This is a genomic window from Streptomyces sp. NPDC001843, from assembly GCF_042891955.1.
GTDB lineage: Bacteria > Actinomycetota > Actinomycetes > Streptomycetales > Streptomycetaceae > Streptomyces.
Genome location: NZ_JBIATQ010000001.1, coordinates 508,171 through 616,565 on the forward strand (window position 1 = coordinate 508,171; position 108,395 = coordinate 616,565).

The 108,395-nt window shown below is 71.5% G+C and carries 115 protein-coding genes, 1 other RNA gene and 4 pseudogenes (2 of these 120 only partly in view); 60 read left to right on the plus strand and 60 right to left on the minus strand.

All coding sequences use genetic code 11. The annotated features are described in order from the left end of the window. The 3 genes in view from ACFYZQ_RS02335 to ACFYZQ_RS02345 are tightly spaced (at most 12 nt apart) and all read right to left on the minus strand, a layout consistent with a single transcriptional unit that may run on beyond the window. Positions 1-979, minus strand: the 5' portion of a protein-coding gene (locus ACFYZQ_RS02335; RefSeq protein WP_389140724.1) for a small ribosomal subunit Rsm22 family protein. It extends 23 nt beyond the left edge of the window; 979 of the gene's 1,002 nt are visible here — the first part of the coding sequence; it begins with the start codon at positions 977-979; the stop codon falls past the left edge of the window. Positions 980-991: 12 nt separating this feature from the next. Beyond that, entirely contained in the window at positions 992-2,167 is a 1,176-nt protein-coding gene (locus ACFYZQ_RS02340; RefSeq protein ID WP_389140726.1) for a serine hydrolase domain-containing protein, read from the minus strand. Further along, positions 2,119-3,414, minus strand: coding sequence for a multidrug effflux MFS transporter (locus tag ACFYZQ_RS02345; RefSeq protein WP_389140728.1), 1,296 nt, complete (start codon positions 3,412-3,414; stop codon positions 2,119-2,121). Before ACFYZQ_RS02345 ends, ACFYZQ_RS02340 begins: the two co-directional genes overlap by 49 nt. Positions 3,415-3,511: 97 nt before the next feature. Here ACFYZQ_RS02345 and ACFYZQ_RS02350 point away from each other — a divergent pair, with 97 nt between their 5' ends. Together ACFYZQ_RS02350 and ACFYZQ_RS02355 are read left to right on the plus strand one after the other, a co-directional pair. Then, positions 3,512-4,540 (plus strand): Gfo/Idh/MocA family protein, encoded by a 1,029-nt coding sequence (locus tag ACFYZQ_RS02350; RefSeq protein WP_389140730.1) that lies wholly within the window; start codon positions 3,512-3,514, stop codon positions 4,538-4,540. Between the two features lie 194 nt (positions 4,541-4,734). Continuing rightward, positions 4,735-4,827 (plus strand): annotated as a pseudogene (locus ACFYZQ_RS02355) (3-oxoacyl-ACP reductase); the annotation flags it as partial. Positions 4,828-5,344: 517 nt separating this feature from the next. Here ACFYZQ_RS02355 and ACFYZQ_RS02360 read toward each other — a convergent pair. After that, a complete protein-coding gene (locus ACFYZQ_RS02360; RefSeq protein WP_389140732.1) occupies positions 5,345-6,652 on the minus strand; it encodes a D-alanyl-D-alanine carboxypeptidase family protein in 1,308 nt (435 codons plus the stop codon). A gap of 124 nt (positions 6,653-6,776) precedes the next feature. Here ACFYZQ_RS02360 and ACFYZQ_RS02365 point away from each other — a divergent pair, with 124 nt between their 5' ends. Together ACFYZQ_RS02365 and ACFYZQ_RS02370 are read left to right on the plus strand one after the other, a co-directional pair. Continuing rightward, positions 6,777-8,258, plus strand: a complete 1,482-nt coding sequence (locus ACFYZQ_RS02365; RefSeq protein WP_389140734.1) for an ABC transporter permease — start codon at positions 6,777-6,779, stop codon at positions 8,256-8,258. A 40-nt stretch (positions 8,259-8,298) separates the two neighbouring features. Next, a complete protein-coding gene (locus ACFYZQ_RS02370) occupies positions 8,299-8,985 on the plus strand; it encodes an ABC transporter ATP-binding protein (protein WP_389140736.1) in 687 nt (228 codons plus the stop codon). 27 nt (positions 8,986-9,012) lie between these two features. On the opposite strand, the gene ACFYZQ_RS02375 is transcribed toward ACFYZQ_RS02370, so the two are convergent. After that, on the minus strand, positions 9,013-10,026 hold the full coding sequence (locus tag ACFYZQ_RS02375) for an aldo/keto reductase (RefSeq protein WP_389140738.1): 1,014 nt from the start codon (positions 10,024-10,026) through the stop codon (positions 9,013-9,015). A gap of 129 nt (positions 10,027-10,155) precedes the next feature. On the opposite strand from ACFYZQ_RS02375, the gene ACFYZQ_RS02380 reads away from it, so the two are divergent. From ACFYZQ_RS02380 to ACFYZQ_RS02395, 4 genes are all read left to right on the plus strand, one after another. Continuing rightward, entirely contained in the window at positions 10,156-10,707 is a 552-nt protein-coding gene (locus ACFYZQ_RS02380) for a DoxX family protein (protein ID WP_389140740.1), read from the plus strand. A 30-nt stretch (positions 10,708-10,737) separates the two neighbouring features. Then, positions 10,738-11,085, plus strand: coding sequence for a MazG-like family protein (locus ACFYZQ_RS02385; protein WP_389140742.1), 348 nt, complete (start codon positions 10,738-10,740; stop codon positions 11,083-11,085). A 491-nt stretch (positions 11,086-11,576) separates the two neighbouring features. Beyond that, entirely contained in the window at positions 11,577-12,068 is a 492-nt protein-coding gene (locus ACFYZQ_RS02390; protein ID WP_389140744.1) for a DUF2975 domain-containing protein, read from the plus strand. Further along, positions 12,068-12,289: a helix-turn-helix domain-containing protein gene (locus ACFYZQ_RS02395; RefSeq protein WP_389140746.1), complete on the plus strand. Its 222-nt coding sequence runs from the start codon at positions 12,068-12,070 to the stop codon at positions 12,287-12,289. Before ACFYZQ_RS02390 ends, ACFYZQ_RS02395 begins: the two co-directional genes overlap by 1 nt. A gap of 246 nt (positions 12,290-12,535) precedes the next feature. Here the strand turns inward: ACFYZQ_RS02395 and ACFYZQ_RS02400 are convergent, their stop codons facing one another. Next, the gene (locus ACFYZQ_RS02400; protein WP_389140748.1) at positions 12,536-14,146 is read right to left on the minus strand and encodes an MFS transporter; all 1,611 of its coding nucleotides are present in this window, start codon (positions 14,144-14,146) and stop codon (positions 12,536-12,538) included. A 168-nt stretch (positions 14,147-14,314) separates the two neighbouring features. On the opposite strand from ACFYZQ_RS02400, the gene ACFYZQ_RS02405 reads away from it, so the two are divergent. Continuing rightward, complete coding sequence (locus ACFYZQ_RS02405; RefSeq protein WP_389140750.1) at positions 14,315-15,337, plus strand: Lrp/AsnC family transcriptional regulator; 1,023 nt, start codon at positions 14,315-14,317, stop codon at positions 15,335-15,337. Between the two features lie 123 nt (positions 15,338-15,460). On the opposite strand, the gene rnpB is transcribed toward ACFYZQ_RS02405, so the two are convergent. The 5 genes and pseudogenes from rnpB to ACFYZQ_RS02430 form a co-directional block, all read right to left on the minus strand. After that, positions 15,461-15,864, minus strand: an RNA gene (gene rnpB, locus ACFYZQ_RS02410) — RNase P RNA component class A. Between the two features lie 229 nt (positions 15,865-16,093). Then, a pseudogene (locus ACFYZQ_RS02415) lies at positions 16,094-16,873 on the minus strand (DMT family transporter); the annotation flags it as partial. 20 nt (positions 16,874-16,893) lie between these two features. Beyond that, a complete protein-coding gene (locus tag ACFYZQ_RS02420) occupies positions 16,894-17,724 on the minus strand; it encodes a helix-turn-helix domain-containing protein (protein ID WP_389140752.1) in 831 nt (276 codons plus the stop codon). A 27-nt stretch (positions 17,725-17,751) separates the two neighbouring features. Beyond that, positions 17,752-18,261, minus strand: coding sequence for a TetR/AcrR family transcriptional regulator (locus tag ACFYZQ_RS02425; RefSeq protein ID WP_389141856.1), 510 nt, complete (start codon positions 18,259-18,261; stop codon positions 17,752-17,754). Between the two features lie 4 nt (positions 18,262-18,265). Beyond that, positions 18,266-18,688 (minus strand): DUF4260 family protein, encoded by a 423-nt coding sequence (locus ACFYZQ_RS02430; RefSeq protein ID WP_389140754.1) that lies wholly within the window; start codon positions 18,686-18,688, stop codon positions 18,266-18,268. Between the two features lie 214 nt (positions 18,689-18,902). On the opposite strand from ACFYZQ_RS02430, the gene ACFYZQ_RS02435 reads away from it, so the two are divergent. Both ACFYZQ_RS02435 and ACFYZQ_RS02440 read left to right on the plus strand, forming a co-directional pair. Beyond that, entirely contained in the window at positions 18,903-19,559 is a 657-nt protein-coding gene (locus ACFYZQ_RS02435) for a TetR/AcrR family transcriptional regulator (RefSeq protein WP_389140756.1), read from the plus strand. Further along, positions 19,556-20,983, plus strand: a complete 1,428-nt coding sequence (locus tag ACFYZQ_RS02440) for an MFS transporter (RefSeq protein WP_389140758.1) — start codon at positions 19,556-19,558, stop codon at positions 20,981-20,983. The genes ACFYZQ_RS02435 and ACFYZQ_RS02440 overlap by 4 nt, the downstream gene beginning before the upstream one ends. A 33-nt stretch (positions 20,984-21,016) precedes the next feature. On the opposite strand, the gene ACFYZQ_RS02445 is transcribed toward ACFYZQ_RS02440, so the two are convergent. Further along, a complete protein-coding gene (locus ACFYZQ_RS02445; protein WP_389140760.1) occupies positions 21,017-21,445 on the minus strand; it encodes a MarR family winged helix-turn-helix transcriptional regulator in 429 nt (142 codons plus the stop codon). Between the two features lie 170 nt (positions 21,446-21,615). Continuing rightward, positions 21,616-22,497, minus strand: coding sequence for an NmrA/HSCARG family protein (locus ACFYZQ_RS02450; protein WP_389140762.1), 882 nt, complete (start codon positions 22,495-22,497; stop codon positions 21,616-21,618). A 106-nt stretch (positions 22,498-22,603) separates the two neighbouring features. Between ACFYZQ_RS02450 and ACFYZQ_RS02455 the strand changes: the two genes are divergently transcribed. The 6 genes from ACFYZQ_RS02455 (at position 22,604) to eda (ending at position 27,665) form a co-directional block, all read left to right on the plus strand. After that, a complete protein-coding gene (locus ACFYZQ_RS02455; RefSeq protein WP_389140765.1) occupies positions 22,604-23,083 on the plus strand; it encodes a MarR family winged helix-turn-helix transcriptional regulator in 480 nt (159 codons plus the stop codon). A gap of 379 nt (positions 23,084-23,462) precedes the next feature. Then, positions 23,463-24,332, plus strand: a complete 870-nt coding sequence (locus ACFYZQ_RS02460) for a calcium-binding protein (protein WP_389140767.1) — start codon at positions 23,463-23,465, stop codon at positions 24,330-24,332. Positions 24,333-24,739: 407 nt separating this feature from the next. Further along, positions 24,740-25,489: a MerR family transcriptional regulator gene (locus tag ACFYZQ_RS02465; protein ID WP_389140770.1), complete on the plus strand. Its 750-nt coding sequence runs from the start codon at positions 24,740-24,742 to the stop codon at positions 25,487-25,489. Then, complete coding sequence (locus ACFYZQ_RS02470; RefSeq protein ID WP_389140772.1) at positions 25,486-26,073, plus strand: hypothetical protein; 588 nt, start codon at positions 25,486-25,488, stop codon at positions 26,071-26,073. Before ACFYZQ_RS02465 ends, ACFYZQ_RS02470 begins: the two co-directional genes overlap by 4 nt. Before the next feature lie 59 nt (positions 26,074-26,132). Further along, on the plus strand, positions 26,133-26,915 hold the full coding sequence (gene yaaA / locus ACFYZQ_RS02475; protein ID WP_389140774.1) for a peroxide stress protein YaaA: 783 nt from the start codon (positions 26,133-26,135) through the stop codon (positions 26,913-26,915). 87 nt (positions 26,916-27,002) lie between these two features. Next, positions 27,003-27,665, plus strand: coding sequence for a bifunctional 4-hydroxy-2-oxoglutarate aldolase/2-dehydro-3-deoxy-phosphogluconate aldolase (eda, locus tag ACFYZQ_RS02480; RefSeq protein ID WP_389140776.1), 663 nt, complete (start codon positions 27,003-27,005; stop codon positions 27,663-27,665). Here the strand turns inward: eda and ACFYZQ_RS02485 are convergent. The 3 genes from ACFYZQ_RS02485 to ACFYZQ_RS02495 are packed head-to-tail and all read right to left on the minus strand — an operon-like array spanning position 27,637 to position 30,610. Beyond that, positions 27,637-28,992, minus strand: coding sequence for a bifunctional RNase H/acid phosphatase (locus ACFYZQ_RS02485; protein ID WP_389140778.1), 1,356 nt, complete (start codon positions 28,990-28,992; stop codon positions 27,637-27,639). The two genes, eda and ACFYZQ_RS02485, sit on opposite strands and share 29 nt — an antisense overlap. 11 nt (positions 28,993-29,003) lie before the next feature. Continuing rightward, positions 29,004-29,747 (minus strand): zinc ribbon domain-containing protein, encoded by a 744-nt coding sequence (locus ACFYZQ_RS02490; protein ID WP_388789168.1) that lies wholly within the window; start codon positions 29,745-29,747, stop codon positions 29,004-29,006. Beyond that, positions 29,744-30,610 carry a Nif3-like dinuclear metal center hexameric protein gene (locus tag ACFYZQ_RS02495; protein ID WP_389140780.1) on the minus strand — a complete coding sequence of 289 codons (867 nt, stop codon included), beginning with the start codon at positions 30,608-30,610 and terminating at the stop codon, positions 29,744-29,746. The genes ACFYZQ_RS02490 and ACFYZQ_RS02495 overlap by 4 nt, the downstream gene beginning before the upstream one ends. A gap of 188 nt (positions 30,611-30,798) precedes the next feature. On the opposite strand from ACFYZQ_RS02495, the gene ACFYZQ_RS02500 reads away from it, so the two are divergent. Next, the gene (locus ACFYZQ_RS02500; protein WP_389140782.1) at positions 30,799-31,935 is read left to right on the plus strand and encodes a hypothetical protein; all 1,137 of its coding nucleotides are present in this window, start codon (positions 30,799-30,801) and stop codon (positions 31,933-31,935) included. Positions 31,936-32,278: 343 nt separating this feature from the next. Here ACFYZQ_RS02500 and ACFYZQ_RS02505 read toward each other — a convergent pair whose 3' ends face one another. From ACFYZQ_RS02505 to ACFYZQ_RS02515, 3 genes are all read right to left on the minus strand, one after another. Beyond that, positions 32,279-33,217 carry a 3-oxoacyl-ACP reductase gene (locus tag ACFYZQ_RS02505; protein ID WP_389140784.1) on the minus strand — a complete coding sequence of 313 codons (939 nt, stop codon included), beginning with the start codon at positions 33,215-33,217 and terminating at the stop codon, positions 32,279-32,281. Between the two features lie 75 nt (positions 33,218-33,292). Then, positions 33,293-34,369 carry a Zn-dependent alcohol dehydrogenase gene (locus tag ACFYZQ_RS02510; protein ID WP_389140786.1) on the minus strand — a complete coding sequence of 359 codons (1,077 nt, stop codon included), beginning with the start codon at positions 34,367-34,369 and terminating at the stop codon, positions 33,293-33,295. 54 nt (positions 34,370-34,423) lie between these two features. Beyond that, positions 34,424-35,299 carry a MaoC/PaaZ C-terminal domain-containing protein gene (locus ACFYZQ_RS02515; protein WP_389140788.1) on the minus strand — a complete coding sequence of 292 codons (876 nt, stop codon included), beginning with the start codon at positions 35,297-35,299 and terminating at the stop codon, positions 34,424-34,426. Positions 35,300-35,605: 306 nt separating this feature from the next. Here ACFYZQ_RS02515 and ACFYZQ_RS02520 point away from each other — a divergent pair, with 306 nt between their 5' ends. The 4 genes from ACFYZQ_RS02520 (at position 35,606) to ACFYZQ_RS02535 (ending at position 39,222) form a co-directional block, all read left to right on the plus strand. Further along, positions 35,606-36,526 carry an ABC transporter ATP-binding protein gene (locus tag ACFYZQ_RS02520; RefSeq protein WP_389140790.1) on the plus strand — a complete coding sequence of 307 codons (921 nt, stop codon included), beginning with the start codon at positions 35,606-35,608 and terminating at the stop codon, positions 36,524-36,526. After that, positions 36,526-37,242, plus strand: a complete 717-nt coding sequence (locus ACFYZQ_RS02525) for an ABC transporter permease (RefSeq protein WP_389141858.1) — start codon at positions 36,526-36,528, stop codon at positions 37,240-37,242. Before ACFYZQ_RS02520 ends, ACFYZQ_RS02525 begins: the two co-directional genes overlap by 1 nt. Positions 37,243-37,256: 14 nt before the next feature. Beyond that, positions 37,257-38,537: a sensor histidine kinase gene (locus ACFYZQ_RS02530; RefSeq protein WP_389140792.1), complete on the plus strand. Its 1,281-nt coding sequence runs from the start codon at positions 37,257-37,259 to the stop codon at positions 38,535-38,537. 73 nt (positions 38,538-38,610) lie between these two features. Continuing rightward, positions 38,611-39,222 carry a response regulator gene (locus tag ACFYZQ_RS02535; RefSeq protein WP_389140794.1) on the plus strand — a complete coding sequence of 204 codons (612 nt, stop codon included), beginning with the start codon at positions 38,611-38,613 and terminating at the stop codon, positions 39,220-39,222. A 21-nt stretch (positions 39,223-39,243) separates the two neighbouring features. On the opposite strand, the gene ACFYZQ_RS02540 is transcribed toward ACFYZQ_RS02535, so the two are convergent. Continuing rightward, positions 39,244-40,074: a hypothetical protein gene (locus ACFYZQ_RS02540; protein ID WP_389140796.1), complete on the minus strand. Its 831-nt coding sequence runs from the start codon at positions 40,072-40,074 to the stop codon at positions 39,244-39,246. Further along, positions 40,074-40,613, minus strand: a complete 540-nt coding sequence (locus ACFYZQ_RS02545) for a SigE family RNA polymerase sigma factor (protein ID WP_389140798.1) — start codon at positions 40,611-40,613, stop codon at positions 40,074-40,076. The genes ACFYZQ_RS02540 and ACFYZQ_RS02545 overlap by 1 nt, the downstream gene beginning before the upstream one ends. Before the next feature lie 249 nt (positions 40,614-40,862). Here ACFYZQ_RS02545 and ACFYZQ_RS02550 point away from each other — a divergent pair, with 249 nt between their 5' ends. The 7 genes from ACFYZQ_RS02550 to ACFYZQ_RS02580 all read left to right on the plus strand — a co-directional run bounded on the left by ACFYZQ_RS02550 (position 40,863) and on the right by ACFYZQ_RS02580 (position 47,086). Further along, positions 40,863-42,602 (plus strand): MFS transporter, encoded by a 1,740-nt coding sequence (locus tag ACFYZQ_RS02550; protein ID WP_389140800.1) that lies wholly within the window; start codon positions 40,863-40,865, stop codon positions 42,600-42,602. 121 nt (positions 42,603-42,723) lie between these two features. Further along, positions 42,724-43,380 (plus strand): class I SAM-dependent methyltransferase, encoded by a 657-nt coding sequence (locus ACFYZQ_RS02555; RefSeq protein ID WP_389140802.1) that lies wholly within the window; start codon positions 42,724-42,726, stop codon positions 43,378-43,380. Beyond that, positions 43,377-43,547: a hypothetical protein gene (locus ACFYZQ_RS02560; protein WP_389140804.1), complete on the plus strand. Its 171-nt coding sequence runs from the start codon at positions 43,377-43,379 to the stop codon at positions 43,545-43,547. Before ACFYZQ_RS02555 ends, ACFYZQ_RS02560 begins: the two co-directional genes overlap by 4 nt. A gap of 89 nt (positions 43,548-43,636) precedes the next feature. Then, positions 43,637-44,620 (plus strand): N-acetylmuramoyl-L-alanine amidase, encoded by a 984-nt coding sequence (locus tag ACFYZQ_RS02565; RefSeq protein ID WP_389140806.1) that lies wholly within the window; start codon positions 43,637-43,639, stop codon positions 44,618-44,620. A 118-nt stretch (positions 44,621-44,738) separates the two neighbouring features. Further along, a complete protein-coding gene (locus tag ACFYZQ_RS02570) occupies positions 44,739-45,587 on the plus strand; it encodes a DUF5336 domain-containing protein (RefSeq protein WP_389140808.1) in 849 nt (282 codons plus the stop codon). A gap of 99 nt (positions 45,588-45,686) precedes the next feature. After that, positions 45,687-46,697 (plus strand): LLM class F420-dependent oxidoreductase, encoded by a 1,011-nt coding sequence (locus ACFYZQ_RS02575; RefSeq protein WP_389140810.1) that lies wholly within the window; start codon positions 45,687-45,689, stop codon positions 46,695-46,697. A gap of 98 nt (positions 46,698-46,795) precedes the next feature. Further along, on the plus strand, positions 46,796-47,086 hold the full coding sequence (locus ACFYZQ_RS02580; protein WP_389140812.1) for a hypothetical protein: 291 nt from the start codon (positions 46,796-46,798) through the stop codon (positions 47,084-47,086). Positions 47,087-47,202: 116 nt separating this feature from the next. Here ACFYZQ_RS02580 and ACFYZQ_RS02585 read toward each other — a convergent pair whose 3' ends face one another. Both ACFYZQ_RS02585 and ACFYZQ_RS02590 read right to left on the minus strand, forming a co-directional pair. After that, positions 47,203-47,388 (minus strand): hypothetical protein, encoded by a 186-nt coding sequence (locus tag ACFYZQ_RS02585; protein ID WP_389140814.1) that lies wholly within the window; start codon positions 47,386-47,388, stop codon positions 47,203-47,205. Positions 47,389-47,418: 30 nt separating this feature from the next. Continuing rightward, complete coding sequence (locus ACFYZQ_RS02590) at positions 47,419-48,315, minus strand: ArsR family transcriptional regulator (protein WP_389140816.1); 897 nt, start codon at positions 48,313-48,315, stop codon at positions 47,419-47,421. 133 nt (positions 48,316-48,448) lie between these two features. Between ACFYZQ_RS02590 and ACFYZQ_RS02595 the strand changes: the two genes are divergently transcribed. Together ACFYZQ_RS02595 and ACFYZQ_RS02600 are read left to right on the plus strand one after the other, a co-directional pair. Further along, a complete protein-coding gene (locus ACFYZQ_RS02595) occupies positions 48,449-48,922 on the plus strand; it encodes a cupin domain-containing protein (RefSeq protein ID WP_389140818.1) in 474 nt (157 codons plus the stop codon). Between the two features lie 104 nt (positions 48,923-49,026). After that, positions 49,027-49,404: a DUF4267 domain-containing protein gene (locus tag ACFYZQ_RS02600; protein WP_389140820.1), complete on the plus strand. Its 378-nt coding sequence runs from the start codon at positions 49,027-49,029 to the stop codon at positions 49,402-49,404. Positions 49,405-49,438: 34 nt separating this feature from the next. On the opposite strand, the gene ACFYZQ_RS02605 is transcribed toward ACFYZQ_RS02600, so the two are convergent. The 3 genes from ACFYZQ_RS02605 to ACFYZQ_RS02615 are packed head-to-tail and all read right to left on the minus strand — an operon-like array spanning position 49,439 to position 52,670. Further along, entirely contained in the window at positions 49,439-50,509 is a 1,071-nt protein-coding gene (locus tag ACFYZQ_RS02605; protein ID WP_389140822.1) for a prenyltransferase/squalene oxidase repeat-containing protein, read from the minus strand. Next, entirely contained in the window at positions 50,506-51,267 is a 762-nt protein-coding gene (locus ACFYZQ_RS02610; RefSeq protein WP_389140824.1) for a class I SAM-dependent methyltransferase, read from the minus strand. The genes ACFYZQ_RS02605 and ACFYZQ_RS02610 overlap by 4 nt, the downstream gene beginning before the upstream one ends. Beyond that, on the minus strand, positions 51,261-52,670 hold the full coding sequence (locus ACFYZQ_RS02615; RefSeq protein WP_389140826.1) for a glycosyltransferase family 4 protein: 1,410 nt from the start codon (positions 52,668-52,670) through the stop codon (positions 51,261-51,263). The genes ACFYZQ_RS02610 and ACFYZQ_RS02615 overlap by 7 nt, the downstream gene beginning before the upstream one ends. A gap of 220 nt (positions 52,671-52,890) precedes the next feature. Here ACFYZQ_RS02615 and ACFYZQ_RS02620 point away from each other — a divergent pair, with 220 nt between their 5' ends. Next, complete coding sequence (locus tag ACFYZQ_RS02620) at positions 52,891-53,535, plus strand: TetR family transcriptional regulator (protein WP_389140828.1); 645 nt, start codon at positions 52,891-52,893, stop codon at positions 53,533-53,535. Between the two features lie 291 nt (positions 53,536-53,826). Here ACFYZQ_RS02620 and ACFYZQ_RS02625 read toward each other — a convergent pair whose 3' ends face one another. The 3 genes from ACFYZQ_RS02625 to ACFYZQ_RS02635 form a co-directional block, all read right to left on the minus strand. Next, positions 53,827-54,711, minus strand: coding sequence for a tol-pal system YbgF family protein (locus ACFYZQ_RS02625; protein WP_389140830.1), 885 nt, complete (start codon positions 54,709-54,711; stop codon positions 53,827-53,829). Positions 54,712-54,791: 80 nt separating this feature from the next. Beyond that, complete coding sequence (locus tag ACFYZQ_RS02630) at positions 54,792-55,025, minus strand: ferredoxin (protein ID WP_388787908.1); 234 nt, start codon at positions 55,023-55,025, stop codon at positions 54,792-54,794. Positions 55,026-55,031: 6 nt separating this feature from the next. Beyond that, entirely contained in the window at positions 55,032-56,489 is a 1,458-nt protein-coding gene (locus ACFYZQ_RS02635) for an aldehyde dehydrogenase (RefSeq protein ID WP_389140832.1), read from the minus strand. Between the two features lie 269 nt (positions 56,490-56,758). On the opposite strand from ACFYZQ_RS02635, the gene ACFYZQ_RS02640 reads away from it, so the two are divergent. Continuing rightward, positions 56,759-57,118, plus strand: a complete 360-nt coding sequence (locus ACFYZQ_RS02640) for a DUF4190 domain-containing protein (RefSeq protein ID WP_389140834.1) — start codon at positions 56,759-56,761, stop codon at positions 57,116-57,118. Between the two features lie 197 nt (positions 57,119-57,315). Here the strand turns inward: ACFYZQ_RS02640 and ACFYZQ_RS02645 are convergent, their stop codons facing one another. The 12 genes from ACFYZQ_RS02645 to ACFYZQ_RS02700 form a co-directional block, all read right to left on the minus strand. After that, positions 57,316-58,563, minus strand: coding sequence for a tyrosine-type recombinase/integrase (locus ACFYZQ_RS02645; protein WP_389140836.1), 1,248 nt, complete (start codon positions 58,561-58,563; stop codon positions 57,316-57,318). Continuing rightward, on the minus strand, positions 58,563-58,760 hold the full coding sequence (locus tag ACFYZQ_RS02650) for a helix-turn-helix transcriptional regulator (protein WP_389140838.1): 198 nt from the start codon (positions 58,758-58,760) through the stop codon (positions 58,563-58,565). The genes ACFYZQ_RS02645 and ACFYZQ_RS02650 overlap by 1 nt, the downstream gene beginning before the upstream one ends. After that, complete coding sequence (gene repSA, locus ACFYZQ_RS02655; RefSeq protein ID WP_389140840.1) at positions 58,757-60,133, minus strand: replication initiator protein RepSA; 1,377 nt, start codon at positions 60,131-60,133, stop codon at positions 58,757-58,759. Before repSA ends, ACFYZQ_RS02650 begins: the two co-directional genes overlap by 4 nt. Further along, positions 60,126-60,938, minus strand: coding sequence for a GGDEF domain-containing protein (locus ACFYZQ_RS02660; RefSeq protein ID WP_389140842.1), 813 nt, complete (start codon positions 60,936-60,938; stop codon positions 60,126-60,128). The genes repSA and ACFYZQ_RS02660 overlap by 8 nt, the downstream gene beginning before the upstream one ends. A gap of 92 nt (positions 60,939-61,030) precedes the next feature. Beyond that, positions 61,031-61,345, minus strand: a complete 315-nt coding sequence (locus ACFYZQ_RS02665; protein WP_389140844.1) for a SpdD-like protein — start codon at positions 61,343-61,345, stop codon at positions 61,031-61,033. Between the two features lie 24 nt (positions 61,346-61,369). Next, a complete protein-coding gene (locus ACFYZQ_RS02670) occupies positions 61,370-61,525 on the minus strand; it encodes a hypothetical protein (RefSeq protein WP_389140846.1) in 156 nt (51 codons plus the stop codon). Between the two features lie 11 nt (positions 61,526-61,536). Continuing rightward, positions 61,537-61,728 carry a mobile element transfer protein gene (locus ACFYZQ_RS02675; RefSeq protein WP_389140848.1) on the minus strand — a complete coding sequence of 64 codons (192 nt, stop codon included), beginning with the start codon at positions 61,726-61,728 and terminating at the stop codon, positions 61,537-61,539. Position 61,729: 1 nt separating this feature from the next. Continuing rightward, the gene (locus ACFYZQ_RS02680; protein WP_389140850.1) at positions 61,730-61,924 is read right to left on the minus strand and encodes a hypothetical protein; all 195 of its coding nucleotides are present in this window, start codon (positions 61,922-61,924) and stop codon (positions 61,730-61,732) included. 16 nt (positions 61,925-61,940) lie between these two features. After that, the gene (locus ACFYZQ_RS02685; protein ID WP_389140852.1) at positions 61,941-62,612 is read right to left on the minus strand and encodes a DUF2637 domain-containing protein; all 672 of its coding nucleotides are present in this window, start codon (positions 62,610-62,612) and stop codon (positions 61,941-61,943) included. After that, positions 62,612-62,818, minus strand: coding sequence for a hypothetical protein (locus ACFYZQ_RS02690; protein WP_389140854.1), 207 nt, complete (start codon positions 62,816-62,818; stop codon positions 62,612-62,614). The genes ACFYZQ_RS02685 and ACFYZQ_RS02690 overlap by 1 nt, the downstream gene beginning before the upstream one ends. Positions 62,819-62,903: 85 nt before the next feature. Next, positions 62,904-64,262 (minus strand): FtsK/SpoIIIE domain-containing protein, encoded by a 1,359-nt coding sequence (locus tag ACFYZQ_RS02695; protein ID WP_389140856.1) that lies wholly within the window; start codon positions 64,260-64,262, stop codon positions 62,904-62,906. A 2-nt stretch (positions 64,263-64,264) separates the two neighbouring features. Further along, the gene (locus ACFYZQ_RS02700) at positions 64,265-64,621 is read right to left on the minus strand and encodes a hypothetical protein (protein WP_389140858.1); all 357 of its coding nucleotides are present in this window, start codon (positions 64,619-64,621) and stop codon (positions 64,265-64,267) included. A gap of 425 nt (positions 64,622-65,046) precedes the next feature. On the opposite strand from ACFYZQ_RS02700, the gene ACFYZQ_RS02705 reads away from it, so the two are divergent. Beyond that, a complete protein-coding gene (locus tag ACFYZQ_RS02705) occupies positions 65,047-66,090 on the plus strand; it encodes an XRE family transcriptional regulator (RefSeq protein ID WP_389141860.1) in 1,044 nt (347 codons plus the stop codon). Here the strand turns inward: ACFYZQ_RS02705 and ACFYZQ_RS02710 are convergent. Next, positions 66,074-66,868 carry a GntR family transcriptional regulator gene (locus ACFYZQ_RS02710; RefSeq protein WP_389140860.1) on the minus strand — a complete coding sequence of 265 codons (795 nt, stop codon included), beginning with the start codon at positions 66,866-66,868 and terminating at the stop codon, positions 66,074-66,076. The genes ACFYZQ_RS02705 and ACFYZQ_RS02710 overlap by 17 nt on opposite strands. 454 nt (positions 66,869-67,322) lie before the next feature. Beyond that, positions 67,323-68,453: a YaaC family protein gene (locus ACFYZQ_RS02715; protein ID WP_389140862.1), complete on the minus strand. Its 1,131-nt coding sequence runs from the start codon at positions 68,451-68,453 to the stop codon at positions 67,323-67,325. A 287-nt stretch (positions 68,454-68,740) separates the two neighbouring features. On the opposite strand from ACFYZQ_RS02715, the gene ACFYZQ_RS02720 reads away from it, so the two are divergent. Both ACFYZQ_RS02720 and ACFYZQ_RS02725 read left to right on the plus strand, forming a co-directional pair. Continuing rightward, complete coding sequence (locus ACFYZQ_RS02720) at positions 68,741-69,802, plus strand: MBL fold metallo-hydrolase (protein WP_389140864.1); 1,062 nt, start codon at positions 68,741-68,743, stop codon at positions 69,800-69,802. A 40-nt stretch (positions 69,803-69,842) separates the two neighbouring features. Continuing rightward, positions 69,843-70,295 carry a nuclear transport factor 2 family protein gene (locus ACFYZQ_RS02725; protein WP_389140866.1) on the plus strand — a complete coding sequence of 151 codons (453 nt, stop codon included), beginning with the start codon at positions 69,843-69,845 and terminating at the stop codon, positions 70,293-70,295. Here the strand turns inward: ACFYZQ_RS02725 and ACFYZQ_RS02730 are convergent. Continuing rightward, positions 70,285-70,950, minus strand: coding sequence for a phosphotransferase (locus tag ACFYZQ_RS02730; protein ID WP_389140868.1), 666 nt, complete (start codon positions 70,948-70,950; stop codon positions 70,285-70,287). The two genes, ACFYZQ_RS02725 and ACFYZQ_RS02730, sit on opposite strands and share 11 nt — an antisense overlap. Before the next feature lie 347 nt (positions 70,951-71,297). Between ACFYZQ_RS02730 and ACFYZQ_RS02735 the strand changes: the two genes are divergently transcribed. From ACFYZQ_RS02735 to ACFYZQ_RS02760, 6 genes are all read left to right on the plus strand, one after another. Next, positions 71,298-72,521, plus strand: a complete 1,224-nt coding sequence (locus tag ACFYZQ_RS02735) for a prenyltransferase/squalene oxidase repeat-containing protein (protein ID WP_389140870.1) — start codon at positions 71,298-71,300, stop codon at positions 72,519-72,521. Next, positions 72,518-73,180 carry an SCO2322 family protein gene (locus ACFYZQ_RS02740; protein ID WP_389140872.1) on the plus strand — a complete coding sequence of 221 codons (663 nt, stop codon included), beginning with the start codon at positions 72,518-72,520 and terminating at the stop codon, positions 73,178-73,180. Before ACFYZQ_RS02735 ends, ACFYZQ_RS02740 begins: the two co-directional genes overlap by 4 nt. Next, complete coding sequence (locus ACFYZQ_RS02745; RefSeq protein ID WP_389140874.1) at positions 73,167-74,240, plus strand: energy-coupling factor transporter transmembrane component T; 1,074 nt, start codon at positions 73,167-73,169, stop codon at positions 74,238-74,240. The genes ACFYZQ_RS02740 and ACFYZQ_RS02745 overlap by 14 nt, the downstream gene beginning before the upstream one ends. Then, the gene (locus ACFYZQ_RS02750) at positions 74,237-75,925 is read left to right on the plus strand and encodes an ABC transporter ATP-binding protein (protein WP_389140876.1); all 1,689 of its coding nucleotides are present in this window, start codon (positions 74,237-74,239) and stop codon (positions 75,923-75,925) included. The genes ACFYZQ_RS02745 and ACFYZQ_RS02750 overlap by 4 nt, the downstream gene beginning before the upstream one ends. Then, complete coding sequence (locus tag ACFYZQ_RS02755; protein WP_389140878.1) at positions 75,922-76,740, plus strand: ECF transporter S component; 819 nt, start codon at positions 75,922-75,924, stop codon at positions 76,738-76,740. Before ACFYZQ_RS02750 ends, ACFYZQ_RS02755 begins: the two co-directional genes overlap by 4 nt. Positions 76,741-77,018: 278 nt before the next feature. After that, entirely contained in the window at positions 77,019-77,435 is a 417-nt protein-coding gene (locus ACFYZQ_RS02760) for a transglycosylase SLT domain-containing protein (RefSeq protein WP_389140880.1), read from the plus strand. A gap of 90 nt (positions 77,436-77,525) precedes the next feature. Here ACFYZQ_RS02760 and ACFYZQ_RS02765 read toward each other — a convergent pair whose 3' ends face one another. Next, positions 77,526-78,494 carry a helix-turn-helix domain-containing protein gene (locus ACFYZQ_RS02765; RefSeq protein WP_389140882.1) on the minus strand — a complete coding sequence of 323 codons (969 nt, stop codon included), beginning with the start codon at positions 78,492-78,494 and terminating at the stop codon, positions 77,526-77,528. 148 nt (positions 78,495-78,642) lie between these two features. On the opposite strand from ACFYZQ_RS02765, the gene ACFYZQ_RS02770 reads away from it, so the two are divergent. The 3 genes from ACFYZQ_RS02770 to ACFYZQ_RS02780 all read left to right on the plus strand — a co-directional run bounded on the left by ACFYZQ_RS02770 (position 78,643) and on the right by ACFYZQ_RS02780 (position 80,410). After that, complete coding sequence (locus ACFYZQ_RS02770) at positions 78,643-79,074, plus strand: YybH family protein (protein ID WP_389140884.1); 432 nt, start codon at positions 78,643-78,645, stop codon at positions 79,072-79,074. A gap of 43 nt (positions 79,075-79,117) precedes the next feature. Next, positions 79,118-79,513, plus strand: coding sequence for an MmcQ/YjbR family DNA-binding protein (locus tag ACFYZQ_RS02775; protein WP_389140886.1), 396 nt, complete (start codon positions 79,118-79,120; stop codon positions 79,511-79,513). Between the two features lie 201 nt (positions 79,514-79,714). Beyond that, positions 79,715-80,410 (plus strand): YoaK family protein, encoded by a 696-nt coding sequence (locus ACFYZQ_RS02780; RefSeq protein WP_389140888.1) that lies wholly within the window; start codon positions 79,715-79,717, stop codon positions 80,408-80,410. Positions 80,411-80,565: 155 nt separating this feature from the next. Here the strand turns inward: ACFYZQ_RS02780 and ACFYZQ_RS02785 are convergent, their stop codons facing one another. Then, positions 80,566-80,907: a hypothetical protein gene (locus ACFYZQ_RS02785; RefSeq protein WP_389141862.1), complete on the minus strand. Its 342-nt coding sequence runs from the start codon at positions 80,905-80,907 to the stop codon at positions 80,566-80,568. On the opposite strand from ACFYZQ_RS02785, the gene ACFYZQ_RS02790 reads away from it, so the two are divergent. Further along, entirely contained in the window at positions 80,797-81,252 is a 456-nt protein-coding gene (locus tag ACFYZQ_RS02790) for a hypothetical protein (protein ID WP_389141923.1), read from the plus strand. The two genes, ACFYZQ_RS02785 and ACFYZQ_RS02790, sit on opposite strands and share 111 nt — an antisense overlap. On the opposite strand, the gene ACFYZQ_RS02795 is transcribed toward ACFYZQ_RS02790, so the two are convergent. Next, entirely contained in the window at positions 81,180-81,914 is a 735-nt protein-coding gene (locus ACFYZQ_RS02795; RefSeq protein ID WP_389140890.1) for an SDR family oxidoreductase, read from the minus strand. The two genes, ACFYZQ_RS02790 and ACFYZQ_RS02795, sit on opposite strands and share 73 nt — an antisense overlap. Before the next feature lie 177 nt (positions 81,915-82,091). Between ACFYZQ_RS02795 and ACFYZQ_RS02800 the strand changes: the two genes are divergently transcribed. Next, on the plus strand, positions 82,092-82,925 hold the full coding sequence (locus ACFYZQ_RS02800) for a helix-turn-helix transcriptional regulator (protein WP_389140892.1): 834 nt from the start codon (positions 82,092-82,094) through the stop codon (positions 82,923-82,925). Between the two features lie 14 nt (positions 82,926-82,939). Here ACFYZQ_RS02800 and ACFYZQ_RS02805 read toward each other — a convergent pair whose 3' ends face one another. Together ACFYZQ_RS02805 and ACFYZQ_RS02810 are read right to left on the minus strand one after the other, a co-directional pair. Continuing rightward, positions 82,940-83,938: a hypothetical protein gene (locus ACFYZQ_RS02805; protein ID WP_389140894.1), complete on the minus strand. Its 999-nt coding sequence runs from the start codon at positions 83,936-83,938 to the stop codon at positions 82,940-82,942. A gap of 177 nt (positions 83,939-84,115) precedes the next feature. Next, entirely contained in the window at positions 84,116-85,285 is a 1,170-nt protein-coding gene (locus ACFYZQ_RS02810; RefSeq protein ID WP_389140896.1) for a steroid 3-ketoacyl-CoA thiolase, read from the minus strand. A 259-nt stretch (positions 85,286-85,544) separates the two neighbouring features. On the opposite strand from ACFYZQ_RS02810, the gene ACFYZQ_RS02815 reads away from it, so the two are divergent. The 4 genes from ACFYZQ_RS02815 to proP all read left to right on the plus strand — a co-directional run bounded on the left by ACFYZQ_RS02815 (position 85,545) and on the right by proP (position 91,233). Then, positions 85,545-86,780 carry a cytochrome P450 gene (locus ACFYZQ_RS02815; protein WP_389140898.1) on the plus strand — a complete coding sequence of 412 codons (1,236 nt, stop codon included), beginning with the start codon at positions 85,545-85,547 and terminating at the stop codon, positions 86,778-86,780. 192 nt (positions 86,781-86,972) lie between these two features. Further along, positions 86,973-87,107, plus strand: coding sequence for a hypothetical protein (locus tag ACFYZQ_RS02820; protein WP_389140900.1), 135 nt, complete (start codon positions 86,973-86,975; stop codon positions 87,105-87,107). A gap of 40 nt (positions 87,108-87,147) precedes the next feature. Further along, positions 87,148-89,493, plus strand: coding sequence for an ABC transporter permease (locus ACFYZQ_RS02825; protein ID WP_389140902.1), 2,346 nt, complete (start codon positions 87,148-87,150; stop codon positions 89,491-89,493). 294 nt (positions 89,494-89,787) lie between these two features. After that, the gene (gene proP / locus ACFYZQ_RS02830) at positions 89,788-91,233 is read left to right on the plus strand and encodes a glycine betaine/L-proline transporter ProP (RefSeq protein WP_389140904.1); all 1,446 of its coding nucleotides are present in this window, start codon (positions 89,788-89,790) and stop codon (positions 91,231-91,233) included. Positions 91,234-91,537: 304 nt separating this feature from the next. Here proP and ACFYZQ_RS02835 read toward each other — a convergent pair whose 3' ends face one another. Next, on the minus strand, positions 91,538-92,107 hold the full coding sequence (locus tag ACFYZQ_RS02835) for a TetR/AcrR family transcriptional regulator C-terminal domain-containing protein (RefSeq protein ID WP_389140906.1): 570 nt from the start codon (positions 92,105-92,107) through the stop codon (positions 91,538-91,540). Positions 92,108-92,176: 69 nt separating this feature from the next. Here ACFYZQ_RS02835 and ACFYZQ_RS02840 point away from each other — a divergent pair, with 69 nt between their 5' ends. Beyond that, positions 92,177-93,427: an FAD-dependent monooxygenase gene (locus tag ACFYZQ_RS02840; protein WP_389140908.1), complete on the plus strand. Its 1,251-nt coding sequence runs from the start codon at positions 92,177-92,179 to the stop codon at positions 93,425-93,427. Positions 93,428-93,660: 233 nt separating this feature from the next. After that, complete coding sequence (locus tag ACFYZQ_RS02845; protein ID WP_389140910.1) at positions 93,661-94,332, plus strand: O-methyltransferase; 672 nt, start codon at positions 93,661-93,663, stop codon at positions 94,330-94,332. Positions 94,333-94,351: 19 nt separating this feature from the next. Here ACFYZQ_RS02845 and ACFYZQ_RS02850 read toward each other — a convergent pair whose 3' ends face one another. Next, on the minus strand, positions 94,352-94,744 hold the full coding sequence (locus ACFYZQ_RS02850) for a hypothetical protein (protein ID WP_389140912.1): 393 nt from the start codon (positions 94,742-94,744) through the stop codon (positions 94,352-94,354). A gap of 98 nt (positions 94,745-94,842) precedes the next feature. Between ACFYZQ_RS02850 and ACFYZQ_RS02855 the strand changes: the two genes are divergently transcribed. Then, complete coding sequence (locus ACFYZQ_RS02855; protein ID WP_389140914.1) at positions 94,843-95,292, plus strand: DUF1992 domain-containing protein; 450 nt, start codon at positions 94,843-94,845, stop codon at positions 95,290-95,292. Here the strand turns inward: ACFYZQ_RS02855 and ACFYZQ_RS02860 are convergent. Both ACFYZQ_RS02860 and ACFYZQ_RS02865 read right to left on the minus strand, forming a co-directional pair. Then, positions 95,281-95,943 (minus strand): hypothetical protein, encoded by a 663-nt coding sequence (locus ACFYZQ_RS02860; RefSeq protein WP_389140916.1) that lies wholly within the window; start codon positions 95,941-95,943, stop codon positions 95,281-95,283. The genes ACFYZQ_RS02855 and ACFYZQ_RS02860 overlap by 12 nt on opposite strands. A gap of 5 nt (positions 95,944-95,948) precedes the next feature. Next, the gene (locus ACFYZQ_RS02865; RefSeq protein ID WP_389140918.1) at positions 95,949-96,602 is read right to left on the minus strand and encodes a hypothetical protein; all 654 of its coding nucleotides are present in this window, start codon (positions 96,600-96,602) and stop codon (positions 95,949-95,951) included. Positions 96,603-96,864: 262 nt separating this feature from the next. Here ACFYZQ_RS02865 and ACFYZQ_RS02870 point away from each other — a divergent pair. Both ACFYZQ_RS02870 and ACFYZQ_RS02875 read left to right on the plus strand, forming a co-directional pair. Continuing rightward, positions 96,865-97,023, plus strand: a pseudogene (locus tag ACFYZQ_RS02870) (ANTAR domain-containing protein); the annotation flags it as partial. A 126-nt stretch (positions 97,024-97,149) separates the two neighbouring features. Further along, a complete protein-coding gene (locus tag ACFYZQ_RS02875) occupies positions 97,150-97,647 on the plus strand; it encodes a GNAT family N-acetyltransferase (protein WP_389141864.1) in 498 nt (165 codons plus the stop codon). Here ACFYZQ_RS02875 and ACFYZQ_RS02880 read toward each other — a convergent pair. Continuing rightward, positions 97,634-99,682, minus strand: coding sequence for a DHA2 family efflux MFS transporter permease subunit (locus ACFYZQ_RS02880; RefSeq protein WP_389140920.1), 2,049 nt, complete (start codon positions 99,680-99,682; stop codon positions 97,634-97,636). The two genes, ACFYZQ_RS02875 and ACFYZQ_RS02880, sit on opposite strands and share 14 nt — an antisense overlap. A 178-nt stretch (positions 99,683-99,860) precedes the next feature. On the opposite strand from ACFYZQ_RS02880, the gene ACFYZQ_RS02885 reads away from it, so the two are divergent. Then, positions 99,861-100,799, plus strand: coding sequence for a peptidoglycan-binding protein (locus ACFYZQ_RS02885; protein WP_389140922.1), 939 nt, complete (start codon positions 99,861-99,863; stop codon positions 100,797-100,799). A gap of 344 nt (positions 100,800-101,143) precedes the next feature. Here ACFYZQ_RS02885 and ACFYZQ_RS02890 read toward each other — a convergent pair whose 3' ends face one another. The 3 genes from ACFYZQ_RS02890 to ACFYZQ_RS02900 all read right to left on the minus strand — a co-directional run bounded on the left by ACFYZQ_RS02890 (position 101,144) and on the right by ACFYZQ_RS02900 (position 103,517). Continuing rightward, entirely contained in the window at positions 101,144-101,869 is a 726-nt protein-coding gene (locus ACFYZQ_RS02890) for a dienelactone hydrolase family protein (protein ID WP_389140924.1), read from the minus strand. Positions 101,870-102,049: 180 nt separating this feature from the next. Further along, positions 102,050-102,751 (minus strand): HAD family hydrolase, encoded by a 702-nt coding sequence (locus tag ACFYZQ_RS02895; RefSeq protein WP_389140926.1) that lies wholly within the window; start codon positions 102,749-102,751, stop codon positions 102,050-102,052. Positions 102,752-102,935: 184 nt separating this feature from the next. Then, positions 102,936-103,517: a TMEM165/GDT1 family protein gene (locus tag ACFYZQ_RS02900; RefSeq protein WP_389140928.1), complete on the minus strand. Its 582-nt coding sequence runs from the start codon at positions 103,515-103,517 to the stop codon at positions 102,936-102,938. Between the two features lie 538 nt (positions 103,518-104,055). On the opposite strand from ACFYZQ_RS02900, the gene ACFYZQ_RS02905 reads away from it, so the two are divergent. Beyond that, positions 104,056-104,586 carry a hypothetical protein gene (locus ACFYZQ_RS02905; RefSeq protein WP_389140930.1) on the plus strand — a complete coding sequence of 177 codons (531 nt, stop codon included), beginning with the start codon at positions 104,056-104,058 and terminating at the stop codon, positions 104,584-104,586. 95 nt (positions 104,587-104,681) lie between these two features. Here ACFYZQ_RS02905 and ACFYZQ_RS02910 read toward each other — a convergent pair whose 3' ends face one another. Both ACFYZQ_RS02910 and ACFYZQ_RS02915 read right to left on the minus strand, forming a co-directional pair. Beyond that, entirely contained in the window at positions 104,682-105,764 is a 1,083-nt protein-coding gene (locus ACFYZQ_RS02910; protein WP_389140932.1) for a protein kinase family protein, read from the minus strand. A 329-nt stretch (positions 105,765-106,093) separates the two neighbouring features. Next, positions 106,094-106,510: pseudogene (locus tag ACFYZQ_RS02915) on the minus strand (hypothetical protein). Between the two features lie 458 nt (positions 106,511-106,968). Here ACFYZQ_RS02915 and ACFYZQ_RS02920 point away from each other — a divergent pair. Together ACFYZQ_RS02920 and ACFYZQ_RS02925 are read left to right on the plus strand one after the other, a co-directional pair. Then, positions 106,969-107,424 carry a DoxX family protein gene (locus ACFYZQ_RS02920; protein WP_389140934.1) on the plus strand — a complete coding sequence of 152 codons (456 nt, stop codon included), beginning with the start codon at positions 106,969-106,971 and terminating at the stop codon, positions 107,422-107,424. Between the two features lie 188 nt (positions 107,425-107,612). Next, positions 107,613-108,176 (plus strand): DedA family protein, encoded by a 564-nt coding sequence (locus ACFYZQ_RS02925; RefSeq protein ID WP_389141868.1) that lies wholly within the window; start codon positions 107,613-107,615, stop codon positions 108,174-108,176. 5 nt (positions 108,177-108,181) lie between these two features. Here the strand turns inward: ACFYZQ_RS02925 and ACFYZQ_RS02930 are convergent, their stop codons facing one another. Further along, positions 108,182-108,395, minus strand: the 3' portion of a protein-coding gene (locus ACFYZQ_RS02930) for a DUF2277 domain-containing protein (RefSeq protein WP_389140936.1). Its footprint extends 20 nt past the window's final position; the window shows 214 of its 234 coding nt (coding positions 21-234); the start codon falls outside the window, past its right edge; its stop codon occupies positions 108,182-108,184.

The window sequence follows — 108,395 nt, forward strand, 5'->3', positions numbered from 1 at the left end:
CCGGCGGCCACGCGTCGCCCCAGTCCGCGTCCCGGGCCGCCCGGTACAGGTCGCCGTGGCGTTTGGTGACCGTGGTGCGGCGCTTGTGCTCGTCGGCCTCGCACAGGTCGAGGAGGACCTGGCCCTTGCGGATCTGCGGGCGCCGGACGACGCGCGCGGGCGCGGGGACGGCGGGGAGGCGGGTGGCGGCGACGTAGCTGAACTTCTCGTCCTCGTAGGCCAGCGAGCCGCCCTTGACCTGCCGGTGCAGGGAGGAGCGGCTGACCCGCGCGGAGAAGTGGCACCAGTCCGTGCCGGGGGCGAGGGGACAGACGGCGCTGTGCGGGCAGGGCGCGGCGATCCGGAAGCCTGCCTCGACGAGCCGGTCGCGGGCCTCGATGACCCGGGCGTGACCGGCCGGGGTGCCCGCCTCGACGATCACGACGGCCTGGGCGGACCGCGCGGCGGCGTCGACGAGGGCGGTGCGGTCGGGCTCGGTGAGTTCGTTGAGGACGTAGGAGACGGTGACCAGGTCGGCCGGGTCGAGGGTGAGGGCGGCGCCGATGCGGGCGCGTTGCCAGCGGGCGTTCCCGAGTTCCGGGTGGGCGGCGGCGAGCTCCTCGCCGAGCGCGAGCGCGGGCGCGGCCCAGTCCAGCACGGTCACCGGCCGGGTCCCCGCCCAGGTGGCGCTGACCGCCCAGGTCGCCGCGCCGGTGCCGCCGCCGACGTCGACGTGGCTGCCCGGCGTCCATCCCGGTACGGCGTCCGCGAACGCCGCCAGCGCCGAGCGCACCGCCTCGAAGGTGGCCGGCATCCGGTAGGCGGCGTACGCGGCGACGTCCGCGCGGTCCCGGAGGATCGGCGCGTCGGTCGGGGTGTCTCCCCGGTAGTTGGCGATCAGCCGTTCCACGGCTCCGGCGGCCTGCTTGGGCGGGAGTCCGTCGAGCAGGCCGGTGAGGGTCGCGCGGAGGGTGTCGGCTGCGGAGGCGGGGGCGTTCACCCGCCGATTCTCTCAGGCGTCCCGGACCGCCCTCGCCAGACGGGTCGCCGCCGCCGCCCTGGGCCCGCTGTCCGGTGGCCGTCTACGCGGGTGCACCGTGTTCGCCAGCAGCACGAGGAAGGTGTCCGTCGCCGGGTCCAGCACCAGGGACGTCCCCGTGAAGCCCGTATGGCCAGCCGCTCCCCTGCCCGCCAGCTCGCCCATGAACCACGGCTGGTCCACGGCGAAGCCGAGGCCGGGCGGGGTCAGCAGGAGTTCCACGAAGTCGGGGCCGAGGATCCGCGCGGGGCCGTACGCCCCGCCCGCGAGGAGGGTGCGGCAGAAGATCGCCAGGTCCGTGGCCGTGCCGAACAGGCCCGCGTGGCCGGCCACCCCGCCCAGCGCCCAGGCGTTCTCGTCGTGGACGACGCCCCGCACCATCCCCCGGTCCGCCTTGGCCCATGGCCGCCGCTGGTCCTCGGTGGCCGCGGCGTCCGGGCACGGCCCGAAGGCGGTCGCGGTCATCCCCAGCGGCCGGGTGATCCCCTCGTGCACCAGGACGTCGAGGGTGCGGCCGGTGATGCGCTCCAGCACGAACTGCAGCAGCAGCATGTTCAGGTCGGAGTAGAGGTGGGTCCCCGGTGGCTCGACCGGCGCCTCGGCCCGCAGCAGCGCCAGCCGTGCGGTGTCGTCCGCGCACGCGTACAGCGGCAGCTCGGGGCGCAGCCCGGAGGTGTGGGTGAGCAGCTGCCGTACGGTGATGCCGTGCTCGGCGGCGGCGCGGAACTCCGGGAGGTACGCGCCCACCAGGGCGTCGATGCCGAGGGTGCCCCGTTCGATCTGCTGGACGGCGGCGACCGAGGTGAACAGCTTGGTGAGGGAGGCCAGGTCGAAGGGGGTGTCGACGGTCATGGGCACCCGGGCGGCGCGCGGCGGTTCCACACCCGCGTCGCTCTGCGGGTCGTAGGCGGTGTACCGCACCGCCCAGCCCGCCGCCTCCCGCACGGCGATCACCGGCCCGCGCCCGGCCACCACGACGACGCCCGCCGCCCAGGGGCGGTCGCCGGTGGTGAGGTCGCGGACCTCCCGGGCCAGATGGCCGAGTTCCGTGGGGTCGAGCCCGGCCCGTTCCGGGGTGTCGACGCGCAGTCTCGGTGCGCTCAGCTCTCCGCTCCCTCCATCCTCGTACGCCTGTTCCAGGGTCGGCACATTCCCACGAAGCACGCCAGCGCAACCAGTGCCCCCGCCAACTGGACCACCGCCATCGGTACGGCGGTGTGCTCCCCGGCGACGCCGACGAGCGGCGAGGCGACCGCTCCGACGAGGAAGGAGGAGGTGCCGAGCAGCGCGGAGGCGGAGCCGGCGGCGTGCCGGGTGCGCAGCAGGGCGAGGGACTGGGCGTTGGGCAGGGTGAAGCCCATCGCGGACATCAGCACGAACAGGGCGGCGGCGACGGGAGCGAGACCGACGTGCCCGAAGACGCCGGCGGACATCAGCAGCAGCGCGGTGGCGGCCAGGGTGGTGACGGTCAGGCCGACGGCGAGCACCGCGTCGAGCCGGACCCGGCCGACCAGGATCTTGCCGTTGACCTGCCCGGCTATGACCAGGCCGACGGAGTTGATGCCGAACAGCAGGCTGAAGGTCTGCGGGGAGGCGCCGTAGATCTCCTGGATCACGAACGGGGAGGCGCTCACGTAGGCGAAGAGCGCGGCGAAGGCGAAGCCGCCGGCGAGCATGTAGCCGGTGAAGGGCAGGTCGGTGAGCAGCGCGCGCATCCCGCGCAGTGCCGCACCGACACCGCCGCCGTGGCGCCGCGCGGGCGGCAGGGTCTCGGGCAGCCGGAACCAGACGACGCCGGTCAGCAGGGTCCCGACCACCGTGAGGACCACGAACACGCCCCGCCAGTCCGTGAACCGCAGGATCTGTCCGCCGATCAGCGGCGCGACGATGGGCGCCACCCCGGAGACGAGCATGAGGTTGGAGAAGAAGCGGGCCATGGCCACGCCGTCGTACATGTCCCGGACGACCGCCCGCGCGATGACGATCCCGGCCGCGCCCGCGAGACCCTGGACCAGCCGGAAGGCGACCAGGGTCGCCACGGTGGGCGCGAGGGCGCACAGGGCGGTGGCCACCACGTAGACGGCGAGGCCGATGAGCAGTGGGCGCCTGCGGCCCCACCGGTCGCTCATCGGGCCGACCACGAGCTGCCCGAGCGCCATCCCGGCCAGGCAGGCGGTGAGCGTGAGCTGGATCGTCGCGGCGGGTGCGTGCAGGGAGCGGGTGACCGCCGGAAGGGACGGGAGGTACATGTCCATGGCCAGCGGGGGCGTCGCGGTGAGGCCGCCGAGCATGAGGACGAGCAGGAGGCCGGCGCGGCGCGTGGCCGGGGCGGCCGGCTGCCGCGGCTCGGACCCCTCCCCCAGCCCCGGTGTCGACGCCGTCGCGTGCTCGCCCATGTGCCCCTCCCTCTACGACCCGACCGCCACCTATGCTCTCAGCTCGGAGAACACCGGTCGTACACAGTGCCGGGGATCACATGAGCGAGGGGTGGGGATGGCGGAGCAGAGCGTGCGGTGGGGAATCCTGGCCACGGGCGGGATCGCCGCCGCGTTCGCGGCGGACCTGGTGGACCTGCCCGACGCGGAGCTGGTGGCGGTGGCCTCCCGAAACGAGGAGTCGGCTCGGGCGTTCGCGGAGCGGTTCGGGATCCCGCGGGCGTACGGCGACTGGGAGTCGCTGGCGAAGGACGGGGACATCGATGTCGTGTACGTCGCCACCCCGCACTCGGCACACCGGGTGGCGGCCGGCCTGTGCCTGGAGGCGGGGCGGAACGTGCTGTGCGAGAAGCCGTTCACGCTGAACCTGCGCGAGGCCGAGGAACTGGTCGGGTCGGCGCGGGAACGCGGTCGCTTCCTGATGGAGGCGATGTGGATGTACTGCAACCCGCTGATCCGGCGGCTGAAGGCGCTGGTCGACGACGGCGCGATCGGCGAAGTACGCACCGTGCAGGCCGACTTCGGCCTCGCCGGACCCTTCCCGCCCGCGCACCGGCTGCGGGACCCGGCGCTCGGCGGCGGTGCGTTGCTCGACCTGGGCGTGTACCCGGTGTCGTTCGCGCACCTGCTGCTCGGCGCGCCGTCCGACGTGACCGCGCGGGCCACGTTGTCCGCCGAGGGCGTCGACCTGCAGACGGGCGCCCTGCTGTCCTTCGGCGACGGCGCGCTCGCCTCGGTGCACTGCTCGATCGTGGGCGGTACGTCCGTCTCGGCGTCGGTGACGGGTTCGCGGGGCCGTATCGACATCCCGGACGGCTTCTTCCACCCCGACCGGTTCGTGCTGCACCGCGACGGCCGTGCCCCCGAGGAGTTCGCCGCCGACCCGGCCGACGGGCCGCGCAGCAGCCTGAGGCACGAGGCGAAGGAGGTCATGCGGGCGCTGCGGGCCGGAGAGACGGAGTCCCCGCTGGTGCCGCTGGACGGCACGCTCGCGGTGATGCGGACGCTGGACGCGATACGGGAGCGGATCGGGGTGCGTTATCCCGGTGAACTCGACACGGGAGCCTCGTACGCTCCCGCGCCGTGACGGACACGCGGACGAGGATCGCAGTGGTGACCGGCGCCGGTTCCGGCTTCGGACGGGCGGTCGCCGTGGAACTGCTGCGGACCGATTGGACGGTGGCGCCGGCGGGACGGCGTACGGAGGGCACCTCCCGCTCGAGCGAAGCCGAGAGTGGGGCAGGATCCTGCCCCTTCATCCGCCGGTACGCCGCCTGCGCGTCCGTCCGGCACATGGCCGAACTGCCGCTGGAGGCGAACGTGCAGTTCGCGACGGTCCTGGCGACGACGATGCCGTACGTGGGGCGGGGCTGAGCACCGACGCCCCGTCACTCCCTCGCCCCGCACAAACGGAATTGCAACATCCGCGCTATTGCGGGCGATAGGGACCCTATGCTCAAATTTCCTTCACCAGAGCTTCACAGTTGGACCTCTGGTATTCGCTGACCACACCGATGGGGGGGTGGCGGCAGCCGTTCCACCGCACCGGGCTGGGGGTGGACCTCGCGCGGAGCGCGGGTACGCACCGGTGGGTGGATCGGCTGCCGCTTGAGCAGACCGGGGGTCGGCCGCCTTTTTCCGCCTGCTGCGGAGCGCCATTGCGCCTGCCATGGAGCGCCTGTTGCGCATGGTCGCGGCGTTGCCGGGTTGTCGAGGCGGGGCCGCGTCATGGCCCTTGCCCGCCCTTGCGGGCGGGCATGCGGGCGGGCCGGGGGGTGTGCCGTTCGGCCTCAGCCCGGCTGCTCCGTGTCCGACTTGCCCCTCGCGTCGGGCTTGGCCTTGGTCCGGACTCGGCTTTCGCGCCGGGTACGGCTGACGCGCCGGGTGCGGCTTACGCGTCCGGCGCGGCCTTCGCGTCCGGACCGGCCTTCGCGCCGGGTGCGGCCTCGGCATCGCGCTTGGCCTTCGCACCGGGCATGGCCTTCCCGTCGGGCTTGGCCTTCGTCTCCGGCACCCCGTCCACAACCGCGGCAGCCCTGCGCCGTCGCAGGGCCCACGCGCCCGCGCCCAGCAACGCGACCGCCCCGCCGGCCCCTTCCAGCAGCCGCCAGGCCGACGAGCCCCCCGAGGGCGTCCCCGGCGCCCCGGCGGCCGGCTGGGCCCCCTTGCGCTTCGGAGCCGGGCTCGCGCTCGCGCTCACCTTCGCGCCGCCCTCGCTGAGCGGCTCGACCAGCGCGCCGACCGGCTGCGCCGAACGCCCCCTGCCGAAGCCCCAGTCGAGCAGTGCGGCGGTCTCCTCGTACACGGCGTTGCCCCCGCTCTTGGGGTGCATCACCGTGACGAGCAGAGTACGCCCGCCGCGTACGGCCGCGCCGGTGAACGTGTTGCCGGCATGGCTGGTGTAGCCGTTCTTCACCCCGATGAGACCGTCGTAGGTGTCCAGCCCCCAGGCCCCCGTCAGCAGCCGGTCGGTGTTCTGGATCTGGAAGGTCTTCTTGCCGCCCGCCGGGAAGTCGGCGGTCCGCGTACCGCAGTAGCCCCGGAAGTCCCCGTCCTTCAGCCCGTGCCGGGCGAACAGGGTGAGGTCGTACGCCGAGGAGAGCTGGCCCTTGTGGTCGAAGCCGTCGGGGCTGACCACATGGGTGTCCAGGGCCTGCAGGTCCTCCGCCTTGGCCTGCATCTCGGCGACCGTCTTCGCCAGCCCGCCGTTGAGGTGGGCGAGGACGTGCACCGCGTCGTTGCCGGAGCGCAGGAACACGCCCTGCCAGAGCTGGTGGACGCTGTAGGTGATGCCGGGCTTGACGCCGACCAGGCTGGAACCGGCCGGGACGTCGGCCAGGTCGGCGTCGGTGACCTTGTACTTCAGGCCGCGGTCCAGTTTCTTCAGCACCGTGTCCGCGAACAGCATCTTCAGCGTGGAGGCGGGTGCGAGACGCTGGTGGGCGTTGAACGAGGCGAGCACCTCGCCGGTGTCGTGGTCGGCGACGAGCCAGGACCGGGCGGTCAGTTTCCTGGGCAGCCCGGTGGCGCCACTCACCTGGACCCCTGGGCGGGCCAGTCGCACACCGCCTATGGCCGTCGCCGCGGAGGCGGGGCCGGCTGCCGACAGGGGAAGGGCGGCGGCCGTCAGACCGAGGAGGGCACGCCGACTGAGCCGAGAACAATCATGCACTCCGGGACCGTACACCGAGGCCGACATAGGAAAATCTGACCGCCTACCCGTTTTCTCAGCCCTGACACACGTTTTACCAAGGTCCACTCAAAGGTTCCTCCATAGCTTGGCGCCGCGCCCACAGCGGGCGCCAAGAACCTAGAGGAACGGGATGTTTGGCATCTATCTCAAGCGCGAGCTGAGCCGGCGCAAGAAGGCCGCTCTGGTCATCGCGATGGGTCTGGCGCTCGGTATCGCGCTGGTCATCACCGTCGACTCGGTGTCGGCCGGCATGCAGCAGGCGCAGGACAAAGTCCTGAAATCGCTGTACGGCCTCGGGACGGACATGACCGTCACCAAGGCCCGGTCGGCGCCCAAGGCAGGCAGCTCGGGGCAGGGCCCGAACTTCAAGTTCGACGCCAGGTCCAGCAGCAAGACCTCGCAGAGCTCCGACCGGGTGATGACACAGGGCGGCCAGGCCCTGAAGTCCTCGCTGGTGGAGAAGGTCACCTCGCAGAAGGGCGTGGACAGCGCGGTCGGCGCCCTGTCCCTGAACGTCACCAAGGTCGACGGCTCCTTCACCCAGGGCAAGGCGCAGAGCTCCACGTCCTCCGGTTCCTCGGGTTCCCAGCGGCAGGGCGGCCCCGGCGGCGGCAACGACGGCGGCGGCGGTCAGCCGCAGGTACAGGGCGGCGGGGCCGACTTCAACGTCAACAGCTACACCGTGGTCGGCGTCGACGTCACCGACCAGGGCCTCGGCCCGCTCGCCGCGATGAAGATCACCTCCGGCAGGACCTTCACCTCGGCGCAGACGAACGCCAAGGTCGCGGTGGTCGGCAAGTCCTATGCCAAGGAGAAGAAGTACAAGGTCGGTTCGACCTTCAGGATCTCCGGCACCAAGTACACGGTCATCGGCATCGCCACCCCGGACAGCAGCGAGTCCACCACCGATGTGTACCTGCCGCTCAAGCAGGCCCAGACGCTGGGCGACGCCAAGAACAAGGTCACCACGATCTACGTCAAGGCGACCGGCTCCCAGCAGATCTCCGCGGTGAAGAAGGAGATCCAGTCGAACATCTCCGGCACGACGGTCACCACCTCGTCCGACCTGGCCTCCACGGTCTCCGGCTCCCTCTCCACCGCCTCGAACCTCGCCGCCGGCGTCGGCAAGTGGCTGTCCATCGCCGTCCTCGCCGCCGCCTTCCTGGTGGCCGCGCTGCTCACCTCCTCCGCCGTGTCCCGGCGCGTGCGTGAGTTCGGCACGCTGAAGGCGCTCGGCTGGCCGAGCCGCAGGGTGACCCGCCAGGTGGTCGGCGAGTCCGTGGTCAACGGCCTGATCGGCGGCGGCCTCGGCATCGCGCTGGGCCTCGCGGCCGCCTACACGGTCACCGCGATCAGCCCGAAGCTGACGGCGCAGCTCGGCAACAGCGATGGTGGCGGCATGGCCGGCCCCGGCGGCGGTGGACCGGGCGGCGGCCCCGGCCGGCAGGCCTCCTCGAACACCCTGCAGATCGCGCTGTCCGCCCCGGTGTCGGTGACCACCATCGCGCTCGCGGTGGGCCTGGCGGTCACCGGTGGCCTGATCGCCGGCGCCATGGGGGGCTGGCGGGCCTCCCGGATGCGGCCGGCGGACGCCCTGCGCAGCGTCTCGTAAGTCCCTCCTGCTTCCCGTCGCTTCCCGTTACGGAGTTCCCATGTACAGACTCACCGGCGTCACCAAGCGCTACACGCGTGGCAAGGAGACGGTGGAGGCGCTGCGCGGCGTCGACCTCACGATCGCCGACGGCGACCAGCTCGTCATCCAGGGCCCCACCGGCGGCGGCAAGTCCACGCTGCTGCAGATGGTCGGCGGCCTGGACCGCCCGACCGAGGGCAGTGTCGAACTGGACGGCGTGGACCTCGCGCGCATCAGCGAGGCAAAGCTGACCCGGCTGCGCGCCGAGAAGATCGGCATCATCTTCCAGGCGTTCAACCTCATCCCGACGCTCACCGCGCAGGAGAACGTGGAGACCGCCCTGGTCCCTCTCGGCGTCAGGCCCGCCGAGCGCCGCGAGCGCGCGGCCGAGGCGCTGCGCTCCGTAGGCCTCGGCGAGCGCCTCTCCCACGTCCCGTCGGAGATGTCCGGCGGCCAGCAGCAGCGCGTCGCGATCGCCCGCGCGCTGGTGAAGAGGCCGAAGGTACTGCTCGCCGACGAGCCCACCGGCAATCTCGACGAGGGCACCCGCGACGACATCATGGCCCTGCTGGAGGGCCTGTGGCGCGAGCACGGGCTGACGTTCGTCATGGTCACCCACGACTCGTCCATCGCCCGCCGCGCACCACGCCTGGCCACCATCGACGCCGGCCGGATCACCCTGACCGAGCAGAGCGTGCGCTTCTGAGGCGGTGGCCGCTCGGGCGGGCGCCGCTCACCTCCCGAGTATCCGGTCGACGTCGGCCAGTTGCGCGGCGGTGAGCGGCCCCTTGGCGATGGCGCCCGCGTTCTGTTCGGCCTGCGCGACCGAGCGGAAGCCGGGAATGGGCACCGTACGAGGACTGCGCGCCCACAGCCAGGCGAGGGCGCCCTGGGCGAGGGTGCGACCGTCGCTGGTGAGAACGTCCTTCAGGGCGTCGACCCGGGCGAGCCACTGCGGGTCGGCGCCCGACCCGCCGCTGAACCCCTGGAGCCAGGCGGGCGGCCGGCTGCGGATGTCCCCGGACTCCAGGGCGGCCCCCTGCGCGTGCTTGCCGGTGAGCAGACCCATGGCGAGCGGGCTGCGGTTGATGCTCGCGAGCCCCGACTCCTCGCACAGCCGGATCATCTCCGGGGCGTCCTGCAGGACGTTGAGCGCGTGCTGTACGGCCGTGCAGTGCTCCCCTTCGGCGAAGACGGCGGCGCGTGCGGGATCGTCGGTGCTCCACGCATAGGCGCGTACGAGCCCCTCCTTGACGAACTCCTCGCAGAGGTCCCGCAGTTCGGCCGCCCGACCGAGGTCGGCGTCCGACAGGTGGAGCTGATAGAGGTCCACGTAGTCGGTGCCGAGGCGGCGCAGCGAGGCGGTGAGTGCGCGGCGGGCGTACTCCGGGGAGTCGTCGCCGCCCGTGAGGGTCCGGGTCTCCTCGTCGAAGACGTTGCCCCACTTGGTGGCGACGACGACCTCGGCCCGCCGCCTGCCGAGGGCGCGGCCGAGTACGCGCTCGCTGTGCCCGGCGCCGTAGGTGTCGGCGGTGTCGAAGAAGGTGACGCCGAGGTCGAGGGCACGGTGCACGGCCCGTACGGACTCCTCGTCGTCCACCTTGCCCCACCCCAGCGGCTGCCCGTCGGCGGCCTGCCACTCCCCGCCGATGGCCCAGCAGCCGAAGCCGAGCGCGCTGACCTGTATGTCACTGCGCCCCAGTGTGCGGTTGCCCGCCGTGTTGCGCATGTTCTCCCTGCTCTCCATGGGAAGGACGCTAGAAGTTGAAGCGCACACGAAGGCAAGCCCTTGCGGCGAACCATGTGAGGTGTGGACGGCGCGACGCTGGAAACGCGTGAGGAGACCGTTCCCGCCGACCACTCCTGGGGAGCAACCGTGACCTCTTACGACCGACGCGATCTGGGCCTCCTGCTGCTCCGGCTGGGAACCGGCGGAGTGCTGGCGGCGCACGGCGCGCAGAAGCTGTTCGGCTGGTTCGGCGGCCACGGCCTGGAGGGGACCGGCAAGTTCATGGAGTCCGTCGGCTACTCCCCCGGCAAGGCGAGCGCGACGGCGGCGGGCCTGGCCGAGACGGGCGGCGGTGCGCTGCTGGCACTGGGCCTGGCGACCCCCGCGGCCGGCGCGGCGGCGGCCGGCGCGATGACGGGCGCGGCGGCGGTGCACAAGCCGAACGGCTTCTTCGCCCAGGAGGGCGGCTACGAGTACGCGGCCAGCCTGGCACTGGCCGCCACCGGCCTCGCCATCACCGGCCCCGGCCGCCTCTCCCTCGACCACGCCCTCGGCCACTTCGCGAACCGGGGCTGGATGGTCCCGACGGCCCTCGGCGTCACGGCGGCGGCGACGGCGGTGGTCGTCGGGGCGCGGAACAAGCGCCTGCAGCAGTCCAAGGAGGCCGAGGCCGAACAGGAACCCCTGTTCGAAGAGTAGGTCCGCCCGAGCATGGGGCAGGCTGCCGGCATGAGCGACCACACCCACGCCCACGCGCCGGACCTCTGGCCCACCATCGACGCCCTGACGTCCTGGCTGGACACCAACCGGACCCATGACGGCACCGAGGGCACACTCCTCCGCATCCTGAAGTTGTCGGAGGAGGTCGGCGAGGTCTCCCAGGCGGTCATCGGCGCGAGCGGCCAGAACCCGCGCAAGGGAGTCACCCACACGTGGGAGGACGTCCAGGCGGAGCTGTGCGACGTCGTCATCACGGCCCTGGTGGCGCTGCGCACACTGACGCCGGAGGCGCGGGAGGTCTTCGGCCGGCATCTGGCGCGGGTGGCGGAGCGGTCACTGAGGACCGAGCGGGCGTGAGCGGCGGACGGTCATGCTGTAACGCCGGGGCGCAGTCAGGGAGTTGCCTCAGAGCGGTAGTGGCTGGGGCGGGCGCGGGTATCGATGGCGGCGTCGCAGGTGTGATGCCCTCACCGTGAGCGGCGCCCGGCCTGCCGGGGTACTGGTCATCAACACGCTCTGCCCCGACTCTCAGGACGCATACCGGCGCTACGTCATCGTCGTGGCCCTGTACGGGCTGGTGCTGCTGGGCTCGACGCACCGGCCGGGCCCGGCGCGCCCGGAATGGTCGCCGGGCTGTGCGCCCCCACGGCGGTCGCCGTGACGGTGCTCGCCGGCCCGCCCAGGTGGGCGTTGCTGGGCCCTGTTCGCCGCCCGCTGGCTGATGGCCACCGTCCTCACCCGCCGCCCGTCGAGAACGGAGCCCGGGTACGAGCCCGCGAACCGGTGAACCTTGCCGCTCCTATCGAAATTCGATAGATTCCCATCGCAACTCGTTAGAAGGTCGGGTCATGGGAAAGATGACAGTGCGTGCGTTGCGCGCCGTGCTCGTAGTGGTGCTCGTCGGCACCGTGTGCGTACAGGCAGCGATGGTGTGGACCTTGGTCAGCGGGCGCGACCCGGAGGACGGGGCGCTCCCGCTGACCGCATTCCGCGTGATCACGATCCTGGGCATGGTGTCGGCCCAGGTCGCCCTGGTCTGCGTATGGCGGCTGGTGGCGATGGTGCGACGCGGAACCGTGTTCTCCCACGCCGCCTTCCGGTACGTGGACGGCGTGATCGGCGCGATCGTGGCGGCCGCCCTCCTGTGGTTCGCGGTCACGGCCGTCAATGCGCCGGGTCAGCGGGACGACCCGGGCGTCACCGTCATCATGGGCGGGATCGGCCTGGCCATCCTGGGGGTCGCACTCATCGTGCTCGTGCTGCGGATGCTGCTCGCCCAGGCTGTCGCACGCGACGTCGAAGCGACGCAGATGCAGGCCGAGTTGGACGAGGTGATCTGATGCCGATCGTCGTCGACATCGACGTGATGCTGGCCAGACGCAAGATGTCCGTCGGCGAACTCGCGGAACGCGTAGGGATCACGCCCGCCAACCTGGCGGTACTCAAGAACGGCCGCGCCAAGGCGGTCCGCTTCACGACGCTCGCCGCACTCTGCGACGTGCTCAAGTGCCAGCCGGGCGACCTGCTGCGCTGGGAGGCCGAGGACGTCGCGGGCGGATGAACGGTCCCCTCGATGCAGCCCGATGAGAGAACGGTGAACGCGACCGGGGGTCAGGACCGCGATGCGCCATGACGACAACCTCAACGGCGGGCAGACCATGGCGACGGCCGTCAGGCCCATGGGATGGATGATGCCCAGGATCCGGCCGCGCCCGGCAGCCCGGCGGCTTCCGGTGCGCACACACCCGGAACGTGCGCGGGCCGCCTGCGTCTGGGGGCGGCCCGGCAGGGTCCTCGGTCGGACAGGTCATGCCGTGTGCACACCAGGATCGGCGGCGGCCGGGCTCTGGGAACGGCCCGGTGCGGGTGCGGCCGGGGCGCCGTCGCCATGTGCCGTGGCCGTCCGGGGCTGCGGTCGTACCAGGATCAGGACGATCAGTCCGCCGAGCGTCGCCGCCGTCGCCGACAGCAGGAAGACCCGGTCCAGGCCTGCCGCGAAGGCCTGGTGCACCAGGTGGCGTGCCGCGTCGCGGTGTGCGGGCGGTGCCGCCTGGATCAGGCGCTGCGCCTGGCCGCCGGCCAGCGCGGAGGCGGCCCTGTCGGCGTCCGGTACCGTGCCGGAGCCGGCCAGTAGCGCGGCTGTCCGGCTGGTGAAGACCGCGCCGAAGACGGCGATGGCCAGCGTCATGCCGAGTTGGCGGAACGTGTTGACCGCCCCGCCGGCCACCCCCGCCTGACGCGGCGGCACGGTGGAGGTGGCGGCCGACACCAGTACCGGTGTCGCCAGGCCGACACCGACGCCGCTGACCACGAGACCCCACAGGAGCGCGGCCCGTCCCGCGTCGGCCGTCATCCCCGCGCGCAGCAGCAGCATGCCCGCCGCGACGAGCAGCAGGCCCACGCCGATCGGCAGGCGCGGGGCGAGCCGCTGGATGTGGCGGCCGGCCACGGCGGCCACCAGGAACGACGCCCCCGCCAAGGGGGTCAGCGCGAGGCCGGCCGCGACCGGGCTGAGGCCCAGGACGGACTGCAGCCACAGGGAGAGCAGGACGAGACAGCCGAACGCGCCGGCCTGCAGCAGCAGCGCGCCACTCATCAGGCCCGCGAAGGACGGACGGCGCAGCAGCGCGGGATCCAGCATCGGGGCGCCGCCGCGCCGCGCCGTGCGGTGCTCGATCACCACGAACGCGGCGAGCGCCAGAGCGGCGACGGCGAAGGACGCCACGATCCCGGCCGAGGTCCAGCCCACGTCCGCGCCGCGGATGAGCCCGTAGGTGAGCGCGCCCGCGGCGGTGGTGAAGGCCGCCGCGCCGGGGACGTCGATGCGCGCCGGTGCGCAGGGGCCGGACGCCTTGCCGGTGCCGGTCCCGTCCGGGCGCACCACGCGCAGCGTCAACGCGATGGCGACGGCGGCGATCGGCAGGTTGACGAAGAAGATCGCCGGCCAGCTGATGTGCTCGGTGAGCAGGCCGCCGAGCAGGGGGCCCGCCGCAGCGGCGGCTCCGTTGACCGCGCCCCACACGCCGAAGGCCGTGCCCCGGTCCTTGCCCTGGTAGGTGGTGATCAGGAGGGCGGGCGAGGTGGCGAACATGGCCGCGCCGCCCACGCCCTGCACCACACGGGCACCGATCAGCACCCCGGCGTCGGGGGCCAGGCCGCACACGAGGGAGGCCAGGGTGAACAGGCCCAGACCGTAGACGTAGAACCGTCGATGGCCGAACCGGTCCGCCAGGGAACCGGAGGCCAGCAGCAGGGCCGCGAGGGCCAGGGCGTAACCGTCGATCACCCATTGCAGCGAGGTGAAGGAGGCGTCGAGGTCGTCGGCGATGCTGGGCAGTGCCACGTTCACGATGGTCACGTCCACCAGCAGGATGAAGGCGCCCAGGCAGACCGCCGTGAGGGGCCACCACTTGCGCATGTCGGGTCTCCGTTCGGAGGTCGAGATTCGGAGTTCGAGATTCGGAATGCGGAGTGCGGGACGCGAGTTCGAACCAGAAGCGCTGTCCGGCACCGAGCGTGGACCACCTTCAGGTGGTTCTGTTAGTCAGAGCCCACCCTCTGCGCGGACCCGACATGATGGAGCGCTGTGATGACCTATCTCGACATCCCTCGTCGCGCCGACCGCGCACTGTCGGACGAGGAGATGGCGCTCGCGCAGGCCCTTCAGATCAACGGACGGGCCTCGTTCCGGGAGATCGCCAACGCCCTCGGCGTCTCCGACCAGACCGCCGCGCGCCGTTGGTCACGGCTGCGGTCCTCCGGGAGGATCCGGGTCCTGGGGCTGACCGATCCCCGGCGGATGGGGGACTCCGGCTGGCTCGTACGGGTTCGGTGCACGCCGGACGCGGCCTCTTCCATCGGGGAGGCGCTGGCGCGGCGTACGGACACCACCTGGATCCATCTCAGCTCCGGCGGCACCGAGATCAGCTGCTTGGTGCGGACCCGCGGCCTGGGCCTGGACGACTCACCGCTCCTGCAGAAGCTGCCGCGCACGCCCCAGGTGGTGGACGTGTCGGCGCACTGCCTGCTGCACATCTTCTTCGGCCGGGACCTGAGCCCGATCAACAAGCGCGGACCGCTGACGGCCGCGCAGATCGAGGCACTCACGCCACGGGTGACACCCGAGCCGGCCCCGGACGACGCGCCTCCGGTGACGCTGGACGACAGCGACCGGCACCTGCTCGACCTGCTGGCCCGGGACGGCAGGGCGGGAGCCGGAGAGCTGGCCGCCGCGACGGGTCTGTCCCCGTCGACCGTGCGCCGCCGCATCGCCGAACTCACCGTGTCCGGCGTTCTGTACTTCGATGTCGAATACCCCCCGGACGTCATGCGGGAGAACTTCCGGGCCTCCCTGTGGCTGGAGATCGACCCGGCCCATCTCGCCACCGCGGGAGCCGCGCTCGCCGCACACCCCGAGGTGGCCTTCGCCGGCGCCGTGACCGGTACGACGAACCTCTACGCCAGCGTCGACGTCCCGACCGCGCATCTCTTCTACCGCTACCTCACCGAGTCGGTGGCGGCCCTGCCCGGCCTGCGCCACACCGCGACCACCCCCATCCAGCGCACCATGAAGGGCGCAGGCCCCTACCTCCCGGCCGGAACGCCGTGACGCACGACAGCGCCTACGGCACCCGACACTCCTGCACTGGAGCTGCGGCAAGACGCTGAAAGATCAGAAAAGGCCTCCGACACGGGTCAGAGGCGCTTTCCCAGGCAAAGCCACAGGTGGCGGCAGACGAGTCGGGCTGTACGCCGGGTTCTGTTCCGGAGGGTCCTCGCGGTCCCTCCGGCGACGGCCATCCATCTAGGGCCGGTGTTGCCACCGGTCTCGTGCGGTCTACCCGCGGACTCGGGCGGGCAGCCCTCGAACGTCCGCGCAGAGCGCCTCTTACAGCGCCCCTCTTGACCTTGCTCCGGGTGGGGTTTACCTAGCTGCCCAGGTCACCCTGGGCACTGGTGGTCTCTTACACCACCGTTTCACCCTTACCCGGCGCCGGAGCGCCGGGCGGTTTGTTTTCTGTGGCACTGTCCCGCGGGTCACCCCGGGTGGCCGTTAGCCACCACCCTGCCCTGTGGAGCCCGGACGTTCCTCGGGAAGCCCCCTAGGGGACTCCACGCGGCCGCCCGCCCGGCTCGTCTGCCGTGTCGACCATGGTACCGGGCGGGGCGGGTGGTTCCGTCCCGCCTCGCAGGAGGTCAGAGGAAGTCCGTCGTTTCCAGAAGGCCCTCGGCCGGCGTCCGCCCGGCTGGGCTGCGGTGCCACCTCGGTCACCGGGGCCTTGCGCGGGCGCGTACCGGCCGCCGTGGCCAGGACCGATCCCGCCAGGATCAGCGCGAAGGCCACCCCGATGGTGGGGGTCAGCGGCTCGCCCAGGAAGACCGACCCGGCCGCCACCGCCACCGCAGGGTTGACGTACGTGATCACCGAGGACCGGACCGGGCCGACCTCCTTGATCAGCTCCAGGAAGGCGATGAAGGCGACCGCCGTGCAGATGGCGCCGAGGCCCGCGAGGGCGACGAGGGCCCGGCCCGGGGGGACGGTGGAGGGCCAGGTGGCCGCGGCGGCGGGGGCGTAGAGGAGGGCGGTGAGGGCCAGGCAGGGGGTGATGAGGTGGAGGGTGGGGACGTCCTTCATGCGGCGTGCCGCTATCAGGGGTGCCGTCGCGTAGCCGAGGACCGTGACGAGGACCTCGGCCAGGGAGCGGGCGTCGCCGCCGGTCAGGTGCGGGATGGTGAGCACGGCGACTCCGGCGAGGCCGACGCCCAGGCCGGTCACCCGCCGCGCGCTCAGCCGTTCCGTGTCGCCGAAGAGCCGGGCCGCGACCACCCCGGCGATCGGGACGCCCGCGATCAGCAGGCCCGCCGTGGAGCTGGAGAGGTGCCGTTCGGCGTCGGTGAGGGTGAGCCAGGGGCCGACGATCTCCAGGCACGCGAAGGCCAGCATGGGCCGCCAGTGGTCCCGTACGTTGCGGGTCAGGCCCTTCTGCCGCAGGGCGAAGGGGAGCAGTAGGGCTGCGCCGAGGGCGCACCGCGTGAACACCACCATGGTCGGGGACACCGCGTCCACCGCCACTTTGATCATCAGGTAGGGGATGCCCCAGATCACTCCCATGAGGGAGAACAGGAACCAGCCGCGTGCAGTCATGCGGTCAAGTCTGCGGCCGGTCAACGCCCCCCGTCTTGAACGCTGTTGCGGTACGCCGCCGGGGTCACCCCCAGCACCCGGCGGAACCAGCGGGTGAGGTGGGCCTGGTCGGCGAAACCGACGAGCGAGGCGACCTCGGCGGGGCGCAGACCCGTCTCCAGCAGGCGGCGGGCCCGGGCGACCCGGTACTGGGCCAGCCAGGCGTACGGCGGTACGCCCATCGTCGTGCGGAAGGCGCGCAGGAGCTGGTACCGGGACATGCCCAGTCCGGCCGCGAGGTCGGCCAGGGACGGTGGGGCGAGGAGTTCGTCGGCGAGGCGGTCGCGTACGACCTGCGCGATCCGGTCGGCGCCGGGCACGGTGTCGTTCGCCGCGCGGGCCGTGGAGTGGCGGCGGGCCAGCGCGGTGAGCAGCCAGGGGAGGCGGGACTCGGTCTCCAACGGGTCGGGGCAGGCGCTCAGTTCCGTGTGCGTGCGGTGCAGGGCGGTGAACAGTTCCGGGTCGTCCAGTACCGGGTCGCGGAAGTGCGGCAGGCCACCGAGGATGCCTTCGGTGAGGAGGGAGGTGCCGGCGTACACGGCCCGGTAGGCGTAGCCGTCGGAGGCGCCGGCGGGCCCGCCGGTGTGCATCTCGCCGGGGGCGAGTACGACGATGGAGCCCGGGCCCGAGCGGATCAGACCGCCCCGGTAGTCGATCACCTCGCAGCCGCCGGTGGTGACGCCGATGGAGTATTCGTCGTGCGTGTGCGGGGCGTAGACGTGCGTGTCGAAGCAGGCTGTCAGGAGGTCGAGCGCCGGACCGCAGCGGCCGAGTCGCGCCCTGGTCCATGTCGCCTGCTCGCGTTCCCCCACTGTTCCCCCCTCTGTGCCCCCTGCCGTCTAAGGGTGCAACGCCTGGAGGCCGCGTTTCCATGCCGCCGCCAGGTCCGCGTCCTCGGGAAACCGGCCGTGGATCTCCAGGATCACCATGCCGTGCGCGAAGGCCCAGGTGGCGCGGGCCAGGTCCAGGTCGCCGTCGCAGGCCCGCAGCAGGGGCAGGGCGGCGCGGTCCTCCAGGCCGGCGGGGAGTTCAGCGCGCGGCAGGGGGCGTTCCGTGGCCAGGCAGTAGAGGTGCGGGTGGGCGAGGGCGTAGTCCCGGTAGGCCGTGGCCAGTGCCTCCAGGGAGCCGGGGGCGCGGGACTCGGCGGCCTCCAGGGCCTCGGCCGACTCGGTGAGCATCTGCGCGACCAGTTCGACCTCGACGGCGTGCTTGTCGGGGAAGTGCTTGTAGAGGGAGGGGGCCTTGATGCCGAGCCGGTCGGCGAGGGTCCGCATGGTGAGCAGGGCGGGTCCGGACTCCTCGAGGAGGTCGCGGGCGGCCGCGGCGATCTCCCTCGCCCTCGGGGTCAGTCGTTCAGCCACGCTGGAAGCCCTCCTTCGTCCGCAGTCCGTATCCGAAGGCGCGATCGTACGAGATGTGGGCGAGCCAGCCGCACAGGGCCGCGAAGGCGGGGGCCCAGGCGACGGGCGCCACCGTGTAGAGGGCCATGAGCGCGACGGGGACCAGGGCCCGGTGCAGCGCGTTGTAGTACGGCACCGCGCGGGGCGCCAGCTGCCCCTTCGCCATGCGGGGCGCCTCGTCGAGGGCGACCAGGAAGGTGAGGTCGGGCAGTACGAGGAAGAGCAGGGCCAGGGCGCCCGCGAGCCAGCCGTGGTTCATCGCCTCCAGCACCGCGAAGGCCGACCAGAACAGGGCGCCGGCGAGCCAGGCGGTGCGGCGCAGGACGGTGAGGGCGGTGCGGGACGGTACGGACGTGGTCGCACTCGTACTGGTCATGGCTACTGCCTCCTGAGGCCCTGACGGCGTCGAGCTAACGCCGTTAGCCAACACGGTATGGCTAACGGCGTTAGCCGTCAAGGGCCAGTAGGTCACGCCGCCATCCGCTCCAGCGCACCGAAGGCCGCCGAGGCGGATCCTGCCACCCGCCGAGGAGAGTGATCATTCACCCAGGGAGTAGACAGTGTCTACGCATATGCGGTAGACACTGTCTATGACTGATGAGAGCTCCCTTCGGGAGCGGTTGATCGATGTCGGGGTCGACCTCGTGCTGACCGAGGGCTCCGCGTCCGTGGGTCTGCGGGAAATAGCCCGTCGAGCGGGGGTGTCGCACGGGGCGCCGCGTCGGTACTTCCCCACGCACCACGCGCTGCTCTCGGCCATCGGCCGTCGCGGCTTCGAGGACCTCGCGGCCATGTTCGAGGCCGCGGTCGCCGGCACGACCACCCCGCGCGGCCGGCTGGAGGCCCTCGCGCGGGCGTACGTCGGGTACGCACTGGAACGTCGCGGCATGTTCGAGCTCATGTGGCGGCACGACCTGCTCGACGGCGCGGCGCAGGCATCGGACCAACCGAGGCTGCGCGAGTCGACCCTCCCGCTGTTCGGGCACTTCACCGGACTCGTCGCCCGATGCCTGTCGGAGCGGGATGCCGCGCGAAGCGCCGACGGGCCGAACGAGGCCGGACCGCCGCCTGCGGTGACCGCCGCCGCCCTGTGGTCGAACCTGCACGGCATGGCCCAGCTGTGGGCCTGGGGCAGCCTGCAACTCGCCCTCGGCACCCCACCGCTGGACGGTGACCCCGGCGACGACCAACGCGACCGGCTCATCACGGCGGTCCTGGACGCCCATCTCGGCCCGGTGGCCTCATGACCGCACCCGCACAGCGGCAGATTGCACTTCTGGTCAGCGTGGTCGGCGCGGTGATCGTCGCACTGGACGGAACCATCCTGCTCATGGCGCAGCCCGGCATGCAGCGGGATCTCGGCGCGAGCGTGGTGCAGATCCAGTGGACCAGCACCGGCTATCTGGTCGCCGTGGCCGCGTTGCTCGTGATCGCCGGGCGCCTCGGGGATCGGTACGGGCACCCGCGCCTGCTGTTCGTCGGCGTCCTCGGTTTCGGGGCCGCCTCGGCCGGGATCGCGCTCGCGCCGGGCGTCGGCTGGGTGATCGTCCTGCGCGCGGTGCAGGGCGGGTTCGCCGCGTTCCTGCAACCTGCGACGCTCGCGCTGCTACGGCTGGCGTATCCCACGGACCGGCTCGACACGCCGATCGCCATTCGCACCGGTGCGATCGCGGTGGCGGCAGGGTCCGGTCCGCTCCTGGGCGGTGTTCTCGTGGCTCATCTGGGGTGGCGCGCCGTCTTCTGGGTCAACGTGCCCCTCGCGTTCGTCATCGCCCTTCTCGCCCTCGCCGTGCGGACGCCGGCACCTCAGCGTGCCAACTCCCCACGGCTCAACCTCACCAGCGCGGGCCTGCTGGCGGTCGTGCTCGCAATCCTGGTCCACGCCTTGGCCGATGTGCCCGCGCGGGGGTGGACCGCCGCGCCGACGCTGCTCGAATTCCTCGCCGTCATCGGCGTCGCAACGGCGCTCACCCGGCACGAACGCCGCACGGCCCACGCGATCGTTCCACCAGCCGTAGCGGGGTCCGTACCGGTGACGGCGTCGATGGCGATCCTGCTGGTCACCACCGCCGGCCTGTTCGGCGCGCTGTTCAGGGCCACCTTCTACCTCCAGGACGTACTCCGGCTCGACCCACTCGCCAGCGGTCTGCGCGTGCTCCCGCTGACCGTGCTCATGGTCCTCGGCTCACCCGCGGCGGTCGCCGCACTGCGCCGGTACGGTGCGCGCCGCACCGCGGTCACCGGTACGGTCCTCGTCGTGGCCGGCATCGCGGGGCTGTCCCGGCTCGGTCCCGCCGGCACATGGATGGCCATGGCTGCGGCCTTTGCCGCCATCGGTGCCGGGTTCGCCATCGTGATGGTCACCGCCACCGGGACCGTCGTCGGTGACGCGCCGCCCGGGTACGCCGGGGTCGTCAGCGGGCTCAAGCAGACAGCCGTGAACATCGGGCCGACCTTCGGCATCGCCGTCGCGGCCAGCGCGACCGGCACGGCTGCTTCGACCATGAGCTCCACTCCGCTGATCCTGGCCGCACTCGCCGCTCTCGGCCTGCTGCCCGCGTCGCGGCTGCCCCGGCGCCCGGCCCGCCAGGAAGGAGACGACACGACCGCTGCGCCCCCGGCGCAAGCACCCGCACCACAGGCGGCACCCGCCCGACAGACAAGCAGTTGAACAACCGCAGAACACGCCCCCGCAGCGTCGTCATCAATAGCTGGAATAGCTGGTACCCCTCGCTGTTTCCAGGTTGCGGCTCATGCGTTCCAGGACGTGGACGGTTGTGTGGTACTCGTCCAGGGAGATGCCGGTTGTGGACAGCTCGCGGAACGCGTCGACGCGCGCGGCCACGTCGGTCAGGCGCCGGCTCCCGCCAGGGGTGAGGGTGAGCCGGTCCGGTGCGGGGCGGTTCGCCCAGTCGCAGGAGAGAACGGTGTCGATGGCCCCGTTCAGCACGGTGCTGTCGGCGTTGGCGGCGAGGGTTGTCAGGACTTCTTCATCGGTGATTCCGGGGGTGTCGTGGATGAGGTTGAGAACCTGCCAGGCGGTTCGTGTAAGGCCGAACTCCTCCAGCATGTGGTTCATGTAGCCGGTGAGGGCCTTGTCGGTGCGGTTGAGCCAGTAACCGATCGGTTTCACGAGCGTGCTCCTTCAGAGGCGGAGGTGGGTGCTGTGCGGCGTCGGCCGGCAAAGGGCTTCGGCCCGTGGCCCGGCGCGGCGGTGTCGGCACACCGATGCACAACGCGAGGGCATCACGCGCGGACTGCTGGGCACGGCTGGTGCCGGGGCGCAGCCGCGGGCGGAGGATGTCACTGATGCGTGTGCGTACGGGAGAGGAGTGCGGGCCAGTCCTGCGCGACGGCCCAATCGGTGAAGCTGTGCCAGCCGACTTCGGGGTAGTCGCGTCGCAGCGCCGTGGCGTCGACGTCGAGGCCCACGGTGGTGAAGTACTCGAACATGGCCGCCAGGTCAGCCGATCGGGCCCGAACGTAGGCCAGGGGTACTTCCTGATGGGCGACCGGGAGACCGATGGCGGCCGCGAGGATCTCCGCCATCTGGCCAGGGGTGCGCTCGTCGGAGGCGATGTCGATGCGATGGCCGGCGAACTCGTCACGGCGCTGGAGGGCCAGTGCGGCGAAGGCGCCGATGTCCGAGGCGGGGATGAGCGTGAGGGGCCGGTCGGCAGGCATGGGCCAGGCGAAGGTGCCGTCGCGTAGCCCATCGAGGGTCCAGCCGCCGGCGTAGTTGTCCATGAATGCGGCCGGGGCGATCACCGTCCAGGGCACCCCGGCGGCACGCAGGTGCTGCTCGACCAGGTGCTTGCTCTCGTAATGCGGGACGCCGGTGCCCCGGTCGGCGTGGGCGGCGGAGGTGAACACGATGTGCCCGAGGCGTCCCTCTGCCGCGGCGTCGACGAGGGCCTTGCCCTGCCGGACTTCGGCGGCGGTGTCGGTGCCGAACGGGGTGGTGACCGCGAAGAGGGAGTCCGCTCCGGTGAGGGCGGCCTCGAGCGAGGGCCGGTCGTCGAAGTCGGCGCGGCGCACCTCGGCACCGAGGCTGCGCAGGGCGTCGGCGGCGGGTGAATCGGGGTGGCGGGTGAGCGCGCGCACCTGATGACCGGCAGCCAGTAGGGCGCGGGCGGTAGCCCCACCCTGGGCTCCGGTGGCTCCGGTGACAGCGACGGTGAGCATGGTTTCTCCAATGAGTACTATCAGTGCGTGACGCATTAGCTGCGCCACGCAGGAGACTATAAGCGATCGATCGCTGCGGCGCGCAGCAATTTGGAGTGTGATCGAGATGACGGACTCACGTCGGGCCCGGCTGTACGAGGAGTTGTCCAGGGAGTCCCGCCGCTACCTGGCGGCCTACGTGCTGTTCAACCAGGCCATCGCCGACCATCTCGGACTGCACCCGACCGATGTGCAGGGTCTGAGCCTGCTGACAGCAGAGCCTGGGCCACTCACGGTCAAGCGGATCGCCGACATGACGGGCCTGACCACAGGCTCGGCCACGCGCCTGGTCGACCGGCTCGAACGTGACGGCTACGTGGTCCGCTCCATCGACCAGCAGGACCGCCGCCGCGTGCTGGTCACCCCGGTGCCGGAGGGCATCGCCCGCGTCACAGCAGTATGGGACGAGCTCGGCCAGGCCTGGCAGGCACTTCTCGACGGCCACACCGAGGACGAGCTGGAGGTGATCACCCAGCACATGCGACGGGCACGCGACCTCAGCCACTCCCAGATGCGGCGCCTGCGAACCCGCCCGAAGCCCGACTGAATCGCCCCGAGCAACCGGTGCCACCGACGCACGATCACCGCAAGCCAGCGCCCCTCGCATCCTGGAGATCACCGCAGCAGCTTTCGGAGCTCGCGCCGGAGCCAATCCGAACGTCCTTGAGCGGATGAGCGAACAGCTCGCCGACGAACGCGCCTCGGCCGCGCCGACGCCCGGGCAGGTGGGCGGACGAGCGGTGGCGCTGATCCCGCACCGCACGTCAGGCGTGGAGGAGACCAATGTTTCCCGCCCCGGCCGGGGCAACGATCGGGCCGGTTCGGCAGTCGTAGGGAGTGACACACGTCGGCCTCCTGCGTTCGCCGCCAACTGCTCGCGTGCGCGGTGTGGTTGACAGCAAGGCCTGTCATCCCTGGGAGGATTTATGAGCCGATTCGCCGCACCGTCCAGCGACAGACAGAGCAGCGGACGCGACATCGCCCCGCCCATCGCTGCCGCACGCGCCATACGGCGCAAGCCCGTCGGTCGCGCCACAAGCCGCGGTGTCGTGGTGGGGGCCGTCACCGTCTTGCTGGCGGGGGTCGGCGCCTCAGCCGATGCCGCGTCCGATACCGCGCCCAGCGCCCCGGTGATCAGCGGTGCCACCGTCAACTCCGGACATGACGTCATCGTAGGTACGACGCGCAACGTGCAGTTCTCGGTCACGGTCACCGGTTCGGACGACTCCGGTCTGTCCTTCGCCGATGTGGACCTGAAGGGGCCGCACGGCGGTTTCTACACCACCGATGCGTTCTGCGAGACCGCGACGGCGTGCACGACGGCTTTCACCGTCAACGCCCACCCGGCTCCGGGCAGCGACGACCCAGTGGACCTGGCCAACACCAACGCGGGAACATGGTCGGTCGACGCCTTGGTCGACGCCAACGACGGCGGTTCCGTTTTCGCCCCCGGCGTGGGGTCGTTCCGTCTCAAACGCGCCGCGCGGCTCACAGTCGACGCCTCGCCGGAACCGGTGGCCAAGGGCGCGCGTATCACCATCACCGGCAAGCTCGTGCGAGCCAACTGGGACACCTATCGGTATGCCGGATACGCGGGCCAGGCCGTGAAACTGCAGTTCCGCCCGAAGGGCAGCAGCACCTACGCCACGGTGGCCACGGTGGACACCAGCGACACCGGCACACTTCGCACCACGGTCAAGGCAGTCAAGGACGGCTACTGGCGATGGAGCTTCACCGGCACCGACACCACCGGCCCGGCCAAGGCCACCGGCGACTACGTCGATGTACGTCCTTGATCCGGCAAGCACCACCTCGAACGATCGATGCGGCCCGGACTTGGCGGGTTCCGGCACGCCGTGACACCACCTGAACTTCCCGGTCCGGCCGCTGAGGGGCCCCGCCGCAGGCAGGGCCCCTCAGCCGTGTGCCGGCAGACATGCTCACCTCCCGGTGCAACTGATCAAGAGAACCTGGAGGAAGGTTGCCCACTCCGAATCATCTGTCCGCGGCCGAGCACTTCGAGGGGCTCTGTCCGCAGTTCCGTGAAGGCCGTCAGTTGGGCCATGGCAGGACAGTGAGTTCCGGCCACTCGTGCTTCCAACGGGCCGCCTTGGTCTCATGGACCTCCCGCGGGGCAAGGACCCCGGAAGGCGAACCGCACTGAACTTGACCCTGACGCGACGTCAACGTCTGTACTGCTGCCATGCGGATCGGAGAACTCGCCGCCACGGTCGGCGTCACGACGCGTACCGTGCGGCACTACCACCACCTCGGCCTGCTCCCCGAACCGGAGCGCCTGGCGAACGGATACCGGCACTACACCCTCCGGCACGCCGTCGTCCTCGCCCGGATCCGGCGGCTGACGGAACTGGGGCTCGGGCTGGCCGAGGTGCGGGACGTGCTCGTGGACGACGCCGGCAAGGAGCTCGTCGAGGTGCTCACCGAACTCGACGAGGACCTTGCCCGGCAGGAAGCGGAGCTGCGTGAGCGCCGGGCGCGGCTGCGGGCGCTGCTGGAGCACGGGGAGCTGCCCGCCGAGGGGCCCGTGTCCGCCGAACTGGCCTCCCTGTTCAGCGGGATGGCCGATCCGTCGGACTCGCCGATGGCGGCCAAGGACCGGGAGATCCTCACACTGCTCGACACCGCGGCTCCGGCCGAGGCGCGGGAGCGGTTGTTCACCGCGCTGCGCGGCGCCCTCGGCTCGCCGGACGTCCTGGCGCGGGCACGGGAGGCGTACGCGCTGCTCGACCGGCTCGAGGACGCCGAGCCGGACGACCCGAGGGTGGCGGAGGCGGCCCGGGCGCTGGCGGCGTGCCTCCCGCCGGAGCTGCGCTCCGGGACGCCCGTGGACCACGACAACGCCTTCCTGCGTGCTGTCTACGCCGACATGGCACCGGCCCAGGCGGAGGCGGTCCGCCGCGTGCTGCGGGTCCTCACCGAGGGGCGGCCGTGAAGGCGGCCCGCACGCTGGCCCGGCACGAGGCGCGGCTGCTGGCGAGCCTGGCGCTGTGGCCGGCCCGGCGGCGTCCCGGTACGGCCGGCGGCCGGGTCTTCGGGTACGCGCGGGGGCAGGGCCCGACGATGGCCGCGCTCGCCTTCGTGTGCGTGATCGAGACGTTCACGATGTCCGTGCTGCTGCGCCACTGGCCGACCCCGCACGGGGTGGTGCTGGCCCTGGACGCCTACACCGTGGTGTTCGTCGTCGCCCTGCACGCGGCCTGCGTGGTCCACCCGCACGTCCTGACCGCCGACGCCCTGCGGGTACGGCAAGGGGTCCACGTCGACCTGCGCATACCCCTGGAGACGATCACGGCCGTACGGCGCGAGGAGCGCTTCACCCAGGAGCGCGCCCCCGGCCGGCTGGACGTCGCGGTCGGCTCCCGCACCTCCGTCACCCTTGAACTGGCGCAGCCCGTACGGCACATGACGCTGCTCGGCCGCCGCCGTGAGGTGACCGAGGTCCGGCTGCACGCCGACGACGCCGACGCCCTCGTGCGGGCGCTCACCCGGGCGGGCCGCAGGGCGGGGCGGGCGTAGGACGGACCGGCGCGGGGCAACCCGTACGCTGGCCCGGAGCTCGAGTAAAGGAGTACCCCGTGCTTGTCCTGCTGCCGCCCTCCGAAGGCAAGGCCGCCTCCGGGCGTGGCGCCCCGTTGAAGCTGGAGTCCCTGTCCCTGCCCGGACTGAACGCCGCGCGAGAGGCCGTGCTCGGGGAATTGGCCGAGCTGTGCTCCGGTGACGAGGACAAGGCGCGCGAGGTACTCGGGCTGAGCGAGGGGCTGCGCGGTGAGGTGGCCAAGAACGCGGGTCTGCGGACGGCCGGGGCGCGGCCGGCGGGTGAGATCTACACCGGGGTGCTGTACGACGCCCTGGACCTGGCCTCTCTGGACGCCGCCGCCAAGCGGCGGGCCGCCCGTTCGCTGCTGGTGTTCTCCGGGCTGTGGGGCGCGGTCCGGGTGACGGACCGGATCCCTTCCTATCGTTGCTCGATGGGCGTGAAGCTGCCGGGGCTCGGTGCGCTGGGCGCGTACTGGCGTACGCCGATGGCGGAGGTGCTGCCCGAGGTGGCCGGCCGCGGGCTGGTGCTGGACCTGCGGTCCGCCGCCTACGCCGCCGCCTGGAAGCCGAAGGGGGAGGTCGCCGGGCGGACCGCGACCGTGCGGGTGCTGCACGCGCCGACCCGGAAGGTGGTCAGCCACTTCAACAAGGCGACGAAGGGCCGGATCGTGCGCAGCCTGCTGTCGGCCGGGGCGGCGCCCGCGGGCCCCGCCGAACTGGTGGCGGCGCTGCGGGACCTGGGCTACGTGGTGGAGGCGAAGGCTCCTGCCGGGGCGGGGCGGCCCTGGGCCCTGGATGTGCTGGTGACGGACGTCCACTGACGAGGGACCGCAGCAGCCGTAGCAGCTTCGGTTGCAGCATGCGCAACGACCTTTGCGCATGCTGAACGTCACGGGCACGATGAGCGCATGACCTCGGCCCTGCCCTCCTCACCGGCTGCCTCCCCACTGGACATCGCGCCCGTCGTGCCCGTGGTGGTCGTGTCCGACGCCGCCGACGCCGTACCGCTGGCGCGGGCGCTGGTGGCCGGTGGGCTGGCCGCGATCGAGGTGACGCTGCGGACGCCCGCGGCGCTCGAGGCGATCCGGGCGATCTCCGAGGAGGTGCCGGACGCCGTGGTCGGGGCGGGCACGGTGCTTACGCCGGGGCAGGTGACGCAGTGCGTGGCCGCGGGAGCCCGGTTCCTGGTCAGTCCCGGCTGGACGGACACGCTGCTGGGGGCCATGCGGGCGTCCGGGGTGCCGTTCCTGCCGGGGGTGTCGACGGCGTCCGAGGTGGTGGCGCTGCTCGAGCGCGGGGTACGGGAGATGAAGTTCTTCCCGGCGCAGGCGGCGGGCGGTACGGCGTATCTGCGGTCACTGGCCGGCCCGTTGCCGCAGGCGCGGTTCTGCCCCACGGGCGGCATCGGGCCGGACAACGCCCGGGAGTACCTGTCCCTGCCCAACGTCGGCTGCGTCGGCGGCACCTGGATGGTCCCGGCGGACGCCGTCGCGGCCCGCGACTGGGCGCGGGTGGAGGAGCTGGCGCGGGGCGCCGCCGGCCTCAGGGACGCAGATGGGACGTGTCGTTGAACAGCCGTACGCTCGCGTTGCCGTCCGCGTAGTACGCCACCGCCGACAGCGACGCCGCCGACAGCTCCATACGGAACAGGGACTCCGGCGGGGCGCCGAGGGCGAGGCGTACGAACGTCTTGATCGGCGTGACGTGCGTGACCAGCAGGACCGTGCGGCCCGCGTGGGCCGCGTGGGCCGCGACCAGCTTGTCGCGGGTGGTGGCGATCCGGGCGGCGGTTGCCGCGAAGCTCTCGCCGCCACCGGTCGGTTCGGCGTCCGGGTCGGCGAGCCAGGCGTTCAGGTCGTCCGGGTACCGCTCCCGCACCTCGCCGAAGGTGAGGCCCTCCCAGGCGCCGAAGTCGGTCTCCCGCAGCCCGTCGTCGACCGTCACCTCGAGCCCGATCCGGGCGGCGACGATCCCCGCGGTCTCGCGGGTGCGGGTGAGCGGGGAGGCGACGATCGCCTGGATCGTGCCGCGCCTGGCCAGCGCGGCGGCGACCCGCTGCGCCTGCTCCCGGCCGACGTCGGACAGGGAGGGGTCGGTGCCGCCGCTGCCCGAGAAGCGCTTCTGCGGGGTGAGCGGTGTCTCTCCGTGGCGCAGGAGCACGAAGGTGACCGGGGCACCCATGTCGGGGGCAGCGCTCCAGCCGGGGGTGGAGGTGCCGGGAGTGGCCACCGTACGGACCGCGCGGAGATCGGCGGCGCGGGTTCCCGCCTCGCGAGCCGCGTCCGCGACGCCCGCACGCGCCGCATCGGCCTCGACGTCCTCGTCGGCCGGGGCCGCGAGCGGCCGCTCGGAGCCGGCGCCCCGGACCCCCGCCAGAGCCGCCCGGGCCTTCGCCGCGCCCACCGCCGCGTCCCCGGGCGAGCGCGGCGGTTCCGGGAGCGCGGTGTTCAGGGCCGCCGCCCGGGACGGAGAGGGGGACCACTGCTCGCCCCGGGCACCCGCGTCCATCGCCTCGTTGGCCAGGCGGTCGGCGTGCTTGTTCCGTTCGCGGGGGATCCACTCGTAGGTGACCCGGTCGGGCGGGAAGACCCGGGCCGCCTCCGCCGCCAGGGGTTTCATGTCGGGGTGCTTGATCTTCCAGCGCCCCGACATCTGCTCGACGACGAGCTTGGAGTCCATGCGGACGCCGACCCGGGCGGCGGGGTCGAGGGCGTGGGCGGCGCGCAGGCCCGCCAGGAGGCCCCGGTACTCGGCCACGTTGTTGGTGGCGGTGCCGAGGTACTCCGCCGCCTCGGCGAGGGTCTCCCCCGTCACGGCGTCGCTGACCACGGCCCCGTACCCGGCCGGGCCGGGGTTGCCCCGCGACCCGCCGTCGGCCTCGACTATGAACTCCCGCACCGCACAGGCTCCTAGAGGCCGGACTCGGCGGTGCGCACCAGGATGCGGCGGCAGTTCTCGCAGCGCACCACCGTGTCGGGCGCGGCCGAGCGGATCTCGCTCAGCTCGGTGATCGCGAGTTCCTGACGGCAGCCCTGGCAGGTGCGCTGGTACAGCTTGGCCGCGCCGATCCCGCCCTGCTGCTCGCGGAGCTTGTCGTACAGCTTGAGCAGGTCCGCGGGGACCGAGGCCGCGACGACCCCGCGCTCCTTGGTCACCGAGGCCACCTCGGCGTCGATCTCCTGAGCGGCGGCGTCCCGGCGCGCGGTCGCGTCGTCGGCCTTGGCCTGCACGGAGGCCACCCGCTCGGTCAGCTCGCCGACCCGCTCCTGCGCGGCCTCCCGGCGTTCCATGACCTCCAGGACGACGTCCTCCAGGTCGCTCTGTCGCTTGCCCAGCGAGACGATCTCCCGCTGGAGGTTCTCCAGATCCTTGGGGCTGGTCACCGCCCCGGAGTCCAGGCGCTGCTGGTCGCGGGCGGCACGCTGGCGCACCTGGTCCACGTCCTGCTCGGCCTTGGTCTGCTCGCGGGCGGTGTCGCTCTCCTCGGTCTGCGCGGCCACGAGCAGGTCGCGCAGCTGGGTCAGGTCCTTGGTCAGCGACTCGATCTCGGCGTGCTCGGGCAGCGTCCGGCGCTTGTGCGCCAGCTGCTGGAGGCGGACGTCGAGGGCCTGGACGTCGAGGAGACGGATCTGGTCGGCGGGCGCGGCGTTCAGTTGGGGGCTCCCATGGTGCTAGAGGTCGTGACGGACGCCGCGTGGGCGGTCCAGGGGTCGGTGACCGTCTTGGAGACGTGGACGCGCAGGCCCCAGTCGTGACGGTCGGAGATTTCGTCGAGCTGGGCGGCGGCCAGCTCGCACCAGGGCCACTCGGTGGCCCAGTGCGCCGCGTCGAGCAGCGCGAGCGGAGCGGGGGCGAGGGCCGCCGTGAACTCCGAGGCCGGGTGGTGGCGCAGGTCCGCGGTGAGGAAGGCGTCCACGCCGGCCGCCCGGACGTGGTCGAAGAGGCTGTCGCCGGAGCCGCCGCTCACCGCGACCGTGTGCACGGTCGCCTCCGGGTCGCCGGCCACCCGGATGCCCTGCGCGGTGGCGGGCAGCCGTTCGGCGGCGCGGGCCGCGAACTCACGGACGGTGACGGGGTGGTCGAGTACGCAGATCCGGCCGAGGCCCCGGCGGCCCTCCGGGTCGGCCGGGTCCGGCACGAGGGGCCGTACGACCCGCAGGTCCAGCGCCCCGGCGAGTGCGTCGCTGACGCCCGGGTCGGCCGTGTCGGCGTTGGTGTGGGCGACGTGCAGCGCGATGTCGTTCTTGATCAGGGTGTGCACGACCCGGCCCTTGAAGGTGGAGGCCGCGACCGTGGTCGTACCGCGCAGATAGAGCGGGTGGTGGGTGACCAGCAGGTCGGCGCCCAGCTTCACAGCCTCGTCGACGACCTCCTGGACCGGGTCGACGGCGAACAGGACCCGGGTGACCTCCTGGTCGGGGTCGCCCACCACGGTGCCGACCGCGTCCCAGGACTCGGCCCGCTCGGCGGGCCACAGGTTCTCCAGCGCGGCGATGACTTCAGACAGACGGGGCACGGAGAAAAGGCTACCTGGCTGTTCGGTACGGGTGTACCGCCTTCCGCCCCACGGGCCCCGGACAGCACATCGGTCGCCGACTGCTCAGGGGAACCGGCGCCCCGTACCCCGTACGTGTGAAGCGAGTGCCTGCCGGTCCTCCGTCTGCGCGTACGAAAACTAGTTTCGTCACTGGAGGTGACCGAACGATGACTGCCTGTGCGATCGAACCTTCGGCGACCGGGGTGCGCGACGCGTCGTCCCGGACGGACTGCGCCATCACCGTGGACGGTGTCTACGCCGCCCGCCTCGCGGTGGCCGGTGACTGCTGGTTCCCGGAGCGCTGGACACTGGACGGGGCCGAGCCGTACGCGGTGCCGCTGCCCGGCAACCAACCGGAGGAGCCCGGCACGGAGGTGCAGCCGATGGGTGACGGGCGGGTGCTCGTCCACCGGCTGGTGGAGCGGCGGCACGCCTTCTCGCTGCTGTACCCGACCGGACCCGGCACCGGTGAGCTGCCGCTCGGCGCGGTGGAATGCCCGGAGCAGGGCACCCGGGTGCGTCTGCTGTCGCCGGCGCCGGGCGGCGAGCGGGCGTACGCCCTGGCGGTGGGCCGGTACACGACGGCGGTGTGGCTGGTGGCGGGCGGCGCCCGCGGGCCCGAGCAGCTCGCCGAGGTCCCCGGGCGCTGCTCGGGCGGTGTCTGGCTGGACCGCGCCGGGCGTCTGCTGGCCGTGGACCGGGAGATCGGGGGGCGGACCAAGGCGGTGGTGGTGGACCTGGAGCGGGGCGGCGAGGTGTCGCCGCTGCTGCAGATCACCGCCGAGAGCGACGACCGGTTGCTGCTCGCCGACCCCGACAGCGGGCTGCTGCTGATCTCCTCGGACGCGCCGTCCCCCGGGCAGGAACGGTTGGCCTGGGGTGTCCTGGGCAGCACGCTGCCGGTGCGTTTCCCGGAGTGCCTGCGGATGCCCGACTGTGCCGTGACGCCGTTCTCCATCCAGCCGGGGCAGGTGCTGACGCCGGAGCAGTGTGCGGTGGCGCTGCGGATGGACGGGCCGCTGGGCAGCTGGGTCGGCGTGTGGCGGCCCGCGGAACGGCGGGTGCACCATCTGCGGGCCCCGGAGGGCTGGCTGACGGGGACCGGGCTGTGGACGGCGGAGGGGGTGCTGCGGCTGCCGTACGTCACCCGGGACGTGCCGTGCGGGGTGGCCGGGTTCGCGGCACCCCCGAGAACCGTCGCCGCCCCGGCCCCGCAGCCGGCGGAACCGGAGCCCGAGAAACCGGTTGTTGCCCGTCCGGTGCCGTTGCAGCAAGCGCCGTTGGGACGTGTTGTAACGAACTAGTGCCGGTTGGCGTGCCCGCCTGGATTCGACCCGAGGTGTGCCGGTTAGACTCGCCCGGCTGTACGAAAGATCATTGTTGACGGGGTGAATTCTTCCGATGAGCGACGCCAGCACGTCCCAGCCGCTGCAAGGGGACATTCAGGAGTCCGAGGGTCACGGCAAGCACCGGGGCCCGGTCTCCGTCCAAGACGGCGAGACGGCGCCACGCGGTCGGCACCGAAAGCCGGAGCCGGCGGAGAGCGCGGCCGCCTGACGGTCCGCGGGAAGGGCCCGCCCCCCGACCGGGGGGCGGGCCCTTCCGCATGTTCATCGGCGCCTGCTCATTGGCGCTTGTTCATCGCCCTCAGCGCCGCTTGAGCGCCAGCGCCTCCGCCGCCGCGAACGTCTCCCCCTCCGGCCGCCGCTCGTAGTGCGGGGTGAGGAGCGCGTCGAGCTCGTCGTACGTGAAGGTGTCCTGCTTGCTGTCGAACTGGGCCTGCACCCGTGGCCGTTCGACCACCGCCACCATGCCGCCGTGCACCACGAGCAGCTGTCCGTTGACCCGGGCGGCGGCGGGTGAGGCCAGATAGCCGACGAGCGGGGCGACGTGCTCGGGGGCGAGCGGGTCGAGGCCCTCGGCGGGCGCGGCGAGCCCGGCGAAGACGTCCTCGGTCATCCGGGTCCGGGCGCGCGGGCAGATGACGTTGGCCGTCACGCCGTACTTGGCGAGGGCGAGCGCGGTCGACGTGGTCAGGCCGACGATGCCGCCCTTCGCCGCCGCGTAGTTGGGCTGCCCCGGGGAACCGGCCAGGAAGGCCTCCGAGGAGGTGTTCACGATCCGCCCGTACACCGGTCCCCCGGCCGCCTTGGACCGCTGCCGCCAGTGCGCGGACGCGAAGCGGGTGGTGTTGAAATGGCCCTTGAGGTGGACGCGGATCACGGCGTCCCACTCCTCCTCCGTCATGGAGAAGACCATGCGGTCACGCAGGATGCCCGCGTTGTTGACCAGGACGTCCAGCTTGCCGAACTCCGCGACGGCCAGGTCGACCAGGGCCCGGGCGTGCTCGAAGTCGGCGACGTCCCCGGTGTGCGCCACGGCCCGGCCGCCCGCCGCGCGGATCTCGGTGGCGACCTCCTCTGCGGGCCCGGCGGACGACTCGCCCGAGCCGTCGCGGCCGGGCCGTCCGTAGTCGTTGACGACGACGGACGCGCCGAGCCGGGCGAGTTCGAGCGCCTCGGCCCGGCCGAGACCGCGCCCGGCACCGGTGACGACGGCGGACAGCCCCTCCAGTGGCAGCGACATGCGCACTCCCGTCAGGTCTCGCGATTTTCGGCAGATGTCGCGGATTTCAGCAGGTGTCGGATTCCGACAGGTCTCTCAGATCTCGATGCACGTACGCAGGGCGGTCCCGGTGCGCATCTGGTCCAGTGCCTCGTTGATGTCGGTGAGCGGCACCCGGTGGGTGATCAGGCCCGCCAGGTCGATGCGGCCCGCCCGCCACAGGGCGATCGTGCGCTCGTAGGAGCGCAGCACGTCGCCGCCGCCGTACATCGACGGCAGGATCCGCTTCTCGTCGAAGAACAGCTCGAACATGTTGAGCTGGAGGAAGTCGTCCATGGCGCCCGCGCCGACGATGACAAGGGTGCCGCCGCGCCGGGTGTTCTCGTAGGCGGCCCGGGCGGTGGCCGACTTTCCGACGACCTCGAAGACGTAGTCGAAGCCCTCACCGCCGGTGACCTGCTGCTTGGCGTCGGCCAGTGCGTCCGGGGACACCGCCTTCGTGGCGCCGAACCGCAGGGCCGACTCGCGGCGGGAGGCGACCGGGTCCACGGCGACGATCTCGGCGGCGCCCTTCAGCCGGGCCCCCTGGACGGCGGAGATGCCGACGCCCCCGCAGCCGATGACGGCGACCGACGAACCGGCCTCGACGTCGGCGGTGTTGAGCGCGGCGCCGAGTCCCGTGGTCACCCCGCAGCCGATGAGGGCGGCGATGTCGAAGGGCACGTCGTCCGGGATGGGGACGGCGCAGCCGGCGTCGACGACGACCTCCTCGGCGAAGGTGCCGGTGCCCGCGAAGCCGAAGACGTCACCGCCGGGGCGTTTGAAGTTGGGGGTGCCCGCGTTCATGAACCCGGCCAGGCACAGCTCGGTCTGTCCACGCTTGCAGGCGGGACACGCACCGCAGGCGGGCAGCCAGCAGAGCACCACCCGGTCCCCGGGCTTCAGACCGCGCACGCCCTCGCCCACCTCGAGGATCTCCCCCGCCCCCTCGTGGCCGGGCACGAAGGGCGCCGGCTGGGGCAGCACCCCGCTCATCGCGGACAGGTCCGAGTGGCACAGCCCGGTGGCGTGCACCCGGACCCGCACCCTGCCCGGGCCGAAGCCCACCGCCTCGACGTCGTCGAAGACCTCCAGCTTGTCCTGGCCGATCTCGTGCAGTACGGCTGCGCGCATTGGTGCGGCTCCCCTCGTGAAAGCTCGGTGGGCTGTCGGTCGGCTGTCGGTGCGCTAGGAGTGTTCGACGACTGTGTCGGCGAGGACGGGCGCGTCGTTCCTCTCGACGGCGCTCACGGCGATCCGCACCGAACCCTCCAGCCGCCACATCCGGATCCGCAGGGTCTCCCCCGGGTACACGACTCCGGCGAAGCGGGTGCTGTAGGAGCGGACCCGGGTCACGTCACCGCCGAGCAGGGTGTCGACGACGGCCTTGAGCGTGATCCCGTAGGTGCACAGCCCGTGCAGGATGGGCCGGTCGAACCCGGCGAGCTTGGCGAACTCCGGGTCGGCGTGCAGCGGGTTGAGGTCGCCGGAGAGCCGGTAGAGCAGGGCCTGGTCCTCGCGGACCGGCCGCTCGACGGTCCGGTCCGGCTCACCGCCCGGCGGGTCGAGCCTGGTGGAGGGCCCGCGGTCGCCGCCCCAGCCACCCTCGCCGCGTACGAAGATCTGGGCGTCGCTGGTCCACAGCGGGCCCTCGTCGTCCGCGACCTCGGTGCGCATGACGAGCACGGCCGCCTTGCCCTTGTCGTACACGGCGGCGATGCGTCCGGTGGCGGTCGCGGTGCCCCTGGCCGGGATGGGCCGGTGCACGGTCAGCGACTGGCCGCCGTGCAGGACGCGGGCGAGGTCGACGTCGATGCCGGGCATGGACAGGCTGTTGATCACGCCCGGTGAGCCGGCGCCCGCGACGGTGGCGAAGCTCGGCAGGACGTGCAGCCGGGCCTCGAGGGTGTAGCGCAGCTCGTCGGGGTCGGTGGCCGGGCCGTTCCGGTCGGGGTTCGCGCCGGCGCCGATGCCGAGGTGGTAGAGCTGGACGTCCTTGGTGTCCCAGGCGATCCGGCCGGTTCGGGGCGTGGCCCCGAGGGCCTTGGCTGCGTCGATGGGCATACGGCTCCTGACACTGGCGGCTTGACACGGGCGGCTTCGGAACTGGCGGCAACGAGACTGGCGGCTAGGAGACTGGCGGCTTCAAGACCCCGGCACGGCCGTCCGCACCGTCGGCCGCACCGAGGTCGTCGCGGGCCGATCTAGAACGCGTTCCAGTCCGGCGCCCTCTGTATAGCCCAGGGCTCCGTAGTTGTGAAGGCTACTGACGGCGCGTCAGTTCGCAACATCGAACATGACATTTGTAATGCCCGAGTCCGTACATGAGCATCTGCCGGGCCGGCAGCCCGCACCCGTAGCGTCATAGGCATGACACAGACATCACCCGCGGTCTCCTTCCGGGGAGCGGTCAAGGCCTACGGCGAGCTCCGTGCCGTCGACGGCGTCGACCTGGAGATCACGCACGGCGAGACGGTCGCGCTCCTGGGCCGCAACGGCGCCGGGAAGTCCACGACCATCGCCCTGCTGCTCGGCCTGCTGGAGGCGGATGCGGGCCGGGTCGAGCTGTTCGGCGCCGCCCCGGAGCGGGCCGTGCGCGCGGGCCGGGTGGGCGCCATGCTCCAGGAGGCGCGTGCGGTGCCCCGGGTCACCGTCGGTGAACTGGTCTCCTTCGTGGCCTCCCGCTATCCGGACCCGCTGCCGGTGACGCGAGCCCTGGAACTCGCCGGGATCGCGGACCTCGCGGGGCGGCGGGTGGACCGGCTGTCCGGCGGACAGACCCAGCGCGTGCGGTTCGCGGTCGCGCTCGCCGGGGACCCCTCGCTGCTGGTCCTGGACGAGCCGACGGCGGCTCTGGACGTGGAGGCGCGGCGCGCCTTCTGGTCGTCGATGCGGGCGTACGCCCGGCAGGGCCACACCGTCCTGTTCTCCACGCACTACCTGGAGGAGGCCGACGCCCATGCCGACCGGATCCTCGTGATCGACCGCGGCCGGATCGTCGCGGACGGCACCGGCGAGACGCTGCGCCGGGCGGCGGGCGGCAACCTGGTCTCGTTCGACCTGGCCGGACGCGGCACGGACGACCTCGCCCTGCTGCCCGGCGTGCGGTCGGTGGAGGTGCGCGGGGACCGGGCGCGGCTGCGCACCGACGACTCCGACGCGACGGTGATCGCGCTCGCCGAACTGGGCGCGATACGCGGCCTGGAGGTCGCCCCGGCCTCGTTGGAGGACGCCTTCCTGGCACTGACCTCCGGTTCTTCCGACGCTGCCACTGAGATGGAGACGGTGTGATGTGGGACTATCTGCGCCTCGAGGTGCGCCGGACGCTGCGCGACACGGGCTTCGTGATCGGCGGCATCGCCATGCCGGTGATGATGTACCTCCTGTTCACCAACATCGGTGAGAACGACGGGACATGGAAAACGGCGTCGATGATCGGCATGGCCGCCTACGGTGCCGTCGGCTCGGCGCTGAACACGGGCGGCGTGGTCGCGGAGGACCGGGCGGTCGGCTGGCTGCGGCAGCTGCGGGTGACGCCGATGACCCCGCGCGAGGTGGTGACCGGCCGGGCGCTGACCGGTGCGGTGACCGTACTGCCCGCGATCGTCGCGGTGCTCGCGGCGGGCGGCCTGGTGAACGGCGTACGGCTGTCGGCCGTGCAGTGGGCGGCGACCGCGCTGCTGCTGTGGCTCGGCTCGATCCCCTTCACCCTGCTCGGCCTCGGCAACGGCTACCGGCTCACCGGTCCGGCCACAGGCGTGGCCAACATGATGTGCAATCTGGGCCTGGCCGTGGTCGGCGGCCTGTGGTTCCCGGTGAGCCTGTTCCCGCACTGGCTGCGCTCCCTCTCGGCTTACACGCCTACCAACCGGTTCGCCGAGCTCGGTACTTCGGTGGCCGGCGGACACGCCCCGGCGCCTGCTGCGATCCTCGTACTGACCAGTTGGCTGTTGGCCTTCGGCTCGTACGCTGTGCTGTCGTACCGCCGGAGTGCGGGGAACATCTGATTGGGGGACTTCGGATGAGCGGGATCAGGTCGTGGTGGCGGACGGTGGGGTGCCAGGTGCAGGCCTGGCAGGCGGCGCGGGCGGAGTGGAAAGCGGACATGGACCGCTTCAAGGCCCAGCAGAAGGCCGCCCGGAAGGGTGGGCGGATGCCCGAGCACCCGGGTCCGCAGCCCACCGGTTTCGCCCTGATGCCCTGGCTGCTGATGGGACTGGGCTCCTTCTCCAACCTCCTGCAGGGCAAGACCTCCAACCCGTGGGTCGGCGGCCTGGGCCTGTTCACCTTCAACTCGTTGTACGTCTACGTGGCCTTCCGCGCCTTCCACAAGAAGACGCGCGAGGCGACCTCCACCCGCGTTGCCCTGCTGCTGATGGGACTGGTGACCACCGGTCTGGCCCTCGGCTACGGCGGTAACTGGCTGTTGTTCTTCCCGCTACTGGGCCTGGCGACCGGCGCGATCGTGCGGGGCCCGTGGCTCGGCAGGACGGGGATAGCGCTGGCCGCCTTCGCGGGCGCCGTCTCCGCCTTCCGGGACGGTGGGGACGCGGTCAACATCGCCTACGGCACGTTCCTGTCCACGATGGTGACCGCCGCGATCCTCTCCCTCTCCGAGGCCGTACGGGATCTGCGCGCCGCCCGCGAGGAACTGGCCCGGCGGGCGGTGGAGCAGGAGCGGCTGCGTTTCTCCCGCGACCTGCACGACCTGCTCGGCCACACCCTGTCGGTGATCGTGATCAAGTCCGAGGCGGCCCGGCGTCTGGCCGACCGCGACCTGGCGGCCGCGCTGACCCAGATCGGCGACATCGAGTCCGTCGGCCGGCAGGCGCTGACCGAGATCCGCGAGGCGGTGACCGGCTACCGCGAGGGCAGTCTCGCCACCGAACTGTCCCGGGCCTGCTCGGCGCTGACCGCGGCGAGCGTGGAACCGGCGGTGCGCCGGTCCGGGACACCGCTCGCCCCGCAGACCGAGGCACTGCTCGGCTGGGTGGTGCGCGAGGCGGTCACCAACGTCGTCCGGCACAGCGACGCCACCCGCTGCGAGATCACCGTCGACAGCGACACCGAGCAGGCCCGGCTCACCGTCACGGACAACGGCACCGGCAAGGCCGTCACCCGCCCCGCGGAGGGCATCGGCGGCACCGGTCTGAAGGGCCTGACCGAGCGCCTCGCGGCGGCGGGCGGCTCCCTGAAGGCCGGCCCGTCGCCGCGCGGCGGCTTCACGGTCACCGCCGGAATCCCGGTGGAGCCGACGGAACTGGCTGCCGTGGGGGCGGCCACGGCACCCAGGTCGAGCTGACCGCCCGGCTCACGTCGTCGCCGACCCGAAGATTGAGGAGTCTTCGGTCGGCCGCTCGCCCTACTCTTGGGGCGTGAACGGCATCCGGGTCCTGCTCGCCGAGGACCAGGGCATGATGCGCGGCGCCCTGGCTTTACTCCTCGGCATGGAGGACGACATAGAGGTGGTCGCCCAGGTCCCGACCGGGGACGCGATCGTGGACGCGGCGCTCCTGCACCGGCCTGACGTGGCCCTGCTGGACATCGAGCTGCCGGGGCGCAGCGGACTGGACGCGGCGGCGGACCTGCGCGAACAGGTGCCGAACTGCCGGGTGCTGATACTGACCACCTTCGGCCGGCCCGGCTATCTGCGCCGGGCCATGGAGGCGGGGGCGTCCGGCTTCCTGGTCAAGGACGGGCCGGTGGAGGAACTGGCGGTGGCCGTCCGGCGCGTGCTCGCCGGGGAGACCGTGGTCGACCCGGCGCTGGCCGCGGCCGCGCTCAGCGCCGGACCGAGTCCGCTGACGGCCCGCGAGTGCGATGTGCTGAAGGCGTCGGCGGACGGGGCGACCGTCGCCGACATCGCCGCGCGGCTGCACCTGTCCGAGTCCACGGTGCGCAACTACCTGTCCTCCGCGATCGGCAAGACCGGCACCCGGAACCGTGCGGAGGCGGTCCGGGAGGCCCGGCAGCAGGGGTGGCTGTGAGCGGGACTCCCCTGTGGCGGATCACTTCGTCACCTTCGCGTCCTTGTACGTGGCCCCGTCCGGAGCCACGCACACGAACCAGTTGGCCCCCGGATAGCCACTGACCGGGCGAATCAGCGATTCACCGTCATGGGCGGTGGGCACGGGTCCCGCCAGGCGGGCCGAGGTCGTTCGCCCGTCGTTCCACTGGCAGGTGACCTCCCTGGCGGTCTTGGCGACCCGGCCGACCACCAGCCGCAAAGGGGCCTCGGCGCTGATCTCTCCCAGACTGGCGGCGTGATCCTCAAGGTCCGTGCCCGTGAAACGCTCAGGGGTTCCGGTCGTGTTGAACATGACCTCCCGAGGACGGTCGCTTCCGTGAGAGCGGAGCACGAAGAACGACTTCATGCCGACCAGGTCGGCCGGAGCGCTGCCTTCGGCCGGCTCAAAGCCCCGGTCCTTCATGGTGTCGTACTGTCGAGCCGCCTCCTCCAGGGTGCGGGGCGCCCCCCATACCTGGACACTGACGGACCACTCCTTCCCGTGATCAGTCCCTCTCGACACCTCGGTCACCTGCGGCTCGTACACGTGCCGCGCCTCCGGTGAGGAGGGCCGGGTCGCCACCGACGCCCCACGGCCCCCGTGCCCGCCCCCGGGCAGCCCCGTCACCGCCAGCGTCCCCCCCGTGGACCCCGCCAGCACCAATGTCGTGGCCGCCGCCACCGCCCACCGCCGCGCTCTGCGCCGCCGCCCCGCGCGGATGACCGCCTGCACCGGGGCTATACCGATCTCGACCTCGTCCGCGGCGTCCGCGAGGAGGAGGGCGATGTCCGTCTGCGTCATGTCGTGTCCCGTCTCCCTGTCCGCGCTCATCAGTTACGCCATCCCTGCGTCACCATCTCGGCCAGCGCCGGTATGGCGCGGAGTTTCGCGATCCCCTTGGCCGCGTTGCTCTTGACCGTGCCGACCGAGCAGCCCATCGCCTCCGCCGTCTGCGTCTCCGTCAGGTCCTCCCAGTACCGCAGGACCACCGCCTCGCGCTGCCGCGGGGGCAGCTCAGCGAGCGCCTTGAGCAGGGCGCTGCGGTCGTCGGCCTGGGCGATGCGGTCGCCGGTGTCGGCCACCTCGTGCACCATGCCCGAGTCGTCTCTCGGCGCCAGGAACTCCTTCAGCCTTCTGCGATGTCTGCGCGCGTGCGCGTTGATCATCACGCGCCGCACGTACGCCTCCGGGTCGTCCGCCGAGCCGACCTTGCGCCAGGCCGCGTAGACCTGTTCCAGTGTCGACTGGACCAGGTCCTCGGCCGCGTGCTGCTCCCCCGTGAGGAGAAATGCCGTACGCATCAGCCGCGGCCAGCGGCCGATGACGAAGCTCTGGAACTCATCGTCCCGAGCCCTCTTCCGATCCCCCATGGGCACCTCCTAGATGTCAAAAGGAGTCCATGAGCCATCCGGATCGTTGCCTCGCTCGGCGCAGGACTTCGCGGAAGACTTCGCGCAGGACCTCGCAGACGAACTTCACCAGGTCCGCCGTACAAGTACCTGATGGGTGATCAGAAACCCATGGACCGGTCAAGAAATCATTAGGGGCACGAAGCAACGGAATAGTTGCCTCTGCATACGGGGTTTAGCCAGTACTTATCTCACTGGAGGCCTCACTCAATGACGCACACGACGACCGACCAGCCCGCCCGGAGCGCGAGCGGGGCCGTGGTCCCGGTGCTCGCCTTCGCGGGCATCGTGGTCGCGGTGATGCAGACCCTGCTCGTCCCGGTCATCAAGGACCTGCCGCAACTGCTGGACACCGCGCCCAGCAACGCCACCTGGGTCCTGACCTCGACTCTCCTGTCGGGCGCCGTGGCCACCCCGATCATGGGCCGGCTCGGTGACCTCTACGGCAAGCGCCGCATGCTCATAGCCAGCCTCGCGGTGATGGTGGTCGGCGCGCTGGTCAGCGCTCTGACCAGCGAACTGCTCACCATGATCGTCGGCCGTACCCTCCAGGGCTTCGCCATGGGCGCGATCCCGCTCGGCATCGGCCTGATGCGCGACACGCTGCCGCGCGAGAAGCTCGGCTCGGCGATGGCCCTGATGAGCTCCTCGATCGGCGTCGGCGGCGGCCTCGCCCTGCCCGCCGCGGCCCTGGTCGCCCAGCACACCGACTGGCACGCCCTGTTCTACGGCGCCGCCGGCCTCGGCGTGCTCTCCATCGCGCTCACCCTCCTCGTCGTACCGGAGTCCACGATGCGCGCGGAGGGCTCCTTCGACCTGCTGGGCGCGCTCGGTCTGTCCGCCGGCCTCGTCCTCTTCCTGCTGCCGATCACCAAGGGCAGCGACTGGGGCTGGACCTCGGGCACCACGCTCGGCCTGTTCGCCGCGTCGGCGGTCGTGCTCGTCCTGTGGGGCGTGATGGAACTGCGCATCCCGGCCCCCCTGGTGGACCTGCGCACCACCGCCCGCCCCGCCGTGCTCTTCACCAACCTCGCCTCGATCATGGTCGGCGTCTCGTTCTACGTCGTCTCACTGGTGCTGCCCCAGCTCCTCCAGCTCCCCAAGGCCACCGGCTACGGCCTCGGCCAGTCCATGGTGGTGGCCGGTCTGCTCGTCGCGCCCCTCGGCCTGACGATGATGTTCACCGCGCCCGTCTACGCCCGGCTGTCCGCCAAGTACGGCCCCAAGCTCACCCTGATCCTCGGCATGCTGATCATCGCGATCGGCTACGGCGCCGGGCTCGGCCTGATGAGCGCCGCCTGGCAGAGCCTGGTCATCGCGGTGGTCCTGGGCGCCGGCATCGGCCTGGCCTACTCCTCGCTGCCCGCGCTGATCGTCAGCGCGGTACCGGCCTCCGAGACCGGCGCGGCCAACGGCCTCAACACCCTGATGCGCTCCATCGGCACGTCGGTCTCCAGCGCCGTCATCGGCATGGTGCTGGCCAACACCGCGAACAACGTGCACGGCGTCGCGATCCCGACCATGCACGGCTTCCGCGTCTCCTTCCTGATCGCCACGGCCGCCGTCCTGGTCGGCCTGGTGCTCGCCCTCCTCCTGCCCGGCCGCCGGCCCGCCGCCCACCCGCAGCTGCGGGCCAGCAGCGAGGAGGACGCGGGCCTCGAGCGCGCCGAGGAGGTCCTGCGGGGCTTCCGCGGCCGGGTCCTGGACGCCGACGGCGCCCCGGTCGCCCGGGCCAAGGTCACCCTGATCGACCAGCGGGGCCGCCAGGCGGGCGCCGCCGTCTCCACGGAGGACGGCAGCTACACCCTCACGGTCCCCGCCCAAGGCGCGTACGTCCTGGCCGCGAAGGCCGCCGGCCACGGCCCGCACGCCTTGTCGGCGACCCACGCGGGCGACGAACGGCCGGTCGAACTGGACCTGGCCCTGCCGGGCGAGACCGTCCCGGCCTGACCGCCGCCCGGATCACGCACCCACCCGTACCCCCTGTCGCTCCGGCGGCCGGGGGTACGACAGCATGGGCCCGGAACACACGCCGGAACACACGTACGACCTCCATGGAAAGGCAGGCCCCATGCACGCGGCACCCAAGCCCGAGATCCTGGCCGCGTTCGAGACGGCGAAGGGGTTCATGCCCGTGGACGAGGGGCTGGCGCTGTACGCGGCGGCCGTGGACGCCGGGCGGCTGGGGCTGCCGCTACTGGAGGTCGGCACGTACTGCGGGCGTTCGACCATCCTGCTCGCCGACGCGGCCCGACAGGCCGGCGTCACCGCGCTCACCGTCGACCACCACCGGGGCAGCGAGGAGCAGCAGCCCGGCTGGGACTACCACGACCCGGAGACGGTCGACCCCGAGATCGGCCTGATGGACACGCTGCCCACGTTCCGCCGGACCCTGCACAGGGCGGGCCTGGAGGAACACGTGGTGGCGCTGGTCGGCCGGTCCCCGCAGATCGCCGCGCTCTGGAACTCCCCGCTCGGCCTGGTGTTCGTCGACGGCGGCCACACCGACGAGCACGCGGGCGCCGACTACGAGGGCTGGGCCCCCCATGTGGCCCACGGCGGTCTGCTCGTCATCCACGACGTCTTCCCCCACCCGGAGGACGAGTTCACCGGCCAGGCCCCGTACCGCGTCTACGTCCGGGCCCTGGAATCGGGCGAGTTCACGGAGGTCTCGGTGACGGGTTCGCTGCGCGTGCTGCGCCGGACGCAGGCGCGGGCAGCACGGTGAAGTACCTGATCGGCCTCGCCCTGATCCTCTTCGGGGCGCCGCTCGTCGGCATCATCGGCGGGGCGCTCGAGGGCGCGGGGCGGAAGCGGCTCGGCAAGGTCGTCGGCATCGGCGTGTATCTGATGGTGCTGGCGGTCGCCGTGTGGCTCGTCGTCAGCGACCTCTGACGGCAACCGGCCGTCCCGGCCCCTCGGCGCCACCCGCCCGGCCCAGTTGCGGCATGTGGGCACCGGGGACGGCCGCTAGGGTGGCAGACGTGTCTTACGTAGGTCCGGACTTCGATCCCCCACAGCCGCGCCGGTCCCGCCGCGGCCCGTTGACCGTGGCGCTCGCCGCGCTGGTGCCCGGTGCGCTGCTCGGCTGGCTGGTGTACGAGGCGGTGGGCGCCCCCGGCGGCTCCGGCCAGGCGGGCCCAGCCGCGTCGTCGGCGTCCGTCTCGCGCCCGCTCTCCGCGGCACCGCCCACGACCCTGACCGGGTCCCCCACCGACGACGCCAAGGCGAGCCCGACGCCCACGGCCGGGGCGTCCGAGTCCACGTCGGCCGCCGCGCCCGCCGCCTCCGGCCCGCTCAAGGGCAAGGTGATCGTCATCGACCCCGGGCACAACCCGGGCAACTTCCGGCACACCGCCGAGATCAACCGTCAGGTGGACATCGGCACGAACTCCAAGGAGTGCGACACCACCGGCACGTCCACCAACTCCGGTTACACCGAGGCCCGTTTCACGCAGGACGTCGCCGACCGGCTGCGCGCGATCCTGCAGCGGCAGGGTGCCACGGTGAAGCTGACCCACGAGGGCGACTCACCGCCCTGGGGGCCGTGCGTGGACGAACGCGCACGGATCGGAAACGCCGCGCACGCGGACGCGGCCATCTCCATCCACGCCGACGGCTCCGCGCAGGGCAACCGCGGCTTCCACGTCATCCTCCCGGACTCCGTCCACGCCGGCGGCGCCGACACCCGTCCGATCGTGGCCTCCTCGAAGTCCCTCGGTGAGCGGATCGCGGGCAACTTCCTGCGGGTCACGGGTGAGCCCCCGTCCAACTACGTCGGGGGCGGCACCGGTCTCGTCACGCGTAAGGACCTGGGCGGTCTCAATCTGTCAACGGTTCCCAAGGTGTTCATCGAGTGCGGCAACATGCGCGATAGCAAGGACGCGGCACTGCTCACCAGCGGCGCCTGGCGGCAGAAGGCGGCGCAGGGAATCTCTGAGGGAATCGTGAGTTTCCTGCGCGGGTAGTCATCGGCGGTCGGTCCCGGCGTACAGGCTGATTGTTCGAACGATAGTGTTCCTACGATCAGGGGCCACCCCCCGCGACGCCTCTACCGACGACGAGACGACCTACGAAGGACCTGAAGTGAATATCCGCTCCCTCACTAGAGGCGACGGCGTGGTGATCGGTGCAGCGGTGTTGCTGTTCATCGCGTCGTTCTTCGACATCTATTCCGTCGACGGGCCCTCCGGCTCCTACGACATGCCGAACCTGTGGTCGAGCGGTCCGGTCCTGATGAGCGTCGTCCTCGCGGGCCTCATCGCCGCCGCGCTCATCGTCGTCGCCCGGCTGCTGCCGCAGCAGCGCAAGGTCGCCGGCTTTGAACCGGGCCAGTTCGGCGTCGCCTTCGCGGTCTTCGCCGCCTGGAGCGCCCTCGGCAACGTCTTCGACGCCACCGGTCCTCTCGACAACATCCGCGGCAACACCTCCGACGGCCCCAGCGCCGGTACGGGGTTGATCCTCGCCCTCGTCGCCACCCTCCTCCTCGCCGGCGCCGCCATCGCCACCCCCCTGGTCCCCGCCCTCCAAGCCGGCCTGGTCCCGGCCCCGAAGCCCGCGACCCCCCAGCCCTACGGCGCCCAGCCCCCCGGCGGCTACGGCTACCCGGGCGCGCAGCAGCAGCCGTACGGTGCTCAGCCACAGCCGGGTCAGCCCTTCGGGCAGCAGCCGGCGGCCCCGCAGCCGCAGGGGCAGGCCCAGCCGCAGCAGGACCAGCCGCAGGCGCAGCCGGCCGCGGACTTCTCGCCGTTCTGGTTCGCCGTGCCGGTGCCGCGTCCGCTGTTCGCGGAGGACGGTTCGCAGGCGCCGATCGCCGAGCTGGCGCCGGGCACCTGGTACCTGGCGGTCGAGCAGCGCGGCGCCCACCTGGTCGCGCAGACCCAGGACGGCCGGCGTGGCGTGCTGCAGGACACCTCCGGGATCCAGCGCGGCTGAGTCCACCGCGACCGTCGTGCACGGCCCCTCGCTCTTCCGGGCGGGGGGCCGTTGCCGTACAGTCACCCGCGGCATCTGACGCAGCGTCAGGAGGCGGGAATGCGGCTCGGTCTGGCACTCGGCTACTGGGGACGCGGTCCGAACGCCGACCACCTGTCCCTCGCCCAGGACGCCGAACGGCTCGGGTACCACTCCGTGTGGACGGCGGAGTCCTGGGGCTCGGACGTCTTCACGCCGCTGACCTGGATCGCCGCGCGGACCTCGAGGATCATGCTGGGCACGGCGGTCGCCCAGATGGCGGCCCGCTCGCCGACCACGACCGCGATGCACGCGCTGACGCTCGACCACCTCTCGGGCGGGCGGGTGATGCTGGGCCTCGGACTGTCCGGGCCGCAGGTCGTCGAGGGCTGGTACGGCAGGCCGTTCCCGAAGTCACCGCTGACCGCGACCCGGGAGTACGTGGACGTCGTACGACAGGTGCTGCGCCGTGAGGCACCGGTCGAACTGGCCGGACGCTTCCACGCCCACCCCTACCGGGGCCCGGACGCGACGGGGCTCGGCAAACCCCTCAAGCCCATCACCCACCCCCTGCGCCCGGACCTCCCCGTCCTCCTCGGCGCGGAGGGCCCGAAGAACGTCGCCCAGACGACCCGCATCGCGGACGGCTGGCTCCCGCTGTACTGGGCGCCGAGTCGGCCCGAGGTCTACGGCCCCTCACTGACCGACCTCCCGGAGGGCTTCCTCGTCGCCCCCATGGCCCAGGTCCGGGTCTGCGACGACGTGGCGGAGGGCCTGCTGCCGGTCAAGGTCATGCTCGGCTTCTACATCGGCGGCATGGGCCACGCGGCCCGTAACTTCCACGCCGACCTGATGGCGCGCATGGGGTACGAGGAGGAGGCCCGCCGCATCCAGCACCTGTTCCTCTCCGGGCGCCGCGAGGAAGCCGTACTCGCGGTCCCGGACGCCTTCGCCGACGAGATCTCCCTGGTCGGGCCGCGCGAACGCATCGCCGAACGCCTCGAGTCGTGGCGCAAGGGCCCGGTCACGGACCTGCTGGCGCTGTCACCGGACCCGCACACCCTGCGGGTGCTGGCGGAACTCAACTCCTAGGTCGCCGGCGTCCCTTCCGTCATCGTGCTGGATCCACCGCGACGGGCGGCCGGACGGATCGGCGGTTTCAACCGGTTTTCCGGGGCCAGACGGAGTGTATGTCTCGATATCGCAGTGGCTCCAACTCCGCTGGGACGGTCGTCGCGGTGGTCGCGGACATCATGGCCGTGATCCTCGGACTGTGGATCCTGATGTACCTGCTGGACGCGAACCGGGCCAATGACCTGGTCCAGTTCATCCACAACGCGGCCAACTGGCTGGCCGGCTGGTCGCGCGACCTGTTCACCTTCGACGAGGACTGGGCCCGAGTCGTCGCCGGCTACGGCCTGGCCGCGGTGGTCTACCTCTTCGTCGGCCACGCGGTCGCCAACCGCATCCACCGGCACTGACCTTACGGGGCACCGCCGGGCCCGCACCCCCGGCCCACAGGCCCCGGGCCGCGCACCCCGTGGGGCCGCGCCTGTGACGAGCTCGTCGGCACAGGCGCGGGACCGGGGCCGCGGCCTCAGGAACCGTCTCCCCGCGACGCCGTGATGAGGAGGTCGAGGTCCCCGCGTGCCGTGTACGTGCGGATCGGGTCGATGCAGTCGCGTTGTGCTTCCCGCAGGGCACTCCGGCTCGTCAACGGCTCGGACGCCGGCGTCGCCATGGGATGCCGGACATCGGTGACCTCGCCGTACAGGTCGGGCAACTCGTCGACGTTCCCGTCGGCGACCCCATGTCACGGGCGCTCCGAGGCCGCGTTCAGCAGAGCACGTCCGGCTTCCGTGAGCTCGTGCGTGGCCGTGCGACCGGACCGGCTGCTGTCGATCAACCCGGCGTCCCGCAGGATCGTCAGGTGTTCGCTGGCCGTCGCTGTGGTGACGCCCACCAGCCCGGCCACGACGGTGGTCTGGAGCGGTGTGGTGAGCGCGGCCAGGATTTTCGCCCGAGTCGCTCCCACGAGCCGGTCGAGCGATCTCGGAGTGGGAGTCGCCGTCCAGAGGTACCGCCCGGACGCCGGGTAGTAGATCGCCGGACTCCAGTGGTCGGAGGTGGTGCACTGCACCCGGTCGGTGATGAACAGCGACGGAATCAGAATGAGTCCCTCGGGGCAGTCGACGTCGATGTCGACGGCCGCCCCGACGGTGACGGTGTCGCCTTCGCACGCCGCGGAGTGGTGCAGGCGCGGAAGGACCGCCCGCAGCCCCTCGCGGTTGACCTGAATGGCCCGGTCCAGCATCTCCGCCCGTAACGCCTGCCGCATGGACGGCCACTCCGGTTCCACGGCTGCCTTCCAGAGGCGGCGCACCGCGTCGGCGGCCTCGGACCTGGCCCGGTCGGGATCGTCGGGCGGTCGGCGGCTCATCTCCGCCCCCCGCCCGATCGTGGCGTCGACCAGCTCGGCGTACACCTGCTCCGTCGGCGTGGCGAGAAGAGCGGCCATGCCCTCCGCGAACGTCGGCTCACTGGTCATCGGTGACGGGTCGAGGAAGTCGGGCCGGTACGCACCGTCGGCCATGAAGACCGTGAGCGCCCTCAGGTCCAGGCCCGAGAGACGGTGGCGGCGACGGCGCAGCCACTGGTGGAACACCGGGTGACGCTGCGGCTCGGTCAGGAGCTGGGCCAGGCTGACCACTTCGTGGAGTCGGCGACATCGCCCACCGCACGCTCGCGGCGCCGGCCCCCAGTCGGTAGCGGATCACCCCCGTATTGTTAGGCCACCGCCGAAGTGAGCGCGAGGGGTGCGGCCAGTGCCCGAGACTCGGGTCATGACTGAGACAGAGCCGATCGCCCGGTCCTCCAAGCAGCCCACGCGTGCCGGCACGACGCGAACGATCCGGCTCGGCGTCGGCGGATCGACCATCGAGGTCCTCGCCGGCCCGGCGGAGACCGGCGGCAGCGTGAGCATCTACCGGTGGCGTATGTCGCCCTCGAGTCGCGGACCCGTCCCGCATTTCCACACGACCTTCGGCGAGACCTTCGTCGTCGAAGACGGTGAAGTCGACTACTTCGACGGACGGTCCTGGCGGACACTGCTGCCCGGCGACACCGCCCATGCCGCGACGGGCGAGGTGCACGCGCTCCGGAAGGAGCGCGCCGAACCCGCCACCATCCTCATGGCGCTCTCGCCGGGCGTCCCCCGGGAGGAGTACTTCGCGGCGCTCGCCACCGTGGACGAGAGGGACCTCGGACGCCTCCACGAAGCCCACGACAACCACTTCGTCGACGACCAGGAACGGTGACGGCCGAGTACGGCGACGACACCGACGACGGCGGACACCCCCGGCCGCTCCACCCGGCCACCCGTAACGCGCTCGTACACCTGCAACCGAGAGGCAAACGAACCATGCTCAGCAATGTCGCGACCGTCCTCGCCGGGCTGATCGGCGCGGGCTGCGTCTTCATCGGTGTGCTCGCCTTCCTGGCGCCGCAGGCCGCGGCCGGTTTCGGCATCCCCGGCACACCCACCGAGGACCGCGGCTTCCGGGCATGGCTGACCGTCAAGGCCATGCGCGACCTGGGCTGCGGGCTGTTCGTCTTCGTGCTGATCGCCGGCGCGACAGCCCACCTGCTGGGCTGGTTCATGCTGGCCATGACCGTCATACCCGTCGGCGACATGGTGATCGTGCTGCGCAGCAAGGGCCCCAGAGCGACCGCCTACGGCGTCCACGGCGCCACCGCCGCGGTGATACTGGTCGTCAGCGTTCTCCTGCTCATCGCGTGAACCGTGTATGTGCAAGTGGTCCGGCGGCCGGCCGCTAGCCGCAGCAGTCCGGGTCCAGGCCGGACGGCAGGTGGTCGCCTCCGAACACCGCGCAGGTCGCCTCGTGGCCGCCGAGGGCGGCCACCGCGAGGAGCAGGGAGCCTGCCGTCCAACTGGTCAGTTCCCGGGGCCAGACGGCGTCGTCGTCGAAGACGTAACCCGTCCAGTAGAGGCCGGTCTCCGTGTCGCGCAGGTGCTGGATCGACTGGAGGATGTCCAGGGCGCGGTCGGACTCGCCCGTCGCCCACAGGGCCAGGGCGAGTTCGGCGGACTCGCCGCCCGTCACCCAGGCGTTGGGGACGACGCAGCGGACACCGAGGCCGGGGACGACGAAGCGGTCCCAGTCGGCCTCGATGCGCTCCTTGGCCTCCGCGCCGGTGAGGGCGCCGCCGAGGACCGGGTAGTACCAGTCCATCGAGTAGCGGTCCTTGTTCAGGAACCGCTCCGGGTGGCGGCGGATCGCGTGACGCAGTGCGCCGACCGCCAACTCCCAGTCGGGCTGCGGCTCTTCACGCTGCTCGGCGATCGCGAGGGCGCAGCGCAGGGCGTGGTGGATGGAGGAGCTGCCGGTCAGCAGCGCGTCCGCCGTGCCGGTGCCGTCGTCGTCGCGCCGCCAGCCGATCTGCCCGCCGGGCTGCTGGCAGCGCAGCACCCATTCCATCGCCGCGTACACGCAGGGCCACATGCGGTCCAGGAACGTGTCGTCGCCGGTGGAGAGGTAGTGGTGCCAGACGCCGACGGCTATGTAGGCGACGAAGTTCGTCTCGCGGGCGCGGTCCGTGACGTCGTCGTGCGCCCCGTCCGCGTAGGCCGCGTACCAGGAGCCGTCCTCGTTCTGGTGCCGTGCCAGCCAGGTGTACGCCTGCTCGGCGGCCTCGTGTTCGCCTGCCGCGTCGAGGGCCATGGCCGCCTCGGTGTGGTCCCACGGGTCGAGGTGGTGTCCCCGGAACCACGGGATCGCGCCGTCCTCCCGCTGCACGGCGAGGATGCCGCGTACCGTCTCGGCAGCCTGCTCGGCGGTGAGGACCCCGGGCAGGACCAGGTGTTCTGTCCGGGGGGTCGTCACTTGGCGGCCGCCTCGGGGGTCTCGGAGGTCTCGGGGAGCCGGGGCAGGTGCGGCTTGGTCGCGTAGGCCACGAAGCTCTTGCCGATCAGCGGGTTGAGTGCCTGCTCGGCGATCCGGGTGGCCAGCGGCTTCTTCATGATGTCCCAGACCAGCAGCTGGTGGTACGCCCGCACGGGCAGCGCCTTGTCGTTGTCGACGCCGAACGCGCACTTCAGCCACCAGTAAGGGGAGTGCAGGGCGTGCGCGTGGTGCGTGCCGTAGGGCTCGAGGCCGGCCTCGCGGATCTTCCCCAGCAGCTCGTCCGCCTTGTAGATGCGTATGTGGCCGCCCTCGACCTCGTGGTAGGCGTCGGACAGCGTCCAGCAGACCTTCTCGGGGCCGTAGCGCGGCACGGTGATGGCGATGCGGCCGCCGGGCTTCAACACCCGGACCATTTCCGCGAGTACACCCTTGTCGTCCGGGATGTGCTCCATCACCTCGGAGATGATGACGACGTCGAAGGACTCGTCGGGGAAGGGCAGCGCGAGGGCGTCGCCCTCCATCGCCGTGGCGGTCGCCCCGGCCGGTGCCTCACCGGCCTCCTTCATCGCCGCGAACCACTTGGCGACCTCGCGGATCTCCTCGGCGTTCTGGTCGAGGGCCACGACCTGGGCGCCGCGCCGGTAGCACTCGAAGGCGTGCCGGCCCGCCCCGCAGCCGAGGTCCAGGACTCGGTCGCCCGGGGCGAGCGGGAACCGGGAGAAGTCGACGGTCAGCACGTGGCCCTGCTTTCGCGGTCGGAGGCGGGTGGTTCTTCGAGTACGGCTGTGCCGGCGGCCGTCCCTGCGGCCGGTGGGCGCGCGGGACCGCTTCCCGGCCCGCCGGAGCGGGCGATGGCCTCCCGGTACCGGGCCACCGTGCCTTCGGCGGCCCGCGCCCATGTGAAGTGCCGCAACACCCGCTCGCGCCCGGCCGCGCCCAGCCGCGCCCGCAGTTCCGCGTCGCCCAGCAGCCGGCCCAGCCCGGCGGCCAGCGCACCCGCGTCACCGGGCGGCACCGCCAGGCAGGTCTCCCCGTCTCGGCCGGCGACCTCGGGGATCGCGCCGCCGGTGGTGGCGACCAGCGGGGTGCCGGTGGCCATGGCCTCGGCGGCCGGCAGGGAGAAGCCCTCGTACAGCGACGGCACGCAGGCGACCTCGGCCGAGCGGACCAGGTCGACCAGTTCGGCGTCGGTGATGCCCTTCACGAACTCGACGGCGCCTTCGAGGCCGTAGCGTTCGATGGCCTGGGCGACGGGTCCGTCCTCGGCGCGCTTGCCGACGACGACGAGGTGGGCGTCGGGGTGCTCGGTGCGTACCTTGGCGAGCGCCTCGACGAGGAAGACCAGACCCTTGAGCGGCACGTCGGCGCTGGAGGTGGTGACGATCCGGCCCGGCACGACGGGCACCGCCGGATTAGGCGAGAAGAGGTCGGTGTCGGCGCCGATGTGGACGACGTGGATGCGGTCGTCGCGAACGCCGAGGTGGTCGACGATCTCCTGGCGGGAGGTGCCGGAGACGGTGAGCACGGAGGGCAGTCGGCGGGCGACGCGCTTCTGCATGCGGGTGAAGGCGTACCAGCGGCGGACCGAGTAGCGGCGCCGCCGGCCTTCGGCGGCGTCCAGCTCCAACCGGCGGTCCACCGTGATGGGGTGGTGGATGGTGGTGACCAGGGGAGCGCCGATGTCGCCCAGCAGGCCGTAGCCGAGGGTCTGGTTGTCGTGCACGACGTCGAACTGGCCTCGCCGGGCGCGCAGATGGCGGCGGGCGCGCAGCGAGAAGGTGAGGGGCTCGGGAAACCCGCCGGTCCACATGGTGGCGACCTCGAGCGCGTCGATCCAGTCCCGGTACTCGTCGCGCTTCGGGGTGCGGAAGGGGTCGGGCTGGCGGTACAGGTCGAGGCTCGGCAGTTCCGTCAGGCTCAGGCCCTCGTACCCCTCGTCGAGCACGGGGTACGGCTGGGAGCCGATGACCTCCACCCGGTGGCCGAGGCGGGCCAGCTCGCGGGAGAGGTGCCGTACGTAGACGCCCTGGCCGCCGCAGAACGGGTTCCCTTTATAGGTGAGGAGACCTATGTGGAGCGGTCGCTCGCCGTCGGCTGCGGGGTCCTGCCGGACGCCCGCCTCCCTGGCCTCAGCGGTCACTCTGAGCCCCCTTCTCCCTGCACGGTCCCGCGAGACTACGCCGGGACGCTAATCTAGAACAAGTTTCAGACTTGATCGTTCAAGAGGCTCCGAATCTACCGGCAGGTAGGGATGCTGTGAGCACTGGATCAGGTGATTCGCGCCACGGCCGGGCCCCTGCCATGCTAGGTGATCACTCGCCCTCAACGGCTGCCTCACCGACTGTCACGGAACGGGACCGATGCCTGCGCACGCCAAGGTGGAATCCAGTACCGCGCACCCCGCCTCCGCACCCCTGACGGAGCGGCAGGAGGCCCGGCGCCGCCGGATACTGCGCGCCAGCGCGCAGCTGGCCAGCCGGGGCGGTTTCGACGCGGTGCAGATGCGGGAGGTCGCCGAGTCCTCGCAGGTGGCGCTCGGCACGCTGTACCGCTACTTCCCGTCGAAGGTGCATCTGCTGGTCGCCACGATGCAGGACCAGCTGGATCACATGCACGGCACGCTGCGGAAGAAGCCCCCGGCGGGCGACACGGCGGCCGAGCGGGTGGCGGAGACCCTGATGCGGGCCTTCCGCGCCCTCCAGCGGGAGCCGCACCTGGCCGACGCGATGGTCCGTGCGCTGACCTTCGCCGACCGCAGCGTCTCGCCCGAGGTCGACCAGGTCTCCCGGCAGACCACCGCGATCATCCTGGACGCGATGGGCCTGGAGAACCCCACCCCCGAGCAGCTCTCCGCCGTCCGCGTGATCGAGCACACCTGGCACTCGGCCCTGATCACCTGGCTGTCGGGCCGCGCCTCCATCGCCCAGGTGAAGATCGACATCGAGACGGTGTGCCGCCTCATCGACCTCACGGATCCGGCACAGCATGGCATGTCCCGGGACTGAGGCGGGACGGCGGAAACCGGGACATCAGACGCCGGGGCAGCAGAAACCTACGAGACGGGTTCCCTTCCGGCATTACCCGGCAGGTACTGGGGGTCGCCTCCCGGCCCGACTGCTGCCGTTCGGCCTCTCAGCCGACCGTCGCTGTCGGCCCCGGCGGATGTCGACCGCTGATCGACGTCGCGCCAAAGTCGGCTACTCCGGTCGAGCTCCCTCACTCGCCCCGTAGGCTGATTTCAGGATAAAACGCCCACACCAGGATGGAACCCCCCTGAGGGTGATTTTTTTGACGCGTTACGGCTGGCCCTCGGCGTCCTGAGCGACCGCCGCCAGCCCGCTCCAGCTCCGGCCGGTCTCCGCCTCCCCGGCCCACCGCTCCAGCAGGCGCCGCGCCTCCTCCTCGGGGGCGGCCAGGGAGACCGTCTGGGCGCCCGCATGGACGCTGCGCTCCTGCTCGTGGGTGCCCTCGCTGCAGCACGTGCACAGCAGTTCCATGCTGCTCGCGGGCTCGGCACCGTAGCCCTGCTCGGCGAAGAGGTCGATCAACGCCTCCAGGTCGGCCGCGTCGCCGGCGTGCACCGTCACCTCCAGCGTCGGCAGGTCGGACGCCTCGAAGAGCAGCAGTTCGTCGAAGACCGGGTACTCCCTGCCGTCGACGACCCGCCGGCCCTTGGGCTCGCCGTCGTGCACGACGATCTCCCCGTACCGGCGCCCGCCACTGGCGGGCACGTTCACCACCCGCCCGCGCGTGGGGCACAGCCGGTCGATCCACACGACCTCCCGCTCACCGCCCGTGTCGAGCCGCACACAGGCGGGCCCGAACCGGGCCTGGATCTCACCGTCCCCCTCCGGGAGTTCGATGCCGAAGCCGGCCCAGGCCTCCCGGGCGGTGGCCCAGTCGCGCTGGATGGTGGCGGCGATGCCGAGGTTCCAGTACGCCGGGTCGCCCTCGCCACGCGGGGCGCGGGCGGCGGCCTCACGGCCCAGTTCGTACGCCTTGGCCCAGTTGCGCAGGAACTTGTGGGCGAGCGCGGCGTCGTACCACCACACCGCGCTCTCTTCCTCGTCCGCGTAATGCGCCAGCACCTGTTCGAAGAGACCGGCGGCGGTCAGCCACTCCTCCGCGTCCCAGGCGTTGTACGCCTGCTTGATCAGCTCTCCGGCCTCGGACTTCCGCACGCTTCCCACCCTGGTCGTTCAACCGCTACATCAGGAGCGTATCCCCCGGCCACCGACAGGCGACAGCAGCGCCGGCGGCCCTACTCCTCCGGCGGGTACACCGCCTCTCCGCTGCCCACGAGGGTGATCGCGATGGCCTCCACGGGGCAGTTCTCCGCCGCCGCCAGCACCTTCTCGTTCGCGTCGGTGTCCGCCTCGGCGGGGTGGGACTGGCGGGCGGTGTCCAGGCGGAAGCCGCCGGGGGCGTGGTGGACGCACTGGGCGGAGCCGATGCAGACGGAGCGGTCGACCTCGATGTGCCAGCGGTCGCCCATGACGTTCTACGCCTCCCAGCCGGCCGGCAGGTGGATCATCTTGTGTTCCAGGAACTCGCCGTACCCTTCGGGGCCGAACTCCCGCCCGAGACCGGAGTTCTTGTAGCCGCCGAACGGGCCGAGCATGTCGAGGCTGAAGGTGTTGACCGAGTAGGTGCCGGTACGGACCTGCCGGGCGACCTCGATGCCGTGCTCCACGTCGCCGGTCCACACGCTGCCGCTGAGCCCGTAGTCCGAGTCGTTCGCGATCTTCAGGGCCTCGGACTCGTCGCCGTACGGCAGGAGGCAGATCACCGGGCCGAAGATCTCCTCGCGGGCGATGCGCATGGAGTTGTCGACGTCGCCGAAGAGGGTGGGCTCGACGTACCAGCCGCGCTCCAGGCCTGCCGGGCGCCCGCCGCCGGTGAGGATCTTGGCGCCCTCCTCCTGACCGATGCGGATGTAGTCGAGGTTCCTGCGCTGCTGGCGTTCGGCCACCAGCGGACCCACCTGCGTCGCCGGGTCCAGCGGGTCGCCGACCGTGAGCGCGCTCGCCGCCTGCGTGAAGGCGTCGGCGAATTCGTCGTAGCGCGAGCGGGGCACGAGGATGCGGGTCTGCGCGACACAGGCCTGGCCGTTGTTCATCCAGGCCGCCGAGGCGATCCCGGGCACCGCCGTCGCGATGTCCGCGTCGGGCAGCACGACCGCCGCCGACTTGCCGCCCAGCTCCAGCGTCACCCGGGTGAGGTTGCGCGCGGCGACCTCCATCACCCGCTTGCCGGCGGCGACCGACCCCGTGAAGGAGACCTTGTCGATCCCGGGGTGCCCGACCAGGTACTCGCTGACCTCGCGGTCGGCCGGGAGGATGGACAGCACACCGTCCGGCAGCCCGGCCTCCTTGGCGATCTCGCCGAGGATGTAGGCGTCCAGGGGCGACTCGGGGGACGGCTTGAGCACCACCGTGCAGCCGGCGAGCAGGGCGGGCGCGAGCTTGGCGGCGGCGACGAACTGCGGGACGTTCCAGGGGACGACGGCCGCGACGACCCCGACCGGCTCCCGGCGCACCAGGATCTTCCCGAGCACCCCGTCACGGGTCTCCTCGTACGTGAAGTCCCGCGCGACCCTGATCGCCGCGTCCCACACCATCATCGCGCCGAGGGCCTGGGCGAGCACGCTCCAGGAGTACGGGGAGCCGTTCTCGGAGGAGATCACCCGGGCGATCTCCTCGTGGCGGGCGGCGATCGCGTCCTTGATGCGGGTGACGACCTCGATCCGCTCCTGGAGCGTCGCCCGCGGCCAGGGCCCCTCGTCGAACGCACGGCGCGCCACGGCGACGGCCCGGTCCACGTCCTCACGCGAGGCGTGCGGCACGCGCCCGATGACCTCCTCGGTGTGCGGGGAGACGACCTCGATGACGTCCTTGCCGAGGGGATCGGTCAACTCCCCGCCGATGAACAGCTGTCCGTGTTCCACGAGCTCGGTCATGGCCGACTGCCTCCCGCCGCAGCAAATCTGACGCTGTTTCAGGAACAGATATCAGTTCCGGTCAAAGTAGTCCACGGACAGCGCGAGAATGCCCCTGACCAGTGGTTTCCTGATGATCAGAAGCGGGTGCGGAACGTGCGGGCCGCCCTCCCGCCGTCGCATCGCCGACTGACGTCCGGGCCGGCGACCGCCGAAGCGTCGGAACCGGTGACACCGGCCATGGGGCCGTTCTCGTAGAGTGGGGCGCCGGCACCAGACGGGGGTGGAACGTGGCCGATGCGGTTCAGAAGGCCGATGAGGCGGGTGCCCCTGCTCGCAACACGGCTGCGCGAATCAGCGTCTGGGCTGCCTTCCTGGGCATCTGCCTGATCGTGGGCATCTTCGCGACACCGATGTTCTGGCTGCTGTACGGCGGGTTTTACACGTTCCTCCTGTTCATGTCCGGTGTCGTCGCGATCCCCGCCGGCCACCTCGGTCGCCGCCGGGGCAAGCGCCTCGGCGGTCGCGACAGAGGCGTGGCACTGCTCGCCATCGTGACCGGCTGGATCCTGATCCTTCTGAGTTTCCTGCTGGTTCTGGCTTACGCGGGACTTCTGGCAGGGCTGGCATTTCTCACCGACTCCGCGTGAGGGCTCGTGACAAGTCACAGGCCTCAGTGGTGACTACCAGGTCACATCAACGCAGATCAGCCCAACGCCCCGCACCGACGGTCGACTTGGGCATCCACTGAAACCAGTTCTAGTTAAAGTAGTCCACGGTAAGGACGAGAACGCCCCTGACCAGCGGTTTCCCGATGATCAGGGGCGGGTGCGGAAGGCGTGGGCCGTCAGGGGGCCGTCGGGGCCTTGTGGGCCGTCCGGTACATCTCGTCGACGGCCTTCCGCGTACGCGTCTCGCTGCTCGGCATGAGGTGGGTGTAGGTGCGGAGCGTGAACCCGGCGTCGGCATGGCCGAGGTAGGCACTCAGGGCCTTGATGCTCTCCCCGGAGTCGAGGAGCACCGACGCGTAGAAGTGCCGTAGGGCGTGCATGCCGTCTTCGCGGGCTTCCTTGTAGCGCTCCCCCGGCCCGGGCTTGGGGATCACTCCGGCCGCGGCGAGCGCAGGCTTCCAGGCGTGCACGTTGAACGCGTTGCGCCAGACCGCCCCACCGTCAACACCGGTGAAGTACAAGAGCCTGGTCACCGGCTCTCCGTCGGGACGCATCCAGGGCAGCGTGACTTCGGCCGGCGGAAAGGCCGTCATGTGCTCGGCGAGCGCGAAGGCGACCGAGTCCGGCAGCGGCACGTCACGGAGCTTGCCGTTCTTCGGCGGAGCGAAGACCAGCTTCCGTTCCACGACCTTGACCTGCTGGGTGACGTGCAGGACGCCGGACAGCGGGTCCACCTCGTCGACGACCAAACCGAAGATCTCTCCTTGCCGAAGTCCGCATCCGGCCCCGACGTCGACCATGGCCCGGAACCGGCCAGGCAGCCCCCGCCGCACGGAGAACACGCGCTCTGCGGACCACGGAGCGACACGACCAGGGGCGGGCTTCGGGCGCCGTACCGAACGCACTCCACAGGGGTTGCGCGCAAGGCGGCCGTCATCAACTGCAGCAGCGAGCACCGCCGACACGTTTCCGAAGATGACGCGACGGGATGATCCAGCGCTCCCTGTCTCCTCCAGCTTGCGTATCCAGGATCGGATGTCGGACGGCTGGAGCGAGGAAAGAGGACGGCTTCCGAGGTATGGAAAGGCATGAAGCCGAAGGCGGCGCTCTGTATTCTCACGAGTCGTCGGGTCGGTTGTCTGACCGGCCAGCCACTCGGTGGCGTACTGCTGAAAGGTGACCTTCCCGGCTTCCGGGTCGACGTACTGGCCACGCGACATGTCCGCCTCGATGCGAGCGAGCCACTGGTCAGCGAGCCGCTTCTTGCCATCGGGGAAGCTCTTGGACTTCTCGGTCCCGTCGGGGCCGATGTATCGGGCGCGGTAGCGCATGCCGGTGCCGTGGCGGTCTGTCTTGACCTTGCGGGTCTTCCCCTCCGGGGTGGCCTCGGTCTTGTACCAGCGGTCTTGGATGTGCCCAGCCACTACGCGGCCCCTTCCATGAGGGAGCCGACCCAGGCGCGCACGTCGTTGGGGTCGTAGCGCAGATGCCGGCCGACTCGGAAGCCGCGGGGGCCGGTGCGCTTCCGGCGCCACTGGTACAGCGTCTCGACCGGGACGGCGAGCAGCTCGGCGACGTCGGCCGGGGTCAGGTACCGCTCGGGAAGCGTGCGGACGGTCATGCGGCGGCTCCTTCCAGGGCCAGGTCTTGCAGGGCTTCGCGAGCTGCTTCGCGGTTGAGCTGGAGGTCGCGGGCGATGGTGGCGGCGAGGACGGATTCGCCGGGGGTGTGGCCGTGGCCTGCGTACTGCCAGTCGGCGAGGACCAGGACGGTGTCCGGCTCCTGGTCCTCGAGGCCGAGGGCGGCGTTTTCCTGGGCGGCGCGGAAGTCGGCGCGGGCCTGGCGGAGGGCACCGAGGGTGGTGGAGTAGCGGCGGGACTTGGAGGAGAAGTGGCCGCGGAAGCCGAGCATGTGCGCCCAGGCCCACAGGCGCCGGTCAGGGTAGAGCGGATCGAGGAGTTTGCAGGCTTCGATGAGTCGGCGGGTGTGGTCGGGGACGCCGTGGCGGTCGAGTTCGGACAGCTCACCGATGCGGCGGTCGAGGGTGCCGGTGTTCTCGGCGGCTTTGGTGGCGTACTTGGCGACGTAGGAGGCGACGGCCTGTTCGGTGATGTCGGAGCCGTCCCCGAAGGCCTTGACCGGCCGGACGTCGAGCTGTCGGCCCCAGCGGAAGGTCCGGGCCGGTTGGTCGGCGGCGGCCGGGACGGAGACCGAGGTGTAGGAGTGCGCAGCGGCGGCCCGGATCGCGTCGGAGAGGAGGTCGACCGTGGCCCAGGTCGGCGGAGGGGTGCCGGGGCCGTCCGGTCCGTCGATGCGGATCACGGCATGGAAGTGCAGGGCCCCGCGCTTCTGGAACTCCGCGACTTTGCCGTAGGAGAGCCGGGCGGCTTCCTTCAGCTCCCGCTGAGAGAGGCCGGCGCGGGCGGCGACCTCCCGGCGGAGCCGGTTGGTGAAGCGCTGCCAGAGCTGTCCGGCGTGGTTGTTGAACAGCACCGCGCCCGCGTAGTCGTACGTCGCTGAGTCCAGGGCGGTGCCGAGGACGGGGTCATCGGCGGGGTGGTCTGTGCCGCAGCGGCAGACGCCACGGTCGGGGCGGTTGTGGACCGGGCCGAAGGAAGGGGCGGTGAGGGTGGCGAAGACGCGGGGGTGATTCCGGACGGTGGCGGGGATGTCGCGGCGGTCATCTCCGGCCAGGCCTGCGCGGATGAGGTGGTAGGTGTCGCCCGCGTACGTCCAGGCGCAGGAGGGGCAGCGGGAGGCGCGGCGGTTGCCGCAGGCGAGGCGGAGGCGTCCGCCGGGCTCGTTCTCGGTGGTGTAGTGGTGCAGGGTCTCGCCGGTGGTCTTGTCCTTGTGGAGGGTCCAGCCGGTCAGGTGGATGGGATCGGCACAGCCGCCGGTGCGGCGGATCTGGTCTTCCCAGCGGGAGTAGTCATCGGCCGAAGCCACCCTCAGCAGGTCGCCGAGGGTGGTCGGGTCGAGCAGCTGCTCAGACACGGGCACCCTCCCGGGTACGGCGGGTGGGAGCGGTGCCGGTGCCGTTGCAGGCCGGGCAGTGGGCGGTGATGGTCCGCAGGTGACCGTGTCGGTCCCGGCCGCCGAGGGTGATGGCGGCAGAGGCGAAGCCGTCGCAGGCCGGGCAGATTCGCGGCGGGGGCGGGGTGCGGTGGGTCATGATGGTGGTTCCTTTCGATTGCGGTTGGGAGGAACGGCCCTGGGTGGCGGCGTGCTTGGCGGCTTGTGCGCCACCCAGTGGTCGGTCGTGGGAGCCCCGGCGGCCACGGCCCTTGGCGCGGTACATGGCCGCGTCGGCGGCGGCGAGGGCGTCGGTGAGGGCGGGCACCGGGAGATCGGCGATGGGGCAGGTACCGACCGAGGCAGCCAGCGGCAGTGACTTCCCGTCGTAGTGCAGCGGCTGGTGCAGTGCGGTGGTGAGCGCGGCAAGATCAGCGGCGGTCAGGTCGCAGACGATGGCGACGAACTCGTCGCCGCCCAGGCGGCCAGCAGTTCCGTTGCCCTTGCACCAGGCGCTCAGCCGTTCGGCGGTCTTCACGAGCGCGGCGTCTCCGGCAGCGTGGCCGTGGGTGTCGTTCAGGGTCTTGAAGTGGTCGAGGTCGATCAGGAGCACGGTCGCGTGCGGGTGCCGGCGGATGAGGTGTTCGGCGCGGGCGGTCCATCCGGCACGGGTTTGCAGACCGGTGAGCGGGTCGCGGCGGGCGTAGGCGAGGCGGCGGGTGAGGACGCCTCCGTGTACGGCCCAGCCGAGTAACGGCACGATGCTTGCTGCTATCTGCAGGTCCATGACGTTCTCCTTGGCGGTGGCGGTTAGGTGGCCTGAGCCGGTCCCAGGAGCGGCGGCGTGCTTGGCGGCTTGTGCGTCGCCCCGGGGACCGGTCAGCGGCGCTTGGCGTCGCTGTTGACCAGGGAGCGGATCACCAGGGCGCAGACGGCAAGGGAGACGCCGGTGATGGCGACCGCGAGGAGCATGGAGACGAGGACGGCGCCGACGACCAGGACCACGGCCGTGCCGCCGCCGACGAGGGCGAGAACGCTGCCGGGCGTGAGCTGAACGGTCGAGCGGGACGGCGCCACCGGGGCCGGGACGGGGGCGGTGGGCTGGTGGACCGTGGCCGTCTGCTCAGTGACGGTGGCGGGCGGGTTGGCGAGGCTGGCCACGGTGGGCATGGTCGGGATCTTGGGCCGGAGCATGGTCGGTCTCCCTTGGCTGGACGGTTACTTGACGGCGGTGTCGATGACGGGGGCAAAGAGGCTGTCGGCGAGGAGGTAGCCGCCGAGGAGGAGCACGGCGACGAGCCACCAGGGCGGGCGGATGAGCTTGACGCCGAGCCAGCCGACGACCAGGAGGGCGAACCAGAGCGGGACCTGCATGGCGGCGGCTCCTAGCGGACGCGGCAGCGGTGGGTGCGGGCGGCGAGCTGGGCGGCCGACTGGCTGGAGTAGTCGGCGGACCAGCCGCACCGGTCGGCGGTGCACACGGCGGCGTGCTTGGTCCGGCCGTGGCGGTCGCGGTGGGTGCCGATCTGCACCGGACCGATGCTCATCACGGAGTGGAAGTTGTCGCGGGCAGGCATGTCAGTCGGTCTCCTCACGGGTCGTGGTGGGGTCGGGAAAGCTGGCACGGATACCGGCGGCGATGGCCGGGTCGGCGGTGCGCTGGGCGGCTTCCTCGGCGAGCAGATGGGCGAGGAAGGGCCGGTCGGCCGCGGCCATCTCCCGAGCGCCGTCGAGGTAGTCGGCAGCGGTCAGGTCGGCGGGGTCGGAGGTCATCGGTCGTTCCTTCCGGTCAGGCGAGCTGGGCAGCGATGGCGTCGGCGAGGTGGGGCGGGACACCGAGGCGGGTGCGAAGGGTGTCGGTGTCGATCGGCGATCCGGTGCGTGCCTGGTGGGCTTCCGCGACCTTGCGGGCGTGGTCGACCAGGGCGGCCGGGACCGGCATGGCCGAAGCCGGGGCAGACACCGGAGGAGCGACCGGCAGGGCCGGGGTGTCGTCCTCTGCCGTGACGGCCTCCGGCTCCAGAGCTGCAGCGGGTTCGGGTTCCGTCTCGGGTTCGGGTGCCAGGGCTGGGGGTGCCGGCGGATCCGGCACCCGGTCTCCGGCGGAGTGGGCCAGGAGGGTCCCGCCGAGGAAGGCGAGGGCGGGCCATCCGGCGATGCCGAGGCGGAGCAGGGCGGGCGGGTTGGCCAGGTTGAGGAATCCGGCGGTGGCCACGTTGGCGCCGAGCGAGGCGACCAGGGCGATCAGGAACCAGCACCAGGCCAGCCGGGACGGCCCCTCACTGCGCAGGCGTCGCCAGGCGGCGACCAGGAGCAGGTCGACCGATACCGGGTAGGCCCAGGCCTTCCAGCCGCTCTGTCCGGCAGCGGCGGCCAGGTCGTGCAAGTGGGCGAAGGACAGGGCACCGGCGATGACGGCCTGGACCAGAACCGCGTCCACCCGCAGGGCGGGGCGGGCCATCAGAACCCCTCACCCGGGTAGGGCGGGCCGCTGTTGGGGTCGTAGCCGGGCGGGAACGTCCCCGGCGGAGGCTCGGGCAGCGAGGCGGCCAGGGACGTGCCGACGATCTCGATGAAGTCCTGGTCGGCTCCGGCGTTGTCGCCGTAGAGGGCGAGCTGGCCGAGCAGGAGCACGGTGCGGGCGAAGTCCTCGCAGTTCGGGCACATGACGGGGCTTCCTCCCTTCATGAGGCATGGCAGGGGTAGGGACCTGGCGCGAAAGCGGTCACGCCAACCGGAGAGCGGGAAGGGATCAGGCCGTGGCAGGGGCTGTCTTGGACAGCGGCACACGGGCCGAGGGCACCGGCGCGAAGGCCGGACGGAAGGCCGCCAGGGCGGGCAGGTCCGGAGTGCGGTCGGCGTGCCGGTTGCAGATGTTCACGGCCTCACGCAGCGACGTGTGCGGAGCGCGGATCCGGGACCAGCCGCCGGACGAGTCACCGGTGACGGCCACGCCGGGAGTGTCGGTCGGGATCTGGATGGCGGCCAGGACGGCGTCCGGGGAGATGTCGCCGAAGGCCATGTTGGCGCTCGTCTCGTCGTTGACGCGGTGGGCGGTACGGCCGGTGAGCTGGGCGCGGAGCATCGTGATGCCCTTGCCGAGTTCGGAGCCGAACCGCTGCCCGCACACCTCCAGGTAGATGCCGGCCGCGCGGCCGAGCTGGGCGAGGCGGACCAGGGCGGTGATGATCCGGTCGCGGCGCTTCTCCTCCTCCTTGCTGGCGAACAGGGCGAGTTCGGCGACCTCGTCGACCAGGACCACGACCGGGACCGGGCGCAGGTCTTCGGGCAGGTCCCAGATGTCGGCGGCGATCTCTGCATCGGGCACGGCGACGCTAATGCGCTGCTCGGCCCGGATGAGCTGGTACACCTCCTGCATGTGGGCCACGAGCGCTTCCAGCAGCTCCAGGGCGGTGTCCGGGTTGTCGGCGAGGGCGGAGAACCGGCGGGCCAGCGGGAAGAGCTCCACACCCTGCTTGCAGTCGATGCCGACCAGGGCGACCTCGTGCGGAGCAAGCCCGGCGACCAGGTTGCGCTGGTAGACCGACTTACCGGACTCGGTGGCGCCGAGGGTGAGCGCGTGCGGGACGGCCCGGTAATCGCGGTAGTGCACGCCACCGTCCTCGCGCAGGGCGACCGGGATCCGCATAGGGCGGGTGGTGTCGGTCTTCGCGGGCATCTGCACCCGCTTGAGCACGTCATAGCCGGTCATCCGTACTTCGACGACGCCGGAGCGCAGCTCACGCGAGGTGACCCCGTACATCCCGAAGGAGTGCCGTAGCCGGTCGGATGCGGCAACCACGTCGAAGGCGTCCTGACCGGGGCGGAGCTTGAGCCGTAGGACCAGGCCGGTCCGGGTCGGGCGCAGGCGCAGGATGCGCGGCGGGCGGGACTCCGGCACGGGCCGGTTGGTGGCCCGAGCAAAGGCCAGGCGCCAGCGCGAAGGCGGGACCGTCAGCCCGCAGGCATCCATGACCGAGGCATACCGGATGCGGACCCGCAGCGCAGCGAAGGTGACCCCGAAGGTCATCCAGTACCAGGCGGGGCGCCGCCACCGCAGGAGACCCGCAGCGGCGACGACCAGCACCAGCGCGACCGTGAAGCCGGTCATGATCAGGCCGCCTTCGGCTTCGCGGCGGTCTCCACGAGAGAGGTCACGGCGACCGCGCGGAAGGAGATCCCGTGCCGCTTCTGTCCGTTGAACTCGTTTTCCCACGGCCGGGCGATCAGGCCCGTGAGAGCGACCGGCGTGCCCATGGCCAGCTCGCCCGAGACGCCCGGCTCAGGCACGGCGACGGTGACAACGTCAGCGCTTCCGTTCATGACGAACAGCACGTCCATGGTCCACAGGGTCTCGCCGCTGTCGCGGTCCACAGCCAGCTGACCGGTCTGACGGTTGGCGATCTTCTTCTGAGGCGGCTGAGCGATCATCAGGGTCGCGGCGGAGGTGTCGACGGGAATCTGACGCATGATGGAACTCCCTTTCGGAGGGGCGGGAGCGGCGCACTTGCTTGGCGGTGGGTCGCCGCTCCTGTGCGTTAGCCGAAGCCCGCAGCAAGGCCGCAGGCGGTTGCGCTTCCAACTGGTGCGCACCAGTAGGTTGCATCTGGTGCGCACCAGATGTCAAGCGATGTCGCCGGTCCGGCGCTTTCAACTCGCCTTACTGCGACGGTTCTAGAGAACCGTTTCCTGCAAGAGCGCGGTAGCCAACAGGGGTTAACACCTGTCGCGTTAACCCCTCCCGACCTGCACTGACGTGAGGCATGCTGCAATTAGGACTTACAACCGAGGCAGGGCGGCGCGAGGTGACGAACGGACTCAAGTCAGCGAGGAGTGCACGCGAGTGGTCGCAGGAGCGGCTGGTTCGCGAGATCGAGCGCTATGCGCGCGAGCACATGCTCACTGTGGCATCCACGGCCAGCCTGCGCGTGTACGTCTCGGAGTGGGAGAACGACCGCCGCCCGATCTCGGCCCGGTACGCGAAGATATTGCGTGCCCTGCTCGGCGTCACCGACGACGAACTGAGCGGCGCAGCAGTCACCTTGACGCCACCGGCTGCGGCAGACGGATACGACGAACTCCTAGGCCGGATCGATGCGGCCCGCAGCGTCAGTCTGACCATGGTGAAGACGTTCATGGATCAGACCGAGTTGTTCAGGACCATGGACCGCCAGATGGGGGCCGCGAGTCTCGTCGACCAGATGACCGCCCACCTGGGGACGCTTGAGGACGCTCTGACGTTCGCTGTACTGCCAGAGACCCGGCGCCCAGTCGCCCGCGCGTTGGCCGGGGCGGCGACTCTCGCAGCGTGGCAGGCCCTCGATGTTGGGGCAGTCGAACGCGCCTGGCGCCACTATGAGTTGGGCAAGCGAGCCGCCCAGGAGGCGGACGAGCCGATGTACCTCGCGCACGCCACGGCAGAGCAGGCCTACGTGCTCTGCGACGCGGGACGTGCACCCATGGCAGTCCAGTTGATACGCGACGCGCAGCGACTCGGCGGCAAGGCGATGTCACCGCGTCTCACCGCCTGGCTGTACGCGGCCGAAGCCGAGATATGCGCCCGAGCTGGCATACCCGACGAGTGCCGGCGGGCACTGGAGAATGCGACGCGATGCCTGCCACCGGGAGACGAGGCCCGCGACCCGGACATGCTCAGCATCTTCCTGAACGAAGGCCACCTCACGAGGTGGCGTGGCAACGCGCTTGCACTGATAGGCGATGACGAAGCCGTGGGCAACCTCTACGCGGCACTCGACACCGCCGACCCCACGTTCATACGAGCATCCGCAGGACTGCGCTGCGATCTGGCACAGGCGCACTTGGCCCGCGGCGAGTACGACCAGGCGCACGAGCACCTGCGCCAAGCCCGCCTGGTTGCGAACCGCACAGGCTCAGTGCGTCACCGACGCCGGATCGAGCAGCTCACGCAGCGGTTGTAGGCGAGGCGCCGGCACCCCGGGAGGCGAGAACATGCAGCAGGGCAACGAGTGTGCCGGACCCCATCAACTCACCACGTGCCATGAGCTCCGGGATGTCTGAGAGCGGCACCCAAGCGATGTGCCCGGCCTCTTCGAGGTCTGTCGGCTCACCGACGAGCTTGGCGCCCTTGCCCACGAAGATCTCGTGTGGCGAGTCGACCATGCCCACCATGGGCTGGTAGGTCACCACGTGGTCAAGAGTCGTCGGTCGCCAGCCGGTCTCTTCCTCGACCTCTCGCAACGCCGCCTGCATGGGCTCTTCCCCAGCATCGACGATTCCGCCGGGCAGCTCCCAGCCGAACGACTGAGGGACGAAGCGGTAGCGCCACATCATCAGGACCCGATCCTGGTCGTCGAGGACGGCGGCGACGGCGACACGGTGGAGGCGCACCACGTGATGCTCGAACCGGTCGACACCGGGAGGCTCGACGTCGACGAGGCTGAGCTTCACCCAGCGGTTGTCGTACACGGTCCGCTCACCATGGATCTGCCAAGGCTCGACATCCGTCGGAGTCTCGGTGGTCACTGACCGGTCTGGTACCCGGTAGGAGCTGCGGCCGTGCACTTCGACGAGACCTTCGGAGACCAGCTTGGCCAGCACCTGGCGCAGAGCTGTGCGTCCGATGCTCAGCTCTTCCGACAGGGTCCGCTCGGACGGGAGCTTGGAACCCGGCGAGTACCTGCCCTCCGAGATCCACTCACGGATCGTGCGGTAGACCCGCTCCGACTTCGGTCCCATCCCGTAGGTACGCTCCTTGCTTCCCGTGATGCCGATCAGCACAAGCGTAGCCGTGACCTACTCACGTGAGTAGGCACTCTCAACGAGACGAGCGCCAGCCAACAGCGCGGTAGGACTTTCCCTACTTCATCAAGGCCCGCGCACGGCGCGGGCGCGCGCCGCCTTGTCGGCGGGGCCGCCGCCCTGTCTTCGCCAGCGGCGGCCCCGCCCGGCGGCGCGCTGCGTGCATGCGGGCAGAGGCAGGAAACCCACTGTGGCTGGGGCGGTCGGCTCCACGGCTTTAGGCAGCCAATTTGGCGCGAGCCTCGAAGATCATGGCCCCAACGTCGTGCTTTAACGGGCAGGTCCACAGACTGCCCGACGCGCCGGAAGCTTACGGGGCCATGATCACTCGCGCCAAATCAGCTCCAGCCCAAAGCCGCTCCACCGACCTAGGTCGCTTTTTCTGCCCGCATCAGACTCGCAAGGTGTCCGCATCAGCAAATAGCTGACTCCGCCCCTCAAGCGCAGAGAAAGTATCGATGAGCATTGGGAGTGCACACTCTCTAGCGATGGCGTCAAACAGTAGGGCTTGCTCTGGAAAGAGCTGGAAGTCAAAGACTGACGGCTTATAGCGCACAAGAGAAGAGGCATAGTACGTCACAGCGTAGCGAGCCAAGTCCGGAGGCATAGGAAAAAGCTTGGAGCTGTAGAAGCTTGGGCACAATATCCCATCGAAGAAGGCTTCGTCTCGCGAGGCGAGAATATCCTTCATCTGCCAAGTTATGTCCAGTGCGCCGGATAGGTCAGGTGATCCATCGGCAAGGTGCGGAGCGGTCCTCCGGGCTTGATAGATGGCGAAGCCCATCAAACGGCGACTGAGGCCGAACACGTCACGCCAATGATTGAACATCTCAACTTGTTCAAAATGTTGACGAAACAGTCTCCCTGTCACACCGGCTGGCGTTCCAGTTTCCGGCAAAAGAATAACAGGCCAGCTCTGCTGACCGTCAAAGACCAGTACATGATGGAGACCCTTTGGCTTTTCACTGCCCCAGCCCACGTCTGCCGACTGGCTACCAACTTGAGGAATGTGAGGAATTAGGCGCCTAATAGGAAGCTTCGTCCCGACGGGCAGGGTGCGTCCTGTGCGGTGTTCATAAAGCCATGGAAACACTCCCTTTCTCACCGTTAGCGAGTCGCCCGCTACACTTTTCCCTTGCCTTCCAGGGCTGAAACTGAGTCCATGATGAACGACCCCCTGGATGTCCGACGGCCGAACGGTCAACAGTTCAGCTTTAGCGAAATTCAGCATCGCGTAATAATAGAGGAGGCATGAAGATCTATTAGGGACAGCCAGCGCCGCCTGAAAGTTACTCAATGCCTGACGCATGAAATTTCGATACTCAAGCCAAAGCTTATTTTTCTGGGCCAGCGTCCCCGAGAACCTCTTTCTTCCTACGTTGGCAATTTCAGCATGCCTCCTTAGATTTTCCAGGATGAGGGGGATAGACGCCCCCTCGGACCAATATTCGGGAGGATTTTTAGGGTCATGCACCGCCGAAATGACCCACGAGTTAAAGGGGCGAGGCTGTGGAAGGTTCATTGCTACCCCCTCGTACTTGATCGCTGTGACCTCATGATGGGCTAGTCGTACGCGTGCCGTCCTGCGTTTTCGCGAGCTGGGTTCATCGGTTGCCGCGCTGGGCCGTCTCTGGGCCGTCCGACAGTGACCAACGTCGACAAGCGATGACCGCTAGTGGGCACATCAGCACAGGTCAGCGCAACGCCCCACCGCATCAGTCGACTTGGGCCCCCACTGAAACCAGTTCTAGTTATAGTGGGCGATGGTCGTGAGCAGTGGCCGTGAGCGGCACGACGGGCGGAGGGCGGATGGCGAAGACGTTCGAGCACGGCGGCGGTGTGCGGTCGATAGCCGTGCCGATTCCGGACAACCCCCTCGGCCACACGCTGGTGTACGCGGTCGACACCGACCGCGGCCCGGTGCTGATCGACACCGGATGGGACGACCCTGCGTCCTGGGACACCCTGGTGGCGGGACTGGCGGCGCTGGGCTTCCCGGTCGGGGAGGTGTACGGGGTCGTCATCACCCACCACCACCCCGACCACCACGGGCTGTCGGGGCAGGTGCGGGAGGTCTCCGGCGCGTGGGTCGCGATGCACGAGGCCGACGCGGCGATCGTCCGCCGGACGCGGGGAACCCGCCCCGAGCGCTGGTACACGTACATGGCCGCCAAGCTCACGGCCGCCGGAGCGCCTGAGGAGCATGTGGCCCCGCTTCGGGCCGCCCACCGCCGGACCCTGCCGGGTCTGTCCCCCGCCCTCCCCGACCGGGAGATCGTCCCCGGTGAGTTCCTCGACCTCCCCGGCCGCCGCCTGCGCGCCCTGTGGACGCCGGGCCACACCCCGGGCCACGTCTGCCTGCACCTGGAGGAGGACCACCCGGCCCGGCTCCCCGGCCGCGGCCGGCTCTTCTCCGGGGACCATCTGCTCCCGGAGATCACCCCGCACATCGGCCTGTACGAGGACCCCGACGACGATGGGGGTTCCCCCGCGCGAGCGAAGCCGAGCGTGGGGGACGTCACCGACCCGCTGGGCGACTACCTGGCCTCGCTGGAGCTGGTGGACCGGCTGGCCCCGGCCGAGGTCCTCCCGGCCCACCAGTACGCCTTCGCCGACGCGCCCTCCCGCGTACGGCAGTTGCTCGCGCACCACGAGGAACGGCTCGCCGGGCTGCTCACCCTCCTCGCCGAGCCACTCACGCCCTGGCAGGTGGCCGAGCGCATGGAATGGAACCGTCCCTGGGCGCAGATCCCGTACGGATCGAGGAACATCGCGGTCTCGGAGGCGGAGGCCCACCTGCGGCGGCTGGTGAAGCAGGGGCGGGCGGAGGCGGTGGCGGACAGTGAGCCGGTGGCGTACGTGGCGGTCTGATGCGGTCGTCCGGTCGAGGGCTCCGCTGGTAGAAAGGCTCATGGGCCCTTTGGAGATCCTTCTCGCCGAGCGCGGCTGCGAGCGCGTCATCCACACCTTCGTCCACCGTCTCGACCTCGGTGTACCCGCCTCCGTCGCCGAGCTGTTCACCGAGGACGGCAGCTGGGAGTGGCCCCCGCCGGGGGACGGGCGGCGGTCCGTGGGTCGTCAGGCGCTGCGGGAGTACTTCGGCTCCCGGCCCGCCGACCGGCTCTCCCGCCGGCTGATGTCGAACGTCCTCGTCACCGTCACCTCCGCGGACACCGCGACTGCCGTCTCGTACTTCTCGACGTACCGGGTCGACGGACACACCGGCGGCATCGTCCCGGCCGGGCCTCCGGTCCAGGTCGGGAACTACGAGGACACCTTCCGTCGGGTCGAGGGCGAGTGGCTGCTGGAGCGCCGGGTCCTCGTGCTGCCCTTCGGCGGCCCCACCAAGAGCCTCAGCGAGTGAGTGTCCGGATCAAGTCCACCGCGTCGTCGAGGAGTTCCACCTCACGTGCGCTCATGGTCGGGTTGGCCGCACGGCGTCGCCGCGCCTCCGTCAGGCCCGGCTCGGTGAGCCCGGACGGGTCGGCGAGCAGCGCGGCCAGCAGCGCGCGGGCCGGCTCGGCGAGCCCTTCCTCGTCCACGGCGACCTGGGCGAGGATCACCGCGGACATGCCCCAGTCGAGGCCGGGTGGGCCGTCCTCGGCGTTGGTCCAGTCGATGACCCGGGGGCCGTCCGGGGCGAGGATCACGTTGTCGGGATGCAGGTCCAGGTGCAGGACGCGGGCGCCCGGGTCGGCCGGGTCCCGGCCGGGAACGGAGTGCAGCCGCCGCAGCAGCGCGGCGAGTTCGGACCCGGCCTCCGCCGCGCCCAGCGATCCGTCCAGGAGGGCGGCCAGCATCGTGGGCCCGGACAGCCGCTCCATCACCAGGTCGGTGCGCGAGTCGGACGGCCGCACCCGGGGCACCGGGTAGCCGTGCTCGCGCACGTACGTCATCACCGCCGCCTCGGCGGCCGCGTCGCCCCAGCCCTCCCGATCGCGGCGCAGCACCCACTCCTCGTCGATCTCGTACACATCGGCCGACCGGCCGGAACCCAGCAGTCTCCCCGTTGGCAGCATGGCGCGACCTTACCGACCGCGCCCGGTACCCCCGGCTCACAGGCTCCTCTCAGGCCTCCCCCACCGCCAGGTAGAGTGACCCGGTCGTCATCACACCCGTACGGGGGGAAGCCGGTGCAATTCCGGCGCTGACCCTTCCCCGACTCTCGGCTTCGCCCGAGCCGGGGAGACCCCTATCCGTGAACCGTCGCAGACGGTGAGCCGGACCGCCCCGCGTGGAACGTTGACCGGCTCACGTGCGTCGGCGGCCCGCCGCGCGCACGGCACCGTCGAGGTCTACGGAGCCGAGCCGCCCGGGGTGTCCCGTGCTGCCCGTGCTCCCCCGCAGGGAGAGGCAGTCGCCCACCATGAACGTCCGCCGCAGCGCCGCGGCCATCGCCGCGGTCGGTGTCATAGCCGCAGCCGCGCCCGCCACGGCCGCGTCGCCGTCGCCCTCCCCGTCGGCGGCGCTCCCGTCCGGGCTGTACGGCGGCACCGACCCGAAGTACGACGGTGTGTGGCGGCAGTCCCTCGCGCTGCTCGCCCAGCGCACGGTGGGCGTCCGGCCCGCCGCCGAGGCCGTCGACTGGCTGGTCGGGCAGCAGTGCGCCGACGGAGGCTTCGCCGCCTACCGTCCGGATCCCGCCAAGGCGTGCGAGGCGACCAAGGCCCAGGCCGACACCAACAGCACGGCCGCCGCCGTCCAGGCCCTGCACGCGCTCGGCGAGCACGACGGCGAGGTGCACAAGGCCGTGGTCTGGCTGAAGAGGACACAGAACAAGGACGGCGGCTGGCCCTACACGCCGGGCTCGCCCAGCGACACCAACTCCACCTCCGTCGTCATCGGCGCGCTCGCGGCGGCCGGCGAGGACCCTCTGAAGCTGCGCACCGAGGGCAGCACCCCCGCCGAACTGCTCGCCAAGTGGTCCATCCCCTGCGACGAGGACGGCGGCGGCGCCCTCGCCTACCAGCCGGACAAGAAGGGCAAGTTGTCGGCCAACGCGGACGCGACGGCGGCCGGCGTGCTGGGCGCGCTCGGCAAGGGCTTCGTGGCTGAGGCCGGGAAGGCGCCGGAGGAGGGCTACGTCTGCGCCAACTCGGACAAGCCGCTGACCCCGCCGGAGATCGCCCGCAACGGTGCCGCGTACCTGTCGGACCAGACGCACGACACCGGCCACCTCACCTCCAGCCTCCCCGGCGCGAAGCCACAGCCCGACTACGGCAACACCGCCGACGCCGTCGTCGCCCTGGCCGCGCAGGGCTGGACGAAGCAGGCGCGAAAGCCGTACGCCTGGCTGGAGAAGAACGCGGCGCAGTGGGCGAAGCAGAGCGGTCCCGCCGCCTACGCCGAGTTGGTCTTCGCCGCGCACGCGATGGGCGCCGACCCGCGCGACTTCGGCGGTACCGACCTGGTGCGGGCGCTCGACGCGACGGGACCGGCGCCGCGGACGGCGAAGACCACCGCCGGTGAGAAGAAGCCGGCCAAGCACGACTCGGGGACCAGCGTTTGGTGGATCGTCGGCACCGGCCTCGTCGCGGGCATCGGCATCGGTTTCCTGCTGAGCGGACGCAAGAGGAAGCAGGGGCTGTGACCGGCGTCCGCCGTGCCGGGGCGCTGCTCCTGGGCGTGTTCCTGTGTGTGGTCCCGGCCGGGCAGGCCCAGGCCGCCGGCTACCGCTACTGGTCGTTCTGGGAGCGCACCGGCGGCCACTGGACGTACGCCACGCAGGGCCCGTCGACCGCGCGTCCCGCCGACGGCGACGTGCAGGGCTTCCGGTTCGCGGTGAGCGAGGACTCCGCCTCCGCTCAGCGTCCGCGCGGCACCGCGGACTTCGGCGCGATCTGCGCCGGGTCGCCCGCCCGGCCGGGCAAGAAGCGCGTCGCACTGGTCCTGGACTTCGGCACGTCCTCCGACGCCCCCTCCGGCGAGACCCCGCCGGACCGCCGGACGGTCTGCGCGGCGGTCTCCGCCGACGGGACGACGGCGGACGCGCTGGCCGCCGTGGCCGGACCGCTGCGGTACGACGCGAACGCGCTGCTGTGTGCGATCGCCGGGTACCCCCGCAAGGGGTGCGGGGAGCAGGTGGCGGTCGGCGGACCTGCCGGGAAGCGCACAGGAAAACCGGCCGGGAAGCCCGCCGGGAGCGAGTCGGGGCACGGGCCGTCGGTGGGCCTGCCGGTGGGCGTGGGTGTGGTCGTGCTCCTGGGCGCGGCGGCGATATGGCGGGCCAGGCGCCGTGGCCGCGCGTAGCGTACCCGCACTGCACCCCGGTGCCTGGTGGCTCTGGTCGCTGGGCCTGGGCACGGCGGCGACCCGCACCACCAACCCCCTGCTCCTCGCGCTCCTCATGGCGGCGTCCGGCTATGTGGTGGCCACCCACCGCGGCACCGCCCCCTGGGCCCGCTCCTACGGCGCCTTCGCCAGGCTCGCCCTCGCCGTCCTCGTCATCCGCCTGGTGTTCGCGGTGGCGCTCGGCTCCCCCGTTCCCGGTACGCACGTGCTCGTCGGCCTCCCCGAAGTCCCGCTCCCGCACTGGGCGCAGGGCATCCGCCTGGGCGGCGAGGTCACCGCCGAGGGAGTGCTGTTCGCGGTGTACGACGGCCTGAGGCTGGCCACGCTGCTGATCTGCGTCGGCGCGGCGAACGCCCTCGCGAACCCGGCCCGTCTCCTCAAGTCCCTGCCCGGCGCGCTGTACGAGACGGGCGTGGCCGTGGTCGTCGCCCTCACCTTCGCACCGAACCTGATCGCCGACGTCCAGCGGCTGCGTGCCGCCCGCCGGCTGCGCGGCCGCCCGGACCGGGGCGTGCGCGGGCTGCTCCAGGTCGGACTGCCCGTGCTGGAGGGCGCGTTGGAACGGTCCGTCGCGCTCGCCGCCGCGATGGACGCCCGCGGTTACGGCCGTACCGCCGACGTCCCCGCCCGGATCCGCCGTACCACCGCCGCCCTCACCCTGGGCGGCCTGCTCGGCGTCTGCGCGGGCACGTACGGACTGCTCACCGCCGAAGGCGGCACGTACGGACTGCCGGTGCTGCTGGCCTCGGTCGTCCTCGCCCTCCTGGGCCTGCGCCTCGGAGGCCGCCGCACCCTGCGCACCCGCTACCGCCCGGACGCCTGGAACGCGCGTGCCTGGCTGGTCGCCGGGTCCGGCGCGGCCGTCGCCGCGCTGCTGGCCCTCGCCTCCGTACGGGACCCCGACGCCCTGCAGCCCGGTGTCGTGCCGCTGACCGCGCCCGGGCTTCCCCTGTGGCCCGCGGCCGCGGTACTCCTTGCCCTGCTCCCCGCCTTCGTCGTCCCCGAGGAGTCGTCGTGATCCGTTTCGAGGATGTCTCCGTGACGTACGACGGGGCGGCCGAACCCGCCGTGCGGGGAGTGGACTTCGAGGTGCCGGAGGGTGAACTGGTGCTTCTCGTCGGCCCGTCGGGGGTGGGCAAGTCCACCGTGCTGGGGTCGGTCAGCGGGCTGGTCCCGCACTTCACCGGCGGCACCCTGCGCGGCCGGGTCACGGTCGCCGGCCGGGACACCCGTACCCACAAGCCGCGTGCACTCGCCGACGTGGTGGGCACGGTGGGCCAGGACCCGCTCGCGCACTTCGTGACGGACACCGTGGAGGACGAACTCGCCTACGGGATGGAGTCGTTGGGGATCGCCCCGGAGGTGATGCGGCGCCGCGTGGAGGAGACCCTCGACCTGCTCGGCCTGGCCGGCCTGCGGGACCGGCCGATCGCCACGCTCTCCGGCGGCCAGCTGCAGCGGGTCGCCATCGGCTCGGTCCTCACCCCGCACCCCCGGGTGCTCGTGCTGGACGAGCCGACGTCGGCGCTCGACCCGGCCGCCGCGGAGGAGGTCCTCGCCGTCCTCCAGCGGCTCGTGCACGACCTCGGTACGACGGTGCTGATGGCGGAGCACCGGCTGGAACGCGTGGTCCAGTACGCCGACAAGGTCGCGCTGCTTCCCGCTCCCGGCGCCGCTCCCCTCCTCGGCACCCCGGCCGAGATGATGGCCGTCTCCCCGGTGTACCCGCCGGTGGTGGACCTGGGCCGACTGGCGGGCTGGTCCCCGCTGCCGCTGACGGTGCGGGACGCGCGCCGGCGGGCGGACGGGCTGCGGGACCGGCTCACCGGGCGGGACACGCCACCCGACGCGACACCGACCGACGCGACACCGATCGCCACGACCCCCGCTCCCCCACCGCCCGCTGCCCGCCGCCGCCTGTTCCGGCGTGCCCCCGAGCAGCCCGCGCCGCCCACGGCCGCCGAAGTCCGCTCCCTGGCCGTCCGCCGGGCCGGCGTCGACGCGCTCCGGCAGGTGGACCTCACCCTCGTACCCGGCGAGACGGTCGCCCTCATGGGCCGCAACGGCGCCGGAAAGTCCACCCTCCTCTCCGCGCTGGTGGGCCTGGTCGCACCGTCCGCCGGATCGGTGCGCGTCGGCGGAGCCGTCCCGCACCGCACCCCGCCCCGCGAGCTGGTGCGCCGGGTCGGGCTGGTCCCGCAGGAGCCACGGGACCTGCTGTACGCCGACACGGTCGGCGCGGAGTGCGCGGCGGCCGACCGGGACGCGGGGGCCGCGCCGGGCACGTGCCGTGCGCTGGTGTCGGAGCTGCTGCCGGGCATCGGCGACGACACGCATCCCCGGGACCTCTCCGAGGGGCAGCGGCTGGCGCTCGCCCTGGCCGTCGTACTGGCCGCGCGCCCGCCCCTGCTCCTGCTGGACGAGCCGACCCGGGGCCTGGACTACGCGGCGAAGGCGCGCCTGGTCACGGTGTTGCGCGGCCTCGCTGCCGAGGGGCACGCGATCGTCCTGGCCACGCACGACGTGGAGCTGGCGGCCGAGATCGCCCACCGGGTCGTGCTGCTCGCCGACGGCGAGGTGATCGCCGACGGGCCGACGGCCGGCATCGTCGTCTCGTCCCCGTCCTTCGCGCCCCAGGTCACCAAGATCCTGGCCCCGCAGCCGTGGCTCACGGTCGCCCAGGTCCGGGAGGCGCTCGCATGACGCGCCGGCCCCGCCCCGTCCGCCTCGGCCCGCGCTCACTGACCGCGCTCGTCCTGGTCGGCGCGGTCGGCGTCGTCGCCTTCGGCTGGCCCTTCCTGGCCCCCCCGACCTCTCGGCTCGGCGCCCACGCGCAGGACGCGCCGTGGCTCTTCGCGGGCCTGCTGCTGCTCCTCGTCGCCGTCGTGGCCGCGACGATCTCCGAGTCGGGGCTCGGGCCGAAGGCCGTGGCCATGCTGGGGGTGCTGGCCGCGACCGGTGCGGCGCTGCGGCCGGTCGGCGCGGGTACCGCCGGTATCGAGCCGATGTTCTTCCTCATGGTGCTCAGCGGGCGCGTCCTCGGCCCGGGCTTCGGGTTCGTCCTCGGCTCGGTCACCATGTTCGCGTCCGCCCTGCTCACCGGCGGGGTGGGCCCATGGATGCCGTTCCAGATGCTCGCCATGGGGTGGTTCACGATGGGTGCGGGCCTGCTCCCCGGCGCCGACCGGCTGCGCGGCCGGACCGAGCTGGCGCTCCTGTCCGCGTACGGTTTCCTGGCCGCCTTCGCCTACGGCACGGTGATGAACCTGGCGGGCTGGCCCTTCATGGGTGCCCTGGCCTCGGGCATCGCCTTCGACCCGCACGCGGCGCTCCCGGCGAACCTGGCCCGCTTCCTCGCGTACTGCCTGGCCACCTCCCTCGGCTGGGACCTGGGCCGGGCGGTCTGCACGGTCGTCCTGACCCTGACGCTCGGGCCGACGCTTCTGAGGGCGCTGCGCCGGGCCACCCGCCGGGCGGCCTTCGAGACGGCCGTCACCTTCGAGCCACCCGCCTCGTGACCACTCGTACGCACTCCGTCAGGGCCGCGGTGAAGCACCCCACATGACGCACGTCACCTACGATCCGGCACCGTAGCGCGACTTGTCCGATATGTCCGTACGCACATCCTGTCCGACCTGCACTTCAAGAGCCGACTCGCAGGCGAGACTTTCCACTCGGATCCGGCCACCACTAGTAAAGGGGGCGATTGCGGACATCTCTTCCGCCTGTTTCCGTGGAGCGGTCGCCAGGCGCCGACAAGCCCTCGCAGCCCTGTCCCCGTACGAAGAGGTTCTCCGTGTCCGTCTCTGTCATCCGTCGCATCGCTTCTCCGAGGAAGGCCGTCACCTCCGCCGCCGTGGCCGCCGCCACCGCCGGCATGGTGCTGGCCTCGGCCCCGGCGCACGCGGCGAACGCCACGGCGCCCGCGCAGGCTCAGGCGATCGCGCACAAGATGATCCCGGACGCCGCCCAGTTCACCGCGTTCAGCAAGATCGTCGAGCATGAGAGCGGCTGGAACGTCGCCGCCACCAACGCCTCCTCCGGCGCCTACGGCCTCGTCCAGGCCCTGCCGGGCTCGAAGATGGCCTCGGCCGGCTCCGACTGGAAGACCAACGCGGCCACTCAGATCAAGTGGGGCCTGGACTACATGAAGTCCCGCTACGGCAACCCGGCCGCAGCCTGGAAGTTCTGGCAGGCCAACGGCTGGTACTGACCCGGCCACCCCGGTCCGGCAGCCGCGCGCACCCTGCGCCCCACGACGGGCGGGGGTGCGCGTGCGTGTCCGGACGAAAAGGACGGCGCCTCAAGACTCCTGGCCGGAGCGCGGCCTGGAGCCGTGCTCCTGGTGTTCTCCCTGTACCGCGTAGGCGGCGGGAGGGAGGCCGGTGTGGTGGCGGAAGAAGCGGCCGAAGTCGGCGGGGTCGGGGAAGTTCAGGTGGGCGGCGACGGCGCGGGCGGTCCAGCCGGCGGGGGCGAGCAGGCGGCGGGCTTCGAGGAGGCGGCGTTCGTCGATGACCTGGCGGGCGCCGTCGTGGCCGGCGTCCTGGGCGGCGCGGGTGAGGGTGCGGACCGAGCAGCCGAGCAGCCGGGCGTAGTCGTCCACGTGGTGCAGCTCGCGGAAGTGGAGCTCCAGGGCGTCGAGGAACCGCCGGTGGAGTGCGGCGCGGCGGGTGATGGGCGAGGGGGTGGCCGGGGCGCCGTGGCTGTGGGCGAGGCGCAGCAGGAGGGCCTGGAGGAGACTGCGGCGCAGGGCGTGGTGGAGGCCGAGGGGGCGCCGCCCCAAGGCGCGGTGTTCGTCGAGGAGTTGGTGGGCGGTGCGCTCGGCCCAGGGAGCGTCGTCCGGGTGCGGGGTCAGGACGGCGGGTGCGTCGTGCGCGGTGGCGGGGGCGAGCAGACGGGCGGTCCCGGCCTCCAGGACGTCCGGCTCGAAGAGGATGAAGGGCCCGGTGGTGGTGGAGGGCGGGTGCCAGCACTGCACGTGGCCGGGGCGCACCCAGAGCCATTGGCCGGGGGTGATGATTCGGGTGATGTGGTCGACGTCGTGTTTCAGCACGCCGGATGTCACGAGGATCAGGTAGTGGAAGGTGGCCCGGCCCGGGCGGGGTGGGTTCCACGGCCAGTCGTCGTGCTCGGCGTGGAAGTCCTCGATTGTGGTGACCTCCAGGCTGTACGGGGTTCCGGCCGGCGGCTGGAAGCCGTACAGCGGAGTGGGTGCGCCGCGGGGAGGGTCGGCGGTCCCGTCCGCGCCGAAGTGTCCGTCAGAGACCATCATGTGTCCGCAGTTTAGCGCCCTAACCGGGCAAGCGCCGGACAAAGTGGTTCCCGGGTCCGCGACAGCGGGCCACCGGTGCCGTCCGGCACCGGGAGTTCACACGTGCCGGTGGATACGACCTTCCACGGCGTCCACGAAGGGACTCGGTATGAGCGTCGACAAGGCAGCGATCAGCAAAACCGTTCTGGAGCTGGAGAAGGCCCTCAACGAGCGGTGGAGCGCCGGCGACAACCGCGGCTACCTCGACAACTACGCGGAGGAGATCAGTTACTTCGATCCGACCCTGGAGGACGTGGTCGTGGGCCGCGACAAGGTGATCTCCCACGTGGAGGCGATCTACTCGAACCCGCACATCGTGCGCAGCGAGTACCTGAACCCCGCCGTGCACGTCGGCGACGGCGGCGACTTGGCGGTCCTGGCCTACAACCTCCACACGTACGTGCTCGACGACGACGGCAAGGAGCGGCGGCTGCGGGCCTGGAACGCCACGGAGGCATACCGGCTGATCGGCGGCGAGTGGCGGATCGTGCACTCCAACTGGGCGTTCACCCGGACCGCGACCGAGGCGATCGCGTCCTGAGCAGGAGACAGGGACCGTACGGAGGAGGAAGGAGACACGCGTCATGGACGGCGGACAGGTTCAGCGGCTGGCCGCTCAGTGCGCCGAGGCGCTGCCCGGCACCGTGCTGGAGCACCCTTTCGGCCCCGAGTGGGACGTGCACAAGGTGCGCGGCAAGGTGTTCATGCTGGTCACCGAGGTGACCGGGAAGCCGATGGTGATCCTCAAGTGCGCGCCCGACGAGGCGGCGGCCCTGCGTGAGCAGTACGCGGAGATCACCCCCGGCTACCACATGAACAAGAAGCACTGGATCACCCTTCACGGTGGCGACGCCATCGATCATGGCCTGGTCGAGGAGCTGGTCACGGACTCCTACCGGCTGGTGGTCGCGGGTCTGCCGAAGGCGCGGCAGCCGGTGGACCCGAGGTCGTACGCTCGACGTGCCGGGGCCGGGCGGTGACCGTCACCGGGGAACGGCTGGTGTTCCTGATCATCAGCGACGTACCTCCCGGCCGACGGCCCGCCCGGACCTGACCGCCCGCGTCCCGGCAAGGTACGCGCCCTCACCCACGGCGGCGGGGGTGCGCGCGGATGTACGGCGTTTCCGTGCACCCGTGGTGGACTGGGGGCCGCCCTGCCCGTCGCACCGACCGGAGAGCACATGACGGCGGAGAGCCGGACCGAGGACACCGAGAACTTCGACGACCCCGAGCGGCGCGGAGTGCGCCTGGTGGTCGTGCTGCTGGTGCTGACCGTGGTGAGCGGCCTGATCGACGCGGTGAGTTACCTCGGCCTCGGCCGGGTCTTCACGGCCAACATGACCGGCAACGTGGTGGTACTGGGCTTCGCCGCGGCCGGAGCGCCCGGCTTCTCCGTGGCGCACGCGGCGGCATCCCTGAGCTGCTACCTGGCGGGAGCCGTGGTGGGCGGCCGGGTCGCGGCGCGCCACGGCGGCGGCTCCCGCCGGACCTGGGCCCGGGTGATGCTCGGCGGCGAGGCGGTGCTGATGGGTGGATCGGCGGCTGTCGCCTTCTTCGCGCCGTTCCGCACCACGTACGCGCTGATCGCCCTCACCGCATTCGCCATGGGCCTGCGCAACGCGACCGTTCGCAAGCTGGGCGTGCCCGACCTCACGACCACCGTCCTGACCATGACCCTCACCAGCCTGGCCTCCGACTCCCCCGTCGGCGACGGTTCGAGTCGACGCCACCCGCGCCGTATCGCCGCCGTCGTCGCCATAGCCGTGGGCGCCGCACTGGGCGCCTCGCTGGTCCTCCATCACGGGCTGGGCGTGCCACTGCTGATCGGGGCGCTGACGGCGGGGGTGCTTGCGGTGGTGACATCCGGCCGGGAGTAGGCCCAGGCAGCGGCCGCATCAGGCCTTCCCCGCCTTCACCGTCTCGGCCTTGAGGAACGTGCAGTGGAACGTACCGTCCTCATTCGTCGTGCGCTGGAGGTCGGTGATCCCGGTCCCAGTCCGCCGGAGGCACCAGACCCGCCTCCAGTGCCTGCTCACGTACGGAATCGACCACGGCCATGAAGGTGCTCCGGATGAATCCGCCCACCAGCGCGGGCCGTGAGCTGTCGGCGTACACGGTGCGCGGACGGACCGTCACCTGCTCGTAGCCGGCGGACGTCAGCAGCGGGTGCAGGGCGCGCCCGAGCAGCGCGTCGCCGCCCGCGGCGGACTGCAACCGGACCTGGCAGTCGATGGCGGCGCGCGCGGGCGTAGGCGCTGTCCGGATGGAAGAACACCGCCCCGTGGTCGCCCTCGATCACGGTGGGGGTTCCGCCGGGACGCACGAGGCGGCGCAGGGTCCGCAGCGCCTGGCGTTGATCCGCCAGGTGTTCCAGGACGAGGCAGACGAAGACGTGGTCGCCGCTTTCGAGGACAACGCGCTGGCGGCGCCCGCGCTCGCTCGGGGCGTGAAGACGCACCCGCTGTCGTGGCACCGCCAGTGCCCCGGCCCACCCGGACTGCTGCTCGGCTACGCGGTCCAACCGGGCACCGCCATCGCCGAGGGGGTGGCCGCCATCGCCGACGCGCTCGAGGACGTACGGCGCACCTTTAGTGCCGCCGCGGTCGGGGGACCCGTCGATCAGGCCCTCCGTTCCCGTCGCGCGCTCTACTGCGCGCTTGCCGTGGGACGGACGACGATCTCGTTGACGTCGACCTGCGGGGGCTGGGAAACGGCGTAGACGATGGCCTCCGCGATGGCGGAGGCGGGGAGTGCCACGGCGCGGTAGGTCTTCATGGCCTCCCTCGCGGCAGGGTCGGAGATGCTGTCGGCGAGTTCGGACTCGGTCACGCCCGGGGAGACGAGGGTGACCCGGATGCTTCCGCCGGACTCCTGACGCAGTCCTTCGGAGATCGCACGGACGGCGAACTTGGTGGCGCAGTAGACGGCGGCGGTGGGCGAGACCTCGTACGCCCCGACGGAGGCGATGTTCACGAAGTGCCCGCCGCCCTGAGCACGCATCGCGGGCAGCGCGGCGGCGATACCGTGCAGGACTCCCCGCACATTGACGTCGATCATCCGGTCCCACTCGTCGGTCTTCAGCGTCTCCAGCGGCGAGAGCGGCATCACTCCGGCGTTGTTGACGAGCACGTCCACTCGCCCATAGCGCTCGCGCGCGGCGGACACGAAGGCCCCGACGTCGTCGGCGTCCGTGACGTCCAGCCGCTGGAAGGCCGCGGTGCCGCCCGCCGTGGTGATCTCCTTGGTCAGCGCTTCGAGACGATCGGTGCGCCGCGCCCCCAGGAGCAGGCGGTGCCCGTCGGCGGCCAGCCGGCGGGCGGTCGCCTCTCCGATCCCGCTGCTCGCTCCGGTGACCAACACGACCTTGGCTGCGTCTGTCATGCCTGCGTTTCCTCTCGGTGGAGCATGCCGGCCATCTGCCGGCCCGACCGAGTCTGTGCAGGCCTTAGGCCGCCGACCAGGGCGTGTGCTGCCTGGGTGTGATGCACCCAGGCAGCACACGCACCCGCGGCCTAGTAGTGCTTCGTCAGGTTCTGGGAGCACTACTAGCCTGAGGGCATGACCGCCAACCACCTGGGAGAGTTCCTGCGCGCACGTCGGGCGGGCCTGCGGCCGCAGGACGTCGGCATGGTGAGCTGCGGCGTGCGCAGGGTCACCGGGCTGCGCCGTGAAGAGGTGGCCGTCCTGGCCGGGGTGAACGTGGATTACTACACGCGCCTGGAGCAGGGGCGCGAACGCCACCCCTCGGCCCAGGTACTCGACGCGCTCGGCCGTGCCCTGCGGTTGGACCCGGATGCCCACGCGCACCTGCACCGGCTGGCGGGGACGGCGCCCGGCAACCAGTTCACCCACACCACGGACCGCGTCAGTCCCGCCCTACGCCGGCTGATGGACGGCTGTCCGGGCGCTCCGGCGTTCGTCGTCAACCGGACCTTGGACGTTCTGGCGGGCAACGCCCTGGCCGAGGCACTCCATTCACCGTTCGAGCAGGCGGACAACCTGGCCCGCATGACCTTCCTCGACCCGGCGGGCCGGCAGTTCTACACCCGGTGGAGCGACACGGCGCAGGCCACCGTGGGCCACCTGCGTCAGGCGGCCGGCCTCGATCCCGACGACCCCCGGCTGCGGGGCCTCGTCCGCGCCCTCTCCGAACACAGCGCCGACTTCACCCGCTTGTGGAACGCCCACGCCGTGCGTGGCAAGGCCCAGGACGCCAAGCACTTGCTCCACCCGGAGGTCGGCCCCCTGACGCTCACCTACCAGTCGTTCGACGTACGCGACGCTCCGGGCCAGCAACTCGTCGTCTACCAGGCCGAACCCGGCAGTCCCAGCGCCCAGGCCCTGGGCCTGCTCGGCTCCCTCCACGCCGGCGCGAATCAGCCCGCCAGGTAGCCGTCGGCAGGACCTCACCTGGGCTGTCCGCTCCGCCCCGAGCCCTGGGGCGGTCGCGGAGGTCGCGGCGGTTGTCGAAACCTGCGGTTGCCGCCCGCGCCCTGCTGTTTCTGCCGCTGCCCGCCGGTGAGGCGGCCTGTGCGGTTCTTGGTGGTCTGGTGACGTCCTTCGGCTCGGCTCATGATCCGGGTGATGGTGTGCCAGGCCGCCTCGGGGCAGTCGCCCTGCGGGGTCGGCTTCAGGAAGTTGCCGTAGGGGACCCGGCGGGGCGGCAGGGTGACCTCCAGCCAGTGCTCGCGCTCGGTGTAGTCCCAGCCGTCGTTCGGGAACGGGATGTAGTCCCGCCGACCGGTCTTGTCCTTGCTGGTGATCTGCATGACCTCGGCGTGCGCGGCACGGTTGCGCACGATGACGCAGTAGTGCTGGAGCGTCTCGCTGTCGTTCTCCCGCTTCGGGACGTCGGCCAGCCAGATCTCGCCGGGCCGGGGGCGGCGCGACTCCCCGCCTGTGTCGGGACGTCGGCCCTGGATCACCACCCGCGGCGGCGGATCGTTGCGACGGCACCACCAGCGGATGGCGTGGAAGGTGATCGCCACGGCGAAGGCGGCGGCCACCGTCTCCAGGGTGGCGGTGAACGACCACGGCAGCTCGGTGGGGGTGCCGGTGGGGTGCGCCCGAAGGCTCGCGGTGATGGACCGGTCGACCCGCATGGCGCCCCAGGCGGCCAGGGCGGCGGCGCCGGAGAGCAGCGCGGTGTGCGGCAGCAGCACGAGCGGCTTCGGGCGGCGGCGCCCCTGGGCGGCCCAGGCGAGGGCGAGTACCACCAGCGCGGAGACCACCCACAGGACGGCGTTCTGGGCGGGCGTCGTGGTGCGCGGGCCGTGCTCCTGGTCGGCGAGCAGCGCGGGCAGGGTGATCGGCAGCAGCAGCACATAGCCGACGAACGGCCAGCCGAAGAGGAGCCCGAGGCAGCCACCGCATCCGCAGCCGGGTGTGTTCGATCGCCGTGCCATGCCTGTTCCCCCGACCGCCGTACCGTTGCGGTGACGATAGCGGCGGGTTGGCGGGGATGTCCGGGAAACAGGTCGAGTGGGTCAGACGTTCGACACGAGACCGTATGAGCCGGTTTGGCAGCCGGGACGGGCGGGTGACCGGTGCCCGCCCCGGCCGGGTGGCCGACCCGAGGCCGATCAGAGCCGCTGAATGATCGTCCCGGTGGCCAGTCCGCCCCCGGCGCACATGGTCACCAGCGCGAACTCCTTGTCGGCGCGCTCCAGTTCGTGCAGCGCGGTGGTGATGAGGCGGGCCCCGGTCGCCCCCACCGGGTGTCCGAGGGCGATGGCACCGCCGTTGACGTTGACCTTGTCGAGGTTCTGGTCGAAGACCTTCGCCCAGCTCAGCACCACGGACGCGAACGCCTCGTTGATCTCGACGAGGTCGATGTCCTTCAGGGACATCCCGGCCTTGCCCAGCACGGCGCGCGTGGCGTCGATGGGGCCGTCGAGATGGAAGTGCGGGTCGGCGCCGACGAGGGCCTGGGCGACGATCCGCGCCCGGGGCCTCAGCTTCAGCGCGCGGGCCATCCGCTTCGACGCCCACATGACGGCCGCCGCGCCGTCCGAGATCTGCGAGGAGTTGCCCGCCGTGTGCACGGCCGTCGGCATCACCGGTTTCAGCCGGGCCAGCGCCTCCGGGGAGGTGTCCCGCAGGCCCTCGTCCTTGTCGACCAGGCGCCACATGCCCTGCCCGGCGCGCTGTTCCTCCTCGGTGGTCGGGACCTGGACGGCGAACGTCTCCCGTTTGAAGCGCTCCTCGGACCAGGCGACGGCGGCGCGTTCCTGTGAGCGGAGCCCGAGGGCGTCGACGTCCGCGCGGGTCAGACCGCGGTGGCGGGCGATGCGCTCGGCGGCCTCGAACTGGTTGGGCAGGTCGACGTTCCACTCGTCGGGGAAGGGCTTGCCGGGCCCGTGCTTGGACCCGGAGCCCAGCGGCACGCGTGACATGGCCTCCACGCCGCAGCTGATGCCCACGTCGATGACGCCGGCCGCCACCATGTTGGCGACCATGTGACTCGCCTGCTGCGACGAGCCGCACTGGCAGTCGACGGTCGTCGCCGCGGTCTCGTACGGCAGCCCCATGGCCAGCCAGGCCGTGCGCGCGGGGTTCATGGACTGCTCCCCGGCGTGGGTGACGGTGCCGCCGACGATCTGCTCGACCGCGTCGGCGGGGATGCCGGTGCGGCCGAGGAGCTCACGGTAGGTCTCGCCCAGGAGATAGGCGGGGTGGAGATTGGCGAGCGCGCCGCCGCGCTTGCCGATGGGCGTGCGTACGGCTTCGACGATCACGGGCTCCGAGGCCATGGGATGCGTCCTCTCCCTGGGGCCTGTCCGGCGGGCAGGCCCGGTCAACCCGCGCGGCGCGGGCGTCCCGGCCGCCCGCCACGCGGAACTAGTACGCGTTCTAGTTCCGTGTGCAGTCTGCGGACAGGGGGTCCACAATCGCAAGGGGGATGCAAGCAATTGAGGTGGCCGCACCCCTTGCTACTTGTAGAACCCGTTACTACCTTCACGGCAACCGTGGTTCCTGATGGACCGTCAGATTGGTGGGAGTGAGTCGCTCATGCCCTGTCCCGCGCTGCCCGACGGCTTCGACTTCACCGACCCCGACCTGCTCCACCACCGCGTCCCGCTGCCGGAGTTCGCCGAACTCCGGCAGACCGAACCGGTCCGCTGGATCCCGCAGCGGCACGGCCTGGCCGGGTTCGCGGACGACGGCTACTGGGCCGTGACCCGGCACGCGGACGTCAAGTACGTCTCCACGCACCCGGAGATCTTCTCCTCCTACCTCAACACGGCGATCATCCGGTTCACCGAGCACATGCGGCGCGAGGCGATCGACGCGCAGCGCCTGATCCTGCTGAACATGGACCCGCCGGAGCACACCCGGGTCCGTCAGATCATCCAGCGCGGCTTCACCCCGCGCTCGATCCGCGCCCTGGAGGACCGGCTGCGCGCCCGCGCCGAGGCGATCGTCGCGGCGGCCGGCGCCCGTTCCGGCCCCTTCGACTTCGTCACCCAGGTCGCTTGCGAACTGCCGCTGCAGGCCATCGCCGAGCTGATCGGCATCCCGCAGGACGACCGGGCGAAGATCTTCGACTGGTCGAACAAGATGATCGCGTACGACGACCCGGAGTACGCGATCACGGAGGAGATCGGCCAGGAGTCCGCCGCCGAACTGATCGCCTACGCGATGAACATGGCCACCGACCGCAAGCAGTGCCCGGCCCACGACATCGTGACCACGCTGGTCGCGGCGGAGAACGAGGGCAACCTCAACTCCGACGAGTTCGGCTTCTTCGTGCTGATGCTGGCGGTGGCCGGCAACGAGACGACCCGCAACGCCATCACCCACGGCATGCACGCCTTCCTCACCCACCCCGAGCAGTGGGACCTCTACAAGCGCGAGCGCCCGTCGACCGCCGCCGAGGAGATCGTCCGCTGGGCCACCCCGGTCAACTCCTTCCAGCGCACGGCGGCCCAGGACACCGAACTGGGCGGCAAGCACATCAAGAAGGGCGACCGCGTCGGCCTCTTCTACGCCTCCGCCAACCACGACCCCGAGGTGTTCACCGACCCCGGCGCCTTCGACATCACCCGTGACCCCAACCCCCACCTCGGCTTCGGCGGCGGTGGCCCCCATTACTGCCTGGGCAAGTCCCTGGCGGTCCTGGAGATAGACCTGATCTTCAACGCGACAGCCGACGCGATGCCGAACCTCCGCCTCGCCGCCGACCCCCGCCGGCTGCGCTCCGCCTGGATCAACGGCGTCAAGGAACTCCGGGTCACCACGGCCTGACCCTCCACATGCCCGGGCCGGCGGCTCCCGGCGCCGCCGGCCCGACCCGGGGAGGCAGGAACGCCCCTACGCCCTGTTCCTGCCTCCCCCGGGGGATGTGCAGCGTCATGTACATCCCCGGGATGAGCACCGCCCCGGGTTGCATCCGCGGGCTGATGACCGGGCCGGGCGGCGCCACCTAGCGTCCCTGTCATGACCAGCGAAGAGATGAGCGGCACGGGAACAGGGGCCGGGGCGGTCGCCATGCGGGAGGCGGTTGTCCGGGTGCGCGGGTTACGCGAGGAGTACGGGGACACCGTTGCCCTGAACGGGGTGTCATGGGCGTGATCAACGAGACCGCTCCGGCGCTCCTTCCGGAGCGGGCGGCATGAGCGCGGTGTGGCGGGCCTCGGTCGCGGCCGTGCGCCGCCGCCGGCTGCAGACCTCGGTGATCGGGGTGGTGGCGCTGGTCTCCAGCATGGCTCTGGTGGTCGCTCTCGGGCTGCTGGACGTCGTGTCCGGCCCCTTCGACCAGATCTTCGGCCGGGCGCACGGCGCACACGTCATCGCCACCTTCGACGCGACGAAGGTCTCCGGCGCACAGCTGTCCCGGACCGCGCACCGTCCCGGTGTACGGGCCTCGGCCGGACCGTTTCCGGAAGCCGTGATCCAGATGCCGGAGAAAGCGGCGTCCGAGATGCCCGGGATGGCACCGGGCCCCCTGACCGTCGTGGGCCGCGCGGACCCCGGTGGCCCGGTCGACCGGCTGGACCTGTTCGCCGGGCACTGGGCCTCCGGACCCGGCCAGATCGTGCTGTCACTGCCGGACGCGCCCGGGATGGCCAGCGGGCCGCACTCACCCCTCGGCAAGCGGATCCGGCTGCCCGGCCGGCGGCCGTTGAGCGTGGTGGGCCTCGCGTCCAGCGTGAGCGGGACCGCGCAAGGCTGGGTCTCCCCGCGGCAGATCACGGCCCTGCACCCCACGACGTACCAGATGATGTACCGGTTCGACCGCGCCGCGACACCCCGTCAGGTCACCGAGGACACCGCGGCGGTCAGCGCCGGCCTGCCGTCCGGATCGCTGATCGCCCACCAGTCGTACCTGACCTTGAGGGCGCAGGTCGCGGCCAATCCCAACACCTTCGTGCCGTTCCTGACGGCCTTCGGGATCCTCGGCCTGCTGGTGGCGATCCTGATCGTGGGCAATGTGGTGAGCGGTGCCGTGGTCTCCGGCTTCCGGCACATCGGCGTGCTCAAGTCCCTGGGCTTCACGCCCCGACAGGTCCTCGCCGTCTACCTGGTGATGGTCTGCGTCCCGGCCACGGCGGGCACGGCGGTCGGCACGGCCCTGGGCGGGGTGGTGGCACGGCCGCTGCTGCACCAGGTCTTCCAGGGCGCACAGCTCGGCACCGCGAACATGGAGCCGACGATCGGCTCCTGGGCGTACGCGACCGCCGCCATCGGCACGCCCGTCACGGTGCTGCTGGCCGCGCTGATCCCGGCCCTGCGCGCCCACCGGCTCTCCGCGGCGCGCGCCATCAGCGCGGGCAGCGCACCGCACACCGGGCGGGCGCCTACCGTACAGCGGTGGCTGACCGGCGTCCGGCTCCCCCGCTCGGTCACCCTCGGCCTCGGCCTGCCCCTCGCCCGGCCCGGACGGGCCCTGCTCACCGTCGCCTCGGTGCTGCTCGGAGTGGCGACGGTGACCTTCGCCACCGGCCTGTCGGCCACCATGGTCCGCTACGGCCACGCGGCACAGGACTCCGGCAAGGCACAGTCGACCGTCTGGCGAGGACAGACCAGGTTCGATCAGACCGCCCCGCACCACGACGACGTCACGACACAGAAGCTCCTGCGCTCTCTGCCGCATGTCGCGGACGTGGCCGCGGTGGGTTTCACCGACGTACGGATCCCCGGCCGGAGCGAAGGAGTGGCGATCGAAGGCGTGCGCGGGGGACGGTCGACTTTCCCGGACAGCCTGGCGCGGGGGCGCTGGCCGCGCAGGCCCGGCGAGGTGGTGGCATCCGGCAGATTCCTCGCCAAGCAGGGGCTGCGGCTCGGTGACGCCTTCAGTGTGACCGTGGCGAACGGCCGACACGAGCGCGTGACCCTGGTCGGGGAGATCCTGGGCGCCCCGGAGAACTGGATGCGCGCGGACTGGGCGACGATGACGGCTCTGGCACCGGACGCGCAGGCCAACCAGTACTGGGTCCGGCTCACCCGCGGCGCCGACCTCGACGCCTACACCAAGGCCGTACGAGCCGCTGACCCGGGGCTCTACCCGGAAAAGAACACCGCGCTCAGCGCGGACGCCGTGACTGTCATCAGCTCCGCCTCCGCACTGACCCTGATGCTGACGCTGGTCGCCGCCATGGGCGTGTTCAACACCGTCGTGCTCAGTGCACGGGAGCGCCGGCGGGATCTCGGGATGCTCAAGTCGATCGGCATGACGCCGCGCCAGGTCACGGTGATGATGGTGGTGTCCATGGCCGGGCTCGGCCTGCTGGGCGGGATCCTGGGACTGCCGCTCGGCGTCGCGGCGTACCACGTGGTGATCCCGATAACCGAACACTCGGCCCAACTCACCTTCCCGGCGCGGATGCTGGATGTCTGGCACCCCGGGTCGATGACACTGCTGGTACTGGCCGGGGTGGTGATCGCGGCACTGGGCGCGGTGATCCCGGCACGCCTGGCGGCACGGCAGACCATCGCCCGGGTGTTGCGCACCGAGTGAGCAAGGGGCGCGGCCACCCTGGTCCCTTGGGCGGCGCCGCGCCGATCACGTCCCCAGCCGGCCTGGCGGGCCGAGGCGGGTACGGCGATCACTCCGGGGGGGGCGACACCGCCCCCTGCTCACCGGAGCGAATGCGGGAGACCAGCGGTGCGGTTCCTCGGACCGGGCGCGAGAAGGATCACATTCGGGCGGCCGGAAACCGGCTGGTCGGTGGTGGGACGTGCCTGTACACGGCACATTTAGATGCTGCATGCATCGAGATGCGTACGCCGCGTGACGTGCACCGATGCCCCTATGGTCGGTTTTCGGCCCGCCCGCCGACGTGCGGACCGCGTCCCAGTCCCCGTCGAAAGGCAGGCGAGCGAAGCTTTGGCCAGTGCCACAGCCGCCTCTTTGTCCACCCCCCTGAAGACCTCCCGGGTCCCCAAGGCCACCGTCACCGAACCCGCGCTGGTCAAGCGTGCCGTGAAGGCCGCAGCGCTGGGCAACGCCATGGAATGGTTCGACTTCGGTGTCTACAGCTACATCGCGGTGACCCTGGGCAAGGTCTTCTTCCCCTCCGGGAACGCGACCGCCCAGCTCCTGTCCACCTTCGGCGCCTTCGCCGCGGCGTTCCTGGTACGGCCGCTCGGCGGCCTGGTCTTCGGCCCGCTCGGCGACCGTGTGGGCCGGCAGAAGGTCCTCGCGGTCACCATGATCATGATGGCGGCGGGCACCTTCGCGATCGGCCTGATCCCGTCGTACTCCACGATCGGCGTCGGCGCGCCGCTGCTGCTCCTGGCCGCGCGGCTGGTGCAGGGTTTCTCCACCGGCGGTGAGTACGCGGGCGCGTCGACGTTCATCGCCGAGTACGCGCCGGACAAGAAGCGCGGTTTCTTCGGCAGCTGGCTGGAGTTCGGCACGCTGGCGGGCTACATCGGCGGCGCGGGCCTGGTCACGGTGATGACGGCTCTGCTGTCCTCGCACGACCTGCTGACCTGGGGCTGGCGGATCCCGTTCCTGATCGCGGGCCCGATGGGCATCATCGGCCTGTATCTGCGGCTGCGGCTGGAGGAGACCCCGGCGTTCGCGGCCGAGGTCGAGAAGGCCGAGGCGAGCCGGCCGCGGGTGCCGCTGCGCGAGATGGTGGCCGGGCAGTGGAAGGCGCTGCTGCTGTGCATGGGCCTGGTGCTGGTCTTCAACGTCACGGACTACATGCTGCTGTCGTACATGCCGAGCTACCTCACCAGCGAGCTGAAGTACGACGAGACGCACGGGCTGCTCGTGGTGCTCGGCGTGATGGCGCTGATGATGATCGTGCAGCCGCTCGCGGGTGCGCTGTCCGACCGGGTCGGCCGTCGGCCGGTGATCGCGGCGGGGTGTGCGGGCTTCCTGCTCCTCTCCATCCCGGCACTGCTGCTGATCCGGCAGGGCAGCCTGCTCGCGGTCGGGCTCGGCATGGGGGCACTGGGGCTGCTGCTGGTCTGTTTCACCGCGGCCATGCCGTCCGCGCTGCCCGCGCTCTTCCCGACCCGGGTGCGGTACGGCTCCCTGTCGATCGGGTTCAACGTGTCGGTGTCGCTGTTCGGCGGCACGACTCCACTGGTGGTCACCGCGCTGATCGGGGCTACCGGGAACATGATGATGCCCGCGTACTACATGATGGCGGCGGCCGTCGTCGGCGGGTTCGCGGTGTGGCGGATGACGGAGTCCGCGGGGCGTCCGCTGCTGGGGTCGGCGCCGTCGGTGGAACAGGGCTGACTGCATCCGGCGGGTGAGCGGTCCGGTCCCGGGGGGTTCCACCCGAGGCCCGACGGGAGTCCCCCGCACCGGACAGGACGCCAGCACCCGCACCCCTGCGCCCCCACAGGGCCGCGGGGTTCCATGGGGGCTCTTACAGGTGTTGTACCGGAGTCACGCATGCGGGCTCCCATTCCCGCCCCGAGGGGCTTCGCCCCTTCGACACCACCCGGGTCCGCGCCCCGGCCCCCGTGGGGCTATGCCCCTGCACCCCGGTGTGGCCCGTCCTGAACCAGGGCAGGGTCTGGCCCTGCGGGGCTCCGCCCTACGCCCCCGTGCGGTGCGCCAGGCCGTGCAGGATGAGGGCGAGGCCCGCCTCGAACGCCGACTCGTGATCGATCACCGGCACGTCGGCCGGCAGCTCCGCGGCGTCGCAGGGGCCGAGATCCGCCTGCTCTTCCAGGACGCTGCCGACCGTGAAGCGGCCGGCGGCCAGCATCGCCATCTGCGCCTCCCGCTCGGGCACACCGGAGGCGACGAGGAACTCCATCTTGCGGCGGATCCGGTCGAGGTCGCCGGTGGGGGTGGTGCCGGCGTGGAGCCGGGCGCCGTCCCGGCGCGCCAGCAGGGTACGTCTGAAGCTGCGCGTGTTCTCCAGGAACCAGTCGCGCCAGTCGTCGCCGGGCGTCGGCAGCGGCTGCTCCGCGTGGGGCGCCATCGCCGCATCCGCCATGGCGGCCAGCAGTTCCCTCTTGGTGCGGAAGTACCAGTAGAGCGACGGCTGCTCGACGCCGAGACGCTTCGCCAGCCGCCTCGTGCTGACGGCGTCCAGTCCGACTTCGTCGAGCAGGCCGAGCGCCTCGGCGACGACGGTCTCACGGTTCACCTTTGTCACGTTGACAATCTATCGCTGATAGATGAATCTCAAAAGAAATCATTCACTGATAGATTCTGGAGCGCGGGCATGACCACAGGATTAGGAACGCAGTCCCTGCGGATCCTCGTCGTCGGCGGCGGCATCACGGGGCAGGCCCTGGCCTTCTGGCTCACGCGGGGCGGCCACCGGGTGACCGTGGCCGAACGCTTCCCGGCACTGCGGGCCGCCGGCGCCCAGGTGGACCTGCGGGGGCAGGGCATCGAGGCCGTCAGCCGGATGGGCCTCCTCGACGCCGTGCGCGGCGCGCTCGTGGACGAGCGGGGTGTCGCCTTCCTCGACGCCCGCGGGAAGGCCAGGGCGACGATCATGGCCAATGCCTCCGGAAAGGGCCGGCAGACCCTCACCTCCGAGTACGAGATCATGCGCGGCGACCTGGTGCGCATTCTCCACGACGCGACGAAGGACGACACCGAGTACGTCTTCGGCAGGAGCGTGGACGGCTTCGAGCAGGACGAGCACAAGGTCGTCGCGCACTTGTCCGATGGCTCGTCCGGAGAATTCGATCTCCTGATCGGCGCGGACGGACAGGGATCACGCATCCGGCGGGCGCTCCTGCCACGGGGCTTCGACCCGTACTGGCGCGTCGGCATCCACATGGCCTACTGGTTCGTCCCGCGCATCGCCTCCGACAGCGACATCCGGGACACCTACATGGTTCCGGGAGGCCGCCAGATCATGCGCCGCAGCCACAACCCGACCGAGACCCAGGTGTACTTCGTGCTGCGGGAGGAGTCCGAGGAAGCATCCGCGATCCACCGCGCGCCCGTCGAGCGCCGGCAGGAGTTCTGGGCCGACCGGTTCCGCGACGCCGGCTGGCAGACCGAGCGCTTCGTCGCGGGCATGAAGACCAGCCCGTTCTTCTACTCCCAGGAGATCGTCCAGGTCCGCACCGGCACCTGGTCCGACGGCCGCGTGGTCCTGGCCGGCGACGCCGCGCACTGCGCCTCCCCGTACAGCGGCATGGGCGTCTCCGGTGGTCTGGCGGGCGCCCACGTCCTGGCCGGCGAGATCAACCGCCACTCCGGCGACCTGCCGACCGCCCTGGCGAACTACGACAGGGCGCTACGGCCCTTCACCGACGAGATCCAGGGCCAGGTCAACCCGCGCCTGCTGCGGCTGGGCCTGCCGATGACCCAGCGCGCGATCGACGCCTTCCAGGCCACTACCGCCCTCGCCTGCTTCTTCCGCGTCCCGGAACTCGCCGCCCGCTTCTCCAGGGAGGACCGCGGCGGCGACTGGCGGCTCCCCGCGGATCCGGCACCGGTCAGCCGTGCCTGAGCCCTGTTCACGTATGCGGAAGCCGGCGTCGGTGGCTGCGGTGGACACGCCGTGCCGGCAGGGGGCCCGGCCGGGCGGAGGGAATGCGGACGGGGCCGGGTGCATCGGTGGCATGCTGGCGGTGGCCGTGGCGGGGGCGACCGTGTTCGCCGTACGGCGGTCACGGCGGCTGCTCCAGGTGCCGCCGGGGTATCCGAGTTAGTACCGGGACACGGAAAGGCAGTGGACGCATCATGAGCGGGTCACAGCTCTGGGACGACGTCGACTTCTACTTCAGCAGTCACCTCTCGCCCGACGACGAGGTGCTCCAGGCGGCGCTGCGCGACAGCGAGGCGGCCCAGCTCCCGCACGTCAACGTCACGGCGAACCAGGGCAAGCTGCTCCAGCTCCTCGCCGAGATCCACAACGCCCGCACCATCCTGGAGATCGGCACGCTCGGCGGTTACAGCACGATCTGGCTGGGCCGCGCCCTGCCCGCCGACGGGCGTCTGATCTCGCTGGAGTACAGCGCGAAGCACGCCGAGGTCGCCGTCCGCAACATCGCTCGAGCGGGCCTGGACAAGATCGTCGAGGTCCGGGTGGGCCCGGCCCTGGAGTCGCTGCCCAAACTGGCCGACGAGAACCCGGCCCCCTTCGACCTGGTCTTCATCGACGCCGACAAGGCCAACAACGCCCACTACATCGAGTGGGCGCTGCGACTCACCCGCGCGGGCAGCCTGATCATCGTCGACAACGTCGTACGCGGCGGGCGGGTCGTGGACGCCGAGAGCATCGAGCCCGACGTACGCGGCACCCGCGCGGCCATCGAGCTGATCGCCGCCCACCCGAGGCTGAGCGGTACGGCGGTCCAGACGGTCGGCAGCAAGGGGTACGACGGCTTCGCCGTGGCCCGGGTGCTGGCCTAGGGGCCGCCCCGCCTCGGCTTCATTCCTCGTGGTAGAAGCCCACGTTGACGCTGCGCGGCTCGGTGCGGTCCTGGACGATGATCTCGCCGGAGCCGCCCCGGGGCAGCCGTACGGTGCCGCCGTAGGCGATGGTCTGCGCGTACTCGCCGACGGTCAGCCGCACCTCGGAGGACGGGTCGGCCTGCGAGCCGCGCAGCCAGGACACCTGCCAGCCGCCGTCGGGCCCGCACAGGAACTCCAGGTGGACCCGTGAGACGAACAGCCAGTCCTCGGGCGTCACCAGGCGGCACACGGCCCCGTCCCGGCCCACCCGCAGCACGGCACCCGGTTCGCTGGGCGCGTCGGCCATCGTCATGCCGGCCGTGGCGCCCGCGTCCGCCGCGGAGACGGTGGCCATGGTGAGTTCGAGCACGGGCGTTCCCCCTGGACTGTGCTGGTACGGCGGCCGGATGGCGCTCCGCCGCCGCATGATAAAACGCCCGGCCGGGCCGCGTCCGGCACAATGGCCTCATGACCGAGCGAAAGCCACCCGGGGTGCCGTTCGAGTCCTGGGTCGACAAGCAGATCCGTGACGCCGAGGGGCGCGGCGAGTTCGACCATCTGCCCGGCGCGGGCAAGCCGCTGCCGAGGGACCTCGAGACCTCCTACGACGAACTGTGGTGGGTGAAGCGCAAGTTGGCCCGCGAGGGCCTGGCGGTCCTGCCGCCGGCCCTGGCCCTGCGCAAGGAGGCCGAGGACGCGCTCGCGGCGGCGTACGCGGCGCCCTCGGAACGGATCGCACGGAAGATCATCGACGACGTCAACGTCAAGATCCGCGACATGATGTTCAAGCCGCCGCCCGGCCCCCCGCTGGGCAAGAAGCCGTACGACGTCGAGGAGGTCGCACGTGAGTGGCGGGAGCGCCGGGCGGCGGACAGAACTGCGGACAGGACGGGTACGTCCGGGGCGTCAGAGGTGTAGCAGGCGCTCCGCCAGTTCGCGGTAGTCCCGCAGGACCAGGCGGAGTTGTTCGGTGTCGGCCTTGGCCCCGGCCTTGCCGTCGGTGGAGTGCCAGGACTGGCGCAGGGTGCGGCGCCGCTGGGTGATCGCCTCCGTGAAGCGGGCGGCGACCTCCTCCATCACCCGGTCGGCCTCCTCGACGGCGTCCCGGGGTCCGTCGACGAACCCGGAGACCGCCTGCCGCAGCCGTAGCCCGAGCTTGTCGCTCTCCTCGTGCGCGACGAGCGGTGAGGAGGTCGAAGAGGTGGAGGCGCTGGAGGCGGCAGGAGTGGTCCGGGCCGCCGTCGCGGTCTTCGTGAGGCCGGTCGCCCCGGTCGCCGGCCTCGCGGGGCCGGTCTCGGTGTCGGGCGTACCGATGCCGGTGGTTCCGGTGTCGGTCCCGCCGGTGCCGGTCCTCCCGGTGCGGGCCGTACCGATGCCGGTGGTCCCGGTGTCGGTCCTCCCCGTGCCGGATCCGCCGGTCCCGGGCCTCGCGGTGCCGGACTCGGCGTCCCAGGGGGCCCGGGTTCCGGAGGTCTCGGTCAGGGGCGTCTCGGGTGCGGATCCGGGATTCTCGGTCCCGGGCGTCTCGGTCGCGGGTGTCGTCGTGTCACGTCGGCTCGCATCGGTCATGTGTGTCACCTCCCCGCCACCTGGTGGCGGTGGAAGAAGCGGTTGGGCCGGTGGGCGTGCTGTGCCTTGTGGGCGACGGGGGTACGCGGCTCGGAACGCGTCAGCTCCTCGAACAGCGCCCGCGCCTCCAGCATCGCGGCGCGCAACTCCTCGGTGTCGGTGCCGGGCGTGCTGCCGTCGGCGGAGGTGCCGGTACCGCTCGGGGCGACGGCACGGTGGACGCGCCGGTAGCCCTGCACATGACCGGCGTGGTGCACGGACAGCGCGGCGAGCTGCTCCTCGTACTGCCCGCCGTCCGGGAAGCCGCGCGCGCCGGCCACTTCGGAGATCAGCCGGTCGACCTCGGCCACCGCCTCGCGCGGCGAGTCGACGAAGTGCTCCTGGGCGGCCGCCCAGCGGGCCTCGAACCGTTCGCGCTCCGCGGGTTCCAGGGGCCGCTCGTGCAGTCCGCCGTGCCGCTCCAGCCGCTCGGTCAGCTCGCGCTCGGCAGCCTTGGTGTCGCCGTCGTGCCGGGCCAGCACGTGGTCGTACTCGGGCCCGAAGCGCCGCCTCAGGTTCCGCCCGCCGTTTCCGCCGCGGGCGCGCATGGTCATGGCGGCCGCGACAACGACCACGGCCGCCACGATCACGATCAGGGCAATGATCAAGCCTGTGGACATGTCTGCCTTCCGGTGTGTCGGCCCCGTGGGCCGGTTCTTTGCCCGGGTTGCCCGGAAGGGAGCCCACAAACGACGCTCAGTCAGCGAAGCGACGCGTTCCGGTTACCGGCCGGCCTCCTGATCGAGTCGGTCGGAGGTGGTCCCGAGGCCGCTGCCTGTTTCCCCGGAAGGGCGAAGGGGACTCGGAAGCGGTGACAGGCGAGTACCTCCGGCGTGCGCCCCGACTCGTCGCCGTACCCGCACACCGCACCCGCGTCCGGAAGTGTCTCTGCGTAGCCTGGTCACCCACGCGCAGAGCGCCATCGCCGCCAAGGCCACCCTGGAGATCGCCAAGGGCATGATCGCCGAATACGCGCAGGTGTCCATAGGCGAGGCCGCACACCTGCTGACCGACTACGCGGACCGCCACCGGACCAGTCTCGCCGAGACCGCGCCAATTGCGCCATCGTGGCGGCGAGCCGCAACGGTTCGCCGACGCGGCGCGGTACTGCGGCGCGCACGCATATTCGGTTGCGGCGGGTGCCCGCCGTCTCCCGACAATGCGGGCATGACCTGGACCATCGCTCCCGAACCCTTCGACTCCCCGGTGGCCGCGGCGCTCTGGCGGGCGTACTACACGGAGGTCAGCGACCGCTGGTACCTGCTGCACGAGGGGCGGCGGACGGAGGCGGAGGAGCTGGAGCGGGAGATCGCGGCCCGTACCGGTGCCGAACTCGCGCCGCCCGCGGGGCGGTTGCTGGTGGCGCGGTACGACGGTGAACCGGCCGGCAGCGCGGGCGTACGGCTCCTGGACCCCGCCACCGCCGAGCTCACCCGGGTGTTCGTGCGGGAGGGACTGCGCGGCAGGGGCGGCGCGGCGCTCCTCGTGGCCGCCGCCGAGGAGGCGGCACGCTCGCTCGGCGCCGGGCGGATGGTCCTCGACACCCGCACCGACCTGGTGGAGGCCCGCGCCCTGTACGCCCGGCTGGGCTACGCGGAGTCCGAGCCGCACAACGACGACGTGTACGCCGAGCACTGGTTCCGCAAGGACCTCAACCGGCCCTGACGGCGGTCCCGTTGTGCGGCCGCTCCCGCTCCGAGCCGCACAGCTCGCCGGTCAGCTCCCTCACCAGCCGGTCCAGGTCGGTGGGCCGTTCGGGGCCCCACCAGTCGCCGAGCAGTTCGGCCAGCGACTCCTCGCGAGCCCGGGCCAGCCGTTCGGCGACCACTCGTCCCTCCTCGGTCAGGACGAGGTCGGGGCCCTGGCGCAGGGCGAGCCGGCCCTCCTCGGCCTGGCGGGCGGCCTCGATGATCACGTTCAGCGGCACGGAGGTGCGTTCGGCGAGCATGCCGGGCTCCACCGAGCCGTACCGCCTGATCCGCAGCAGCAGCCAGCTCGTCCCGGGCAGCAGGTCGTACCCGGCCCGTTCGGTGATGGTCCGGTAGATCTCCCGCCGCCCCTCGCGGGTGCCGAGCAGGGACAGCGCCCGGCACACCTCGTCGTACGAGGACCGCTCGACCGGGTTGGGGGCGAGGGTCTCCGACACGTCGGGGGCCGTGACCGAGCCGCGCAGCCGGTCCTCCTTCAGGAACCACGCCAGTACGAAACCGAGCAGGGCGACCGGCGCCGCGTAGAGGAACACGTCGGTGATCGACGAGGCGTAGGCGTGCAGGGCGGCCGGGCGCAGCGCGGGCGGCAGGGCGGCGATGCCGCGCGGGTCGGACTTCAGCGCGTCCGCGGACAGGCCGGCGGGCAGCCGGGCGCCCCGGAAGGCGTCGGTGAGCTTGTCGCCGAGCCGGCTCGCGAACACCGTGCCGAAGATGGCGACGCCGAAGGACGCCCCGATGGACCGGAAGAAGGTGGCGCCGGAGGTCGCGACGCCGAGGTCCTCGTACGAGACGGCGTTCTGCACGATGAGGACGAGGACCTGCATGACCAGGCCGAGGCCTAGGCCGAAGACGAAGAAGTACACGCTCATCACGGCGGTGGAGCTGTGTTCGTCGAGGCGGTGCAGCAGGAGCAGCCCCAGCACGGTGACGCCGGTGCCCGCGACCGGGAACACCTTCCAGCGGCCGGTACGGCTGACGATCTGACCGGAGACGGTCGAGGACAGCAGCAGACCGAACACCATCGGCAGCATGTGCACGCCGGACATGGTCGGTGAGACACCGTGCACGACCTGGAGGAAGGTCGGCAGGTAGGTCATCGCGCCGAACATGGCGAAGCCGACGATGAAGCTGATCACGGCGGCGAGGGTGAAGGTGCGGATGCCGAACAGCTTCAGCGGCAGTACGGGTTCGGCGGCCCGGCGTTCCACGGCGACGAAGGCCACGGCCAGGACGACGCCCAGCACCGCGAGCCCGATGATCTGCGGCGAGGCCCAGCGCCAGGTGGTGCCGCCCAGCGAGGCGACCAGGACCAGGCAGGTGGCGACCGCGGCGATCAGGAAGGTGCCCAGGTAGTCGATGACGTGGTGGGCGGCCTTGCGCGGGATGCGCAGGGCGGTGGCGATCACGGCGAGGGCGACGACGCCGACGGGCAGGTTGACGTAGAACACCCAGCGCCAGCTCAGGTGCTCGGTGAACAGCCCGCCGAGCAGCGGCCCCAGCACGCTGGTCGCGCCGAAGACGGCCCCGAACAGCCCCTGGTAGCGTCCGCGCTCGCGCGGCGGGACGATGTCGCCGACGATCGCCATCGACAGCACCATCAGCCCGCCGCCGCCCAGTCCCTGCAGCGCGCGGAAACCGATGAGCTGGGGCATGTTCTGCGCCATGCCGCACAGCGCCGAGCCGATCAGGAAGATCACGATCGCGGTCTGGAACAGCTTCTTGCGTCCGTACTGGTCACCGAGCTTGCCCCACAGCGGGGTCGCGGCGGTGGAGGCCAGCAGATAGGCGGTGACCACCCACGACAGGTGTTCCAGCCCGCCGAGGTCGCTGACGATGGTCGGCAGCGCGGTCGACACGATCGTCTGGTCGAGGGCGGCGAGCAGCAGGCCGAGGAGCAGGGCCCCGATCGAGACGAGGACGTTGCCGGGGACGTGCTCGGCGTCCTCGGGACTCTGTGGCTTCCTCGTCGTGCCGTGCGCATCCAGGGCCATGGCAGGACCTCCCGGGGCTCGTTTGACACCTACCATCGTCAACGGTGTCACCCGTTATGGCCCGTTGAGTCCTCTCGGGGACGGTATTGCCGGGGGCCGCCGACCGAAGTTGTGGTGAAGGTCTGCATAATCTGTGGAGCCCTGGGGCCGGTGATTCGTACGGGGAGGGACCGAACACGTGGCAGGACCGAAGGGCCACTCATGCCCGGAATGCGGCGCGCCGAAGGGGCCACGCAACGCCCCGTCGTGCGGCTGCGCCCAGCGGGCGTCCGAAGCCCTGCGTGACACGCGTACCGCGGAGGCGGCCGCGGCGGAGGACTTCGATCCGCTGCGGATACGGCCGTACGTCGACCTGGACGCCCCGGCCGACTCCACGATGCCGCTGCGCCGGGCGGAGGCCACCTCGGCTCCGGTGCCGCCGCGGGCCGGGCAGCAGCCGCCGGAGCCGGGCCGGCCGGACGAGTCCGACGGGCCGGAGGACCGCCTCGACCGGCCCGAGGCCGTGGACGACGCGGAGGAGCCGGTCCGCCGCCGTCGCACCCTGCTCCTGGCCGGGGCCGCCGCGCTGGTCGCGCTCGTCGCGGCAGCCGGTTTCACCGGCGGCCTGCTCTCCCACGCGACCCCGTCGCGGGACGGGGCGGCACCGGAGGAGGTACGGGAGAAGGTCCCGGACGTGTCGTCGAGCGCCCCGGTGACGCCGAGCCCGGCGACCGCCTCCGCGTCCGCCCGGACGTCCGCGCCGGCCACCCCGTCCCGCAGCGCGAGCCCGTCCTCGTCGCCCTCCCCCTCGACCTCGTCCACGCCCTCGCGGTCCCCCCGCCCCAGCCTCTCGGCCGAGCCGACCGAGACCGCCACGATCGCCCACACCCCCGTCCCGGCGGGCACGTCCCCGAGCCCGGTACTGCGCCCCGGCGACCACGGCGCCGAGGTCACCGAACTGCAGCGCCGGCTGCGTCAGCTCGGCCTCTACGCGGGGAAGACCGACGGCGACTACAGCGCCCAGGTGGAGACGTCCGTCAGCACCTACCAGTGGACCCGGGGCATCCAGGCCGAAGAACCCGGTGTGTACGACGCGCCGACGAGAGCGAAGCTCGAGTCGGAGACGTCGGAGCCGTAGGGGACTGTCGCCACGCCTCCCCCGGCACCTCAAGGGCCCTGGGCGGGTCCCCGACCTCAGCGCGGACGCACGCATTCACATTTCGCCGGTTCCCCCAGGGGGCGTCTTGTGGATCAGGCCGGCATGGACCGACGGCGCTTTCCAGCCGGCCCGAGCGGGGGCGATGGGGGTGCCCCCGCGCGAGGCTATTCGAGCGAGGCTGTTCGAGCGTGGGGGAGCGTGCAGCCGCAAGGCGGAGGCGGGCGACCACGCGATGGAGGTCCCCCCGCTCGAGCGAAGCCGAGAGTGGGGGAGCGCGTGCCAGACCCCGCGCCCCGGGATGATCGCCTTCATCGACTACGGCATCACTCCGTCATGGGCAGGCACTCGGCGAGCAGGTCGACGACGTCCCGCCAAGCTCGCTGGGCGTGCTGCGGGTGGTAGCCGACCCCGGGGCGCACGGTGTGGTCGACCGGTGGGTGGTGGAAGGCGTGCAAGGCGCCGCCGTAGACCACGAGGCGCCAGTCGACGCCCGCGGCCTGCATCTCGGCGGTGAATGCTTCCCGTTGTGCGGGCGGCATGATCGGGTCTTCCGACCCGACCCCGGCCCACACCGGGCAGTGAATGCGCGCCGTCTCGCCTGGTCGGCCCGTGGTCAGTCCGTTGACTGTCGCGATCGCGCGCAGGTCGACGCCGTCGCGCCCGAGTTCCAGCGCGATCGCGCCTCCGGTGCCGTAGCCGACGGCGGCGATCCGGTCCGGGTCGGTCCGCGGCTCTGCGCGGAGCACGTCGAGCGCCGCGTGGCCGATGCCTCGCATCCGGTCGGGGTCGGCGAGCAACGGCATGCAACGGGCCAGCATCTCCTCAGGGTCGCCCAAATAGCGTCCTCCGTGGAGGTCGAAGGCCAGGGCCACGTATCCCAGTTCGGCGAGCGCATCGGCCCGGCGGCGCTCGACGTCGCTGAGCCCCGTCCCCTCGGGCCCGACCAGGACCGCGGGCCGGCGGTCGACACCGGCCGGGAGCGCGAGATGCCCGATCATCGTCAGGCCGTCGGCCGCGTATTCGATCGTGCGCGTTGTGACCGTCGTCATGAGCCTGGACTGTAGTGATCGTCGAGCCCGGTCGGGCCGGTGTTCTGCGCCTGGCAGAAGGCAGGTCTGAAATTGCACCGGCCCGCGGCGGACGGTAGTCCCGCGTCCCACCGCTCAGGCGATCTTTCGCTGAACCCCAGCAACGAAGTGGATCACTGTGCCGACAGCCGAGATCGTTCCTCAGCGCTGACGGCTGTTCCGCTGTTCCCCGAGGCCATACGCGCCGGCGTAGAGCCGGATCGCCCCGCCCCCGAGCGCCTCCACCCGGACGTCCCGCAGGTCCCGCACAGCCACGTCGGGCCGGTGGGACCCGGCTCGCGGTCCTATCCCCACCACCCGCATCCCGGCGGCGCGCCCGGCGGTGATGCCCGCCCCGGAGTCCTCGAACACCACGCAGTCGGCGGGGTCGACACCCAGCTCGGCGGCGCCCTTGAGGAAACCCTCGGGGTCGGGCTTGCTCGCGCCGACCGACTCGGCGGTGATCCGGACGTCCGGAAGCGGCAGCCCGGCGGCGGCCATCCGCGCCGTGGACAGCGGAACGTCCGCGGACGTCACCAGCGCGTGCGCCAGCCCCGCGGTCCGCAGCGCGGCCATGAACTCCACGGCACCCGGGACGGCGACCACGCCGTCCATGTCCGCGGTCTCCTCGGCGAGCATGCGCGCGTTGTCGGCGAGGTTCTGCTCGACCGGCCGGCCGGGCAGCAGCAGGGCCATCGAGGCGTGCCCCTGCCGTCCGTGGACCACCTTGAGCACCTCGTCCCCGTCCAGTCCGTGCCGCTCGGCCCAGCCCCGCCAGATCCGCTCCACGACGGCGTCCGAGTTGACGAGGGTGCCGTCCATGTCGAGCAGGAGGGCGCGGGCGGTGAGGACGGTGGCCGGCATCGGCAGCTCCAATGGCGAAAGACCCCGAGGTGAAGAAAACAGCGAAGAAGACGGCTGAGAAGACAAAGCGCCCCGCCCGCCGGTCAGGGGAAGCGGGCGGGAGCCACTTTGTTCCTACACGGTACAAAACATGTGCCGCTCCCGCCACCACTCCGGCGCGGGTTCACCGTCCGTTCAGCTCGCCTCAGCCGGCCACGGCCTCGTACAGGCTCCAGGCACCGAGCCCCAGCATCAGCACCGCCGCGACCTTCGTGATCAGCCGCAGCGGCACCCGTCGCATCAGCGCCTGCCCGCCGACGATGCCCAGCCCGGCCACCGCCCACAGTCCCAGCACCGCGCCGAGACCGACGGACAGCGCGTCGTCGTACCGGGCGGCGAGGTTGGCGGTCATGATCTGGGTGAGGTCGCCGAACTCGGCGACCAGGATGAGCGTGAAGCCCGTACCGGCGACCTTCCAGAAGGACTGGTCGGCGGGCTTGCGTATCTCCTCCTCGTCGTCGTCCTTCTTCAGCAGCAGCACCGCGGCTCCGCCGATGAAGAGCAGGCCCGTCAGCGCGTGCACGATCCGCTGGGGCAGCAGGGTCAGCACGCTGCCCGCCGCGACGGCGAGCACGACATGCAGGAGGAAGGCGGCGGCGACGCCCACGAAGACGTACGAGGCTCGGTAGCGGGCGCCGAGGACGAGCCCGGCGAGCGCCGTCTTGTCCGGCAGTTCGGCGAGGAAGATGACGCCGAAAACGAGCGCCGTCACGGTGATGCTGATCAAAATCCCTCAATCGGTCGGGGCCGCCCCGCCGAGGGTGCTGAACCTCACATGAGACACCTCGGCACGGCAGCGCAATCGGCGCCCGTGCCATGGGGCACGGGCGTGCACTGCTTGCCGAAGGTCTCGCTGGGCGGTCCGCGCGGGATCCGCCTCCGGGCGCCGGCTCAGGCTGGCTGAGCAGTATGTCGACGGTCCGGCGGAGAGCTACTCCCCTTCTGCGTCACCCATCGTACGGGACGGATAAGTTCCGCCCCCCATCCTGTCGTGCCATGTACGCGCCACTCACTTCTTGTCGGGCGCACACCTCCCCGCGACACGGTGCGGGGAGCATCCCCTCGCTCGCACCCGAACGCCCCACCCCACCAGTCCTGCCGCGCACCCGAACAGATCGCAGGCCTCGCGCCCGGGTTGACCGATCGGCAACCGTTCGATCATCACGAATTTACGTTCGAGGTCTACCCGCGTAGCCCTTCGAAAGAGTGTCATGGACACGACCTTGGCGAATCCCCGCCGAGCGCTCATGTCTCAGGAGACACTCATGCGCCCCATCGCCCGAATACCGGCCGCGGCCGGCTCGGCTCTGGCTCTGACGTTCAGCGGCCTCATCCTCGGCTTCAGCGCCGGTACGGCGCAGGCCAGCACCTGCTCCCAGTCCTATCTGCCGCTGCCCGACCCGACGTGCACGCCCGGTGTGTACAACCCGGACGTCACCCAGTCGACGATCAACTCCACGATCTGTGTGTCCGGCTGGACGGCGACCGTCCGGCCGCCCACCTCCTACACCAACCCGCTCAAGGTGCAGGGCATCGCGGACTACGGCTACTCGAACACCTCCACCTCCGCCTACGAGGAAGACCACTTCATCCCGCTGGAACTCGGTGGCTCCCCACGCGACCCCAAGAACCTGTGGCCGGAGCCGTACTCGGGCACGAAGACGGCCACGACCAAGGACGGCGTCGAGACCAAGCTCAAGAACGCGGTCTGCGACGGCAGAATCACCCTGTCCGCCGCGCGTACCGCGATGAAGAACAACTGGACCACGGCACTCAGCGTCACCGGCATCGGTTGAGAACCGAGCCGGCCGGTGACCTCTGTCTGTGCTGAGCGTCACCGGCCGGTGCCGGTCGCCCGCACGCCCCGGCACCGGGTCCTACTGCTTCGCCCTCATTCCCCCGGTGGTGAGGCGCCGGCCAAGGCTCGCTCGACCTCAGCCGCGGGGAAGGGAGTGCGCTTGCTCTCCGTAAGCAGTCGGCGATGGAAGTCGTCCAGGATGATTGCGTGCGCAGCGTGACGGTCGATGATCGTGACGAGATCGGGCGGAACGTCGGCGGGTTGGCGGCCCTCGACCCACTCACGCAGGAAGGCACCGTGTTCGGTGCCACCACGCACGGCGTCCGGCAGGTGGTGGCGAAGCAGGTGGTTCGGCGCGTAGGAGCGGTCGTACACGAGGTGATCGGCGAGGAACTCCCGCTCCGCCGCGGAGAGTTCGAAATCGCGGCTCAAAGCGAGCCCGAAGTCCGCGAAGTACACCCGTTGGCCGTCGGTCAGCAGATTGGCGAAGTGTGCGTCGAAGTGGACCAGTCCGCGCGCGCTCATGAACTCCGTCCCCCGCAGCAGCGCATTCTCGACCCATCGGTAGGGCGACTCGCCTCCAGGCTCCGGTGGGGCCGCCTCACGGTTGTCGCCGAGCCACTCGGCGAGCGTCTGCGGCACATGCTCCAGAAAGAGCACAAGGCTGAAGGAGGACCTTCCGATGGCCTCCAGCCGACGGCGCACGGCCGACGAGCCCTCCCAATGCGCTACGGCCCGCTGTACGCCGCCGAGCCCGTCCATGAAGCCGACAGGGGGACTGTCAGGCAATACCCGCCAGTGATACAGCAGCGGGAAACCCGCGTACTCGTTCTTCAGTACCCAGCCTGTCGTCATGAGGTGCGTGGCCAGCTCACGCCAGGCGCCGAACCCCGCCGAGCCCGCCCCGTACTGGTAGAAGAGAGGAAGATCGAAGATGTTCGCGGTCGACCGTGCGTGCTCCGGCTGCAACTCGATGTCCGTCAGCGGGATCCGCTTGACGAAGACGCGTATCCCCTCGACTTCCATCTCCGCCGACCTGCCTCCGATACCGGAGCCGATTCTCGGCGCGGCGGACACCGCATCCTCGAGCCGACGGTCGCTCAACAGGGACAACCGAGCCCCCACGTCCTCGTAGGCAGACACTCGCGCGGCATGCACTGACCCGGTCGCATCCATCGGCGGCTCCAGCCCGACATCGAAACTGACTTCTGTCGATCATGCCAGGGTGGTGAAGCTGCGGGCTTGCCGCCTTGACCAGTGCGGCGAGGGTGGCAGGGGCCCGTTTCCCGGCTCCCTGGGTTCGGGCGCGGCTCGCCTGACGGAGTGGACGCCGACCTGGTCGAGCGCTCGCCGTGGCGGGCGGTGAACCGCGTCCGGCGGCGGGCGATCAGGGCTTCGGTCGGGCTGAGTCGGTGCTGGAGTCTGCGTCGCCGGACGCCGAGCCGACGTCCGCTTCGCCATGCTCCGCGACGGCACCTTCCACGAACCGGGACCGTCAGTCCCAGTCACCTGACCAGTGGGTCCGCGAGGAGAACAACTCGATCAGCCTCGACGTCGAAGCCGAGCACCGGATGGCCGGGGTCGCCCTCCGGGTCCATCAGCACCGGCTTACCCAACCGCCGCCCGATCTCCCGAAGGAACCCGCAGGTCGACGTCGAAGTCGATTTCGTCGGCGGCATGGAACCTGAAGATCGCCAGTACATCGGCCGTCGGCGGACCCGCAGGTCCGGGCACTCGGCATCCGCCGAACGGGACAGCACGGTCTCCGCCCGGGGCACCGGAAGCACCGCAACGAGGTCGAGGACCGCCTGCCAGTCCTCCACCGAGGCATCCGAGGCATTCGGGACACGCACGTCCGGCAACGAACCCAGCCGGTCCAGGTCGAAGAAGCACTTCACGTCATCCCAAGGCAGGTCGCGCACCCCCGCCACGCTGCCCGGACGGCCGATCCGACGCCCCCGTTCCCCTTGACCCAGGACATAGGGGCACCCCCTTCGCCACTCCGCCGCCTTCTGCGCCGTCCCGTACCGAACGGGACGGCGCAGAAGGCATTGCTTTCTGATGCGCCGTCAACTTTAGTCATGTACAAGGTAATTGCACTTGCCTGTGTCCACCGAGGGCGGACATCGGGTGATCTCCCACGGGGTCCGTCCAGGTGTGTTTCGCGTCACGCTCTCGGGCCCCGAAGTGACCGCGGCAGCCGCCCCACATGGGACGGAGGCCGAAATGGAACCGCAAGCGGAAGCGGAACCATGGCCAAATGTTGAACTTGCAAGCACCCCTTAGGGCCTCCTAACCTGGGTCCCTCATTCGGTACCGCCGCCCCCACCGACCGGTCAGTCCCCTACCGGTCCGACCGAAACCGAAGGAGCAACCCCCCATGTCTGCACGTCTCAACACCGCTCAGCCCTACGCCCTCGGCCTGTTCCGGATAGTCGTCGGCCTCCTCTTCGCCGTGCACGGCGCCGCCTCGCTCTTCGGAGTCCTCGGCGGCGCGATGGGCAGCAACGGCGGCACCATCCCCGCCGGCACCTGGCCCGGCTGGTACGCGGCCGTCATCCAGCTCGTCTGCGGCAGCCTGGCCCTGCTGGGACTCGGCACCCGCGGCGCGGCACTGCTCGCCTCGGGCTCCATGGCGTTCGCGTACTTCGACGTCCACCAGAAGCACGCCCTGTGGCCGATCCAGAACGGCGGCGAGCCGGCGGTGCTGTTCTGCTGGTCGTTCCTGCTGCTCGTCTTCACCGGCTCGGGCGCCTTCGGCCTCGACCGGCTGCTGGCACGGCGCACGGCCGGCACGGAGCAGCGCACGCCGGAGCGGGCCACGGTAGCGGCCTGACCCTCTCCGTTACCCGGACGCCGCGGGCGTCCGGGTAACAAGCCGGCCACAACGACCCCTTATGCCCCCGCTGTCACACCCTCGGCGTACGCTGTATGGCTGGCATCGGGGGAGCAACGGGAGTCGTCGTGTTCGAGAACGTGGGGTCACTGGCAGCCGTGGCGGCCGCCGGGCCATGGATCTACGCGATGGTGGCCCTGTCGGTCCTGCTCGACGTCTTCCTGCCGGTACTGCCGAGCGGCGTGCTGGTGATCAGCGCCGCCACCGCGGCGGCGGCCGGCTCGAACGCGGCCGCGGGAGGCGTGCCCCACGACGTACCGGACATCCTGACCCTGATCGTCTCCGCGGCCACCGCCTCGCTCGTGGGCGACCTGGTGGCCTACCGGCTGGCCTGGCGCGGCGGGGACCGCCTGGACCGTGCGATCGCCCGCTCCCGGCGTCTGACCACGGCGCAGGAACGTCTCGGCGCGGCCCTCTCCCGGGGCGGCGGAGCCCTGGTTGTCCTGGCCCGCTTCGCCCCCGCCGGCCGCTCGGTCGTCTCCTTCTGCGCGGGCGCCGCCCACCGCCGCGCCCGCGATTTCCTGCCCTGGTCCGCCCTGGCCGGCCTCTCCTGGGCCGCCTACAGCGTCGCCCTGGGCTACTTCGGCGCGCAGTGGCTGGGCGCCACCTGGCTGGCGACGGGGGTGTCACTGGCGGCACTGTTCCTCGCGGGCGCCGGAGCGGCGTACGTCATGCGGCGGCAGCCGGCGTAGTCCGGTCAGGGCACGTCGACCGGGGGCCGCCGCCCGCGCACCTCGAGCCCGCCGAGCAGTTCACCGGTGGCCTGGGCCACCGCCTCGACGGCCCGCTCGAACACCTCCCGGTTGTGGGCGGCGGGCGCCCGGAACCCGGAAACCTTCCGCACGTACTGCAGCGCGGCGGCTCGAATCTCGTCCTCCGTGGCCTCCTCGGCCAGCGCGGGCGGACGCAGC

Excerpts from the sequence above, each read along its gene's own strand:
- ACFYZQ_RS02345 (WP_389140728.1), bottom strand. The coding sequence starts at position 3,414 with ATGGGCGAGCACGCGACGGCGTCGACACCGGGGCTGGGGGAGGGGTCC.
- ACFYZQ_RS02350 (WP_389140730.1), top strand. The coding sequence starts at position 3,512 with ATGGCGGAGCAGAGCGTGCGGTGGGGAATCCTGGCCACGGGCGGGATC.
- ACFYZQ_RS02360 (WP_389140732.1), bottom strand. The coding sequence starts at position 6,652 with ATGTCGGCCTCGGTGTACGGTCCCGGAGTGCATGATTGTTCTCGGCTC.
- ACFYZQ_RS02365 (WP_389140734.1), top strand. The coding sequence starts at position 6,777 with ATGTTTGGCATCTATCTCAAGCGCGAGCTGAGCCGGCGCAAGAAGGCC.
- ACFYZQ_RS02370 (WP_389140736.1), top strand. The coding sequence starts at position 8,299 with ATGTACAGACTCACCGGCGTCACCAAGCGCTACACGCGTGGCAAGGAG.
- ACFYZQ_RS02375 (WP_389140738.1), bottom strand. The coding sequence starts at position 10,026 with ATGGAGAGCAGGGAGAACATGCGCAACACGGCGGGCAACCGCACACTG.
- ACFYZQ_RS02385 (WP_389140742.1), top strand. The coding sequence starts at position 10,738 with ATGAGCGACCACACCCACGCCCACGCGCCGGACCTCTGGCCCACCATC.
- ACFYZQ_RS02390 (WP_389140744.1), top strand. The coding sequence starts at position 11,577 with ATGGGAAAGATGACAGTGCGTGCGTTGCGCGCCGTGCTCGTAGTGGTG.
- ACFYZQ_RS02395 (WP_389140746.1), top strand. The coding sequence starts at position 12,068 with ATGCCGATCGTCGTCGACATCGACGTGATGCTGGCCAGACGCAAGATG.
- ACFYZQ_RS02400 (WP_389140748.1), bottom strand. The coding sequence starts at position 14,146 with ATGCGCAAGTGGTGGCCCCTCACGGCGGTCTGCCTGGGCGCCTTCATC.
- ACFYZQ_RS02430 (WP_389140754.1), bottom strand. The coding sequence starts at position 18,688 with ATGACCAGTACGAGTGCGACCACGTCCGTACCGTCCCGCACCGCCCTC.
- ACFYZQ_RS02435 (WP_389140756.1), top strand. The coding sequence starts at position 18,903 with ATGACTGATGAGAGCTCCCTTCGGGAGCGGTTGATCGATGTCGGGGTC.
- ACFYZQ_RS02440 (WP_389140758.1), top strand. The coding sequence starts at position 19,556 with ATGACCGCACCCGCACAGCGGCAGATTGCACTTCTGGTCAGCGTGGTC.
- ACFYZQ_RS02450 (WP_389140762.1), bottom strand. The coding sequence starts at position 22,497 with ATGCTCACCGTCGCTGTCACCGGAGCCACCGGAGCCCAGGGTGGGGCT.
- ACFYZQ_RS02455 (WP_389140765.1), top strand. The coding sequence starts at position 22,604 with ATGACGGACTCACGTCGGGCCCGGCTGTACGAGGAGTTGTCCAGGGAG.
- ACFYZQ_RS02460 (WP_389140767.1), top strand. The coding sequence starts at position 23,463 with ATGAGCCGATTCGCCGCACCGTCCAGCGACAGACAGAGCAGCGGACGC.
- ACFYZQ_RS02465 (WP_389140770.1), top strand. The coding sequence starts at position 24,740 with ATGCGGATCGGAGAACTCGCCGCCACGGTCGGCGTCACGACGCGTACC.
- eda (WP_389140776.1), top strand. The coding sequence starts at position 27,003 with ATGACCTCGGCCCTGCCCTCCTCACCGGCTGCCTCCCCACTGGACATC.
- ACFYZQ_RS02500 (WP_389140782.1), top strand. The coding sequence starts at position 30,799 with ATGACTGCCTGTGCGATCGAACCTTCGGCGACCGGGGTGCGCGACGCG.
- ACFYZQ_RS02505 (WP_389140784.1), bottom strand. The coding sequence starts at position 33,217 with ATGTCGCTGCCACTGGAGGGGCTGTCCGCCGTCGTCACCGGTGCCGGG.
- ACFYZQ_RS02510 (WP_389140786.1), bottom strand. The coding sequence starts at position 34,369 with ATGCGCGCAGCCGTACTGCACGAGATCGGCCAGGACAAGCTGGAGGTC.
- ACFYZQ_RS02515 (WP_389140788.1), bottom strand. The coding sequence starts at position 35,299 with ATGCCCATCGACGCAGCCAAGGCCCTCGGGGCCACGCCCCGAACCGGC.
- ACFYZQ_RS02520 (WP_389140790.1), top strand. The coding sequence starts at position 35,606 with ATGACACAGACATCACCCGCGGTCTCCTTCCGGGGAGCGGTCAAGGCC.
- ACFYZQ_RS02525 (WP_389141858.1), top strand. The coding sequence starts at position 36,526 with ATGTGGGACTATCTGCGCCTCGAGGTGCGCCGGACGCTGCGCGACACG.
- ACFYZQ_RS02530 (WP_389140792.1), top strand. The coding sequence starts at position 37,257 with ATGAGCGGGATCAGGTCGTGGTGGCGGACGGTGGGGTGCCAGGTGCAG.
- ACFYZQ_RS02540 (WP_389140796.1), bottom strand. The coding sequence starts at position 40,074 with ATGAGCGCGGACAGGGAGACGGGACACGACATGACGCAGACGGACATC.
- ACFYZQ_RS02545 (WP_389140798.1), bottom strand. The coding sequence starts at position 40,613 with ATGGGGGATCGGAAGAGGGCTCGGGACGATGAGTTCCAGAGCTTCGTC.
- ACFYZQ_RS02550 (WP_389140800.1), top strand. The coding sequence starts at position 40,863 with ATGACGCACACGACGACCGACCAGCCCGCCCGGAGCGCGAGCGGGGCC.
- ACFYZQ_RS02555 (WP_389140802.1), top strand. The coding sequence starts at position 42,724 with ATGCACGCGGCACCCAAGCCCGAGATCCTGGCCGCGTTCGAGACGGCG.
- ACFYZQ_RS02575 (WP_389140810.1), top strand. The coding sequence starts at position 45,687 with ATGCGGCTCGGTCTGGCACTCGGCTACTGGGGACGCGGTCCGAACGCC.
- ACFYZQ_RS02580 (WP_389140812.1), top strand. The coding sequence starts at position 46,796 with ATGTCTCGATATCGCAGTGGCTCCAACTCCGCTGGGACGGTCGTCGCG.
- ACFYZQ_RS02595 (WP_389140818.1), top strand. The coding sequence starts at position 48,449 with ATGACTGAGACAGAGCCGATCGCCCGGTCCTCCAAGCAGCCCACGCGT.
- ACFYZQ_RS02600 (WP_389140820.1), top strand. The coding sequence starts at position 49,027 with ATGCTCAGCAATGTCGCGACCGTCCTCGCCGGGCTGATCGGCGCGGGC.
- ACFYZQ_RS02620 (WP_389140828.1), top strand. The coding sequence starts at position 52,891 with ATGCCTGCGCACGCCAAGGTGGAATCCAGTACCGCGCACCCCGCCTCC.
- ACFYZQ_RS02630 (WP_388787908.1), bottom strand. The coding sequence starts at position 55,025 with ATGGGCGACCGCTGGCACATCGAGGTCGACCGCTCCGTCTGCATCGGC.
- ACFYZQ_RS02635 (WP_389140832.1), bottom strand. The coding sequence starts at position 56,489 with ATGACCGAGCTCGTGGAACACGGACAGCTGTTCATCGGCGGGGAGTTG.
- ACFYZQ_RS02650 (WP_389140838.1), bottom strand. The coding sequence starts at position 58,760 with ATGACCGTCCGCACGCTTCCCGAGCGGTACCTGACCCCGGCCGACGTC.
- ACFYZQ_RS02660 (WP_389140842.1), bottom strand. The coding sequence starts at position 60,938 with ATGGACCTGCAGATAGCAGCAAGCATCGTGCCGTTACTCGGCTGGGCC.
- ACFYZQ_RS02665 (WP_389140844.1), bottom strand. The coding sequence starts at position 61,345 with ATGCTCCGGCCCAAGATCCCGACCATGCCCACCGTGGCCAGCCTCGCC.
- ACFYZQ_RS02670 (WP_389140846.1), bottom strand. The coding sequence starts at position 61,525 with ATGCAGGTCCCGCTCTGGTTCGCCCTCCTGGTCGTCGGCTGGCTCGGC.
- ACFYZQ_RS02675 (WP_389140848.1), bottom strand. The coding sequence starts at position 61,728 with ATGCCTGCCCGCGACAACTTCCACTCCGTGATGAGCATCGGTCCGGTG.
- ACFYZQ_RS02680 (WP_389140850.1), bottom strand. The coding sequence starts at position 61,924 with ATGACCTCCGACCCCGCCGACCTGACCGCTGCCGACTACCTCGACGGC.
- ACFYZQ_RS02685 (WP_389140852.1), bottom strand. The coding sequence starts at position 62,612 with ATGGCCCGCCCCGCCCTGCGGGTGGACGCGGTTCTGGTCCAGGCCGTC.
- ACFYZQ_RS02690 (WP_389140854.1), bottom strand. The coding sequence starts at position 62,818 with ATGTGCCCGAACTGCGAGGACTTCGCCCGCACCGTGCTCCTGCTCGGC.
- ACFYZQ_RS02695 (WP_389140856.1), bottom strand. The coding sequence starts at position 64,262 with ATGACCGGCTTCACGGTCGCGCTGGTGCTGGTCGTCGCCGCTGCGGGT.
- ACFYZQ_RS02700 (WP_389140858.1), bottom strand. The coding sequence starts at position 64,621 with ATGCGTCAGATTCCCGTCGACACCTCCGCCGCGACCCTGATGATCGCT.
- ACFYZQ_RS02705 (WP_389141860.1), top strand. The coding sequence starts at position 65,047 with ATGCTCACTGTGGCATCCACGGCCAGCCTGCGCGTGTACGTCTCGGAG.
- ACFYZQ_RS02710 (WP_389140860.1), bottom strand. The coding sequence starts at position 66,868 with ATGGGACCGAAGTCGGAGCGGGTCTACCGCACGATCCGTGAGTGGATC.
- ACFYZQ_RS02715 (WP_389140862.1), bottom strand. The coding sequence starts at position 68,453 with ATGAACCTTCCACAGCCTCGCCCCTTTAACTCGTGGGTCATTTCGGCG.
- ACFYZQ_RS02720 (WP_389140864.1), top strand. The coding sequence starts at position 68,741 with ATGGCGAAGACGTTCGAGCACGGCGGCGGTGTGCGGTCGATAGCCGTG.
- ACFYZQ_RS02725 (WP_389140866.1), top strand. The coding sequence starts at position 69,843 with ATGGGCCCTTTGGAGATCCTTCTCGCCGAGCGCGGCTGCGAGCGCGTC.
- ACFYZQ_RS02730 (WP_389140868.1), bottom strand. The coding sequence starts at position 70,950 with ATGCTGCCAACGGGGAGACTGCTGGGTTCCGGCCGGTCGGCCGATGTG.
- ACFYZQ_RS02735 (WP_389140870.1), top strand. The coding sequence starts at position 71,298 with ATGAACGTCCGCCGCAGCGCCGCGGCCATCGCCGCGGTCGGTGTCATA.
- ACFYZQ_RS02755 (WP_389140878.1), top strand. The coding sequence starts at position 75,922 with ATGACGCGCCGGCCCCGCCCCGTCCGCCTCGGCCCGCGCTCACTGACC.
- ACFYZQ_RS02765 (WP_389140882.1), bottom strand. The coding sequence starts at position 78,494 with ATGATGGTCTCTGACGGACACTTCGGCGCGGACGGGACCGCCGACCCT.
- ACFYZQ_RS02770 (WP_389140884.1), top strand. The coding sequence starts at position 78,643 with ATGAGCGTCGACAAGGCAGCGATCAGCAAAACCGTTCTGGAGCTGGAG.
- ACFYZQ_RS02775 (WP_389140886.1), top strand. The coding sequence starts at position 79,118 with ATGGACGGCGGACAGGTTCAGCGGCTGGCCGCTCAGTGCGCCGAGGCG.
- ACFYZQ_RS02780 (WP_389140888.1), top strand. The coding sequence starts at position 79,715 with ATGACGGCGGAGAGCCGGACCGAGGACACCGAGAACTTCGACGACCCC.
- ACFYZQ_RS02790 (WP_389141923.1), top strand. The coding sequence starts at position 80,797 with ATGGAAGAACACCGCCCCGTGGTCGCCCTCGATCACGGTGGGGGTTCC.
- ACFYZQ_RS02795 (WP_389140890.1), bottom strand. The coding sequence starts at position 81,914 with ATGACAGACGCAGCCAAGGTCGTGTTGGTCACCGGAGCGAGCAGCGGG.
- ACFYZQ_RS02800 (WP_389140892.1), top strand. The coding sequence starts at position 82,092 with ATGACCGCCAACCACCTGGGAGAGTTCCTGCGCGCACGTCGGGCGGGC.
- ACFYZQ_RS02805 (WP_389140894.1), bottom strand. The coding sequence starts at position 83,938 with ATGGCACGGCGATCGAACACACCCGGCTGCGGATGCGGTGGCTGCCTC.
- ACFYZQ_RS02810 (WP_389140896.1), bottom strand. The coding sequence starts at position 85,285 with ATGGCCTCGGAGCCCGTGATCGTCGAAGCCGTACGCACGCCCATCGGC.
- ACFYZQ_RS02815 (WP_389140898.1), top strand. The coding sequence starts at position 85,545 with ATGCCCTGTCCCGCGCTGCCCGACGGCTTCGACTTCACCGACCCCGAC.
- ACFYZQ_RS02820 (WP_389140900.1), top strand. The coding sequence starts at position 86,973 with ATGACCAGCGAAGAGATGAGCGGCACGGGAACAGGGGCCGGGGCGGTC.
- ACFYZQ_RS02825 (WP_389140902.1), top strand. The coding sequence starts at position 87,148 with ATGAGCGCGGTGTGGCGGGCCTCGGTCGCGGCCGTGCGCCGCCGCCGG.
- proP (WP_389140904.1), top strand. The coding sequence starts at position 89,788 with ATGGTCGGTTTTCGGCCCGCCCGCCGACGTGCGGACCGCGTCCCAGTC.
- ACFYZQ_RS02840 (WP_389140908.1), top strand. The coding sequence starts at position 92,177 with ATGACCACAGGATTAGGAACGCAGTCCCTGCGGATCCTCGTCGTCGGC.
- ACFYZQ_RS02845 (WP_389140910.1), top strand. The coding sequence starts at position 93,661 with ATGAGCGGGTCACAGCTCTGGGACGACGTCGACTTCTACTTCAGCAGT.
- ACFYZQ_RS02855 (WP_389140914.1), top strand. The coding sequence starts at position 94,843 with ATGACCGAGCGAAAGCCACCCGGGGTGCCGTTCGAGTCCTGGGTCGAC.
- ACFYZQ_RS02860 (WP_389140916.1), bottom strand. The coding sequence starts at position 95,943 with ATGACCGATGCGAGCCGACGTGACACGACGACACCCGCGACCGAGACG.
- ACFYZQ_RS02865 (WP_389140918.1), bottom strand. The coding sequence starts at position 96,602 with ATGTCCACAGGCTTGATCATTGCCCTGATCGTGATCGTGGCGGCCGTG.
- ACFYZQ_RS02875 (WP_389141864.1), top strand. The coding sequence starts at position 97,150 with ATGACCTGGACCATCGCTCCCGAACCCTTCGACTCCCCGGTGGCCGCG.
- ACFYZQ_RS02880 (WP_389140920.1), bottom strand. The coding sequence starts at position 99,682 with ATGGCCCTGGATGCGCACGGCACGACGAGGAAGCCACAGAGTCCCGAG.
- ACFYZQ_RS02890 (WP_389140924.1), bottom strand. The coding sequence starts at position 101,869 with ATGACGACGGTCACAACGCGCACGATCGAATACGCGGCCGACGGCCTG.
- ACFYZQ_RS02895 (WP_389140926.1), bottom strand. The coding sequence starts at position 102,751 with ATGCCGGCCACCGTCCTCACCGCCCGCGCCCTCCTGCTCGACATGGAC.
- ACFYZQ_RS02905 (WP_389140930.1), top strand. The coding sequence starts at position 104,056 with ATGCGCCCCATCGCCCGAATACCGGCCGCGGCCGGCTCGGCTCTGGCT.
- ACFYZQ_RS02910 (WP_389140932.1), bottom strand. The coding sequence starts at position 105,764 with ATGGATGCGACCGGGTCAGTGCATGCCGCGCGAGTGTCTGCCTACGAG.
- ACFYZQ_RS02920 (WP_389140934.1), top strand. The coding sequence starts at position 106,969 with ATGTCTGCACGTCTCAACACCGCTCAGCCCTACGCCCTCGGCCTGTTC.
- ACFYZQ_RS02925 (WP_389141868.1), top strand. The coding sequence starts at position 107,613 with ATGGTGGCCCTGTCGGTCCTGCTCGACGTCTTCCTGCCGGTACTGCCG.